General features: G+C 72.8%; 104 protein-coding genes and 1 riboswitch (1 of these 105 cut by a window edge). Of the genes, 35 read left to right on the top strand and 69 right to left on the bottom strand.

What is annotated here, in order from left to right:
• Both ACGF5T_RS20385 and hisI read right to left on the bottom strand, forming a co-directional pair.
• Positions 1 to 773, bottom strand: the 5' portion of a protein-coding gene (locus ACGF5T_RS20385) for an anthranilate synthase component I (RefSeq protein ID WP_356608170.1). Its footprint begins 718 nt before the window's first position; the window shows 773 of its 1,491 coding nt (coding positions 1-773); its start codon is at positions 771 to 773; the stop codon falls past the left edge of the window.
• A 20-nt stretch (positions 774 to 793) separates the two neighbouring features.
• Positions 794 to 1,228: a phosphoribosyl-AMP cyclohydrolase gene (gene hisI, locus ACGF5T_RS20380; RefSeq protein WP_356608058.1), complete on the bottom strand. Its 435-nt coding sequence runs from the start codon at positions 1,226 to 1,228 to the stop codon at positions 794 to 796.
• Positions 1,229 to 1,309: 81 nt separating this feature from the next.
• Here hisI and ACGF5T_RS20375 point away from each other — a divergent pair, with 81 nt between their 5' ends.
• A complete protein-coding gene (locus ACGF5T_RS20375) occupies positions 1,310 to 1,945 on the top strand; it encodes a TIGR03085 family metal-binding protein (RefSeq protein WP_356608060.1) in 636 nt (211 codons plus the stop codon).
• A gap of 45 nt (positions 1,946 to 1,990) precedes the next feature.
• Here the strand turns inward: ACGF5T_RS20375 and ACGF5T_RS20370 are convergent, their stop codons facing one another.
• From ACGF5T_RS20370 to hisD, 9 genes are read right to left on the bottom strand one after another with little or no spacing between them, the layout of a single operon-like run.
• Positions 1,991 to 3,235: an MFS transporter gene (locus tag ACGF5T_RS20370; protein ID WP_366766185.1), complete on the bottom strand. Its 1,245-nt coding sequence runs from the start codon at positions 3,233 to 3,235 to the stop codon at positions 1,991 to 1,993.
• 53 nt (positions 3,236 to 3,288) lie between these two features.
• Positions 3,289 to 4,044, bottom strand: a complete 756-nt coding sequence (hisF, locus tag ACGF5T_RS20365; RefSeq protein WP_356608064.1) for an imidazole glycerol phosphate synthase subunit HisF — start codon at positions 4,042 to 4,044, stop codon at positions 3,289 to 3,291.
• A 25-nt stretch (positions 4,045 to 4,069) separates the two neighbouring features.
• Entirely contained in the window at positions 4,070 to 4,465 is a 396-nt protein-coding gene (locus tag ACGF5T_RS20360; RefSeq protein WP_366766184.1) for a RidA family protein, read from the bottom strand.
• Positions 4,462 to 5,187, bottom strand: a complete 726-nt coding sequence (gene priA / locus ACGF5T_RS20355) for a bifunctional 1-(5-phosphoribosyl)-5-((5-phosphoribosylamino)methylideneamino)imidazole-4-carboxamide isomerase/phosphoribosylanthranilate isomerase PriA (RefSeq protein WP_356608068.1) — start codon at positions 5,185 to 5,187, stop codon at positions 4,462 to 4,464. Before priA ends, ACGF5T_RS20360 begins: the two co-directional genes overlap by 4 nt.
• Before the next feature lie 2 nt (positions 5,188 to 5,189).
• Positions 5,190 to 5,834 (bottom strand): imidazole glycerol phosphate synthase subunit HisH, encoded by a 645-nt coding sequence (hisH, locus tag ACGF5T_RS20350; protein ID WP_356608070.1) that lies wholly within the window; start codon positions 5,832 to 5,834, stop codon positions 5,190 to 5,192.
• On the bottom strand, positions 5,831 to 5,995 hold the full coding sequence (locus ACGF5T_RS20345; protein ID WP_337303671.1) for a hypothetical protein: 165 nt from the start codon (positions 5,993 to 5,995) through the stop codon (positions 5,831 to 5,833). The genes hisH and ACGF5T_RS20345 overlap by 4 nt, the downstream gene beginning before the upstream one ends.
• Before the next feature lie 3 nt (positions 5,996 to 5,998).
• The gene (gene hisB, locus ACGF5T_RS20340; protein WP_366766183.1) at positions 5,999 to 6,592 is read right to left on the bottom strand and encodes an imidazoleglycerol-phosphate dehydratase HisB; all 594 of its coding nucleotides are present in this window, start codon (positions 6,590 to 6,592) and stop codon (positions 5,999 to 6,001) included.
• Positions 6,589 to 7,698: a histidinol-phosphate transaminase gene (locus tag ACGF5T_RS20335; RefSeq protein WP_356608072.1), complete on the bottom strand. Its 1,110-nt coding sequence runs from the start codon at positions 7,696 to 7,698 to the stop codon at positions 6,589 to 6,591. Before ACGF5T_RS20335 ends, hisB begins: the two co-directional genes overlap by 4 nt.
• Positions 7,695 to 9,020 (bottom strand): histidinol dehydrogenase, encoded by a 1,326-nt coding sequence (gene hisD, locus ACGF5T_RS20330; protein ID WP_361016939.1) that lies wholly within the window; start codon positions 9,018 to 9,020, stop codon positions 7,695 to 7,697. The genes ACGF5T_RS20335 and hisD overlap by 4 nt, the downstream gene beginning before the upstream one ends.
• A 200-nt stretch (positions 9,021 to 9,220) precedes the next feature.
• On the opposite strand from hisD, the gene ACGF5T_RS20325 reads away from it, so the two are divergent.
• From ACGF5T_RS20325 to ybaK, 4 genes are all read left to right on the top strand, one after another.
• Positions 9,221 to 10,798, top strand: coding sequence for an oxidoreductase (locus tag ACGF5T_RS20325; RefSeq protein ID WP_356608076.1), 1,578 nt, complete (start codon positions 9,221 to 9,223; stop codon positions 10,796 to 10,798).
• 202 nt (positions 10,799 to 11,000) lie between these two features.
• Positions 11,001 to 12,023, top strand: coding sequence for a hypothetical protein (locus tag ACGF5T_RS20320; RefSeq protein ID WP_366766289.1), 1,023 nt, complete (start codon positions 11,001 to 11,003; stop codon positions 12,021 to 12,023).
• 11 nt (positions 12,024 to 12,034) lie between these two features.
• The gene (locus ACGF5T_RS20315) at positions 12,035 to 12,775 is read left to right on the top strand and encodes an LON peptidase substrate-binding domain-containing protein (RefSeq protein WP_356608078.1); all 741 of its coding nucleotides are present in this window, start codon (positions 12,035 to 12,037) and stop codon (positions 12,773 to 12,775) included.
• A 13-nt stretch (positions 12,776 to 12,788) separates the two neighbouring features.
• Positions 12,789 to 13,295, top strand: coding sequence for a Cys-tRNA(Pro) deacylase (gene ybaK / locus ACGF5T_RS20310; RefSeq protein ID WP_356608080.1), 507 nt, complete (start codon positions 12,789 to 12,791; stop codon positions 13,293 to 13,295).
• Between the two features lie 123 nt (positions 13,296 to 13,418).
• Here the strand turns inward: ybaK and ACGF5T_RS20305 are convergent, their stop codons facing one another.
• From ACGF5T_RS20305 to ACGF5T_RS20290, 4 genes are all read right to left on the bottom strand, one after another.
• Positions 13,419 to 14,126 (bottom strand): AAA family ATPase, encoded by a 708-nt coding sequence (locus tag ACGF5T_RS20305; RefSeq protein WP_361016947.1) that lies wholly within the window; start codon positions 14,124 to 14,126, stop codon positions 13,419 to 13,421.
• Between the two features lie 34 nt (positions 14,127 to 14,160).
• Positions 14,161 to 14,985 carry an ABC transporter permease gene (locus ACGF5T_RS20300; RefSeq protein WP_356608084.1) on the bottom strand — a complete coding sequence of 275 codons (825 nt, stop codon included), beginning with the start codon at positions 14,983 to 14,985 and terminating at the stop codon, positions 14,161 to 14,163.
• A 110-nt stretch (positions 14,986 to 15,095) separates the two neighbouring features.
• Positions 15,096 to 16,070 (bottom strand): ABC transporter ATP-binding protein, encoded by a 975-nt coding sequence (locus ACGF5T_RS20295; RefSeq protein ID WP_356608086.1) that lies wholly within the window; start codon positions 16,068 to 16,070, stop codon positions 15,096 to 15,098.
• A gap of 131 nt (positions 16,071 to 16,201) precedes the next feature.
• Positions 16,202 to 17,419 carry an NYN domain-containing protein gene (locus tag ACGF5T_RS20290; protein ID WP_356608088.1) on the bottom strand — a complete coding sequence of 406 codons (1,218 nt, stop codon included), beginning with the start codon at positions 17,417 to 17,419 and terminating at the stop codon, positions 16,202 to 16,204.
• A 224-nt stretch (positions 17,420 to 17,643) separates the two neighbouring features.
• Here ACGF5T_RS20290 and ACGF5T_RS20285 point away from each other — a divergent pair, with 224 nt between their 5' ends.
• Positions 17,644 to 17,811, top strand: a complete 168-nt coding sequence (locus ACGF5T_RS20285; RefSeq protein ID WP_356608090.1) for a hypothetical protein — start codon at positions 17,644 to 17,646, stop codon at positions 17,809 to 17,811.
• 117 nt (positions 17,812 to 17,928) lie between these two features.
• On the opposite strand, the gene dnaE is transcribed toward ACGF5T_RS20285, so the two are convergent.
• Positions 17,929 to 21,468 carry a DNA polymerase III subunit alpha gene (gene dnaE / locus ACGF5T_RS20280; protein WP_356608092.1) on the bottom strand — a complete coding sequence of 1,180 codons (3,540 nt, stop codon included), beginning with the start codon at positions 21,466 to 21,468 and terminating at the stop codon, positions 17,929 to 17,931.
• Between the two features lie 265 nt (positions 21,469 to 21,733).
• Here dnaE and ACGF5T_RS20275 point away from each other — a divergent pair, with 265 nt between their 5' ends.
• The 4 genes from ACGF5T_RS20275 to ACGF5T_RS20260 all read left to right on the top strand — a co-directional run bounded on the left by ACGF5T_RS20275 (position 21,734) and on the right by ACGF5T_RS20260 (position 26,522).
• Positions 21,734 to 23,071, top strand: coding sequence for a DUF2252 domain-containing protein (locus ACGF5T_RS20275; protein ID WP_356608094.1), 1,338 nt, complete (start codon positions 21,734 to 21,736; stop codon positions 23,069 to 23,071).
• Positions 23,072 to 23,140: 69 nt separating this feature from the next.
• A complete protein-coding gene (locus ACGF5T_RS20270) occupies positions 23,141 to 23,848 on the top strand; it encodes a hypothetical protein (RefSeq protein WP_356608174.1) in 708 nt (235 codons plus the stop codon).
• Between the two features lie 106 nt (positions 23,849 to 23,954).
• A complete protein-coding gene (locus ACGF5T_RS20265; protein ID WP_356608096.1) occupies positions 23,955 to 24,755 on the top strand; it encodes a DsbA family protein in 801 nt (266 codons plus the stop codon).
• A 78-nt stretch (positions 24,756 to 24,833) separates the two neighbouring features.
• The gene (locus ACGF5T_RS20260) at positions 24,834 to 26,522 is read left to right on the top strand and encodes an alkaline phosphatase D family protein (protein ID WP_356608097.1); all 1,689 of its coding nucleotides are present in this window, start codon (positions 24,834 to 24,836) and stop codon (positions 26,520 to 26,522) included.
• On the opposite strand, the gene ACGF5T_RS20255 is transcribed toward ACGF5T_RS20260, so the two are convergent.
• Complete coding sequence (locus tag ACGF5T_RS20255; protein WP_356608175.1) at positions 26,507 to 27,151, bottom strand: dienelactone hydrolase family protein; 645 nt, start codon at positions 27,149 to 27,151, stop codon at positions 26,507 to 26,509. The genes ACGF5T_RS20260 and ACGF5T_RS20255 overlap by 16 nt on opposite strands.
• 61 nt (positions 27,152 to 27,212) lie before the next feature.
• Between ACGF5T_RS20255 and ACGF5T_RS20250 the strand changes: the two genes are divergently transcribed.
• Positions 27,213 to 28,337 carry a mechanosensitive ion channel domain-containing protein gene (locus tag ACGF5T_RS20250; protein WP_356608099.1) on the top strand — a complete coding sequence of 375 codons (1,125 nt, stop codon included), beginning with the start codon at positions 27,213 to 27,215 and terminating at the stop codon, positions 28,335 to 28,337.
• Positions 28,338 to 28,355: 18 nt separating this feature from the next.
• Here the strand turns inward: ACGF5T_RS20250 and ACGF5T_RS20245 are convergent, their stop codons facing one another.
• The 7 genes from ACGF5T_RS20245 to ACGF5T_RS20215 form a co-directional block, all read right to left on the bottom strand.
• Positions 28,356 to 29,942, bottom strand: coding sequence for a Na+/H+ antiporter (locus ACGF5T_RS20245; protein ID WP_356608101.1), 1,587 nt, complete (start codon positions 29,940 to 29,942; stop codon positions 28,356 to 28,358).
• A gap of 89 nt (positions 29,943 to 30,031) precedes the next feature.
• Positions 30,032 to 30,535, bottom strand: a complete 504-nt coding sequence (locus ACGF5T_RS20240) for a GNAT family N-acetyltransferase (RefSeq protein ID WP_356608103.1) — start codon at positions 30,533 to 30,535, stop codon at positions 30,032 to 30,034.
• Positions 30,532 to 31,476 carry an RluA family pseudouridine synthase gene (locus ACGF5T_RS20235; RefSeq protein WP_356608105.1) on the bottom strand — a complete coding sequence of 315 codons (945 nt, stop codon included), beginning with the start codon at positions 31,474 to 31,476 and terminating at the stop codon, positions 30,532 to 30,534. Before ACGF5T_RS20235 ends, ACGF5T_RS20240 begins: the two co-directional genes overlap by 4 nt.
• A gap of 69 nt (positions 31,477 to 31,545) precedes the next feature.
• Complete coding sequence (locus tag ACGF5T_RS20230) at positions 31,546 to 32,094, bottom strand: hypothetical protein (RefSeq protein ID WP_356608107.1); 549 nt, start codon at positions 32,092 to 32,094, stop codon at positions 31,546 to 31,548.
• A complete protein-coding gene (locus ACGF5T_RS20225) occupies positions 32,091 to 33,188 on the bottom strand; it encodes an XRE family transcriptional regulator (protein WP_366766182.1) in 1,098 nt (365 codons plus the stop codon). The genes ACGF5T_RS20230 and ACGF5T_RS20225 overlap by 4 nt, the downstream gene beginning before the upstream one ends.
• Before the next feature lie 64 nt (positions 33,189 to 33,252).
• On the bottom strand, positions 33,253 to 33,846 hold the full coding sequence (gene lspA / locus ACGF5T_RS20220; protein WP_356608111.1) for a signal peptidase II: 594 nt from the start codon (positions 33,844 to 33,846) through the stop codon (positions 33,253 to 33,255).
• Between the two features lie 68 nt (positions 33,847 to 33,914).
• On the bottom strand, positions 33,915 to 34,670 hold the full coding sequence (locus ACGF5T_RS20215; protein WP_366766181.1) for a TraR/DksA C4-type zinc finger protein: 756 nt from the start codon (positions 34,668 to 34,670) through the stop codon (positions 33,915 to 33,917).
• A gap of 588 nt (positions 34,671 to 35,258) precedes the next feature.
• Between ACGF5T_RS20215 and ileS the strand changes: the two genes are divergently transcribed.
• A complete protein-coding gene (gene ileS, locus ACGF5T_RS20210; RefSeq protein ID WP_366766180.1) occupies positions 35,259 to 38,405 on the top strand; it encodes an isoleucine--tRNA ligase in 3,147 nt (1,048 codons plus the stop codon).
• A gap of 189 nt (positions 38,406 to 38,594) precedes the next feature.
• Here the strand turns inward: ileS and divIVA are convergent, their stop codons facing one another.
• The 16 genes from divIVA to rsmH all read right to left on the bottom strand — a co-directional run bounded on the left by divIVA (position 38,595) and on the right by rsmH (position 56,594).
• Positions 38,595 to 39,779 carry an apical growth/hyphal branching protein DivIVA gene (gene divIVA / locus ACGF5T_RS20205; protein ID WP_356608116.1) on the bottom strand — a complete coding sequence of 395 codons (1,185 nt, stop codon included), beginning with the start codon at positions 39,777 to 39,779 and terminating at the stop codon, positions 38,595 to 38,597.
• A 55-nt stretch (positions 39,780 to 39,834) separates the two neighbouring features.
• Positions 39,835 to 40,119: a YggT family protein gene (locus tag ACGF5T_RS20200; RefSeq protein WP_007448661.1), complete on the bottom strand. Its 285-nt coding sequence runs from the start codon at positions 40,117 to 40,119 to the stop codon at positions 39,835 to 39,837.
• 82 nt (positions 40,120 to 40,201) lie between these two features.
• Positions 40,202 to 40,843, bottom strand: coding sequence for a cell division protein SepF (sepF, locus tag ACGF5T_RS20195; RefSeq protein WP_356608118.1), 642 nt, complete (start codon positions 40,841 to 40,843; stop codon positions 40,202 to 40,204).
• Between the two features lie 129 nt (positions 40,844 to 40,972).
• Positions 40,973 to 41,692 carry a YggS family pyridoxal phosphate-dependent enzyme gene (locus tag ACGF5T_RS20190; protein WP_366766179.1) on the bottom strand — a complete coding sequence of 240 codons (720 nt, stop codon included), beginning with the start codon at positions 41,690 to 41,692 and terminating at the stop codon, positions 40,973 to 40,975.
• Between the two features lie 6 nt (positions 41,693 to 41,698).
• Complete coding sequence (pgeF, locus tag ACGF5T_RS20185) at positions 41,699 to 42,427, bottom strand: peptidoglycan editing factor PgeF (protein ID WP_356608121.1); 729 nt, start codon at positions 42,425 to 42,427, stop codon at positions 41,699 to 41,701.
• On the bottom strand, positions 42,424 to 43,629 hold the full coding sequence (gene ftsZ, locus ACGF5T_RS20180; protein ID WP_356608123.1) for a cell division protein FtsZ: 1,206 nt from the start codon (positions 43,627 to 43,629) through the stop codon (positions 42,424 to 42,426). Before ftsZ ends, pgeF begins: the two co-directional genes overlap by 4 nt.
• 286 nt (positions 43,630 to 43,915) lie before the next feature.
• On the bottom strand, positions 43,916 to 44,710 hold the full coding sequence (gene ftsQ / locus ACGF5T_RS20175) for a cell division protein FtsQ (RefSeq protein ID WP_361016970.1): 795 nt from the start codon (positions 44,708 to 44,710) through the stop codon (positions 43,916 to 43,918).
• Positions 44,711 to 44,733: 23 nt separating this feature from the next.
• A complete protein-coding gene (gene murG, locus ACGF5T_RS20170; RefSeq protein ID WP_366766178.1) occupies positions 44,734 to 45,828 on the bottom strand; it encodes an undecaprenyldiphospho-muramoylpentapeptide beta-N-acetylglucosaminyltransferase in 1,095 nt (364 codons plus the stop codon).
• A gap of 6 nt (positions 45,829 to 45,834) precedes the next feature.
• Positions 45,835 to 47,205 carry a putative lipid II flippase FtsW gene (gene ftsW / locus ACGF5T_RS20165; RefSeq protein WP_356608129.1) on the bottom strand — a complete coding sequence of 457 codons (1,371 nt, stop codon included), beginning with the start codon at positions 47,203 to 47,205 and terminating at the stop codon, positions 45,835 to 45,837.
• A gap of 77 nt (positions 47,206 to 47,282) precedes the next feature.
• Complete coding sequence (murD, locus tag ACGF5T_RS20160) at positions 47,283 to 48,704, bottom strand: UDP-N-acetylmuramoyl-L-alanine--D-glutamate ligase (protein WP_356608131.1); 1,422 nt, start codon at positions 48,702 to 48,704, stop codon at positions 47,283 to 47,285.
• 11 nt (positions 48,705 to 48,715) lie between these two features.
• On the bottom strand, positions 48,716 to 49,807 hold the full coding sequence (mraY, locus tag ACGF5T_RS20155) for a phospho-N-acetylmuramoyl-pentapeptide-transferase (RefSeq protein WP_356608177.1): 1,092 nt from the start codon (positions 49,805 to 49,807) through the stop codon (positions 48,716 to 48,718).
• Positions 49,807 to 51,237, bottom strand: coding sequence for a UDP-N-acetylmuramoyl-tripeptide--D-alanyl-D-alanine ligase (gene murF / locus ACGF5T_RS20150; RefSeq protein ID WP_366766177.1), 1,431 nt, complete (start codon positions 51,235 to 51,237; stop codon positions 49,807 to 49,809). The genes mraY and murF overlap by 1 nt, the downstream gene beginning before the upstream one ends.
• Positions 51,238 to 51,274: 37 nt before the next feature.
• On the bottom strand, positions 51,275 to 52,810 hold the full coding sequence (locus ACGF5T_RS20145; protein WP_366766288.1) for a UDP-N-acetylmuramoyl-L-alanyl-D-glutamate--2,6-diaminopimelate ligase: 1,536 nt from the start codon (positions 52,808 to 52,810) through the stop codon (positions 51,275 to 51,277).
• A 248-nt stretch (positions 52,811 to 53,058) separates the two neighbouring features.
• Positions 53,059 to 55,026: a penicillin-binding protein 2 gene (locus ACGF5T_RS20140; protein ID WP_366766176.1), complete on the bottom strand. Its 1,968-nt coding sequence runs from the start codon at positions 55,024 to 55,026 to the stop codon at positions 53,059 to 53,061.
• Positions 55,023 to 55,577 carry a septum formation initiator family protein gene (locus ACGF5T_RS20135; RefSeq protein ID WP_356608137.1) on the bottom strand — a complete coding sequence of 185 codons (555 nt, stop codon included), beginning with the start codon at positions 55,575 to 55,577 and terminating at the stop codon, positions 55,023 to 55,025. Before ACGF5T_RS20135 ends, ACGF5T_RS20140 begins: the two co-directional genes overlap by 4 nt.
• Positions 55,578 to 55,637: 60 nt before the next feature.
• On the bottom strand, positions 55,638 to 56,594 hold the full coding sequence (gene rsmH / locus ACGF5T_RS20130) for a 16S rRNA (cytosine(1402)-N(4))-methyltransferase RsmH (RefSeq protein WP_079030121.1): 957 nt from the start codon (positions 56,592 to 56,594) through the stop codon (positions 55,638 to 55,640).
• A gap of 427 nt (positions 56,595 to 57,021) precedes the next feature.
• Between rsmH and ACGF5T_RS20125 the strand changes: the two genes are divergently transcribed.
• The 4 genes from ACGF5T_RS20125 (at position 57,022) to ACGF5T_RS20110 (ending at position 62,763) form a co-directional block, all read left to right on the top strand.
• A complete protein-coding gene (locus ACGF5T_RS20125) occupies positions 57,022 to 57,570 on the top strand; it encodes a carbonic anhydrase (protein WP_366766175.1) in 549 nt (182 codons plus the stop codon).
• 258 nt (positions 57,571 to 57,828) lie between these two features.
• Positions 57,829 to 58,902: an AAA family ATPase gene (locus ACGF5T_RS20120; protein ID WP_392888646.1), complete on the top strand. Its 1,074-nt coding sequence runs from the start codon at positions 57,829 to 57,831 to the stop codon at positions 58,900 to 58,902.
• Entirely contained in the window at positions 58,902 to 60,266 is a 1,365-nt protein-coding gene (locus ACGF5T_RS20115) for a DUF58 domain-containing protein (RefSeq protein ID WP_361016982.1), read from the top strand. Before ACGF5T_RS20120 ends, ACGF5T_RS20115 begins: the two co-directional genes overlap by 1 nt.
• 106 nt (positions 60,267 to 60,372) lie before the next feature.
• Complete coding sequence (locus ACGF5T_RS20110; RefSeq protein ID WP_366766174.1) at positions 60,373 to 62,763, top strand: DUF3488 and transglutaminase-like domain-containing protein; 2,391 nt, start codon at positions 60,373 to 60,375, stop codon at positions 62,761 to 62,763.
• A 193-nt stretch (positions 62,764 to 62,956) separates the two neighbouring features.
• On the opposite strand, the gene ACGF5T_RS20105 is transcribed toward ACGF5T_RS20110, so the two are convergent.
• The 3 genes from ACGF5T_RS20105 to ACGF5T_RS20095 all read right to left on the bottom strand — a co-directional run bounded on the left by ACGF5T_RS20105 (position 62,957) and on the right by ACGF5T_RS20095 (position 65,224).
• The gene (locus tag ACGF5T_RS20105; RefSeq protein WP_053129412.1) at positions 62,957 to 63,358 is read right to left on the bottom strand and encodes a spore wall synthesis complex protein; all 402 of its coding nucleotides are present in this window, start codon (positions 63,356 to 63,358) and stop codon (positions 62,957 to 62,959) included.
• Positions 63,359 to 63,635: 277 nt separating this feature from the next.
• Positions 63,636 to 64,463 carry a methyltransferase gene (locus tag ACGF5T_RS20100; protein WP_356610566.1) on the bottom strand — a complete coding sequence of 276 codons (828 nt, stop codon included), beginning with the start codon at positions 64,461 to 64,463 and terminating at the stop codon, positions 63,636 to 63,638.
• 245 nt (positions 64,464 to 64,708) lie between these two features.
• A complete protein-coding gene (locus tag ACGF5T_RS20095) occupies positions 64,709 to 65,224 on the bottom strand; it encodes an SAV_6107 family HEPN domain-containing protein (RefSeq protein ID WP_356610567.1) in 516 nt (171 codons plus the stop codon).
• Between the two features lie 200 nt (positions 65,225 to 65,424).
• Here ACGF5T_RS20095 and ACGF5T_RS20090 point away from each other — a divergent pair, with 200 nt between their 5' ends.
• The 4 genes from ACGF5T_RS20090 (at position 65,425) to ACGF5T_RS20075 (ending at position 71,077) form a co-directional block, all read left to right on the top strand.
• Positions 65,425 to 66,339, top strand: a complete 915-nt coding sequence (locus ACGF5T_RS20090) for an ATP-binding cassette domain-containing protein (RefSeq protein ID WP_366767899.1) — start codon at positions 65,425 to 65,427, stop codon at positions 66,337 to 66,339.
• Positions 66,311 to 68,395, top strand: coding sequence for a YhgE/Pip domain-containing protein (locus ACGF5T_RS20085; RefSeq protein WP_361011670.1), 2,085 nt, complete (start codon positions 66,311 to 66,313; stop codon positions 68,393 to 68,395). The genes ACGF5T_RS20090 and ACGF5T_RS20085 overlap by 29 nt, the downstream gene beginning before the upstream one ends.
• Before the next feature lie 55 nt (positions 68,396 to 68,450).
• Entirely contained in the window at positions 68,451 to 69,080 is a 630-nt protein-coding gene (locus ACGF5T_RS20080) for a TetR/AcrR family transcriptional regulator (RefSeq protein WP_356610570.1), read from the top strand.
• A gap of 476 nt (positions 69,081 to 69,556) precedes the next feature.
• Positions 69,557 to 71,077 (top strand): NAD(P)/FAD-dependent oxidoreductase, encoded by a 1,521-nt coding sequence (locus ACGF5T_RS20075; RefSeq protein ID WP_366767898.1) that lies wholly within the window; start codon positions 69,557 to 69,559, stop codon positions 71,075 to 71,077.
• A gap of 37 nt (positions 71,078 to 71,114) precedes the next feature.
• On the opposite strand, the gene ACGF5T_RS20070 is transcribed toward ACGF5T_RS20075, so the two are convergent.
• From ACGF5T_RS20070 to ACGF5T_RS20045, 6 genes are all read right to left on the bottom strand, one after another.
• Positions 71,115 to 72,089, bottom strand: coding sequence for a hypothetical protein (locus tag ACGF5T_RS20070; RefSeq protein WP_356610572.1), 975 nt, complete (start codon positions 72,087 to 72,089; stop codon positions 71,115 to 71,117).
• A gap of 56 nt (positions 72,090 to 72,145) precedes the next feature.
• On the bottom strand, positions 72,146 to 73,069 hold the full coding sequence (gene metF / locus ACGF5T_RS20065) for a methylenetetrahydrofolate reductase [NAD(P)H] (RefSeq protein ID WP_356610573.1): 924 nt from the start codon (positions 73,067 to 73,069) through the stop codon (positions 72,146 to 72,148).
• Between the two features lie 123 nt (positions 73,070 to 73,192).
• Entirely contained in the window at positions 73,193 to 73,852 is a 660-nt protein-coding gene (gene thiE / locus ACGF5T_RS20060; RefSeq protein WP_356610574.1) for a thiamine phosphate synthase, read from the bottom strand.
• 270 nt (positions 73,853 to 74,122) lie between these two features.
• Positions 74,123 to 74,488: an Rv2175c family DNA-binding protein gene (locus ACGF5T_RS20055; RefSeq protein ID WP_356610575.1), complete on the bottom strand. Its 366-nt coding sequence runs from the start codon at positions 74,486 to 74,488 to the stop codon at positions 74,123 to 74,125.
• A 99-nt stretch (positions 74,489 to 74,587) separates the two neighbouring features.
• On the bottom strand, positions 74,588 to 75,859 hold the full coding sequence (locus tag ACGF5T_RS20050) for an NAD(P)/FAD-dependent oxidoreductase (RefSeq protein ID WP_392888637.1): 1,272 nt from the start codon (positions 75,857 to 75,859) through the stop codon (positions 74,588 to 74,590).
• 32 nt (positions 75,860 to 75,891) lie between these two features.
• Entirely contained in the window at positions 75,892 to 76,242 is a 351-nt protein-coding gene (locus ACGF5T_RS20045; protein WP_361011656.1) for a hypothetical protein, read from the bottom strand.
• Between the two features lie 52 nt (positions 76,243 to 76,294).
• Positions 76,295 to 76,406: riboswitch (TPP riboswitch) on the top strand.
• On the opposite strand from ACGF5T_RS20045, the gene thiO reads away from it, so the two are divergent.
• From thiO to ACGF5T_RS20020, 5 genes are all read left to right on the top strand, one after another.
• Entirely contained in the window at positions 76,404 to 77,591 is a 1,188-nt protein-coding gene (thiO, locus tag ACGF5T_RS20040; RefSeq protein WP_361011653.1) for a glycine oxidase ThiO, read from the top strand. Its footprint overlaps the riboswitch before it by 3 nt.
• The gene (gene thiS, locus ACGF5T_RS20035) at positions 77,588 to 77,788 is read left to right on the top strand and encodes a sulfur carrier protein ThiS (protein ID WP_366767897.1); all 201 of its coding nucleotides are present in this window, start codon (positions 77,588 to 77,590) and stop codon (positions 77,786 to 77,788) included. Before thiO ends, thiS begins: the two co-directional genes overlap by 4 nt.
• Before the next feature lie 2 nt (positions 77,789 to 77,790).
• On the top strand, positions 77,791 to 78,585 hold the full coding sequence (locus ACGF5T_RS20030) for a thiazole synthase (protein ID WP_361011650.1): 795 nt from the start codon (positions 77,791 to 77,793) through the stop codon (positions 78,583 to 78,585).
• A 115-nt stretch (positions 78,586 to 78,700) separates the two neighbouring features.
• The gene (gene pknB, locus ACGF5T_RS20025; RefSeq protein ID WP_366767896.1) at positions 78,701 to 80,656 is read left to right on the top strand and encodes a Stk1 family PASTA domain-containing Ser/Thr kinase; all 1,956 of its coding nucleotides are present in this window, start codon (positions 78,701 to 78,703) and stop codon (positions 80,654 to 80,656) included.
• A gap of 47 nt (positions 80,657 to 80,703) precedes the next feature.
• Complete coding sequence (locus tag ACGF5T_RS20020; protein WP_356610581.1) at positions 80,704 to 81,594, top strand: deoxyribonuclease IV; 891 nt, start codon at positions 80,704 to 80,706, stop codon at positions 81,592 to 81,594.
• A 24-nt stretch (positions 81,595 to 81,618) separates the two neighbouring features.
• Here ACGF5T_RS20020 and ACGF5T_RS20015 read toward each other — a convergent pair whose 3' ends face one another.
• Positions 81,619 to 82,266, bottom strand: a complete 648-nt coding sequence (locus tag ACGF5T_RS20015; RefSeq protein WP_356610582.1) for a sulfite oxidase-like oxidoreductase — start codon at positions 82,264 to 82,266, stop codon at positions 81,619 to 81,621.
• 182 nt (positions 82,267 to 82,448) lie between these two features.
• Here ACGF5T_RS20015 and bfr point away from each other — a divergent pair, with 182 nt between their 5' ends.
• Positions 82,449 to 82,952: a bacterioferritin gene (gene bfr, locus ACGF5T_RS20010; protein WP_356610583.1), complete on the top strand. Its 504-nt coding sequence runs from the start codon at positions 82,449 to 82,451 to the stop codon at positions 82,950 to 82,952.
• 25 nt (positions 82,953 to 82,977) lie between these two features.
• Here bfr and ACGF5T_RS20005 read toward each other — a convergent pair whose 3' ends face one another.
• Both ACGF5T_RS20005 and ACGF5T_RS20000 read right to left on the bottom strand, forming a co-directional pair.
• Positions 82,978 to 83,211, bottom strand: a complete 234-nt coding sequence (locus tag ACGF5T_RS20005) for a bacterioferritin-associated ferredoxin (RefSeq protein ID WP_053129480.1) — start codon at positions 83,209 to 83,211, stop codon at positions 82,978 to 82,980.
• Positions 83,212 to 83,377: 166 nt separating this feature from the next.
• Positions 83,378 to 84,730 carry a class II 3-deoxy-7-phosphoheptulonate synthase gene (locus ACGF5T_RS20000; RefSeq protein ID WP_356610584.1) on the bottom strand — a complete coding sequence of 451 codons (1,353 nt, stop codon included), beginning with the start codon at positions 84,728 to 84,730 and terminating at the stop codon, positions 83,378 to 83,380.
• Between the two features lie 163 nt (positions 84,731 to 84,893).
• On the opposite strand from ACGF5T_RS20000, the gene ACGF5T_RS19995 reads away from it, so the two are divergent.
• From ACGF5T_RS19995 to ACGF5T_RS19985, 3 genes are all read left to right on the top strand, one after another.
• Positions 84,894 to 87,713: an N-acetylmuramoyl-L-alanine amidase gene (locus ACGF5T_RS19995; RefSeq protein WP_356610585.1), complete on the top strand. Its 2,820-nt coding sequence runs from the start codon at positions 84,894 to 84,896 to the stop codon at positions 87,711 to 87,713.
• A 36-nt stretch (positions 87,714 to 87,749) separates the two neighbouring features.
• The gene (locus tag ACGF5T_RS19990) at positions 87,750 to 87,848 is read left to right on the top strand and encodes a trp operon leader peptide (protein WP_361011640.1); all 99 of its coding nucleotides are present in this window, start codon (positions 87,750 to 87,752) and stop codon (positions 87,846 to 87,848) included.
• A 105-nt stretch (positions 87,849 to 87,953) separates the two neighbouring features.
• Positions 87,954 to 89,906, top strand: coding sequence for an anthranilate synthase family protein (locus ACGF5T_RS19985; RefSeq protein ID WP_366767895.1), 1,953 nt, complete (start codon positions 87,954 to 87,956; stop codon positions 89,904 to 89,906).
• Here ACGF5T_RS19985 and ACGF5T_RS19980 read toward each other — a convergent pair.
• The 5 genes from ACGF5T_RS19980 to ACGF5T_RS19960 form a co-directional block, all read right to left on the bottom strand.
• Positions 89,858 to 90,853: a 2-hydroxyacid dehydrogenase gene (locus tag ACGF5T_RS19980; protein ID WP_356610587.1), complete on the bottom strand. Its 996-nt coding sequence runs from the start codon at positions 90,851 to 90,853 to the stop codon at positions 89,858 to 89,860. The genes ACGF5T_RS19985 and ACGF5T_RS19980 overlap by 49 nt on opposite strands.
• 122 nt (positions 90,854 to 90,975) lie before the next feature.
• A complete protein-coding gene (locus ACGF5T_RS19975) occupies positions 90,976 to 92,004 on the bottom strand; it encodes a 6-phosphofructokinase (RefSeq protein WP_356610588.1) in 1,029 nt (342 codons plus the stop codon).
• A gap of 58 nt (positions 92,005 to 92,062) precedes the next feature.
• A complete protein-coding gene (locus ACGF5T_RS19970) occupies positions 92,063 to 92,710 on the bottom strand; it encodes a response regulator transcription factor (protein WP_356610678.1) in 648 nt (215 codons plus the stop codon).
• Between the two features lie 22 nt (positions 92,711 to 92,732).
• Positions 92,733 to 93,974 (bottom strand): MacS family sensor histidine kinase, encoded by a 1,242-nt coding sequence (gene macS, locus ACGF5T_RS19965; protein WP_356610589.1) that lies wholly within the window; start codon positions 93,972 to 93,974, stop codon positions 92,733 to 92,735.
• A gap of 37 nt (positions 93,975 to 94,011) precedes the next feature.
• Complete coding sequence (locus tag ACGF5T_RS19960; protein WP_361011698.1) at positions 94,012 to 94,797, bottom strand: lysophospholipid acyltransferase family protein; 786 nt, start codon at positions 94,795 to 94,797, stop codon at positions 94,012 to 94,014.
• A 236-nt stretch (positions 94,798 to 95,033) separates the two neighbouring features.
• Between ACGF5T_RS19960 and ACGF5T_RS19955 the strand changes: the two genes are divergently transcribed.
• Both ACGF5T_RS19955 and ACGF5T_RS19950 read left to right on the top strand, forming a co-directional pair.
• On the top strand, positions 95,034 to 95,837 hold the full coding sequence (locus ACGF5T_RS19955; RefSeq protein WP_356610590.1) for an alpha/beta fold hydrolase: 804 nt from the start codon (positions 95,034 to 95,036) through the stop codon (positions 95,835 to 95,837).
• Positions 95,830 to 96,525 carry a hypothetical protein gene (locus ACGF5T_RS19950; RefSeq protein WP_366767894.1) on the top strand — a complete coding sequence of 232 codons (696 nt, stop codon included), beginning with the start codon at positions 95,830 to 95,832 and terminating at the stop codon, positions 96,523 to 96,525. The genes ACGF5T_RS19955 and ACGF5T_RS19950 overlap by 8 nt, the downstream gene beginning before the upstream one ends.
• 103 nt (positions 96,526 to 96,628) lie before the next feature.
• On the opposite strand, the gene ACGF5T_RS19945 is transcribed toward ACGF5T_RS19950, so the two are convergent.
• The 6 genes from ACGF5T_RS19945 to ACGF5T_RS19920 all read right to left on the bottom strand — a co-directional run bounded on the left by ACGF5T_RS19945 (position 96,629) and on the right by ACGF5T_RS19920 (position 102,102).
• Positions 96,629 to 97,393: an endonuclease/exonuclease/phosphatase family protein gene (locus ACGF5T_RS19945; RefSeq protein WP_366767893.1), complete on the bottom strand. Its 765-nt coding sequence runs from the start codon at positions 97,391 to 97,393 to the stop codon at positions 96,629 to 96,631.
• A 206-nt stretch (positions 97,394 to 97,599) separates the two neighbouring features.
• Complete coding sequence (locus ACGF5T_RS19940; protein ID WP_361011630.1) at positions 97,600 to 98,553, bottom strand: ROK family glucokinase; 954 nt, start codon at positions 98,551 to 98,553, stop codon at positions 97,600 to 97,602.
• Positions 98,554 to 98,607: 54 nt separating this feature from the next.
• A complete protein-coding gene (locus ACGF5T_RS19935) occupies positions 98,608 to 99,153 on the bottom strand; it encodes a DUF5304 family protein (RefSeq protein WP_356610594.1) in 546 nt (181 codons plus the stop codon).
• A gap of 170 nt (positions 99,154 to 99,323) precedes the next feature.
• Positions 99,324 to 100,511 carry an ArsA-related P-loop ATPase gene (locus tag ACGF5T_RS19930; RefSeq protein ID WP_361011627.1) on the bottom strand — a complete coding sequence of 396 codons (1,188 nt, stop codon included), beginning with the start codon at positions 100,509 to 100,511 and terminating at the stop codon, positions 99,324 to 99,326.
• A gap of 168 nt (positions 100,512 to 100,679) precedes the next feature.
• Positions 100,680 to 101,120, bottom strand: a complete 441-nt coding sequence (locus ACGF5T_RS19925) for an SRPBCC family protein (protein WP_053129517.1) — start codon at positions 101,118 to 101,120, stop codon at positions 100,680 to 100,682.
• Positions 101,121 to 101,346: 226 nt separating this feature from the next.
• Positions 101,347 to 102,102, bottom strand: coding sequence for a metallophosphoesterase (locus ACGF5T_RS19920; RefSeq protein WP_356610680.1), 756 nt, complete (start codon positions 102,100 to 102,102; stop codon positions 101,347 to 101,349).
• Positions 102,103 to 102,441: 339 nt separating this feature from the next.
• On the opposite strand from ACGF5T_RS19920, the gene ACGF5T_RS19915 reads away from it, so the two are divergent.
• Positions 102,442 to 104,238, top strand: coding sequence for an AMP-dependent synthetase/ligase (locus ACGF5T_RS19915; RefSeq protein WP_356610596.1), 1,797 nt, complete (start codon positions 102,442 to 102,444; stop codon positions 104,236 to 104,238).
• Positions 104,239 to 104,324: 86 nt separating this feature from the next.
• On the opposite strand, the gene ACGF5T_RS19910 is transcribed toward ACGF5T_RS19915, so the two are convergent.
• Positions 104,325 to 105,467, bottom strand: a complete 1,143-nt coding sequence (locus tag ACGF5T_RS19910) for a glycosyltransferase family 4 protein (protein WP_356610597.1) — start codon at positions 105,465 to 105,467, stop codon at positions 104,325 to 104,327.
• A gap of 150 nt (positions 105,468 to 105,617) precedes the next feature.
• On the opposite strand from ACGF5T_RS19910, the gene ACGF5T_RS19905 reads away from it, so the two are divergent.
• A complete protein-coding gene (locus ACGF5T_RS19905) occupies positions 105,618 to 106,868 on the top strand; it encodes a glycosyltransferase family 87 protein (protein WP_356610598.1) in 1,251 nt (416 codons plus the stop codon).
• Here ACGF5T_RS19905 and ACGF5T_RS19900 read toward each other — a convergent pair.
• The 5 genes from ACGF5T_RS19900 to ACGF5T_RS19880 all read right to left on the bottom strand — a co-directional run bounded on the left by ACGF5T_RS19900 (position 106,825) and on the right by ACGF5T_RS19880 (position 112,267).
• The gene (locus ACGF5T_RS19900) at positions 106,825 to 108,018 is read right to left on the bottom strand and encodes a hypothetical protein (protein WP_366767892.1); all 1,194 of its coding nucleotides are present in this window, start codon (positions 108,016 to 108,018) and stop codon (positions 106,825 to 106,827) included. The genes ACGF5T_RS19905 and ACGF5T_RS19900 overlap by 44 nt on opposite strands.
• A 90-nt stretch (positions 108,019 to 108,108) precedes the next feature.
• Positions 108,109 to 109,122: an NlpC/P60 family protein gene (locus ACGF5T_RS19895; RefSeq protein ID WP_366767891.1), complete on the bottom strand. Its 1,014-nt coding sequence runs from the start codon at positions 109,120 to 109,122 to the stop codon at positions 108,109 to 108,111.
• 214 nt (positions 109,123 to 109,336) lie between these two features.
• On the bottom strand, positions 109,337 to 110,389 hold the full coding sequence (locus ACGF5T_RS19890; protein WP_356610681.1) for an NlpC/P60 family protein: 1,053 nt from the start codon (positions 110,387 to 110,389) through the stop codon (positions 109,337 to 109,339).
• A gap of 232 nt (positions 110,390 to 110,621) precedes the next feature.
• Entirely contained in the window at positions 110,622 to 111,965 is a 1,344-nt protein-coding gene (locus ACGF5T_RS19885) for an NYN domain-containing protein (protein WP_356610601.1), read from the bottom strand.
• Between the two features lie 62 nt (positions 111,966 to 112,027).
• Positions 112,028 to 112,267 carry a hypothetical protein gene (locus tag ACGF5T_RS19880; RefSeq protein WP_271415467.1) on the bottom strand — a complete coding sequence of 80 codons (240 nt, stop codon included), beginning with the start codon at positions 112,265 to 112,267 and terminating at the stop codon, positions 112,028 to 112,030.
• Positions 112,268 to 112,424: 157 nt separating this feature from the next.
• On the opposite strand from ACGF5T_RS19880, the gene ACGF5T_RS19875 reads away from it, so the two are divergent.
• Positions 112,425 to 113,195 (top strand): rhomboid family intramembrane serine protease, encoded by a 771-nt coding sequence (locus ACGF5T_RS19875; protein ID WP_356610602.1) that lies wholly within the window; start codon positions 112,425 to 112,427, stop codon positions 113,193 to 113,195.
• Complete coding sequence (locus ACGF5T_RS19870) at positions 113,192 to 113,473, top strand: Lrp/AsnC family transcriptional regulator (protein WP_053129551.1); 282 nt, start codon at positions 113,192 to 113,194, stop codon at positions 113,471 to 113,473. Before ACGF5T_RS19875 ends, ACGF5T_RS19870 begins: the two co-directional genes overlap by 4 nt.
• Positions 113,474 to 113,549: the final 76 nt, after the last annotated feature.

The following is a 113,549-nucleotide window of genomic DNA, read 5'->3' as shown; positions in this document are numbered from 1 at the left end:
GGCGTCTCGAAGCGCTGGGAGGGGACGACCTGGAAGGCCTCGCCCGCGCGGATGCGCTCCTTGATGTCCTCGACGGCGTCCTGGAAGTCGGGGCCGCCCCACAGCGCGGTGTACTCGGGCAGCTCGGAGGGCGGCAGCGCGGCCGGGGGCTGGGCCACCGCGCGCGTGAGGTCGGCCTCCATGGCGTCCAGGCGGGCGATCGCGTCGGCGTAGGCCTCGTCGACGCCGGTCTCCAGGTCGTTGTGGTTGATCGCGTTGGCGATCAGCAGGACCGAGCCCTCCCAGTGGTCCATGACGGCGAGGTCGCTGGTGAGCAGCATGGTCAGCTCGGGGAGCTTCAGGTCGTCGCGCTCCCCCGGGCCGACCTTCTCCAGGCGGCGCACGATGTCGTAGCCGAGGTAGCCGACCATGCCGCCGGTGAAGGGCGGCAGGCCCAGGTCGTGGGCGAGGTCACGGGGGGTGTGCAGGGCCTCGACGGTGGCGCGCAGGGCGGCCAGCGGGTCGCCGTCGGTGGGGACGCCGACGGGCGGGGTGCCCTGCCAGTGGGCCTGCCCGTCCTTCTCGGTGAGGGTGGCGGCGCTGCGGACGCCCACGAAGGAGTACCGGGACCACGAGCGTCCGTTCTCGGCGGACTCCAGCAGGAAGGTGCCGGGGCGCTCGGCGGCGAGCTTGCGGTAGAGCGCCACCGGGGTGTCGCCGTCGGCGAGGAGCTTGCGGCTGACCGGGACCACCCGGCGGTCGGCGGCCAGTTTGCGGAAGGTCTCGAGGTCCATGTCGTCCATGGCGGCAGACCCTACTGACCCGCGCCGGGCGCGTCGGCACCCGCGCCGCGGTCACCGGCGCCGTCGCCGCCGTCGCTGTCGCCACCCAGGAGCACGTCGGCGTCGAAGCAGGTCCGGGCGCCGGTGTGGCAGGCGGCGCCGACCTGGTCGACCTTGACCAGGACGGTGTCGGCGTCGCAGTCCAGGGCGACGGACTTCACCCACTGGTAGTGCCCTGAGGTGTCGCCCTTGACCCAGTACTCCCGACGGCTGCGGGACCAGTAGGTGCAGCGTCCCGTCGTCAGCGTGCGGTGCAGGGCCTCGTCGTCCATCCAGCCGAGCATCAGCACCTCACCGGTGTCGTACTGCTGGGCGATGGCGGGCACGAGACCGTCGGCGCCGCGCTTGAGGCGCGCCGCGATCTCCGGGGCGAGCGGGCTGGACGGTCGGGGAGAGCTGCTGGTCATGCGCCCATTGTGCCGCGCGGTTCGGACACGCCCCGGCGCTGTCCATTGGGCGGACCCGCCCGACGGCCGTAGGCTGACCGCATGTCGACTTTCGCCAAGCGTGAACGACTTCTGCTCGCCGACCTGTTGGAGACGGCGGGGCCCGAGGCCCCGACCCTCTGCGACGGCTGGCGGACCCGTGACCTCGCCGCGCACCTGGTGGTGCGCGAGCGCCGGCCGGACGCCGCCGGGGGCACCCTGATCAAACAGCTCGCGTCCCGGCTGGACCGGGTGATGGAGGAGTACGGCGCGAAGCCGTACGAGGAGCTGCTGCAGCTGATCCGCACCGGCCCTCCCCGGTTCTCACCCTTCCAGCTCAAACAGGTCGACGAGGCCGCGAACACGGTGGAGTTCTACGTCCACACCGAGGACGTCCGCCGTGCGCAGCCCGACTGGGCGCCGCGGGAGCTGGACCCGGTCTTCCAGGACGCCCTGTGGTCCCGGCTGGAGCGCACCGCCCGTCTGATGGGGCGCGGCATCCCGACCGGCCTGGTGCTGCGCCGTCCGAACGGCCAGACGACGGTCGCGCACCGCGGCACGCCGGTGGTGACGGCGACGGGCGAGCCGTCCGAGCTGCTGCTGTTCGCGTACGGGCGGCAGAGCGCGGCGAAGGTGGAACTGGAGGGCGAACCGGACGCGATCGCCAAGCTGCACGAGACGAAGCAGCTGGGGATCTAGTGCGGCGGGCGCCCTCCCGCCTGGCGGGGCGCCCGGCCACCCGCGCTACGACGGCAGTTCCGCCCGCCGCAGGTCCCGTGCGCACAGGGCGACGAGCCCTCCGAGACCGCACACCACCGCGCTGGCCGCGAAGACCGGGCCGGTGCCCCAGACCCCGATGGCGGCGGCGGACACCGGCATGCTCAGCGGCGCGATCCCCAGGCTGACGATCCCGGCGACCGCGGTGACCCGGCCCAGGTAGGCGGGCTCCGACCGGGTCTGGAGCAGGGCCCCGCAGACCGCGCCGCTGAGGCCCGTGAGCAGCCCGACGAGCACGGCGATGCCGACGGCCCCGGCGAGGGCGGGCACGTGGGCCAGGGCGCCGATCGCGGCGGCGCCGGGGATGAGGGCGCCGGCGACGACGAGACCGGCGTGCGGCACGCGCCCCCGGACGGTGAGCAGCAGGGCGGCGAGCCCGGCGCCCGTCCCGAACCCCGCGAGCGTCCAGCCCATGCCGGAGGCGCCCCAGCCGCGCTCGTCGGCGAGCAGGGTCAGGCCCACGTTGAGCGGGCCGACGAAGCCGAGGTCACCGAGGGCGATGGCCACCATCAGGGGCGCCAGGACCCGGTGCCGGCGGATGTACCCGAGTCCGGCCCGCAGGTCCCGCCACGCGGTGCCGTCCCCGGCGGCCTCGGCCCGGTCGCCCGGCAGCTCACGCATCCGCACGGACACCAGCAGCGGGACCGACACGGCGATGAGAAAACCGGCCAGGGCGAAGGCGGCGGCCGAACCGCCGACGGCCACGCCGAGCCCGCCGAGCGGGGCGCCCACCACGGCGGCGAACCGCACGGCCAGCCCGCGCATGCCCTGGACCCGGGCGAGCTGGTCCGGGGCGGTGACGCGGGCGGGCAGCGCCCCGACGGCGGGCATGAAGACGGCGTCGACGGTGCCGAAGACGACGGCGAGCAGGGCCAGCAGCCACAGTCCGGGATCGGTCGCGAAGAGCACCGCGGCGACCGCCAGCACGGTGACGCACCGTACGGCGTCGCTGCCGATGACGACCTTCCGCGGCCCGAAGCGGTCGGCGACCACCCCGCCACCGAGCATGAGCAGCGCCCGCGGCACCGCGCTCACCGCCGTGACGATCCCGGCCTGGGCAGGACTGCCGTTCTGCACGGCGGCCCAGGACAGCGCGAGGAAGAAGACGGTGTCCCCCACCATGGACGCGGTGTACGCGGCGACCCAGCGCAGGACGTTGCCGTCGCGGTGGGCGGGCACGGCGGAGCCTGCGGGTATGACGGTGTCCGTCACGTGCACGGCCCCCTCAGCCGGCGCCGTGCCGGCGGGACGCGCGGCGGCACGGGTCAGCGGACCGGACGTCCCGCCTCACGCAGCGTCTCCTTCACCTGGCCGATCCGCAGGTCGCCGAAGTGGAACACGGAGGCCGCGAGGACGGCGTCCGCGCCCGCCGCGACGGCCGGGGGGAAGTCGGTGAGGCGGCCGGCGCCGCCGGAGGCGATCACCGGGACGGTCACGTGCTTCCGGACCGCCGCGATCATCTCCAGGTCGTAGCCGTCCTTGGTGCCGTCCGCGTCCATCGAGTTCAGCAGGATCTCCCCCGCGCCCAGCTCGGCGGCGCGGTGCGCCCACTCCACCGCGTCGATGCCGGTGCCGCGGCGCCCGCCGTGGGTGGTCACCTCGAAGGTGCCGGCGTCGGTGCGGCGGGCGTCGACCGACAGGACGAGGACCTGGCGGCCGAAGCGCTCGGCGATCTCGCGGATGAGGTCGGGGCGGGCGATGGCGGCCGTGTTGACGCCCACCTTGTCCGCGCCGGCCCGCAGCAGCTTGTCGACGTCGTCGGCGGTGCGCACGCCGCCGCCGACGGTGAGCGGGATGAACACCTGCTCGGCGGTGCGGCGCACCACGTCGTAGGTCGTCTCGCGGTTGCCCGACGAGGCGGTGATGTCCAGGAACGTCAGCTCGTCGGCGCCCTCGGTGTCGTACACCTTGGCCATCTCGACGGGGTCGCCCGCGTCGCGCAGGTTCTGGAAGTTGACGCCCTTGACGACCCGGCCGTTGTCCACGTCCAGGCAGGGGATGACTCGGACCGCCAGGGTCATGAATCCACGGCTCCTTCGATGCCTCTCACTGTCCTCTGAATGCTTCCAGCTCCACCGACACCAGGACCCGGGAGTCCATGAAGCCCTGCACGACCAGCAGGGTCGTGACCGGGCGTACGGAGTCGAACAGCTCCTTGTGGGCGCGGCCCACTTCTTCGACGTCCCGGGAGTGGGCCAGATACACGCGGGTCCGGGTGACGGACTCGATGCCCAGCCCGAACTCGCCGATCGCCTCGAGCGCGGTGGTGAAGGCGACCTTGGCCTGTTCGTAGGGGTCGCCCTCGCCGTACAGCAGGTCGCCCTTGAAGGCGGTCGTGCCCGCCACGATGACCTGATCACCCGCCGCCACGGCCCGCGCGAAACCGAAGGACTCTTCCCAGGGACTTCCGCTCTGCACGCGCCGTACGGCTTCCGATGTCATGACGACACAGCCTCCAAGGCCTCTTCCAGGGTGAACGCCTTCGCGTAGAGGGCCTTCCCGACGATGGCCCCCTCGACACCGGCCGGGACGAGACCGGCGATCGCGCGGAGGTCGTCCAGGGACGACACGCCGCCGGACGCCACGACCGGGCGGTCGGTCGCCGCGCAGACGTTCTTCAGGAGGTCCAGGTTGGGGCCCTGGAGGGTGCCGTCCTTGGCGATGTCGGTGACGACGTACCGGGCGCAGCCCTCCTGGTCGAGGCGGGTCAGGGTCTCGTAGAGGTCGCCGCCGTCCCGGGTCCAGCCGCGGCCGCGGAGCGTGGTGCCGCGTACGTCCAGGCCCACCGCGATCTTGTCGCCGTACTCGGCGATGACCTTGGCGACCCACTCGGGGGTCTCCAGGGCGGCCGTGCCGAGGTTGACGCGCCGGCAGCCGGTCGCGAGCGCGGCGGCGAGGGTGTCGTCGTCGCGGATGCCGCCGGACAGCTCGACCTTGATGTCCATGGCCCCGGCGACCTCGGCGATCAGCTCACGGTTGTCCCCGGTGCCGAACGCGGCGTCCAGGTCGACCAGGTGCAGCCACTCGGCGCCGGAACGCTGCCAGGCGAGGGCAGCCTCCAGCGGGGAGCCGTAGGAGGTCTCGGAGCCGGACTCGCCGTGCACGAGGCGGACGGCCTGGCCGTCGCGGACGTCGACGGCGGGGAGGAGTTCGAGCTTGCTCATCTCTACAGGGTCTCGATCCAGTTGGTGAGGAGCTGGGCTCCGGCGTCGCCGGACTTCTCGGGGTGGAACTGCGTGGCCCACAGGGCGCCGTTCTCGACGGCGGCCACGAAGGGCCTGCCGTGCGTGGACCAGGTGACCTTGGGGGCGGCGATCAGCGGGTTGTGCTCCTCGAGCGTCCAGTCGTGGACGGCGTAGGAGTGCACGAAGTAGTAGCGCGCGTCGGCGTCCAGGCCGGCGAAGAGCTGGGAGTCGGCCGGTGCCTCGACGGTGTTCCAGCCCATGTGGGGGACGACGTCGGCCTTGAGGGGGCCGACCGTGCCGGGCCACTCGTCCAGGCCCTCGGCCTCGACGCCGTGCTCGATGCCCCGGGCGAACAGGATCTGCATGCCGACGCAGATGCCCATCACGGGGCGTCCGCCCGACAGGCGGCGGTCGACGACCCAGTCGCCGCGAGCGGCCTTCAGGCCGTCCATGCAGGCGGCGAAGGCGCCGACGCCGGGGACCAGCAGCCCGTCGGCGTTCATGGCCTTGTCGTAGTCACCGGTGATCTCGACGTCGGCTCCCGCGCGCGCGAGGGCGCGCTCGGCGGAGCGGACGTTGCCGAAGCCGTAGTCGAAGACGACGACCCGCTTGGTGGCGGCGGTCAATTCCACACCTCCAGCCTCAGGACACCGGCGAACAGGCACATCGCGGCGCCGATGGAGAGCAGCACGATCAGGCCCTTGGGCATCTGCTGCTTGGCGAACGAGTAGATGCCGCCGAGGAGGAAGAGTCCGACGACGATCAGTGCGGTGGACGTACCGTTCATGGGTTAGAGCGCGCCCTTCGTGGAAGGCAGGATGCCGGCCGCGCGCGGGTCGCGCTCGGAGGCGTAGCGCAGGGCCCGGGCCAGCGCCTTGAACTGGCACTCCACGATGTGGTGCGCGTTGCGCCCGTAGGGCACGTGCACGTGCAGGGCGACCTGGGCCTGGGCGACGAAGGACTCCAGGATGTGCCGGGTCATCGTGGTGTCGTACTCGCCGATCATCGGCGCCATCTTCTCGGGCTCGGTGTGCACGAGGTAGGGGCGGCCGGACAGGTCGACGGTGACCTGGGCGAGGGACTCGTCCAGGGGCACCGTGCAGTTGCCGAAGCGGTAGATGCCCACCTTGTCGCCGAGGGCCTGCTTGAAGGCGGCGCCCAGCGCGAGGGCGGTGTCCTCGATGGTGTGGTGGGAGTCGATGTGCAGGTCGCCGTCGGTCTTCACGGTCAGGTCGAACAGACCGTGCCGGCCGAGCTGGTCGAGCATGTGGTCGTAGAAGCCGACGCCGGTGGCGATGTCGGTCCTGCCGGTGCCGTCGAGGTCGATCTCGACGAGGACCGAGGTCTCCTTGGTGGTGCGCTCCACGCGCCCTACGCGGCTCATGCGCTCTGCTCCTTCTTCAGTTCACGGACCGCGTCGAGGAACGCGTCGTTCTCCTGGGGGGTGCCGGCGGTCACCCGCAGCCAGCCCGGTACGCCGTTGTCCCGGACCAGGACGCCCCGGTCGAGGATCCTGCGCCAGACCTCGTGGGAGTCGGCGAAGCGTCCGAACTGGACGAAGTTGGCGTCGGACTCGGTCACCTCGTAGCCGGTCGCGCGCAGTTCGGCGACCAGCCGGTCCCGCTCGGTCTTCAGCTGCTCGACGTACTTGAGCAGCGTGCCCGTGTGCTCCAGGGCGGCCAGCGCGGTCGCCTGGGTGACGGCCGACAGGTGGTACGGCAGCCGGACGAGCTGGACGGCGTCGACGACGGCCGGGTGCGCGGCGAGGTAGCCGAGGCGCAGGCCCGCGGCGCCGAACGCCTTGGACATGGTGCGGGAGATCACCAGGTTCGGCCGTCCGTCCAGCAGCGGCAGCAGCGAGGCGCCGTGGCTGAACTCGATGTAGGCCTCGTCCACGACGACCATCGAGGGCTTCGCGGCCTGGGCCGCGTCGTGGAGCGCGAGGACGGTCTCGGCCGGGACCGCGGTGCCGGTGGGGTTGTTGGGGGTGGTGATGAAGACGACGTCCGGGCGGTGCTCGGCGATCGCCTTCTCGGCGGCGGGGACGTCGATGGTGAAGTCCTCGTGGCGCGGGCCGGAGATCCAGCCGGTGCCGGTGCCGCGGGCGATGAGACCGTGCATCGAGTACGACGGCTCGAAGCCGATGGCGGTACGGCCGGGGCCGCCGAAGGTCTGCAGCAGCTGCTGGATGACCTCGTTGGACCCGTTGGCCGCCCAGATGTTCTGGATGCCCACGGCGTACCCGCAGGTCTCGGTCAGGTACTCGGCGAGCCTGGTGCGCAGCTCGACCGCGTCGCGGTCCGGGTAGCGGTTGAGGTCGCGGGCGGCCTCGCGGACGCGCTCGGCGATCCGCTCGACCAGCGCCTCGGGCAGCGGGTAGGGGTTCTCGTTGGTGTTCAGCCGCACGGGCACGTCGAGCTGGGGCGCGCCGTAGGGGGTCTTGCCGCGCAGCTCGTCCCGTACGGGGAGATCGTCGATTCCGAACGTCACTTGCTCTCCGGGACCTTCCAGTCGAACCGGGCCTTGATCGCCGCGCCGTGCGCGGGCAGGTCCTCCGCCTCCGCCAGCGTCACCACGTGGTGCGCGACCTCGGCCAGCGCGTCGCGCGTGTAGTCGACGATGTGGATGCCGCGCAGGAAGGACTGCACGGACAGCCCCGAGGAGTGGCAGGCGCAGCCGCCGGTGGGCAGGACGTGGTTGGAGCCCGCCGCGTAGTCGCCGAGCGAGACGGGTGCCCAGGGGCCGACGAAGACCGCTCCGGCGTTCTTCACGCGGTCGGCGACCGCCGCCGCGTCGGCCGTCTGGATCTCCAGGTGCTCGGCCCCGTAGGCGTCGACCACGCGCAGGCCCTCGTCGAGGCCGTCGACCAGGACGATGGCGGACTGGCGGCCGGCGAGAGCCGGGCGGATCCGGTCCTCGATGTGCTTGGTGGCCTCGACCTGCGGCTGGAGCTCCTTCTCGACCGCGTCCGCCAGTTCCTCGGAGTCGGTGACCAGGACGGCCGCCGCCAGCGGGTCGTGCTCGGCCTGGCTGATCAGGTCGGAGGCGACGTGCGCCGGGTCGGCGGTGGAGTCGGCGAGGACGGCGATCTCGGTCGGGCCGGCCTCGGCGTCGATCCCGATCTTCCCCGTGAAGTAGCGCTTGGCGGCGGCGACCCAGATGTTGCCGGGGCCGGTGACCATGTTGGCGGGCGGGCAGGACTCGGTGCCGTACGCGAACATGGCGACGGCGGTGGCGCCGCCCGCCGCGTACACCTCGTCGACGCCGAGGAGGGCGCAGGCGGCGAGGATCGTGGGGTGCGGCAGGCCGCCGAACTCCGCCTGCGCCGGGGAGGCGAGGGCGATCGACTCGACGCCGGCCTCCTGCGCGGGCACCACGTTCATGATCACGGACGACGGGTAGACCGAGCGCCCGCCGGGGGCGTACAGACCGACCCGCTCGACCGGCACCCACTTCTCGGTGACCGAGCCGCCGGGGACGACCTGCGTGGTGTGGGTGGTGCGGCGCTGGGCGCGGTGGACGAGCCGGGCGCGGCGGACGGACTCCTCCAGGGCCGCGCGCACGGCCGGGTCGAGCTCCTCCAGCGCGCGCGTGAGCGCGGCGGCCGGGACCCGTACCCGCTCCAGGCGGACCCCGTCGAACTGCTCGGCGAAGTCGATCAGCGCCGCGTCGCCACGATGATGCACGGCCTCGCAGATCGGCCGCACCTTCTCCAGGGCGGCCGAGACGTCGAAGTCGGCTCGGGGCAGCAGGTCGCGCAGGGCGGGACCCTCGGGGAGGGCATCGCCGCGCAGATCGATTCGGGAGATCACGGAACCAATTCTCTCAGACCCGCGTCGGGGACCGTTCGCGCGTATCAATGGCTGATACAGAAAGCAACGGCCTCTCCCGCCCGGGGAGGAACTCGCGTCAAGCAGTGCTCACTTTGAGTGTTCAGGAGGTCACACAATGGGCATGAACAGTTGTACGAAGAGTGAGCGACCGGCGAGTAGGTGGGGAGGGAGTGAGTGCCGTGACCGAGGGGACGGGCCACCGTGACGGAGAGCTGCCGGACGACCTCACTGCCGCCGAGGCCGGCATGTGGCAGGCGTTCCGCAACGGCAGTGTGTACGACCTGCGCAGCGGCGACTCGCTCGTCGACGATCCGCACGGAGGGCACCCGTGGGGGCCCGAGCGGACGGTACGCGCCCGCATCATGTGCTGGCTGCTTCTCGACGGCCCGCCGGCGCTCGCCGGCCGGGTCTCCTCGCTGCAGCTCGTGGGCGTGCGGATCAGCGACACGATGGACCTGGCGGGCGGCACGGTGGTGCCCTACGTCGAGCTGCGCGGCTGCCGCTTCGACCGGGAGCTGCTGCTGCCGGAGACGCGTTTCACGACCGTGCGGCTGGTGGACTGCCACGTGCCCCGACTGGAGGCGGCCCGGCTGCAGACCGAGGGCGACCTCCACTTGCCGAGGTCGCGGTTCCCGGGCGGGATCCGCCTCACGGACGCGCAGATAGGCACCGACCTGCTGCTCAACCAGGCGATCGTGCACCGGGACCGCAGCGGACGGTCCATCGCCGCGGACGGCCTGAGCGTCGGCCAGGACCTCCAGGCCGAGATGCTCGAGTCGTACGGCGAGGTGAGCCTGCGCAGCGCCCAGGTCGGCGTCTCGCTGAGCCTGCGCGGTGCCCGGCTCCTGAACCCGTACACGCGGCACGCGCTGAACGCCCCGCAACTGACGGTGGAGCGCACCCTGTACATGACCCCGGCGGGCCTGGGCAGCCCGCTGCTGCGGGGTACGACCCCGGCGCAGGGGACGCGGATCCAGCGCTTCGAGTGCGAGGGCGGGGTGCGGCTGGACGACGGGCGGTTCGGCGACGCCGTCGACCTGGAGCACGCCCGGTTCACCTTCACCGACGACCAGGAGCTGTCGCTGCGCCGGGTGCAGACGCCCGAGCTGCGGTTCCTCGGCGAGCGGCCGGCGCGTGGCCGGGTGGTGCTGTCGGGGGCGCGGGTCGTCAACCTGATGGACCGCGCGGCCAGCTGGCCGGGGCCGGGCCGGCTGCACATGGGCGGCTTCGCCTACGAGAACCTGGTGCCGCGGGGGCCGTTCCCGCTGGAGAAGCGGCTGCGGTGGGTGGGCGCGGCGACCGCCGAGTACAACCCGGAGCCCTACGAGCGCCTCGCCGCGGTCCTGCGGGCGTGCGGCGAGGACGAGGACGCCCGCGAGGTGCTGCTCGCCAAGCACCGCCGGCGCCGCGAGAGCCTGCCCATCGCCGCCAAGCTCGTGGGCTACGCCCAGGACTGGACGGTCGCCTACGGCTACCGGCCCGGCCGGGCCGCGGTGTGGATGGCGGTGCTGTGGGCGGCGGGCTCGCTCGCCTTCGCGCGCGCGGACCCGCCTCCGCTGAAGAGCGGGGAGCATCCGGACTGGAACCCGGCCCTCTTCGCCCTGGACCTGCTCCTGCCCGTCATCGAGCTGGGCCAGGCCGGCTTCTGGCAGCTCCACGACGGCTGGCAGTGGCTGGCGACGGCCCTGATCCTCCTCGGCTGGATCCTGGCGACGACGGTGGCGGCGGGCGCGACCCGCCTCCTGCGCCGCAGCTGACCCCGGGGGCGCGGAGGGCTCTGGAGGGCTCCGAAGGGGCACCAGGCGGCGCCGCGCCCACCCCCGGGAGGGGCGGCGGGCCCCGCAGGCCGACCGCGGGCCGCGGCGGTATCAGCCGGGGAGGGCGCACGTGGGCCCGGGACCGGCCGAAGACGGGGACGAGCCGCACAACCATCACGAACCGTCGGCCGTCGTACTGGCCATGCTGCGCGCGTTCCTCAGGACGGCGACCCGGGCCCGCTCCCGGGCGTCACGGCTCGTCCCCGACGACGATGTGCTCCTCGACGCGCCCGACGACCGCCTGGCCCCCGCCCTGGTCGCGGCGGCCCGCGGCGAGCACGCTCCCGCGGCCGCTCTCCTGGCCGGCACGCGCGAGCGCGCCGAGTGGGAGCACCGCGACCGCTACGCGACCCGGCTCGCCGCCTTCGCCCGCTCACGCGCCGAGTGGCTGGAGCGCTGGCGCGCCGCCGACCCGGGCGACCCCGACGCCCGGCTGGTCGGTTCCCGGCTGACGGTGGACCGGTACGCGGACTCGCCCGACCGCGCCGCACTGCTGCGCCAGGTCGCGCCCGCGGTCACGGCCGCCGCCGAGGCCGCGGGAGCCGACCCGGTGCCGTGGCGGACCGCGCTGGACGCGGCCCGCGGCGCCGGCGCCCCGCACGCCGAGTTCGAGCGGCTGTGGGCCCAGGCCGTGCGCCGCTCCCCGCACCACTACGGGTGCCACGTCGCCGCCCTGGAGTACCTCGCCGCCGCCTCGCCCGGCGCCCACCGCGAGTGCCTCGACTTCGCCGAGCGGGCCGCGCAGGACGCTCCCGAGGACGCGTTCGTACGGGCACTGCCGCTGCGGGCGGCCTTCACCTGCCTGACGGCGGACGGTGACGGCGCGACCGGCGTGCCCCGGTCCCGCCTGGACGCGGCGGCCGACCGTGCGATCGCCCTCTCGGCCGCTCATCCGGAGGCCGACCCCTGGCCGGCGGAGCTGCGGAACCTGCTGGCGTACGTCCTGGTGCGCCTCGAACGCCACCAGGACGCGGCCGAACAACTGCGTCTGACCGGCCCGTACGTCACGTCCTTCCCGTGGGACCGGGACTCGGACGACCCGCTCGGCCGCTTCCTCCACGTGCGCGCCGACGTCCGCGCGCACGTGGCCCGCGGACCGGGTACGACAGGTGCAGGTCATCCACGAAGTGGGCACGGCCGTCACGTCCGCCCCGGCGACCATTAGGCTTCTGCGTCGTGACCACCGTCCGGCTTCCGCTCTTCCCCCTGAACTCGGTCCTGTTCCCGGGACTGGTGCTCCCGCTCAACATCTTCGAGGAGCGCTATCGCGCCATGATGCGCGAGTTGCTGAAGACCCCCGAGGAGGATTCGCGCCGGTTCGCCGTCGTCGCCATCCGCGACGGCTACGAGGTGGCCCAGAGCGGCCCGGGCCTGCCCGACCCCACGACCGCGCTCGAGCGCGGGCCGGCGGCCGGGTTCGGGCCCGACCCGCTCAAGGCGTTCCACAAGGTGGGCTGCGTCGCGGACGCGGCGACGATCCGCGAGAAGGCCGACGGCACCTTCGAGGTGCTGGCCACCGGCACCACCCGGGTGCGGTTGCTGTCGGTGGACGCTTCGGGCCCCTTCCTGACGGCCGAGCTGGAGCCGGTGCCCGAGGAGCCCGGTGACGAGGCGGGGGCGCTGGCCGAAGGGGTGCTGCGCTCCTTCCGGCAGTACCAGAAACGGCTGGCGGGTGCCCGCGAGCGGTCGCTGGCGACCGGCGCCGACCTGCCGGACGAACCGGGGGTCGTCTCCTACCTGGTCGCCGCCGCGATGATGCACGACACGCCGACGAAGCAGCGCCTGCTCCAGGCCCCGGACACCGCCTCCCGCCTGAGGGACGAGCTGAAACTCCTTCGCGCGGAGACGGCCGTCATCCGTACGCTGCCGTCCCTGCCGGCGTCGGAGCTGACGCGCGGCCCGACGAGTCTCAACTGAGGAACCGGCCCGGATGGCGAAGAAGTCGAAGAAGCAGCAGCAGGCCGGTGGCGGTACGCCCGCGACGGTGGCGCTCGCGGCGGCGGGAGTGGCGTACACGATCCACGCGTACGAGCACGACCCCTCGCACCCGTCCTACGGCGAGGAGGCCGCCGAGGCGATGGGCGTCGCGCCGGAGCGGGTGTTCAAGACGCTGGTGGCGGACGTCGACGGTGCGCTGACGGTCGCGGTGGTGCCGGTGGCGGGCCAGCTCGACCTGAAGGCGCTGGCGGCCGCGGTGGGCGGCAAGCGCGCGGCGATGGCCGACCCGGCGCTGGCCGAACGCACCACGGGCTACGTGCGGGGCGGCATCTCCCCGCTGGGCCAGCGCAAGCGGCTGCCGACGGTGCTCGACGCGTCGGCCTCGGGGCACGAGACGGTCTGCGTGTCGGCGGGCCGCCGCGGCCTGGAGGTCGAGCTCTCCCCCGCCGACCTGGCCGGGCTGACGGACGCGGTGATCGCCCCGGTCGGCCGGGCCTAGCTCCCGGCGGGCGGTCCGCCCCCGTCCGGGGCGGGCAGGAGCCGGAGCGTGAGCGCGAAGACCCACCGGCGCGAGAGCCCTCCGAGGAGGCCGGGGCGACCCGGGCAGCGGGCGGCGCCGGAGCTACGCGGACTTCTCCCCGTACGGCCCCGGCGGGTACTGCTGAGGCGCCGGCCACGGATCGGGCTCCGGATCACGGGGCCCGAACAGGCCCGTCAACCCGAGGTGGACCACCAGGGCCGCCACCGACCACGCCAGCAGCGCCCCCTTGGCGCCCAGCTTCAGCGGCGCGGAGAAGGTCACGCCCTTGCCCACCTCCCTGGCGTGGGCGATCACGTCCTGCGTGGGCCCCAGCCACACCCCGACCCGCCACGCCAGCAGCGATCCGAGCAGCCCGCCGACGCCGAGCGCCACGACCAGGGGCACGCCGCCGCGCCGGCGCAGCAGGAAGACGACCACCGCGCTGAGCGCGCCGAACGCCAGTGCGAGCAGGGTGAACGTGCCGTCCACGCCGACCGCCTGCTCGCTCTCGGACTCCTTGAGGTAGACCACCCAGCCGTCGCCGACCACGTCACCGACGAGGGGGACGGTCGGCGCGAGCTTCCACCACAGCACCCCCAGCAGCGCGCCGGAGAGCACCATCGCCACCACGGCCGCGGCGGCCTGCCGCACTTCGGTCAACATCCCGGGGCCGTCCTGTTCGCCGTGCCGGTCGTCCGGGGCGCCGGACGCGGTGCCCACCGCGTGCGCTCCGACGGGCGGCGGCACCGGCCCGCCCTGGTACGACGAGCGTTCGTTCGGTGGCGGTGGCGGAGTCAGAGGTGCGGTCACCCCGCCATCGTGCCAAACCCGTCTGTGCGGCGCGTCACCGGACGGCGGCCCGGCGGTACGCCCAGGTGGCGACGGCCAGCGAGATCACGCCGACCACGGCGCAGACCGCGAGGTCACCGAGGACGAAGGCCCAGTCGGGCCGGTCCCCGAAGGTGCGCGCGAAGGCCTCCACGCCGTACGTGGAGGGCAGCAGGTCCCGGGCCAGGCGGACCGCCTCGGGCATCCGTTCGGCGGGCAGCACGCCCAGCAGCAGCGCCGCCGACATGCCCAGCTGGCCGAGCAGCGTGGCGAACTCGGGCCGGGGGGCGAGCAGGCCCAGCGCCGCGCCCAGCCCGGCGAGCGCGGCGCCCGCCAGCGGGATCACGGCCACCAGCACCCACAGGTGGGTCATCGGCAGCCCGAACAGCAGGCATCCGAACACCGCCGTCACCACGGTCCCCGGCACCGTGAAGGACGCGTACGCGCCCGCCGCGCCCAGCACCACGGCGGCCGGCGGCACCGGCAGCGTCGCGTAGTGGTCGAGTCCGCCGCTGGCCCGGAGCTGGCCGAAGTACTGCGCGAGGAGGTTCAGCGCGACGAAGGCCACGACCAGCACCGCGGACCCGGCGACCACGGCCTGCGCCTCGCCGCCGCCGTCCACGACCCCACGCATGAGGATCATGATGCCGATCGACTGGAAGGTGGCCACGAACAGCAGGGGGATGCGCGCGACCCGTGCCCGGGACAGCTGGGCCCGGTACACGGCCACCAGCGAGGGCCACAGCCGCGCCTTGGGACCGAGCTCGGCCGCGCCTTCGGCGCCCTGCTCCTCGGCGGCCAGGGCACCGCCCGGCAGGACATCGGCGGGTACGACAGTCACGTCGAGCTGCTCCCCTTCGTCGGGTCCTTGGAGGCTTCGCCGGGGTTCGTTCGAAGCGGTCGCCCTGTCGGGTACGGATACGGCGGCCGGTGTGCTCACCGCGCGCGTGCTCAAGCCCTCACCAGCCCTTGTCGCGCGGCGCCGCCCAGGGCCAGGTAGACGTCCTCCAGGCTGGGCGTGGCGAGGGTGAAGTCGTCCAGGGCGGCGAAGGCGGCACCGCCGGTGACGGTGGCGACCACCGCGCGGGCCTCCTCGGGGGCCAGCCGCAGCGTCCAGCGGCGGCCCGACTCGGTGACCCGGTCGCGCAGGGCGGCGACCTCGGGCACGTGCAGCGGGGCCGTCTCGCGCCACACCAGGTCGACGCGGACCTCGCCGGCCACCTTCTCCTTGAGCCCGGAGGGCGTGTCGCAGGCGATCACGCGTCCCCGGTCGAGGACGGCGACCCGGTCCAGGACGGTCTCGGCCTCGATCACGTTGTGGGTGACCAGCAGCACGGTCGTGCCGTGCTCGGCGCGCCGCCGGTCGACGGCCGCCCACACCGCGCGCCGGGCCACCGGGTCCATGCCGGTGGTCGGCTCGTCCAGGACGAGCAGGGGGCGCTCCCCCACCAGCGCGGCGGCGAAGCAGGCCAGGCGGCGCTGGCCGCCGGAGAGCTTCTTGATCGGCCGTGCGGCGAGCGGGGTGAGGCCCAGTTCGTCGAGGACGGCGTCCCGCTCGGCTCGCGCGTGGCGCGCCTCCAGACCGCGCAGCCGTCCGGTGGTCTCGGCGGCGAGCGACACGGTCAGGTCGTCCAGGGCGCTGGACTCCTGCCCCAGGTAGGCGAGGATGCGCGCGGCCCGCTCCGGGTGGCGCACGATGTCGTGGCCGAGGATCTCCACGCTGCCGCGGTCGGGCCGCATCAGGCCGGTGAGCTGGCGTACGAGGGTGGACTTGCCGGCGCCGTTCGGCCCGAGCAGTCCGAAGATCTCACCGCGGCGGATGCCGAGGGTCACGTCGTCGGTGGCCCGTACCTCGGGAGTGGCGGGTACGCCGCGCCTGCCGCGCACCGCCGGGTAGGTCTTGGTCAGTCCGCGCACGGCGCACACGGCAGCGCCACCGGGTCGAAAGGCCTGTGCCGCGCGCGTACTCACAAGGGACGAGACTACGGGGTCCGCCCCCGCGCCCCGTCCTCGGGTCCGCCCATAAGTGTCGATTCAGCCGGGGAGAGCCGGGGGTCTCACTCCGCCACCGGGGTGCGTTCGGTGGCCGTACGGACGTCGATCTCGCGCCAGAACCCGGCCCGGATGGCGTACCGGTCGTGCTCGTCGATCTGGTCGTCCTTGTGGGCCAGCAGGCCGAAGCGGGCCGCGTAGCGCAGCAGCTCCCCGTCGACGCGGTGCGGGATGCGGGGGTACATCCCGGAGAGTTTCTGCAGGTGGCCGTGGTCGCCGAGGCGCTCCAGCCAGCGACGGGCGAAGACCTGTCCGACCTCGTAGGGGTCGCCGCCGACCGTGGTGATGTCCTCCTCGCGGTCGGCCCAGCGCTGCTCGGCCGTGGTGAGCTGGGCCAGCGTCGGCATCGACGCGGCGTCGGCGGGCTCGGCGGCGGGGCGGTCGACCCAGCCCTTGTCGGAGGACCAGCGCAGGGTGGCGGTCGGGGGGTGCGGGGCCGGGTGGGCGCCGGGAGCGCGCAGGGCGGCCAGGTCCTTCGGGGTCGGGACGCCCTTGGCGGGCGGCACCCGCTCCTCGCTGCCGTTGCGGGCGGTGGGGGCCGCCGTCGTGGGGTGCTCGGGCTCCTCGGCGCGCCGCTCGGCGGCGGCGGTGAGGGCGGACTCGGGCAGCGGCGCGGAGAGGATCGCGGCGATCTCGGGGCGGGGCACGGGCGGCGGGGCGCAGATCCCGCCCAGTTCCTTGGCGCGGACGGCCTTGGTGATCCACACCCGGTCCAGGACGCGCCGCTCGTCGGCCTCGGCGACGAGGTCCTCGGACTGGTTGTAGTCGCCGTCGGCGGCCTGCACGGCCCACAGGTGCACGGCGACGCCGTGCTCCTTGGCGGCCATCATGCCCGGCAGCAGGTCGCCGTCGCCGGTCACCAGGACGACGTCGGAGCAGGCCCGGTTGCGGGCCAGCTCGGTCAGCTCGGCGTGCATCGCGGCGTCGACGCCCTTCTGCGCCCAGCGGCCGTCACTGCGTGTGAGAGCGCCCAGGCGGACGGTGACCCGGGGCATCACGCGCAGTCGGCGGTGCTCGGGCTGCGGGACGCGGTCGGGGGCGCCGTCGAACCAGTAGATGCGCAGCAGCGGCTGCTGCGTGTCGGACTCGGCGCGTTCGCGCAGCCCGTGGATGAGGGCGGCGTGGTCGACGGTGATGCGCGAGCGTGAGGGCTCCCCGGCGAGGAGGCTCGCGGCGGCGCCCAGCAGATACCCGGCGTCCACCAGGACGATGCAGCGGTCCACGCGGTCCACCCTCTTTCCGGGAGGTTTGCTTCGGGCTTCCTTGGAGTCTGCCCGACCACACGGAGGTTAACGGCCGGAACTCGATCTTCGGCGTGGCGTTTCGGCACCCCGCGCGCCGACGAACCGCGTCACACACGGTAATTGCCCGATATGCGTTCTTTGTTGGCGTATGTGAATCTGAAGTCGGCCCTGGCCCCTAGATCCCCCTCAGGAGGTAGATCACCATGGCCAAGAACAAGAACAACCGTGATCGTAAGCAGCCCCAGGCCGACCGTGCCCCCCAGCGCGCCGAGGCGGCGGTGCTGGACCGCGAGGAGCAGCACACCCCGCAGCTGATGACGCCCGGCGACGCGGGCGCCCGCAAGCGGCAGAAGCGCTTCGGCCACAACTGACATCCGCGGGACGGGCCGTTGCGGCCCCCGCGGAGACGAGGGGCGCACCCGGTCTCGGGTGCGCCCCTCGCTCGTCGCGCGCTCTCGGCCCGCCGGCCCGCCGGCCCGCCGGCCCGCTCAGCCCGCCAGGCAGGACGGCCCGAGCAGCACCTTCAAGTCGCCGAAGAGCGCCGGGTCGGGCTTCACCCGGTGCCGGTCCAGGCGCAGCACCGTCGTCTTCGTCGGCCCCTGGAGCTTGATGCGGACCTCGCTGTCGCCCCGGTGGTGGGTGAGGATCTCGCCGAGGCGGCTGACCATCGGCGGGGTGACGCGGGTGGCCGGGATGGTGAGGACCACGGGCGCGTTGGTGCCCGCGTTGGACAGGTCGGGGATCATCAGCTCCATCGCGACCAGCCGCGGCACGTCCTCCCGCTTGTCCAGCCGCCCCTTGACGAACACCACGGCGTCCTCCACGAGTTGGGTGGAGACCAGCTGGTACGTCGCGGGGAAGAACATGCACTCGATGGAGCCCGCCAGGTCCTCGACGGTCGCGATGGCCCAGGCGTTGCCCTGCTTGGTCATCTTGCGCTGGAGGCCCGAGATGATGCCGCCGATGGTGACGACCGCGCCGTCGCCGAAGTCACCGCCGGTGAGCTGGGAGATACCGGCGTCCGCCTTGTCGGAGAGCACGTGCTCCAGGCCGAAGAGCGGGTGGTCGGAGACGTAGAGGCCGAGCATCTCCCGCTCCTGGGCGAGCAGGTAGGTCTTGTCCCACTCGTCCTCGCCGAAGACGACGTCGAGTCCGAAGCCGGGTTCGTCGGTCTGCTCGTCGCCCATGCCGCCGAAGAGGTCGAACTGCCCCTCGGCCTCCTTGCGCTTGACCGCGACCACGTTGTCGATCATCGGCTCGTACTGCGCGGTGAGGCCCTTGCGGGTGTGCCCCATCTCGTCGAAGGCGCCGGCCTTGATCAGGGACTCCGTCGTCCGCTTGTTGCAGACGACGGCCTCGACCTTGTCCAGGTAGTCGGGGAAGGAGGCGTACTTCCCCTTGGCCTTGCGGCACCTGATGATCGACTCGACGACGTTGGTGCCGACGTTGCGGACGGCGGAGAGGCCGAAGAGGATCACGTCGTCGCCCTGCGCGGCGAAGTTGGACATGGACTCGTTGACGTTGGGCGGCAGGACCTTGATGCCCATGCGCCGGCACTCGTTGAGGTAGACGGCCGACTTGTCCTTGTCGTCCTTGACCGAGGTGAGCAGGGCCGCCATGTACTCGGCCGGGTAGTTGGCCTTCAGGTACCCGGTCCAGTACGAGACCAGCCCGTACGCGGCCGAGTGCGCCTTGTTGAAGGCGTAGCCGGCGAACGGGACCAGCACGTCCCACAGGGCCTGGATCGCCTCGTCGCTGTAGCCGTTCTTCCGGGCGCCGGCCTGGAAGAGGACGAAGTTCTTCGCCAGCTCGTCGGGCTTCTTCTTGCCCATCACCCGGCGCAGGATGTCGGCCTCGCCGAGCGAGTAGCCCGCGATGATCTGGGCGGCCTTCTGGACCTGCTCCTGGTAGACGATCAGGCCGTAGGTGACCGCCAGGACCTCCTGGAGGGGCTCCTCCAGCTCCTTGTGGATCGGCGTGATCTCCTGGAGGCCGTTCTTGCGCAGCGCGTAGTTGGTGTGCGAGTCCATGCCCATGGGGCCGGGACGGTAGAGCGCGGAGACGGCGGAGATGTCCTCGAAGTTGTCGGGCTTCATCAGCCGCAGCAGCGAGCGCATCGGACCGCCGTCGAACTGGAAGACGCCGAGGGTGTCGCCGCGCTGGAGCAGTTCGAAGGTCGTGGGGTCGTCCAGGGGCAGGGAGAGCAGGTCGAGGTCGATGCCCTTGTTGGACTTCACCATCTTGACGGCGTCGTCCATGATCGTGAGGTTGCGCAGGCCGAGGAAGTCCATCTTCAGCAGGCCGAGCGACTCGCACTGCGGGTAGTCCCACTGTGTGATGGTCACGCCGTCCGTGTGCCGCACCCAGATCGGGGCGTGGTCGACGATCGGCTCGCTGGACATGATCACGCCGGCCGCGTGCACGCCCATCTGCCGGACCAGGCCCTCGACGCCCTTGGCGGTGTCGATGACCTTCTTGACGTCCGGCTCGTTCTCGTACATCGCGCGGATCTCGCCGGCCTCGCTGTAGCGCGGGTGCGTCGGGTCCGTGATGCCGTTGAGGTCGATGCCCTTGCCGAGGACGTCGGCGGGCATGGCCTTGGTGAGCCGGTCGCCCATCGCGTACGGGTAGCCCAGGACGCGCGCGGAGTCCTTGATCGCGTTCTTCGCCTTGATCTTGCCGTACGTGCCGATCATGGCGACCTTGTCGGCGCCGTACTTCTCCGTCACGTACCTGATCACCTCGACGCGCCGGCGCTCGTCGAAGTCGATGTCGACGTCGGGCATGGAGACGCGCTCGGGGTTGAGGAACCGCTCGAAGATCAGGCCGTGCGGGATCGGGTCGAGGTCGGTGATGCCCATCGCGTAGGCCACGATCGAACCGGCCGCCGAGCCTCGGCCCGGGCCCACCGCGATGCCCTGGTTCTTGGCCCACATGATGAAGTCGGCGACCACGAGGAAGTAGCCCGGGAACCCCATCTGGATGATGACGTCCATCTCGTACTCGGCCTGCTTCTGGCGGTCCTCGGGGACCTGGCCCGAGAAGCGGCGCTCCATGCCGCGGCGGACCTCCTCCTGGAACCAGGTGACCTCGGTGTAGCCGTCGGGAATGTCGAACTTCGGCATGAGGTCGCGCTTCTCGAACATGCCGGTGGTGTCGATCATCTCGGCGATCAGGCGCGTGTTGGCGCAGCCCTCCTGCCAGGCGTCCGAGGAGTCGATGGCGTACATCTCGTCCGTCGACTTCAGGTAGTAGCCGGTGCCGTCGAACCGGAAGCGGTCCGGGTCGGAGAGGTTCTTGCCGGTCTGGATGCACAGGAGCGCGTCGTGGGCGGTCGCCTCGTGCGCGTACGTGTAGTGCGAGTCGTTGGTGACCAGGGGCGGGATGCCGAGCTTGCGGCCGATCTCCAGCAGGCCGTCGCGGACCCGGTGCTCGATCTCGATGCCGTGGTCCATCAGCTCCAGGAAGTAGCGGTCCTTGCCGAAGATGTCCTGGTAGTCGGCGGCCGCCTTGAGGGCCTCGTCGAAGTGGCCGAGGCGCAGCCGGGTCTGCACCTCGCCCGAGGGGCAGCCGGTGGAGGCGACGATGCCCTCGGACCACTGGGAGATGGTCTCCTTGTCCATCCGGGGCCACTTCTGGAGCCAGCCCTCGGCGTACGCGTCGGAGGAGAGCCTGAAGAGGTTGTGCAGGCCCGTCCGGTTCGTGGCCCACATCGTCTTGTGGGTGTAGCCGCCGGAACCGGAGACGTCGTCCCGCTTCTGGTGGGGCTGGCCCCACTGGATCTTGCGCTTGTTGCGGCGCGACTCGGGGGCGACGTACGCCTCGATGCCGATGATCGGGGTGACCCCGGCCTTCTTCGCGGAGTGGAAGAAGTCGTACGCCCCGTGCAGGTTGCCGTGGTCGGACATGGCGATGTGCGACATGCCCATCTCGTTGCAGGCGTCGAACATGTCCTTCAGCCGCGCGGCACCGTCCAGCAACGAGTACTGGGTGTGGACGTGCAGGTGCGTGAACGGCGGCTTGGACACGTTCGGCCTCCTGTGGGAAACGAGGGGTGACGGGCCGGCGGCGGGCTGCGGTCGGTCCGGGGGTCAGCGTCGAAGTCTATGCCTCGCCACCGACACTCCGAGGCGTTCCCCGCGTACCTTCGGGGGGCGGGCCCGCGTGTCGGGGCGGGCCCCCGGCGCGGGCACTCCCGCACCCCTCGGAACGTTGGTCCGGGGTGGAGGATCCGCTCCGCCCGTCACGCACCATCCGCACAGTCCGCACCATCCGCACCAGGAGGCACCAGGCATGTCGGTTCCGCAGCTCAACGAGGAGCGCGGCGAGGAGATCCTCGCCGTCTTCGACACCGCCTTCGGTCAACTGCTGGCCGCGGACCCAGCGGCGTTCCGCGTGAAGTTCCGGAAGATGGCGGCCTCGGCCTTCGCGTTCTACCGCGGCACCGCGAGTCTCTTTTACCACGATTTGACCGTCGACCAGGAGTTCGGGTCGGCGGGCGGCGGCCCGTACCTGGACGAGCGGACCTCCCGGGTGTGGATCCACGGCGATCTGCACGCGGAGAACTTCGGCACGTACATGGACTCCACCGGCCGGCTGATCTTCAACGTCAACGACTTCGACGAGGCCTACGTCGGCCCCTTCACCTGGGACCTCAAGCGCTTCGCCGCCTCCGTCGCGCTGATCGGGTACGCGAAGGCGCTCAGCGACGAGCAGATCACCGAGCTGGTGCGGGTCTACGCGGGCGCGTACCGCGAGCGGATCCACGCCCTGGCCACCGGCGCCAAGAGCGACGAGGTGCCCCCGTTCACGCTGGACACCGCCGACGGGCCGCTGCTGGGCGCGCTGCGCGTCGCGCGCTCCCTGACCCGGTTCGGGCTGCTGGAGTCGATGACCGAGATCCGCGACTTCGAGCGCCGCTTCGCACCGGGCGGCGGCGCCGTCGAGCTGGACGCGGCCACGCGCTACAAGGTGCTCGCGGCCTTCGACGGCTACCTGGAGACGCTGCCCGAGTCGTCCCTGACCCGTCCCGACTCCTACCGGGTGAAGGACGTCGTGGGCCGCCGGGGCATCGGCATCGGATCGGCCGGTCTGCCCTCGTACAACATCCTCCTGGAGGGCAACAGCGACGCCCTGGAGAACGACGTCGTGATCTACATCAAGCAGGCCCAGACCCCGGCGGCCGCCCGGCACATCACCGACCAGGCGATCCGGGACTACTTCCGGCACGAGGGCCACCGCACGGTGATCTCCCAGCGCGCCCTCCAGGCGCACGCCGACCCGTGGCTGGGCTGGACCGAGCTGGACGGGGCGGGCCAGCTGGTCGCCGAGGTCTCGCCGTACGCCGTGGACCTGGACTGGGGCGACATCGACGACCCGGAGGAGATCGGCGAGGTCGTCGCCGACCTGGGCCGGGCCACGGCCGCCATGCACGCGGCGGCGGACGACCAGTCCGGCGAGTCCCTGGTGCCGTTCTCCACCGAGCGGGCCATCGACGCGGCGATCGCGGCCGACGAGGAGGGCTTCGCCCCGCTGCTGGTCGACTTCGCCCACCGGTACGGCGCACGCGCGCGTGCCGACCACCAGACCTTCGTGGACCTGTTCCGCAACGGCCGGATTCCGGGTCTGTAACCGTCCGCTCTCGCACAGGAACCCTTTAGGAGCCCCTTACCGGGGCCCGTGACAGACTCTTCTCTCGCCATGGACATCTCCGGAACCCCCCTCAGAGCCGTGCGCGCGGCGCTCTTCACGGCACTCGCCGTGACGCTCAGCACCGCGTCGCACGTCCTGCTGTCCGGGGTTCCGCTGCCGCTGCCCGCGGTGGCCGCGGTCGCCGCCGTCGTGTTCCTGATCGCGTACGCCCTGGCCGGGCGGCGCGAGCGGGGCTTCGGGCGGATCGCCGCCCTGCTGATCCCGCTGGAGCTGGCCGCCGACACGCTCTTCACCACCGGCCAGCACGTCTGCTACGGCCGGGCGGGCGGCCCGGTCGCGGGCCCGCTGCGCTCCGTCGGCTTCGACGTGCTGTGCGGCGACGGGACCGGCGTGCACGCGGGCGTGACCGCTCCGCTGAGCCGGGTGACCGGTGCCGAGTCCGACCGGCTGGCGACCGTACTGGCCGACGCCGGGCCCGCGAGCGCCTGGCTGCTGCTCGGCGCGCACGTCGGCGTCGGCCTGCTGGCGGCCGCCTGGCTGCGGCGCGGCGAGCGGGCGCTGGCCCAGCTGCTGAGCGCGGTGGCGGCGACCACCTTCCGGCCGCTGCTGCTGGCCGTGGCGGCCGTGAGCGTACGCCGGACCCCCGCGGCACGCCGCGCGACACCCCTGGTCCGCCGCACCGTCGACGCCCGCGAGCGGATCCTCACGCACTCCCTGGGACGGCGCGGACCGCCCTGCCCGGTCGCCCTCGTGTGACACGACCCGAGCGCGCGGCGGGCGCACCACGCGCCGCCGGGCACCGCCAGTCCCCCATCAGCACTCCGCACACCCCGGTGTGCGCGTCCCCGGAGAGATCATCACCATGAGCAAGCGGAACAGTCAGTCGGCGAAGTCGGCGGCCCGCGAGCGTCTGCGCCAGGAGCGCGAGCGCCAGGCCAAGCGCGACAAGGTCAAGCGGCAGGTCATCGTGGCCTGCTCCATCGTCGGCGTGCTGGCGATAGCCGGCGGCATCGGCTACGCCGTCGTGCAGAGCAACGAGCCCTCGGGCTGGGACAAGGCCGCCGAGGCCAAGGTGGTGGCCCCGGCCAACACCTCCGGCAAGAACGGCACCACGGTCACCCTCGGCGAGGCCAAGGGCGACAACGTCGTCCACCTCTACGAGGACCCGCGCTGCCCGGGCTGCGCCTCCTTCGAGCAGTCCATCGGCGAGACCGTCAACAAGGGCATGGAGGACGGCACCTACAAGCTCTCCTTCACGATCGGCACCTTCCTCGACGGGAACCTCGGCGGCGAGGGCTCGAAGAACGCGCTGAGCGCGCTCGGCGCCGCGCTGAACGTCAGCCCGGACGCGTTCATCGACTACAAGACCGCGCTGTACTCGTCCGAGTACCACCCGGAGGAGTCCACCGACGAGTTCGCCAAGGACGACTACCTGATCAAGGTGGCGGACTCGGTCGACGCCCTGAAGGGCAACAAGAAGTTCCAGGACGCCGTGGAGAAGGGCACCTACGACGCCTGGGCGATGAAGATGAGCGACTCCTTCCAGAAGGCGGAGGGCGTCGAGTCCACCCCGACGGTCAAGATCAACGACAAGGTGATCGAGACGCCGAGCACCGACGCCGAGTGGCAGAAGGCGCTCAAGGACGCGGGCGTCACCAAGTAGCGAAGAACGGCGAACGGGCGGGCGAACTTTGCCGAGTTCGCCCGCCCGTCGGCTTACCGATCAGTAATCTGATCGTCCGTGACCAGTCGACACAGATCATCCGAGAGCAGCACCTTCCCGTCGTCCGCCGAACGCACGGACCCCCGCACCCCGAGCCGCCGCACGGTCGTCAAGGCCGCGGCGGCCGGCGCCGTCCTGGCCGCCCCGCTCGCCGCCGCGCTGCCCGCCGGGGCCGCCGGGGCCGCCCCCGCCTTCCTGCACGGCGTCGCCTCCGGTGACCCGCTGCCCGACGGTGTGCTGCTGTGGACCCGGGTCACCCCGACCCCCGAGTCCATACCGGGGTCGGGCCTCGGCCCGGACACGGAGGTGAGCTGGTCCGTAGCCCTCGACAAGGCGTTCACGAACATCGTCGCCAAGGGGTCCGTCACCGCGACGGCCGCCTCCGACCACACCGTCAAGGCCGACGTCCGGGGCCTCGCCCCCGCCACGGACTACTGGTTCCGCTTCTCCGCCGGGCCCACCGACTCCCCCGCCGCCCGTACCCGCACCGCCCCCGCGGCCGACGCCGCCGTCCCGGGCCTGCGCTTCGGCGTGGTCTCCTGCGCCAACTGGGAGGCCGGCCTCTTCTCGTCGTACCGCCACCTCGCGGCCCGCGGCGACCTGGACGCCTGGCTGCACCTGGGCGACTACCTCTACGAGTACGGCACCGGCGAGTACGGCACCCGCGACACCGTCGTACGGCCGCACGCGCCCGCCCACGAGATCCTGACGCTCGCCGACTACCGCGTCCGGCACGGCCTGTACAAGACCGACCCCGACCTCCAGGCGCTGCACGCCGTCGCGCCGGTCGTGGCGATCTGGGACGACCACGAGATCGCCAACGACACCTGGTCGGGCGGCGCCGGGAACCACACCGAGGGCGCCGAGGGGGCCTGGGCGGCGCGTCAGGCCGCCGCCAAGCGGGCCTACTTCGAGTGGATGCCGGTGCGCCCCGCGATCGCCGGGACCACCTACCGCAGGCTGCGGTTCGGCAAGCTCGCCGACCTCTCCCTGCTGGACCTGCGCTCCTTCCGCTCGCAGCAGGTGGGGCTCGGCGACGGGGAGGTCGACGACCCGGACCGCACCCTCACCGGGCGCGCCCAGCTGGACTGGCTCAAGGCCGGGCTCAGCTCCTCCGACACCACCTGGCGGCTGGTCGGCAACTCGGTGATGATCTCGCCGTTCGCCGTCGGCTCGATCCCCGCCGAGCTGCTGAAGCCGCTCGCTGAGCTGCTCGGCCTGCCGAAGGAGGGGCTCGCCCTCAACACGGACCAGTGGGACGGGTACACGGACGACCGCCGCGAAGTGCTGGCGCACCTGCGCGCGAACGCCGTCCGCAACACCGTGTTCCTCACCGGCGACATCCACATGGCGTGGGCCAACGACGTGCCGCACAACGCCGCCACGTACCCGCTCTCCGCCTCGGCCGCCACGGAGTTCGTCGTCACGTCGGTGACCTCCGACAACCTCGACGACATCGTGAAGGTGCCCGAGGGCACGGTCTCGGCGATCGCGGCGCCGGTCATCCGGGCCGCGAACCGGCACGTCCACTGGGTCGACACCGACCGGCACGGCTACGGCGTGCTGGACGTCACCGCGGAGCGGGCGCAGATGGACTACTACGTCGTCTCCGACCGCACCGACCCGGACGCCACGTCGGCCTGGGCCCGTTCGTACCGCACGCGCAGCGGCACGCAGCGGGTCGAGCGCGTCTACGCGCCCGTCTGAGACGCGTCCGCCTCCTGGAGGGAGTCGAGGAAGCCGAGCGCCACCCGCCAGGTGGCCTCGGCTGCCTCCTCGTCGTAGTCCGGCAGCTCCGGGTCGGTGTAGAGGTGGCCGGCCCCCGTGTATCTGTGCACCTCCACGTCGGCGCCGATCCGGCCCATCTGCAGGTACCAGGCGCTGAGCCAGTCGTCCGTCTCGAAGGCGTCCGGCTCGGCGACGTGCAGCTGGACCGGCAGGTCGTCGACCGCCGCGTTGGGCGCGATGTCCGACGTGCCGTGCAGGAGGAGCAGCCCGCGCGCCCGGTGGTCGCCGAGGGCGAGGGTCTGGGCGATGGAGGCGCCGAGCGAGAAGCCCGCGTAGACCAGCCCCCGCTCGGAGTAGGGCGCGGCGGCGAGCACGGCCCGCTTCAGCAGCTCCTCCCTGCCGATCCCCTCCTGGTGGGCCATGCCCTCCTCGACCGTGTCGAAGGTCCGGCCCTCGAAGAGGTCCGGGGTCCACACCTGGTGCCCGGCGTCGCGCAGCCGGTCGGCGGCCTGCCCGACCGCGGGCCGCGGACCGAGGGTCGAGTGAAAGAGCACGATGTTCATGAGGCCATGGTGCCAGCCGGGTGTGACAACGCGGTGACCGGCGATTCCCCGGCCGGGACGCAAGTCACAGGTTCACGGCGCACCGGGTGCGGTTAGGTTCGAGGGCATGGAGACCATACTCCGCCCGCTGATCGTGGTCGGCGGTTCCGTCCTGTTGACGCTGGTCATCGGATGGGCCACCGACCTGTTGCTGCGCAAGGCCGACGGACGGCACCCCGAGACCCCGCTGTGGGGTCTGCTGCGCCGCGCCCGCATCCCCTACCAGGTCATGCTCTGTGCGGCCCTGCTCAGAGGGTCCTACGTCGAGGCGCAGGTGTTCCCCGACCACCGGTCGGCCGTGGGCCGGCTGCTGACCCTGCTGCTGATCGGCTCCGTGGCCTGGCTGGTGATCCGGATCGCCGCGGCCGTCGTCGAGGCGTCCTACTCCCGCTACGCCCACACCCACGCCGAACGGGCACCGGCCCGGGTGCGCCGGGTGCGCACCCAGGTGTCGCTGATCATGCGGGTGGTCTCGGCGGTCGTCGGCGTGGTCGCCGTGTCGTCGATGCTGCTGACGTTCCCGGCGATGCGGGCGGCGGGCGCCTCGCTGCTGGCCTCCGCCGGTGTCCTCGGCATCGTGGCCGGCATCGCCGCGCAGTCCACCCTGAGCAACATGTTCGCCGGGTTCCAGATCGCCTTCGGCGACATGGTGCGCATGGGCGACACGGTCGTGGTGGACGGCGAGTGGGGCACCGTCGAGGAGATCACCCTCACGTTCCTGACCGTACGCACCTGGGACGAGCGCAGGATCACCATGCCGGTGTCGTACTTCACGTCCAAGCCGTTCGAGAACTGGTCGCGCGGCACCCCGCAGATGACCGGGACCGTGTTCTGGCACCTCGACCACACGGCGCCGCTGGAGGCGATGCGCGAACGGCTGCGCGACCTCCTGCGCGAGTGCCCGGCCTGGGACGGCCGCGACTACAACCTCACCGTCACGGACACCACCGCGAACACCATGCAGGTGCGGGCCCTGGTGACGGCGAAGGACGCGGACGACATCTGGACGGTGCGGGTCACGGTCCGCGAGGGGATGATCCGCTGGCTCGCCGACGAGCATCCCTACGCCCTGCCCCGGGTCAACACCGCGGACGCGTCCCTGCGCCCGTCCCTCGACGGTCTGCGCCGCCCGCGGCGTTCCAAGGACGGAGTGGGGCGGCGCTTCCCGGACCAGCCCACGAAGAGCCTGTGACAGCGGGGACCGGCGGCCTCACCTGAGACTGCGCACGTCCAGGTGGCGCAGGACCCGGTCGACGATCTCCGGGTCCGCGCCGGCCTCGCTGCGCGCCGCCAGCACCTCGTGGCGGGCGGCGCTCAGCATCTCCCCCTGGATGCGGCGCACGCGCTTGATCCGCCTGGCCCGCTGCTCCTGCGCCTCCCGCCGCTCCTCGTCGCCGAGGTCCGGGCTGATGCGCACCCCGATGTCGTAGGCGCGCCGCAGCATCTGCTCGGACAGCTCGTCCGGCAGTTCCTCGACCGACTCGATCTCCTTGAGCCGCTGCTTCGCCGCCCTGGCCGCCCGCACGGCCAGCTCCTTCTCGTACGCCTGCTCGCGTTCGGTGTCCGCCCGTACGCCGAGCCTGCCCACCAGCCAGGGCAGCGTCAGGCCCTGGAGCAGCAGCGTGACCATGATCACGCCGAAGGCGACGAACACGATCTCGTCCCGTTTCGGGAAGGCCGCCCCGTCGTCCGTCGTCAGCGGGATCGCCAGCGCCAGCGCGACGGAGGCGACACCCCGCATCCCCGCCCACCACATGACGACGGTCTCGCGCCAGCTCGTCGGGATGTCCTCGTCGTGATCCCGCCGGGCGTGCAGCCGCTGGGTCAGCCAGGTGGCCGGCAGCAGCCACAGCAGCCGGACCACGATGACCACGGCGCTGATCGCCCCCGCCCAGCCGAGCAGCTCCGTCCACCGGCCGGAGGCGGTGCGGATCGCGTTGTGCAGCTCCAGGCCGATCAGCCCGAAGGCCACACCGGTGACGAGCGTGTCGACGACATCCCAGACGGTGTGCCCGGCGAGCCGGCTCATCACGTCGTCGGCGTCGGAGGCGTACTCGGCGAGGAACATCGCGGTGGTGAGCACCGCGAGCACCCCGGAGCCGTGCAGTTCGTCGGCCAGGACGTAGCTCACGAACGGCACCAGCAGGGTCAGCCCGATCTGCAGCGTCGGGTCGCCGAGCACCGTCAGGAGCCTGTTGGAGCCCCAGCCCAGCGCCAGCCCCACGGCGACCGCGACGACCGCGGAGAGCACCAGGTCGAACCCCGCCTCCCAGGGCGAGAACGTGCCGCTGACCGCTGCGGCGATGGCCACGTGGTACAGCACGATGGCGGTGACGTCGTTGAAGAGTCCCTCGCCCTCCAGGATGGACACCAGACGGCGTGGCAACCCGAGCTGCCCGGCGACGGCGGTGGCCGCGACCGGGTCGGGCGGTGCCACCAGCGCGCCCAGCGCGAAGGCGGCGGCGATCGGCAGCCCCGGCACGATCGCGTGGGCCACCGCGGCCACGCAGGCCGTGGTGACGAAGACCAGCGCGACCGCCAGCAGGAAGATCGGACGCCTGTTGGCCGCGAACTGGCGCCAGGAGGTGCGCCGTACCGCCGCGTACAGCAGCGGGGGCAGCAGCGCGGGCAGGATCAGTTCGGGCGGGATGTCGACGTTGGGCACGAAGTCCAGCAGGGCCAGCACGATCCCGAGGAGGGTCATCAGCACCGGCGCCGGAAGCCGCAGGCGGTCCCCGAGCGGAACGCTCAGCAGGGCCCCGAGCAGCAGGACGAACAACAGGGCCAACTGGTCCACGCTCAGCGCTCCGGTGGGGTCTCGGCGTCACACGGCGGACCGCAAGCCTGTCACGCCGCCGGGCCCACCGGCCCGTTCGCCGCCCGCGCCTACAGGGCGCGCCGCATCGCGCGGTGGGGTATCCCGGCGTCGGGGAACTCCGGTCCGTAGGCCTTGTACCCCAGCCGCTCGTAGAAACCCAGGGCGTGGGTCTGCGCGTGCAGGTCGACCGCGTGGAGCCCCCGCGCGCGGGCCGCCTCCTCGACGGCCCGTACGAGCGCGGCCCCGACGCCCAGCCCGCGGGCCTCGCGGGTCACGGCGAGGCGCCCGAGGGAGCCGACGGCCGGGTCGCCGTCACCGTTCTTCGCCGCGGCGGCCGCTCCGTGCAGCAGCCGGCCGGTGCCCAGCGGCACGCCGTCCTCACGGACCGCGAGGACGTGCACGGCGTCGGCGTCGTAGGCGTCGTACTCGATGTCCTCGGGGACCTTCTGCTCGGCGACGAAGACGTCCTTGCGCACCGCGAAGCACGCCTCCCGGTCACCGTGGTCGTCGGCGACCCGCACCTCGTACGCGGGCACCACGGACGACGGCGCTCCGGACGGCTCGGCGCTCATCCGTACGTCTCCTCGCGGACCAGGTCCAGGGCCTGCTGGAGGTCCTCGGGGTAGTCACTGGCGAACTCGGCCCACTGGCCGTCGCCGGGGTGCTCGAAGCCGAGCCGCACGGCGTGCAGCCACTGCCGGGTGAGGCGCAGCCGCTTGGCGAGCGTCGGGTCGGCGCCATAGGTGAGGTCGCCGACGCAAGGGTGCCGGTGGGCGGCCATGTGGACCCGGATCTGGTGGGTGCGGCCGGTCTCCAGCTTCACGTCGAGGAGGGAGGCGGCGCGGAAGGCCTCGATGAGGTCGTAGTGCGTGACGGAGGGCTTGCCCTCGGCGGTGACGGCCCACTTGTAGTCGTGCTGGGGGTGACGGCCGATGGGGGCGTCGATGGTGCCGCTGGTCGGGTCGGGGTGGCCCTGCACGAGCGTGTGGTAGCGCTTGTCGACCGTGCGCTCCTTGAACTGGCGCTTGAGCGAGGTGTAGGCGCGCTCCGACTTGGCCACCACCATCAGGCCGGACGTGCCCACGTCGAGGCGGTGCACGATCCCCTGCCGCTCGGCGGCACCGGACGTGGAGATGCGGTACCCGGCGGCGGCCAGCCCGCCGATGACCGTGGGCCCGGTCCAGCCGGGCGAGGGGTGGGCCGCGACGCCGACCGGCTTGACGATCACCACGACGTCCTCGTCGTCGTGCACGATCTCCATGCCCTCGACGGGCTCGGCGACCACCTGCACCGGCGCGGGCGCCTGCGGCATCTCGACCTCGAGCCAGGCGCCGCCGTGGACGCGCTCGGACTTGCCGACCACCGATCCGTCGACCTGCACCTTGCCCGCCGCGGCGAGCTCCGCGGCCTTGGTACGGGAGAAGCCGAACATGCGGGAGATGGCGGCGTCGACGCGCTCGCCCTCCAGACCGTCGGGCACGGGCAGGGTACGGATCTCGGGAATCGTGCTCACCCGTCGAGTATGCCGGACGGGTGACGTGGCCGGTCACGCACACCGGTGCGCGGTCACCGGAACGGTCTCCTAGAGGAGCCCCTGGGCCTCCGCCCAGGCGGCGAACTCCCCGGTCCTGAAGGGGATGCGGTAGCGGCTTTCCAGCAGGTCGTCCGCGAGCGCCGATACGAGGGGGACGGTCAGCAGCCCGGCGCGGATGGCTTCGCACAGCAGGCCCAGGGTCCGGCGCACCACGACGGGGCGGCCGCGTATCGCTTCCGTGGCGACGCGGTCGTCGATCACCGCGATCGCCCCGGGGGTGCTCTCGGCGAGCGCGAGCACCCCGCATTCACCGGCGTTGCGGCCGTCCGGACCGACCAGCCGCTTGGCGTAGTGGGAGAACGCCGATAACTGGGCCTCGGTGTTCAGCGGCACCACCTCGATCCACGGCGTCTCCTCGAGCACCGACCGCAGGTGCGGGTAGTGCGGAACGCCCTGCCGCACCTCCTCGCGCACGATGTCCGGTATGCACACGCGGTGCTCCTTGAGCACCGTCTTCAGCACGCCGAGCCACTGGGCCTTCGCGAAGTGGCTGAGCGGACCGGTGTCCAGCACGTAGGCCGGTGGCTCGTCGGTCACGACGTGACGGTCCAGATCTCGGAGGCCGGAACGGGCGGCAGCTCGGGCAGCGAGGCACTGTCGAAGGTGCCGAGCAGGAGCCCCAGCGCCCTTCCCTCGGTCACGGCCTCTCTGCGGTACAGCGCCAGTACGGCCTGCTCGTACGTCCTGGGCAGGGCGACCGGGGCCAGCTCGTCGCTGACCACGAGGTCCTTCTCCACGATGTCGGCCCGCCGGGTCTGCACCTGCCGAATGTCCTCGGCCCTGGAGTGTTCGACCAGGCGGAGCTCCTTGAGGCGACGTGCCAGGGTGGCCATGTCCACCCGGTAGCAACTGGCTGCGCGGACCGCGGCGTCCCGCCAGCTCTCGTCGGGTGTGTTCGTCCACCGCGCCCAGCGGGCGCGCAGATCGCTCTCCGGCAGCAGCAGGGCCCGGGCGAACCGGTCGAGCCGGGCCTCGAGGCCGTCGGCCTCCGACGAGGCGACCCGCCAGTCCAGGGCGTACTCGTCGGCGATGAGGAAGTGGCCCAGTTCATGCGCGGCGGCGAGACGGCGGCGGCCCACCATCCGGCTGCCGTTGACGAGCGTCACGCCGCCCTTCTCCAGGAGCACGGTGCCGGCGTCCGCACCGTCCCCGAGGTCGAGGGAGAAGACCAGGAGACCGAGGGCGGCGGCCAGCCCCGCGATGTTGTGGGCCGGACCAGCGGGCCCCAGCCCGAGCATGTGGCGCGCGGTGGCCGCCATCTCCTCGGCCTCGGCGGCGGTGGCCGGAGGCGGCAGCGGCTCGGGCTGGCCGGAGACCAGCCCGGGGATGCAGGACACGACGAACTCGGTCTCACGGACCAGTTCGTCGAGCCGTAGGTCGATGGCCTGCGTGGCGACGTCGGGGTGCGCCCGGCGGTAGGAGACGAGAGCCGGCGGAGCGTCGTCGACGAACCACTCCACCCGCCGCTGGAGCTCCCGCGCGATGGCCACCAGCTCCAGCGCGGACAGCCGGCGTTTCTCGGTCTCGATCTTGGCGAGCGCGCTGCGTTCCAGCCCGACGGCCACCGCGAGCTGTTCCTGGGTGACCCCCTGCTCAGCCCGCGCCTCTGCGACCCGCCGCCCGATACCCATGTGTGCGAATTTAGCACAAAGGAGATCGGCACAGCGGGAACTTCGGGGCCTCGGGGCGGAGGACTCAGTCCTTGTGGACGGTCCCGTCCGGGTCCAGTCCCCGGAAGGAGAGGATGACGATCAGGATGCCGCCGCAGACGATCGCCGAGTCGGCGAGGTTGAACACGGCGAAGTGCTTCGGCGCGATGAAGTCCACGACCGCGCCCTCGAAGACGCCCGGCGCCCGGAAGATCCGGTCGGTGAGGTTGCCGAGGGCGCCGCCGAGCAGCATGCCGAGCGCGACGGCCCACGGCAGGCTGTAGAGCTTGCGCGCCAGGCGGGCGATCACGACGATCACGGCCGCCGCGATCACCGTGAAGATCACGGTGAAGGCCTCGCCGAAGCCGAAGGCCGCGCCCGCGTTGCGGATCGCCACGAAGCGCAGCCAGTCCCCGACGATCTCGATGGGCTCCTGGTGCTCCAGCTTGGCGACGACGATCATCTTGCTGGTCAGGTCGAGTGCGTACGCCAACGCGGCGACCGCGAAGAGCACGGCGATCCGCCGCCTGCCCCGGGGACGCTCCGGGGACCGTTCCTGCTCGGCGTCGGCCCGCTCCCGGCCGTCCCCCGCCGCGTCCGGGATGTCCGGCGTACCGATGATGCGCTCCGCCTCTGCCACGTGAGTCCCTCAGCCTAGGTACCTGACTTTGGACGAGGGTACGGCACGCCTTCCGTCCCGGCGGCCGATCAGTACCGGCGCTCCTGCTTCTGCTTGCACTCGACGCACAGGGTGGCCCTCGGGAAGGCCTGCATGCGCGCCTTGCCGATGGGGTTGCCGCAGTTCTCGCACAGGCCGTAGGTGCCCGCGTCCAGGCGCTCCAGGGCGCGCTCGGTCTGGGTGAGCACCTCGCGCGCGGTGGCGGCCAGCGCCAGCTCGTGCTCGCGCGTGATGTTCTTGCTGCCGGTGTCCGCCTCGTCGTCGCCCGCGCCGTCCCCGGAGTCGCGCATCATGCCCTGCAGCGACCGCTCCGAGGAGTCGATCTCGGTGCGCAGCCGGTCGGCCTCGGACTCCAGCCCCCCGCGCGCCTCCTCCACCTCCTCCGGGGTCCAGGGGTCCTCGCCGGGCCGTACCGCGAGGTCGCCGGGGTCCGCGGCGGCGCCGCGCGCCTTGGGGACGGCGGTCTTGGCCGCCGTGGCCGTGCCAGGGGTCTTCTTCGCAACCACCGTCGTGGCTCCCGTCTGCTCCGCGGTCTGCGCCGCGCCCACCTTCTTGGCCGTGCTCTTCTTCGCCGTGCTCTTCTTCGCCGTGCTCTTCTTCCCCGGAGCACGCTTGGCCGACGCCCGCTTCGCGGTGCCGCTCCCCGCCGCGGTGCCGCCCTCCGCGCCGCCCCCGGCCGCGGCGTCCTGCTCCTCCGCGGCCCCCTTCCCGGCCGTCGTCCTCCTGGCTGCGGACTTCTTCGCAGCCGCCTCGGACTGCTGTACGGCGGTCTTCTTCGCCACCATGGCCGCGGCCCCTTCACATATTGTGATCTTGCTCGCGAATCGTGCTGGGACGATAAATCGACTCGAGTCCCGCGGCAACGGGGCACGCCGCCCGGTTCGCCCGCCCAGCGCCGCGCCGCGCACCGAGCATGCCTGCGTTGTGCCCAGCTCCCCGCCCGGTAATCCGCCGGACCCGGGCCCGGTCGGGCCGCTCCACGACCGGGGACCGGGCGGCGGCATTCGGGTCACGGCGAGCCGCACGGAGCGCGGGCGGGGGCCCTGCCGCCCGGCGCAGAAACCGGTCGGCCGCTGTCGGCCCGGCGCCGTACACTGGGCGGAGCGAAAAGCGTGGATGGGGACGAGTAGCGGCGTATGCAGCCCAGAGCGACCCGGGGACGGTGTGAGCCCGGGGGCGAGCGCGACGTGAAGATCACCCCGGAGCCGCCGGAAGAAAGCCCAGCACCGCCAGGGCGAGTAGACCCGGCCTCGCGCCCCAACGAGGGGGCTCACCGGCGCACAGGACGCACCGGGGGCCAAGGAGGGTGGTACCGCGGGAGCGAAGCTCTCGTCCCTCCGACGGAAGGCAGCACGTCCGCCGGAGGAAGCTCGTTGAATACGCAGCCGCAGTACCGCCAGGTGCCCGCCCAGGTCGACCTGCCCGCGCTCGAACACGCGGTGCTCGACTTCTGGCGCGAGCAGAAGATCTTCGCCAAGAGCCTGGAGCAGTCCGAGGGCCGCCCCGAGTGGGTCTTCTACGAGGGCCCGCCCACCGCCAACGGCATGCCGGGCGCCCACCACATCGAGGCCCGCGTCTTCAAGGACGTCTTCCCCCGCTTCCGCACCATGCGCGGCTACCACGTGGGCCGCAAGGCCGGCTGGGACTGCCACGGCCTGCCGGTGGAGCTGGCGGTGGAGAAGGAGCTGGGCTTCTCCGGCAAGCAGGACATCGAGGCGTACGGCATCGCCGAGTTCAACGCCAAGTGCCGCGAGTCGGTGACCCGCCACACCGACGCCTTCGAGGCGCTCACGACGCGCATGGGCTACTGGGCCGACCTCCAGGACCCGTACCGCACGATGGACCCGGAGTACATCGAGTCCGTCTGGTGGTCGCTGAAGGAGATCTTCGACAAGGGCCTGCTGGTCCAGGACCACCGCGTCGCCCCCTGGTGCCCCCGCTGCGGCACCGGCCTGTCCGACCACGAGCTGGCACAGGGCTACGAGACGGTCGTCGACCCGTCCGTCTACGTCCGCTTCCCCCTCACCTCCGGCCCGCTGGCCGGCGAGGCCGCGCTGCTGATCTGGACGACCACGCCCTGGACCCTGGTGTCCAACACGGCGGTCGCCGCACACCCCGAGGTCACCTACGTCGTCGCGACGAACGGCGAGGAGAAGCTCGTCGTCGCCGAGCCGCTGGTGGCGAAGGCCCTCGGCGAGGGCTGGGAGACCACCGGCGCGTCCTTCACGGGCGCGGAGATGGAGCGCTGGACCTACCAGCGGCCCTTCGAGCTGGTCGAGTTCCCCGAGCCCGCGCACTACGTGGTCAACGCCGACTACGTCACCACCGAGGACGGCACGGGCCTCGTCCACCAGTCCCCCGCCTTCGGTGAGGACGACCTGAAGGTCTGCCGCTCCTACGGCCTGCCCGTCGTGAACCCGGTCCGCCCGGACGGCACCTTCGAGGAGGACGTCCCGCTGGTCGGCGGCGTCTTCTTCAAGAAGGCCGACGAGAAGCTCACCGAGGACCTGGACACCCGGGGCCTGCTCTTCCGGCACATCCCCTACGAGCACAGCTACCCGCACTGCTGGCGCTGCCACACCGCGCTGCTGTACTACGCGCAGCCGTCCTGGTACATCCGCACCACCGCGATCAAGGACCGCCTCCTCCAGGAGAACGAGGGGACCAACTGGTTCCCGGACTCGGTCAAGCACGGCCGGTACGGCGACTGGCTGAACAACAACATCGACTGGGCGCTCTCCCGCAACCGCTACTGGGGCACCCCGCTGCCCATCTGGCGCTGCGAGGACGACCACCTCACGGTCGCCGGCTCCCGCGCGGAACTCACCGAGCTGTCCGGCACCGACCAGTCGGCCCTGGACCCGCACCGCCCGTACATCGACGACGTCACCTTCGCCTGCCCGCAGGACGGGTGCGGCAGGACCGCCACGCGCGTACCGGAGGTCATCGACGCCTGGTACGACTCGGGCTCGATGCCGTTCGCGCAGTGGGGCTACCCGCACAAGAACAAGGAGCTGTTCGAGAGCCGGTACCCGGCGCAGTTCATCTGCGAGGCCATCGACCAGACCCGCGGCTGGTTCTACACGCTGATGGCGGTCGGCACCCTGGTCTTCGACAAGTCCTCGTACGAGAACGTGGTCTGCCTCGGCCACATCCTCGCCGAGGACGGCCGCAAGATGTCCAAGCACCTCGGCAACACCCTGGACCCCATCCCGCTGATGGACCGGCACGGCGCGGACGCGGTCCGCTGGTTCATGGCGGCCGGCGGCTCCCCGTGGGCGGCCCGCCGGGTCGGTCACGGCACCATCCAGGAGGTCGTCCGCAAGACGCTCCTCACCTACTGGAACACGGTCGCCTTCCAGGCCCTGTACGCCCGCACCGCGGGCTGGGCGCCGAGCGCGGCCGACCCGGCCCCCGCCGACCGCCCGGTCCTGGACCGCTGGCTCCTCTCCGAGCTGCACGCGCTCACCGACCAGGTCACCCAGGCGCTGGACGCGTACGACACCCAGCGCGCCGGCAAGCTGCTGTCCGCCTTCGTCGACGACCTGTCCAACTGGTACGTCCGACGCTCCCGCCGCCGCTTCTGGCAGGGAGACAAGGCGGCACTGCGCACCCTGCACGAGGTCGTCGAGACGGTCACCAAGCTCATGGCCCCGCTGACCCCGTTCATCACCGAGCGGGTCTGGCAGGACCTGGTCGTGCCGGTCACCCCGGGCGCCCCGGAGTCGGTGCACCTGTCCTCGTGGCCCGAGGCGGACCTGTCGGCGATCGACCCGGAGCTGTCCCGGCAGATGGTCCTGGTCCGCCGGCTGGTGGAGCTGGGCCGCGCCACGCGCGCGGAGTCGGGCGTCAAGACGCGCCAGCCGCTCAGCCGTGCGCTGATCGCCGTGGCGGGCTTCGACGCGCTCACCCCCGAACTGCACGCGCAGATCACGGAGGAGCTGAACGTCGAGTCCCTGGCGTCGCTGAGCGAGGTCGGCGGTTCGCTGGTCGACACGACCGCGAAGGCCAACTTCCGTGCGCTGGGCAAGCGGTTCGGCAAGCGCGTCCAGGACGTGGCGAAGGCCGTCGCGAACGCGGACGCCGCGGCGCTCTCCCTCGCCCTGCGCGAAGGCACGGCCTCGGTGGAGGTCGACGGCGAGACGATCGCCCTCGCCCCCGACGAGGTGATCATCACGGAGACGCCCCGCGAGGGCTGGTCGGTCGCCTCGGACTCCGGCGCGACCGTGGCGCTGGACCTGGAGATCACGGAGGAGCTGCGCCGCGCGGGCCTCGCCCGTGACGCGATCCGCCTGATCCAGGAGGCCCGCAAGAACAGCGGCCTCGACGTCGCCGACCGCATCTCCCTGCGCTGGACCGCCTCGGACCCGGCGACGGTGGCGGCCCTGACCGGCCACACGTCCCTGATCGCGGACGAGGTCCTGGCGACGGACTTCGCCCAGGGCGAGGCGGACGACACGTACGGGGAGCCGTTCACGGACGAGGGCCTGTCCCTGACGTTCCGCCTGCGCAAGCAGTAACCGAGCAGCACCCGGGCCCGGCCCCCCTCTCCTGGGGAGCCGGGCCTTCTCGGCTGCCCGGCACGGGTGGGCACGACCCGCGCCCGCACCCAGCACAAGGGCGGGCCGCGGGTCGAAAACCCGGGGCCCGCCCTTGAACGCTGCCGAAGGCAACGCCGTACTACTTGCCGGACGTCAGTCCGGGACAGCTCAGTTGTCGTCCTCGTCGATCAGGAACCCGCGCATCGGCGAGGGCGCCTGCCCCATCGGCGACGGGCCCTGCGGACGCACCGGCGCCATCGGCTGGGTCATCGCCGGCGACATCTGCTGCTGTCCGCCGTAGGACGGCCCGGACTGGCCCGGACCGCCGCCCATCGACTGGTTGCCACCGTAGGACGGGGCACTCGCGCCGGCCGGAGCCATCGAGGGCGCCGGGGACGGCGGCAGGGAGGCCGTGGCGGGCGTGCGCGGCGGGGCGAGCGAGTCGTCCGCCTGGGTCTCCAGCTGACGCAGCTGCGACTCCAGGTACGACTTCAGTCGCGTCCGGTACTCGCGCTCGAAGCCGCGCAGGTCCTCGACCTTGCGCTCCAGCGTGGCGCGGGCGGACTCCAGGGAGCCCATCGCGACGCGGTGCTTCTCCTGCGCGTCCCGCTCCAGGGCGTCGGCCTTGGCACGCGCGTCGCGCTCCAGACCCTCGGCACGCGAACGCGCCTCGCCGACGATCTTGTTGGCCTCGGAACGGGCCTCGGCGATCGCCTGGTCGGCGGTCTGCTGGGCCAGCGAGAGGACACGGGCGGCGCTGTCGCCACCGGGGCCGCCCTGACCGGGCATGCCCGGGCCACCGGGACCCTGCGGGCCACCCATGGGGCCGCCCATCGGGCCGGGGCCCATCTGGCCCTGCATCGGACCGGGGCCGCCCTGGCCCATCGGTCCCGGACCCTGACCCATCGGGCCGGGCCCCTGCGGACCACCCTGACCGCCGGGGCCGGCGGGCAGCTGCGGGGCACCGCTCGGCAGCTGGGGCGGGCCACCCATGGGGCCACCCATCTGCTGCTGCGGCGGGCCCGATATGCCGGCGGGCACCGGAGCGCCGGGACCTCGCATGCCCTGCTGCGGCATCCCCTGCTGCGGCATCCCCTGCTGGGGGTGCTGCTGCGGGTGCTGCTGCTGATCCTGCGGGGGCTCCGGGGGCTTGCGCATGTTCTGCTGGTTCTGCGCGGCCGCGCGCGTCGCCGCGGCCAGCTTGGCGCGCAGGTCCTCGTTCTCGCGGAGCAGCCGGGTCAGTTCGGCTTCGACCTCATCGAGGAAGGCATCGACCTCGTCCTCGTCATAGCCTTCTCGGAGGCGGACGGTCGTGAACTGCTTGTTCCGCACGTCCTCGGGGGTCAACGGCATCTCTTCACCTCAACGTTGTCGTCGGCATTCGGCAAGCCCGTATCTCTCTCATCGATCACAGCCGGCTCACGATCGAGATCAGGATGTAGACGATGATCATCAGTACGAAGAAGGACAGGTCGAGCGCCACGCCCCCGAGACGCAGCGGCGGAATGAACCGCCGCAGAAGCTTCAACGGTGGATCGGTGACAGTGTAGGTGGCCTCCAGAACGACCACCATCGCCTTGCCGGGTTGCCACGAGCGGGCGAACTGGAAGACGTAGTCCATGACCAACCGGAAGATGAGCACGATGAGGAAGCACATCAGCGCGATGTAGACGACATCCAGGACCACGCTCATGACCTGTGCTTCCCTCTCCCCTGAACCATCTCTCGGACCCGGTTCTCGGATCCGTGTTCTTGCTCTGTACCGGTGGTGCGTCTCAGCTCTGGTTGAAGAACCCGCCCTCTGCGATGCGGGCCTTGTCCTCCGCCGTGACATCGACGTTAGCAGGAGACAGCAGGAACACCTTCTGCGTCACCCGCTCGATACTGCCGTGAAGACCAAACACCAAACCGGCCGCAAAGTCGACAAGTCGCTTCGCATCTGTGTCATCCATCTCAGTGAGATTCATGATCACCGGCGTGCCCTCACGGAAGTGTTCCCCGATGGTACGGGCCTCGTTGTAGGTCCGGGGGTGAAGTGTGGTGATCCGGTAGGGCTCTCGTTCGGACACGACCTTGGGCATGATGACCGGTGCGCTCTTTTCCAGGCTTGCGCGTTCTTGTGTGATGGATGCCACGGGCGCGATCCGCGCCGGGCGGCTGGATTCCGCCGCGAGCGAAGGGGAGCGGGGCACCGGCTCGCGCTGCGGGGGCGGTTGTACGACTCGTACCTCTTCGTCCCTTTGGGGCTGATGTGAACCATGGGGCTGGTGGACGGGCTCGTGCCGCCGGTGGTCCCGCTCGGGCTCCGGGTCCAGCTCGGGTTCGAAGTCGTCGTCGGGGTCGAACCCCCGGCCGTCGTACCCATCGTCCTCCACGAGGCCGAGGTAGACCGCCATCTTGCGCATCGCGCCGGCCATTCTCTGAGTCCTCCGCTCTGTGGTGGATCGGCTGACGACTGCCAAGTGCCCGCGATCCACGAGGTCGTTGCATCCGCCTTTCGGCGGTAATGACCATATTTTCTGCTGTGGTCCGACTTCTTGGCGACGTTACCCGAGCCTGGGGCGGACTCCGAGTACCGCGGTGCCGACGCGTACATGTGTCGCCCCGGCGGCCACGGCCTGCTCGAGGTCCGCGCTCATTCCTGCGGAGACCATGTTCGCAGCCGGATGGGTCCGGCGCACGCGGGTCGACAAATCCATGAGGCGTTCGAACGCCGCCTGTTGGCGCCCCGCGTACTCGCCGGTGAGGGGAGCGACGGTCATCAGCCCGTCGAGCCGCAGCCCTTCCGCCCCGGCGACCAGGTCGGCCAACTCCTCGACCCCCGCGGGACCGACGCCGCCGCGTTCCCCGCGACCGCTCTCCCCCGCGTCGAGCGCGACCTGGAGCAGGCAGCCCACCTCGCGCCCGGTGCGTACGGCCTCCCTGGACAGGGCGGTGACCAGCTTGGGGCGGTCGACGGACTGCACGACATCCGCGTAGCCGACCACGGAGCGCACCTTGTTGGTCTGCAACTGACCGACGAAATGCCACGAAAGCGGCAGATCCGAGCAGGCCGCGGCCTTGGGGGCCGCGTCCTGGTCGCGGTTCTCGGCGACATGGCGCACGCCGAGGTCGGAGAGAATCCGCACATCGTCCGCCGGGTAGGTCTTGGTGACCACGATCAGGGCCACCTCGTCGCGCCGGCGGCCGACGGCCGCACAGGCGGCGGCGATGCGCTCCTCGACCGTGGCCAGGTTCGCGGCGAGTTCGTGCTTACGGTCCGTCATGCCCCATCAGTCCAGCCAGACATAGCTCGCGAGCCGCCCGGTGGTGCGGTCGCGTCGGTACGAGAAGTGGTCCTCCGACTCCCGGGTGCACACCGGCGACTGCGCCCGGTCGCGCACCCCGAGTCGCTCGAGCTGCGCGTGCACCCCGGCGCCCACGTCGACCGCCGGCGTACCCCAGCCCGTCACGGCGTGCGCCGCCGGTTCGACGGCACTCACCTCGGCGCGCATCTCCTCGGGCACCTCGTAGCACCGGCCGCACACGGCGGGTCCGGTGCGGGCGACGACGCGGGCGGGATCGGCGCCGAGTTCCGCCATGGCCCGTACGGCGGCGGGGACGACCCCGGCGACCAGGCCCGGCCGGCCCGCGTGGGCCGCGGCGGCGACACCGGCGACGGGGTCGGCCAGCAGGACGGGGACGCAGTCGGCGGTGAGGACGGCGAGGGCGAGACCGCGTTCGGCGGTGACGATCGCGTCGACCCGCGGGACCGGGCGGTCCCCCCAGGGTCCGTCGACCACGGCGACGTCGGCGCCGTGCACCTGGTTCATCCAGACCACCCGGGCCGGGTCGACGCCCAGCGACTTGGCGGCCAGCTCCCGGTTGGCCGTGACGGCGCCGGGGTCGTCGCCGACCGCGCCGCCGAGGTTCAGCTCCTCGTACGGAACGGCGCTCACTCCGCCCCACCGGTCGGTGAAGCCGAAGTGCGCGCCGTTCACGGTGTCGCGCTGTCCTATCACTTCAGGAAGTCCGGCACGTCCAGTTCCTCGGCCGCGCTGTCCGAGTAGGTCCGGGACGGCGGGACCGGCGGCGGGGCGACCGGCGGCAGGTCGCTCACCGGCTCCGGTGCGGGGGCCGGCTCCGGCTCCTCCTTCGGCTTCACGCTGCCGAGCGAACCGAAGGACGGACGGCTCTCGGTCTGCCGCGCCGGGGTGGGCTCCTCGCGCTTGGGCGAGGAGGAGCCGAGGACGTTGTCCCGCTGCTTGGACGGCGGCTGGCCCCCGTCGAAGCCGGCCGCGATCACGGTGACCCGGACCTCGTCGCCGAGGGCGTCGTCGATGACCGCGCCGAAGATGATGTTGGCCTCGGGGTGGGCGGCCTCGCTGACCAGCTGGGCGGCCTCGTTGATCTCGAACAGGCCGAGGTCGGAGCCGCCGGAGATGGAGAGCAGCACGCCCCGGGCGCCGTCGATGGACGCCTCCAGGAGCGGCGAGGAGATCGCCATCTCGGCCGCGGCCACCGCGCGGTCGTCGCCGCGGGCCGAGCCGATGCCCATGAGGGCGGACCCCGCCTCGGACATGACCGACTTCACGTCGGCGAAGTCCAGGTTGATCAGGCCCGGGGTGGTGATGAGGTCGGTGATGCCCTGCACACCGGACAGCAGCACCTGGTCGGCGGACTTGAACGCGTCCAGCACGCTGACCTGGCGGTCCGAGATGGACAGCAGCCGGTCGTTGGGGATGACGATGAGGGTGTCGACCTCTTCGCGGAGCTCCGCGATGCCGTCCTCGGCCTGGTTGGCCCGGCGCCGTCCCTCGAAGGTGAACGGGCGGGTGACCACGCCGATGGTGAGGGCGCCCAGCGAGCGGGCGATGTTGGCCACGACGGGCGCGCCGCCGGTGCCGGTGCCGCCGCCTTCGCCGGCTGTCACGAAGACCATGTCGGCCCCCTTGAGGACCTCCTCGATCTCCTCGCGGTGGTCCTCGGCGGCCTTGCGGCCGACGGCCGGGTTGGCTCCGGCGCCGAGTCCGCGGGTGAGTTCACGGCCGACGTCGAGCTTGACGTCGGCGTCGCTCATCAACAGAGCTTGCGCGTCGGTGTTGATGGCGATGAACTCGACGCCCTTGAGACCGACCTCGATCATCCGGTTGATGGCATTGACACCACCGCCGCCGACACCGATGACTTTGATGACTGCGAGGTAGTTCTGCGGTGCTGCCACGTCGAAGGCCTCTCGCCTCGAGTTACGTGTCGTCGGATCGCCGGAGCACTGCTGCCCCGCGACCGACGACTGATGCCGATTGGGACGGTCCGTAGCGCCGACCCGAACCCTAACGCTGAAGTTTAGGGTTACCAGTGTGTCTGTTCCTTGGAGTCTTCTGAACAGGACACTAAGTCGACAAGTGGCGCACGTTCAACGAACACGCCGAACCTCCCGTTTTTCTTTTCACCCTATGTGATCAGCCGTAGCGCTGCCCAACCAGGGTGCTGGCCTGCGTGTATACCCGTCAACTCCCTGATGACGCGGGGGCCGTGGGAACACTCACGTCGAAGTGCCGCGCCTTGGGCGCCGCTTTCATCAGCGCGGTGAGCGCGCCCGCCTTGCGCGCCCCCTGCTCCCCGCTCCCCCAGGCGACGGTCCGGCCCCCGCTCAGTTCGACCGAGATGTCGTCGTAGGAACGCACCTTGACGACCCGTGCGTCCCGGGCGACCGGGCCCGGAAGGCGACCCGCCGCCCGCACCGCCTCCACCACCAGGCGGTCCTCGTCGAAGCGGCGCAGGCTGGCCGCGGCCGAACCGGACCGGGCGGGCTTCAATTCCAGCTCGGGCACGCCTTTCGGGGCCCGGGAGACCGTGGCGTAACGGACACCTTCCGCGTCCACTTCCACGAACTTCCGGCCTTTTTCGACCACCAGAACCGGAGTCCGCTCCTTCACTTTCAGCTCGATTCCGTGCGGCCAGGAACGCTCGGCCTCGATCTCGTCGATGCGGGGCAGTTCCTTGCGCAGCCGGGCCTCGATCGCCCCGGTGTCGACGGAGACCAGCGGTTCCCCGACGGGCACGTCGGCGGCCTCGCGCACCTGCGCGGGCGTCAGCACACGGGTTCCGGCGACGGAGACGCGTTCGACACGCGTCCAGCTCGAGCTGTAGAGCAGCCAGAAGGCCCCGCCGGCGACGAGCACAAGGGCGACGGCCAGGATGATGATCGTACGAAGTCGGGGCGGGCCGAACCGACGCGCACGGGGCGGGCCGGACGACTCCTGTTGACGTTCCCCGCGCTCGGCGGTGGTCGGTCCGGCCACGCTCCCCTGCCTTCCGTCAGTGCCTAGCGGTGCGCGCGGGCGGCGATCGCCTCGTACACCATGCCGACGAGGAGGTCGTCGGCGTCCCGGCGGCCGAACTCGGCGGCGGCGCGGGACATCTCGTACAGCCGGTGCGGGTCGGCCAGCACGGGCAGGACGTTGCGCTGCAGCCACTCCGGCGTCAGCTCCGCGTCGTCGACCAGCAGTCCGCCGCCGGCCTTGACCACCGGCTGGGCGTTGAGCCGCTGTTCGCCGTTGCCGATGGGCAGCGGGACGTAGGCGGCCGGGAGTCCGACGGCGGAGAGTTCGGCGACGGTCATCGCGCCCGCACGGCAGAGCATCATGTCGGCCGCGGCGTACGCGAGGTCCATCCGGTCCAGGTAACTTACCGGGATGTACGGGGGCATTCCCGGCATCTGGTGGACCTGCGGCAGTTCGTTCTTGGGGCCGACCGCGTGCAGGATCTGGATTCCGGCCTGCTGGAGCCAGGGCGCGACCTGCTGGACGACCTCGTTGAGGCGGCGGGCGCCCTGCGAGCCGCCGGTGACCAGCAGCGTGGGCAGGTTGGGGTCGAGGCCGAACGCCGCGCGGGCCTCGGGGCGGGCGGCGGCCCGGTCCAGGGTGGCGATGGAGCGGCGCAGCGGGATGCCGATGTAGCGGGAGTTGCGCAGCTTGCTGTCCGGGGTCGAGACGGCGACCTGTGCGGCGTAGCGCGAGCCGATCTTGTTGGCCAGGCCCGGGCGGGCGTTGGCCTCGTGGACGACGATCGGCACGCCGAGCCGCTTGGCCGCGAGGTAGCCGGGCAGGGCGACGTAGCCGCCGAAGCCGACCACGGCGTCCGCCTTGGTGCGTTCCAGGATCTGCTCGGTCGCCTTGATGGTGCCGCGCAGCCGGCCCGGGACGGTGATCAGCTCGGGGGTGGGCTTGCGCGGCAGCGGTACGGCCGGGATCAGCGCCAGTTCGTACCCGCGCTCGGGTACGAGGCGGGTCTCGAGGCCGCGTTCCGTGCCCAGGGCCGTGATCCCCACGGTCGGATCCTGCCTGCGCAGGGCGTCCGCGAGGGCGAGCGCGGGCTCGATGTGGCCCGCGGTTCCTCCGCCGGCGAGTACGACATGCACCGAAATTCACCGCTCTCCGGACGAGCGCGCCGCCGAGGCACGCCGTCGCATCGTGTTCCAACTCCGTGGGCTCCGCTTGGACCCGGTGCCCCCGGCTCCCCGCTTTCTACCAAAGCGAGGTTGCCGCAGCGCGAGCGCCGCCCGCGCACCGGGCTCGTCACGCGCGAAGGCGATCAGCAGACCGATGGCGAACATGGTCGGCAGCAGGGCGGAACCCCCGTAGGAGAACAGCGGGAGCGGGACACCGGCGATCGGCAGCAGCCCGAGGACCGCACCGATGTTGATCACGGCCTGGGCCGTGATCCAGGTGGTCACGCCTCCCGCGGCATACCTCACGAAGGGGTCCTCCGTGCGTCCGGCCACGCGGATACCCGCATAGCCTAGAGCCGCGAAGAGGGCGAGCACCGACAGCGTCCCCGCCAGACCCAGTTCCTCACCGGTGACGGCGAAGATGAAGTCCGTGTGGGCTTCCGGGAGTTGCCCCCATTTCTCCACACTGGCGCCCAGTCCGGAACCGAACAGTCCGCCCGAGGCGAGGGCGTAGATGCCGTGCACGGCCTGCCAGCAGGCGTCGCCCGGCCCGGGGTCGGTGGCGCCCAGGCAGTTCAGCCGGGCCATGCGGTTGGGGCTGGTCTTGATGAGGATGAACCCCAGCAGCACGGCGATCGACAGCACCCCGGCGAACAGCCGGGTGGGGGCGCCGGCCAGCCACAACAGGCCGAACAGGATGGCGGTCAGGATGATCGCCGTGCCCATGTCGCCGCCGATCATGATCAGTCCGAGCAGCATGAAGGCGGCCGGCACCAGCGGCACCAGCATGTGCTTCCACTGCGTCAGCAGCCTGCGGTCCTGCTTGCGGGCCAGCAGGTCCGCGCCCCACAGGACCAGGGCCAGCTTCCCGAACTCACTGGGCTGGATCTGGAAGGAGCCGCCCAGGGCGATCCAGTTCTGGTTGCCGTTGACCGCTACTCCTATCCCCGGCACCTGCACCAGGATCATGAGGAAGACGGCACCGGCGAGGATCGGGTAGGCCAGCGCGCGGTGCAGCTTCACCGGCATCCGCATGGCGGCCACCAGCAGTCCGGCGCCGATCAGGGCGGCCAGGAACTGCTTGCGGAAGAAGTACGAGCCCGGCAGCGACAGCTGGAGCGCGGTGATCTGGGAGGCCGAGTAGACCATCACCAGGCCGAGCACGGTGATCAGCGCGCTGCCGCCGGAGATCAGGTAGTACGCGGTCAGCGGCCGGTCCCAGGCGCGGCGCAGACGGTGGTAGAGGCGGAGCACGGGGTTCTCGTGCACCGGCCCCGGCGTGGCGGGTCGCTTGACGGCCCGCTGCACGGGCGGGCGCCCGGTACGGCTCTGAGGGCTACCGGGCATCGTGGCCTCCGCTGTACGTCGGCATGGACCGTCCCACGCGTCCCTCCCGAGGTCGCCCGGCGCAGGAGGCTGCCGGGTCAGGCGCCGAGTTCGCGAACGGCCTCCGCGAACGCGTCACCACGCTGGTTGTAGTTGGTGAACATGTCCATGGAGGCACAGGCCGGGGCCAGCAGCACCGTGTCACCGGGCCGGGCGAGTCGCTGGGCCTCCTGGACGGCCTGGAGCATCGCCCCAGTGTCGGTCCGGTCGAGGTCGACCACGGGTACCTCGGGCGCGTGTCGCGCCAGGGCTTCCCGGATCAGGCCGCGGTCGGCGCCGATGAGCACGGCTCCGCGCAGCCGCTTCGCCGCGCCGGTGACCAGCTCGTCGAAAGTCGCTCCCTTGGCCAGCCCGCCGGCGATCCAGACGATCGACCCGTACGCCGCCAAGGAGGCCTCGGTGGCGTGGGTGTTGGTCGCCTTGGAGTCGTCCACGTACGCCACCCCGTCGACGTCGGCGACGTGCGCGATGCGGTGGGCGTCGGGCGTGAAGGCCCGCAGTCCGTCGCGTACGGCGGCGGCGGAGACGCCGTAGGCACGGGCGAGGGCCGCCGCGGCGAGGGCGTTGGCGATGTTGTGCGGGGCCGGCGGGTTCACGTCGGAGATCTCGGCGAGCTCCTGGGCGTTCTTCTGCCGGTCCTCGACGAAGGCCCGGTCGACCAGGAGGCCCTCCACGACGCCGAGTTGGCCCGGGGCCGGGGTGCCGAGGGTGAAGCCGACGGCGCGGCAGCCCTCCTCGACGTCGGCCTCGCGGACCAGGTCCTCGGTCGCCTTGTCGGCCACGTTGTAGACGCAGGCGACGCGATTGCCCTCGTAGACGCGGCCCTTGTCGGCGGCGTAGGCCTCCATGGAGCCGTGCCAGTCGAGGTGGTCGGGGGCGAGGTTGAGCACGGCGGCCGAGTGGGCGCGCGGCGAGGACGCCCAGTGGAGCTGGTAGCTGGACAGCTCCACCGCGAGGACGTCGTACTCCTCGTCGCCGGTGACCGCGTCCAGCAGCGAGACGCCGATGTTGCCGACGGCGGCGGTGCGCAGGCCGGCCGCCTTCAGGATCGACGCGAGCATCTGGACGGTGGTGGTCTTGCCGTTGGTGCCGGTGACCGCCAGCCAGGGCGCCGGCTCCCTGCCGTCCAGGCCGCGCAGGCGCCAGGCCAGTTCGACGTCGCCCCAGACGGGGACGCCGGCCTCGCGGGCCGCCGTGAACAGCGGCTTGTCCGGCTTCCAGCCCGGCGCGGTGACGATCAGCTCGGTGCCCTCGGGCAGGACCGCGGCGGAGCCGTCGCCGAGGCGCACGGTGACACCGAGCGCCTCCAGGTCCGCCGCCTGCCCCCGCGCGCGTTCGTCGTCGCCGTCGTTGACGACCGTGACGCGCGCACCGAGGCCGTGCAGCACCCTGGCCGCCGGGACGCCGGAGACGCCGAGGCCGGCGACGGTGACGTGCTTGCCCTGGAATTCGGAAGGCACCGAGGAGGAGGTCACTTGTCCGCTGCCCATCCCGCGTAGAAGAGGCCCAGTCCGACGATCACGCAGATGCCCTGGATGATCCAGAAGCGGACCACCACAAGGACCTCGGACCAGCCCTTGAGTTCGAAGTGGTGCTGGAGTGGCGCCATCCGGAAGACGCGTTTGCCGGTGAGGCGGAAGGAGCCGACCTGGATGACCACCGACATGGTGATCAGGACGAACAGACCGCCGAGGATGGCCATCAGCAGCTCGGTGCGCGAGCAGATCGCCAGACCCGCCAGCACGCCGCCGAGCGCGAGCGAACCGGTGTCGCCCATGAAGATCTTGGCCGGCGAGGTGTTCCACCACAGGAAGCCGAGGCAGGCGCCCATCAGCGCGGAGGAGACCACCGCGAGGTCGAGCGGGTCGCGCACCTCGTAGCAGGCGCCCGGGTTGGTGAGGGTCAGCGCGTTGGCGCAGGACTCCTGGAACTGCCAGACGCCGATGAAGGTGTAGGCGCCGAAGACCAGGACGGAGGCGCCGGTGGCCAGGCCGTCCAGACCGTCGGTCAGGTTCACGCCGTTCGACATCGCGAGGATCATGAACAGCGCCCAGATGACGAACAGCACCGGGCCGATGGACCAGCCGAAGTCGGTGATGAACGACAGCTTGGTGGAGGCCGGGGTGTTGCCGCGGTTGTCCGCGAACTGGAGCGAGAGCACCGCGAACGCGATGCCGACGATCAGCTGGCCGGCCATCTTCGCCTTGGCCCGCAGGCCCAGCGAACGCCTCTTGACGATCTTGATGTAGTCGTCGAGGAAGCCGACCAGGCCCATGCCCACCATCAGGCCGAGCACCAGCAGGCCCGAGAAGGTCGGCGCCGCGTCCGCCTCGGGGTCCAGGTAGCTGGTGATCACCTTGGCCAGGAAGTAGGCGGCGACCGTGGCGAAGATGAAGGCGATACCGCCCATCGTCGGCGTACCGCGCTTGCTGGCGTGCTCGCGCGGTCCGTCGTCGCGGATGTACTGGCCGTAGCCCTTGCGGGCCAGCAGCTTGATCAGCAGCGGGGTGCCGACCAGCGTCAGGAAGAGGCCGATGACGCCCGCGAACAGGATCTGCTTCATCATCGGGCGGCGACCTCACCCTCGGCGCCGGTCTCCAGCAGCGCCGCGGCGACGCTCTCCAGACCCACCGAACGGGACGCCTTCACGAGTACGACGTCTCCCGGGCGCAACTCGCTGCGCAACAGGTCGACCGCCGCCTGTGCGTCGGACACGTGCACCGACTCCTCACCCCACGAACCCTCGTTATATGCGCCCAGTTGCAGCCATTGGGCTTCCCTGCCCCCGACCGCGACGAGCTTGCTGACGTTGAGCCGGACGGCAAGCCGTCCGACCGCGTCGTGCTCGGCGAGCGCCTCGTCCCCGAGCTCGGCCATCTTGCCGAGCACCGCCCACGTACGGCCCCCCTTCGCCTGTGCGGCTTTGCCCATGGCGACCAGCGCACGCAGCGCGGCCTTCATCGACTCGGGGTTCGCGTTGTAGGCGTCGTTGACGACCGTCACGCCGTCCGGGCGCTCGGTGACCTCCATCCGCCAGCGGGAGAGGGAGCCCGCCTCGGAGAGCGCGGTGGCGATCTCGTCTGCGGACATGCCCAACTCGTGGGCGACGGCGGCCGCGGCGAGCGCGTTCGACACGTGGTGCTCACCGTACAGGCGCATGGTCACATCGCTTGCACCGGAGGGTGTGTGAAGCCTGAACGAGGGCTGTCCACTGTCCGTGAGTCGCACGTTCTCGCCGCGAACGTCCGCTTCGTCGGACTCTCCGAAAAGGATCACCTTCGCCTTCGTTCGGGAGGCCATGGCCCGTACGAGCGGGTCGTCCGCGTTGAGGATCGCGGTGCCCCCCTCCTCGGCCGGCGGCAGCGCCTCGACGAGTTCGCCCTTGGCCTGGGCGATCTGCTCCCGGCCGCCGAACTCGCCGATGTGCGCGGAACCGACGTTGAGGACGAGGCCGACCTTCGGCGGGGTCAGCTCGCAGAGGTAGCGGATGTGGCCGATGCCGCGGGCGCCCATCTCCAGGACGAGGAACCTGGTCTCGTCGGTGGCGGTGAGCGCGGTGAGCGGCAGCCCGACCTCGTTGTTCATGGAGCCCGGCGTGAACACCGTGGGCGCCTTGCGGCGCAGGACCTGGGCGATGAGGTCCTTGGTGCTGGTCTTGCCGGCCGACCCGGTGAGGGCCACGAGGGTGGTGCCGAGGCGGCGCACGACGTGCCGGGCGAGGGCTCCGAGGGCGGTCTGCACGTCGTCCACGACGATCGCGGGCACGCCGACGGGCCGGGAGCCGAGCACGGCCACCGCGCCCGCCTCGACGACCGGCGCCGCCCAGTCGTGGCCGTCCACCCGCTCGCCGACGAAGGCGACGAACAGGCAGCCGGGCCCCGCTTCCCGCGAGTCCCGGACGACCGGCCCGGTGACCTGCACGGACGCGTCCGGTATGTCATGCATCCGCCCGCCGACGACTTCTGCGATCTCGGCGAGAGAGAGGGCGATCACAAGTTCATCCCCTGGATCATCTGGATCATTCGGGACTTCATCCCTGGGTCTTGTGGACGGGGGTCTTCCTGATGGCTTCGCGCAGCACCTGGCGGTCGTCGAAGGGGCGGACCACCCCGGCGATGTCCTGGCCCTGCTCGTGGCCCTTGCCCGCCACCAGCACGGTGTCGCCGGGCTCGGCCCGGGCGACGGCGGCGGCGATCGCGGCGGCCCGGTCCTCGAAGACCTGGACCTCGCCGCGCTCGTGCGCGGGCACGGAGGCCGCGCCCTGGAGCATGGTGGCGAGGATCGCGAGGGGGTCCTCGGAGCGGGGGTTGTCGGAGGTCAGCACGGCGGTGTCGGCGAACCGTGCCACGGCGGCGCCCATCGGCTCCCGCTTGGTGGTGTCCCGGTCGCCGCCGCAGCCGAGCACGGCGTGCAGCCTGCCCTCGGTGACCTTGCGCAGGGCGCGCAGGACGGACTCGACGGCGTCGGTCTTGTGGGCGTAGTCGACCACCGCGAGGTACGGCTGGCCCTCGTCCACGCGCTCCAGGCGGCCGGGCACGCCGGGCACCGCGGCGACGCCGTCGGCGGCGGACTGCGGGTCGAGTCCGGCGGCGGCGAGGGCGACGATCGCGGCGAGGGTGTTCGCCACGTTGAACGGGCCGGCCAGCGGCGACCTGGCGGTCACGCGCTCGCCCTTGGGGCCGAGCACGGTGAACGTCGAGTCGAGCGGGCCGACCTCGACCTCGTCGGCGCGCCAGTCGGCGTCGGGGTGGCCCTCCGCGGAGTAGGTGACGACCGGCACGGTGGCCTCGTTCGCGAGGCGGCGCCCGTACTCGTCGTCGACGTTGACCACGCCGAGCCTGCTGCGCTCCGGTGTGAAGAGCTGCGCCTTCGCCTGGAAGTAGTCCTCCATGCCGGAGTGGAACTCCATGTGCTCCGGGCTGAGGTTGGTGAAGACCGCGATGTCGAAGACGCAGGCGTCGACCCGGCCGAGTACCAGCGCGTGACTGGAGACCTCCATCGCGACCGCCTCGGTGCCGCGCTCGCGCATCACCGCGAACAGGGCCTGGAGGTCGGTGGCCTCGGGCGTGGTGCGCTCGGACTTGATGCGCTCGTCGCCGATGCGCATCTCGACCGTGCCGATCAGCCCGGTGGACCTCTCCGTGCGCAGACCGCCCTCGACGAGGTAGGCGGTGGTGGTCTTGCCGGAGGTGCCGGTGATGCCGATCTGGAGGAGGTCGCGGCCGGGGTGGCCGTAGATCGTGGCCGCCAGCTCGCCCATCCGCGCGCGCGGGTCGTCGACGACCAGGGCCGGCAGGCCGGCGGCCGCGACGCGCTCCGCGCCGGCCGGGTCGGTCAGCACGGCCGCGGCGCCGAGGCCGGCGGCCTGGGTGGCGAAGTCCGCCCCGTGCAGCCGGGCGCCGGGCAGGGCGGCGTAGAGGTCGCCGGGCCGGACGGCGCGCGAGTCATGGGTGATGCCCGTGACGGCGGCGGTGCCGTCGGGCACGGTGACACCCAGTTGACCGGCGAGTTCCGCGAGGGGTGTGGCGGAGTTCCGCACCGGACGGGGCGGTCCCGGGTAGGTCACGGGGTGGCCCTTCTGGGTGGTTTGGGACTGATCAGCGTGTGGCACGGCGGTGAGCGTACCGGGCGTACCCGCTTCCCGGCGAAGTGAGGGGCTGGGGCTGCTCTGGTTCCCGGGCTCGGGGGTGATCGTTGTCACGGGTGGTTCCTGGTGGCTCGGTACTGAAACGGCGCTGGCTCGGTACTGGCTCGGTGTGCGGCTGCGTTCTGAGTGGGTCCGGCTCGGTTCCGGCTGGGTTCTGGCTCGGTTCGTCAGGGCTTGAAGGCGACCGGCAGCCTCGCGGGGGCGGCCCCGGTCGGCGGGATCTGGAGGGTCTTCAGGGCGAACTCCATGACCTGCTTGTAGATGGGGCCGCAGATCTGGCCGCCGAAGTAGCTGCCCTGGGTGGCGTTCTGGATGGCGCAGTAGACGGTGACGCGGGGCTTGTCGGCGGGGGCGAACCCGGCGAACGACGAGGTGTACCCCTTGTACTGGCCGGTGGCCGGATCCACCCGGTTGGCCGTCCCCGTCTTGCCCGCGACCCGGTAGCCGGGGATACGGGCCTTGGTGCCGGTGCCTTCCTCGTCGTCGACGACGGACTCCAGCATCCGCGCGAGGGTCTTGGCGGTCTTCTCGCTGATCACCCGGGTCTTCTTGGGCTCGGGGGCCGGCGTGAAGCGGTCGTCGTCGCCCTGGGTGCCGCGTACGAGCGTGGGTTCGACGCGGACGCCACCGTTGGCGATGGTCGAGTAGACGGAGGCCGCCTGCAGCGCGTTCACGGACACGCCCTGGCCGAAAGGAATCGTGTACTGCTGCGAGGTCGACCACTGGTCGGGCGGCGCCAGGATGCCCTTGGTCTCCCCGGGGAAGCCGAGCCCGCTGTACTCGCCGAGGCCGAACCTGCGCAGGTAGGAGTGGAGCACCTTGTTGGCCTCCTGCTGGGTCCTGCCCAGTTCGCCGGTGGCCATGATGGTGCCGATGTTGCTGGACTTGGCGAGCACGCCGTTGAGCGTGAGGTACCAGGTCGGGTGGTCGACGTCGTCCTTGAAGAGCCGGTCGCCGCGCTTGAGCCGGTTGGGGACGGTGATGTGGGTGCCGGGCGTGGCGGCGTTCTCCTCCAGTACGGCCGCCATCGACATCACCTTGGCGGTGGAGCCGGGCTCGAAGGCGTCCTGGAGGGCGGCGTTGCCGAGCGCGTCGGGGTCGGCGTGGGCGAGGTCGGCCGGGTCGAAGCCGGGCGAGTTGGCCATGGCCAGGATCTCGCCGGTGGCCGTGTCCTGGACGATGACGTAGCCCCCGTCCGCCTTGGACTTCTCCACCTGCGCGCTGATCGCCTCCTGGGCGGCCCACTGGATGTCGCGGTCGATGGTCAGCTCGACGTCGCTGCCGGGCACGGCGGGCGTCTCCGTGGAGCCGGCGGTGGGCACCTGGCGGCCGCCGGACTGCACGTAGCGGATCTCGCCGTCCTTGCCGGCCAGCGTCCCGTTCAGCTTCCGTTCGAGGCCGCCGCCGCCCTCGCCGTCGGCGTTGACCCAGCCCAGGATGGAGGCGGCGAGGTCGCCGCCCGGGTAGACGCGCTTGCTGCTGGGGTCGGCGAGGACGCCCGCGAGGACGTTGACCACGGACTCGTCCGTCTCCGCCTTCTTGGTGAGCGCGCTCTTCAGGTCCTTGATCTGGTTCCAGACCTGCGGGGTCTGCCGGCGGGCGAGGACGACGTAGCGCAGCTTCCCGTTCTCGGGGCGGAGCCGGTCGACCAGGTCCTCCTGGTCCTCTCCGAGGATCGGCGCGAGGAGCGCCGCCGCCTGCTCGGGGCCGTCGCCGACCTTCAACTGCTCGCGGGTGAACAGCGTCGGGTCGGCGGTGATGTCGTAGGCGTCCACGGTGGACGCGAGGGCGACGCCGTTGCGGTCGGTGATCCCACCGCGCTCGGAGGGGAGTTTGTGGACGACGTAGTGGTTCTGCTCGGCCTTGGCGGTGTACGTGCCGGCGTCGACGGCCTGCACCTGGAGCAGCCGTACGACGAACGCGGACAGCACCAGGGTCAGCGCGAGGCCGATCAGGCGCAGCCGCGGGCGGGGGCTGCCCAGCCGGATGACACGGGGCGCGGCCGGCCGGGGCGGGCCCGGTCGGCGGGCGGGCCGGGCGCCGGGGCCCGGCTGCCGCCGTCCGCCGGGGCGGACGGGCCTGGCGGGTCCGGGCACACGGCGGCGCGGCGGTTCCCTGTCGGACACTTCCGTCACCTGCCGGGGGTCGGAGTCGGGTCGGTCGCTGCCGTGGAGCCGGCCCCCGTGCCGGACGGCCCGGCGGTGGAGGGCGCGGCGGTGGGGGACGTGCCGGTGCCGGACGCGTCCGTCGAGAGCGGGTCGGTGCCGGGCGGCGCGGTCAGTGCCTCGGGGGCCACGACCAGCGGGGTGACCGCGGTGGGCGCGGGGCTCGGCGAGCCCTTGACGGAGCCGTCGGGGGCGAGGAAGGCGGGGTCGCCGCCGGGCACCATGCCCAGCTCGCGGGCGCGGCGCTGGAGGGCGCGGGGGGCGGAGTAGGCGTCGATGTCCCGCTGGAGCGCCTGCTCCTCGTCGGTGAGCTCCTTCGTCTCCTGCTTCAGGTCGTCCAGCTGGAACGAGCCTTCGCTCAGGGCGGAGTTCAGCAGCAGGAGCCCGATGAGGCCGCCGCCGAGGAGGACGACCACGAGGAGGACGAAGGGGGCGCGGGCCGCCTGGCCCCGTGCGCCGCCGGGTGGGAAGAGCTGGGCCAGCCGGGCCGCCCGCCCCTTCAGCTCGGGGTTCCTACCCACTCGCCCTCCCCTCGGACCGGGCGGACCGTCCGCACCCGCACCTGGCCTGCCTCACTCGCTTCACCCGATGGACTCCCTGATCCGCTGGGCTCCGCGCAGCCGGGCCGGCGCCGCCCGCCGGTTCTCGGCGATCTCCTGCTCGGTGGGAAGTTCGGCACCGCGCGTGAGCAGCTTGAGCCGGGGCGCGTAGCGTTCGGGTACGACCGGCAGTCCGGGAGGTGCGGTGTTCGCCGCGCCGGCCGCGAACACCTGCTTGACGAGCCGGTCCTCCAGGGAGTGGTACGAGAGGACGGCGATCCGTCCGCCCACGTCGAGGGCCTCGACGGCGGCCGGGACCGCCCGCTCCAGGACGGACAGCTCACCGTTGACCTCGATGCGCAGGGCCTGGAAGGTGCGCTTGGCCGGGTTGCCGCCGGTGCGCTTGGCGGCCTGCGGCAGGGCGGCCCGGATCAGCTCCACGAGCCGCGCGCTGTTGCTGAACGGCTCCTTGTCGCGCTCCCGCACGATCGCGGACACGATCCGCTTGGCCTGCTTCTCCTCGCCGTACGCCCGCAGGATGCGGACGAGTTCGCCCGGCGGGTAGGTGTTGAGGACCTCGGCGGCGCTCATGCCGGTCGTCTGGTCCATGCGCATGTCGAGCGGGGCGTCCTGGGCGTAGGCGAAGCCGCGGTCCGCCTCGTCGAGCTGCATGGAGGAGACGCCGAGGTCGAACAGCACGCCCTGGACGCGCGGGACGCCGAGCCGGTCCAGCACGTCGGGCAGTTCGTCGTACACGGCGTGGACCAGGGTGGCGCGTTCCCCGTACGGGGCGAGCCGCTCGCCGGACAGGCGCAGCGCCTCCTTGTCCCGGTCGAGGGCGACGAGGCGGGCGTCGGGGAAGCGGGTGAGGAGCGCTTCGCTGTGCCCGCCGAGTCCCAGCGTGCAGTCGACGACCACGGCGCCCGGCTCCTGGAGGGCGGGCGCCAGCAGGTCCAGGCACCGCTGGAGCATCACCGGGACGTGTCGACTCTGACTCAAGTGGGGCGGCCTCTCAGGTCCGGCACGGCGTCACGCACCGCCGGGTCCCCTCCCGCTCGCTCGTGAAGGGGAGGCCTGCCGGCGCCGGAGGCGTCGGCCGGCCGGGAGCGGGAGGAGGCCGAGCCGTACGTACGCGCCGCGCACGTGGGGAGATCTGGCGGAACGTCGTCCAGGTCTCCGGGGTTTCAGTCCAGCAGGGAGAGCCTCGCCTCCCGCTTCGCGTCACTTTAGTCCACCGTGTCGCCCGGTCAATCAACCGGCCTGCGCGTCGCGGACGCGGGCGCGCACGAATCGGCGCGAGGTGGCACTTCACCCGCTCGGACGCGCCCGTCCGGGTCTGTGGGGTGGCTCACAACACGCCGCGATGACGCTCTTTGTCCCTCTTCTCAGCGAGTCCGGAGCGGGGGTGACCAGTAACGTCATGGTTATGACGACTTCTGCATCGATCCCCGAGGGCTCCGCATCAGCCGCCACCGGCGCCGGTTCCGCCATCGACCGGTTCGTCGAGGCGAACGCGCGGTACGCCACCGAGTTCGCCGACGCCGAGCTGGCGGGCCGCCCCGCCCTGCAGACCGCCGTCGTGGCCTGCATGGACGCGCGCCTGGACGTGACCGCCGCGCTCGGTCTGCGCAACGGCGACTGCCACGTCATCCGCAACGCCGGCGGTGCCGTCACCGACGACGTGATCCGCTCCCTCACCATCAGCCAGCGGGCGCTCGGCACCCGCAGCGTCATCCTCGTCCACCACACGGCGTGCGGCATGGAGACCCTCACCGAGGAGTTCCGGCACGAGCTGGAGCTGGAGGTCGGCCAGCGCCCCGGTTGGGCGGTGGAGTCCTTCCGCGACGTCGACCAGGACGTACGGCAGTCCATCCGGCGGGTCCGGACCTCGCCGTTCCTGCCGCACACGGACGACGTACGCGGCTTCGTCTACGACGTGAAGACGGGCCTGCTCCGCGAGGTCGACGCCACCTGATCCGGCCGCCCACCCCGACGACCCTCGCCGTACAAGCACCGCAAACACCGTAAGGCCTGACAAATCGCGGGCAGTTGTCCACAGGCGAGTGACACGAATCGGTAACGGCAGCAAGAATGCGGGAAGTGATGTCGCGCGGAACTTTTTCCGCGCGATGTCCGTGGTTCGGGGTGGGGCCGGTCCGCACGTCAGGGACGGCCCGGCAAGTTGGGGTACCCCCGCTTCCCAGGAAGCGCGGGCAAGGCCGAGGAGGGCCGGGTGACGACCTATGACGATCAGGCGAGCCATGGGGGTGCCCCCTCGCGAGCGTATTCGAGCGTGGGGGACGATCTGACCGCTGTGGTCGAGCGCGTACGCGCTTCGGTGGAGGACGTGATCGAGGGCAAGCCCGAGGTCGTACGGCTCTCCCTGACCGTGCTGCTCGCCGAGGGACACCTGTTGATCGAGGATGTCCCCGGCGTCGGCAAGACCATGCTGGCCAAGGCCCTGGCACGGTCGATCGACTGCTCCGTGCGCCGGATCCAGTTCACGCCGGACCTGCTGCCCTCGGACATCACCGGGGTCTCCATCTGGGACCAGCAGCGCCGGGACTTCGAGTTCAAGCCGGGAGCCATCTTCGCGCAGGTGGTGATCGGCGACGAGATCAACCGCGCCTCGCCCAAGACCCAGTCCGCGCTGCTGGAGTCGATGGAGGAGCGCCAGGTCACCATCGACGGGCAGACCTACGAGCTGCCCAGCCCGTTCATGGTGGTGGCGACGCAGAACCCGGTCGAGATGGAGGGCACCTATCCGCTGCCGGAGGCCCAGCGCGACCGCTTCATGGCGCGGGTCTCCATCGGCTACCCCAGCCCGGAGGCCGAGCTGCAGATGCTCGACGTCCACGGCGGGGTGAACCCGCTGGACGACCTCCAGCCGGTGGCGCACGCGCACGAGATCCTCAAGCTGATCGAGACCGTCCGGGGCGTCCATGTCGCGGACCCCGTCCGGCGGTACGCCGTGGACCTGGTCGCCGCCACGCGCACCCACCCGGACCTCAGACTCGGCGCCTCGCCGCGCGCCACGCTGCATCTGCTGCGTGCGGCGAAGGCGTCCGCCGCCCTGAGCGGCCGGGAGTACGCGCTGCCGGACGACGTGCAGGCCCTCGCGGTCGCCGTCCTGGCCCACCGTCTGCTGCCCACCGCCCAGGCCCAGCTGGGCCGCCGCACCGCCGAGCAGGTGGTCCAGGAGATCCTGCAACGCACTCCGGTGCCGGCGGCACCCCAGCAGCAGACGGGCTTGGGCATGGGCCGCGGCGCGCCGGCGTACGGCCAGCAACCGCCGCGGAGGCTGTGATGGACACCGGGGGGACGGACCGGTCGGAGGGCGACCGGGGCGAGGGCGGCGGCATCCGCACCGCCCTGACCGGTCTGACCACCCGTGGGCGTTCCTTCCTGGCCGCCGGCATCGCCGCCGCGGTCTGCGCCTACGTCCTCGGACAGAGCGACCTGCTGCGGGTCGGGCTGCTGCTGAGCGTGCTGCCGCTGCTCTGCGCGACCGTGCTCCACCGCACCCGCTACCGGGTGGCGGGCAGCCGCCGGCTCTCCCCGGGGCGGGTCTCCGCCGGCGCCGAGGCCCGGGTCCACCTGCGCGTCGACAACGTCTCGCGGCTGCCCACCGGTCTGCTGATGCTCCAGGACCGCGTCCCCTACGTACTGGGGCCGCGCCCCCGCTTCGTCCTCGACCGGGTGGAGCCGGGCGGCCGCCGCGAGGTGTCCTACCGGGTCCGCTCGGACCTGCGCGGCCGCTACCCGCTGGGTCCGCTGCAACTGCGCCTGACCGATCCGTTCGGCCTGTGCGAGCTGACCCGCTCCTTCTCCACGTACGACACCCTGACCGTCGTCCCGCGGGTGGAGGCGTTGCCGCCGGTGCGGCTGAGCGGGGAGGCGAGGGGGTACGGCGAGGGCCGGCAGCGCTCGCTCGCGCTGGCGGGCGACGACGACGTGATCCCGCGCGGGTACCGCCACGGCGACGACCTGCGCCGCGTGCACTGGCGCTCCACCGCGCGCTACGGCGAGCTGATGGTGCGCCGCGAGGAGCAGCCCCAGCGGGCCCGCTGCACGGTGCTCCTGGACACCCGGGGCCTGGCCTACGACGGCGCGGGCCCCGACTCCGCCTTCGAATGGGCGGTGTCGGGCGCGGCCTCCGTCCTGGTGCACATGCTGGAGCGGGGCTTCTCCGTCCGGTTGCTCACGGACACCGGTGACTCGGTGCCCGGCGAGGGCGCGGACGGCTTCGCGGGCGCGAGCCAGGGCACGGCGGACGCGGCCGGGCTGATGATGGACACCCTCGCCGTGATCGACCACTCCGACGGCACGGGCCTGTCCCGCGCCTACGACGTGCTGCGGGGCGGGAACGAGGGGCTCCTGGTGGCGTTCTTCGGTGATCTGGACGAGGAGCAGGCCGCGGTGGCCGCCAGGATGCGGCACCGCAGCGGTGGTGCCGTCGCCTTCGTGCTGGACGGCGGGGTCTGGGCGGGGGAACCGGCCCCGGTCCCCGGCCCGCCGGACGGGGGCGGGGAGCGGCTGCGGATGTTGCGCGAGGCGGGCTGGACCGCCGTGGGCGTCCCCCGGGGCGCCCCCCTGGAGGAAGTGTGGCGCCTGGCGGACCGCGAGCGCAGCGGCCTCATGGCGGCGAGCGGCGGGGAGGGCACGGGATGAACGGGCCGGCGCGGTACACGGGGCCCGGCGGGCCCGACCGGCAGCGGGGACGGGGACGTCCGGGGCGCAGCGGTCCCGGGACGCCCGGCGGCGGGGAGGGTGCGCGATGAGCGGGCGGGCCCGGTTGGCCCTGTGCGCGTGGGCGGCCACCCTGATGACGGCGTGCGCGATGCTGCCGCTGGTCGATCCGGCCACCTGGATCCTTCAGGCCGCGTTCCTCCTGGCCGTCCAGTCCGGGGTGGGTGCGGCGGCGCGCCGGGTGCCGCTGGCCCGGCCGCTGACCGTCGCCGCGCAGGCCCTGGTCACTTTGCTGCTCCTGACGCTGGTCTTCGCCCGGCAGCAGGCGCTCGCCGGGCTGCTGCCCGGCCCGCAGGCCTTCCAGCGCTTCGCCGACCTGCTGCGCCAGGGCGGCGACGACATCGCCCGGTACGCGATCCCGGCGCCGCTGGAGTCGGACGGCATCCGGCTGATGCTGGTCGGCGGTGTCCTGGTGATCGGGCTGCTGGTGGACACCCTCGCGGTGACCTTCCGCAGCGCCGCCCCGGCGGGCCTGCCGCTGCTCGCGCTGTACTCGGTGGCCGCGGGGCTGTCCGAGGGCGGCACGGACTGGTTGTGGTTCCTGGTCGCGGCGGCCGGCTATCTGATGCTGCTGCTGGCCGAGGGGCGCGACCGGCTCGCGCAGTGGGGCCGGGTCTTCGGCGGCGCGCCGCGTACACCGGGCGGGGAGCCGAGAGGCGCGGTGGCGCCGGTCCGCACGGGGCGGCGCATCGGCGCCTTCGCGCTGGGCATCGCGCTGGTGGTGCCGCTCGCGCTGCCCGCGATGGACGGCGGTCTGCTGGACAGCGCCGGGACGGGGGCCGGTGACGGCACCGGCGGCGGGGGCACGATCTCCGCGGTGAACCCTCTGGTCTCCCTGCGCGACAGTCTCAACGTGGACGAGAACCGGCAGGTCCTCCGTGTCGACACCGACTCGAACGACATAGCCAACCTGTACCTGCGCATCGTGTCCCTGGACGACTTCGATGGGACCACGTGGAAGCCGTCCAAGCGGCACATCACCGGCGTACCGGAGGGTTCCTTCCCGACGCCGGTCGGCCTCGGCCCCGGCATCGAGCGGACGGAGACCCGGGCCACCATCTCGGCCGCGGACTGGTACGCGCAGGACTGGCTGCCGATGCCGTACCCGCCGAGCGGCGTCCGGGTCGCCGGCAACTGGCGCTACGAGCCCGTCGGTATGACGCTGGTCGGCGACCACGGCCAGAACACACGCGGGTTGACGTACGAGGTGCGGGGCCTGAACGTGCAGCCGACGGCGGAGCAGCTCGCCGCGGCGCCGCGACCGCCGGGAGCGCTGACGCGGGAGTACACCGAGCTGCCGGACTCCTTGCCCGAGGTGGTCTCCCGGACCGCCCGGGAGGTGACGGCCGACGCGGTGAACCCCTACGAGCAGGCGGTCAAGCTCCAGGAGTACTTCGCGGTCAACGGCGGTTTCGAGTACGACACCCAGGTCAAGGTCGGCAGCGGTTCGGAGGCGATAGCCCGCTTCCTGAGGGACAAGCAGGGCTTCTGCGTCCACTTCTCCTTCGCCATGGCCGCGATGGCCCGGTCCCTGGGCATTCCGGCCAGGGTCGCGGTCGGCTTCGCCCCGGGCTCCCCGCAGGCGGACGGCTCGGTCTCGGTGGGACTGCGGGACGCGCACGCCTGGCCCGAGGTGTACTTCGAGGGCGTGGGCTGGACCCGCTTCGAGCCCACGCCGACCCGGGGCTCGACTCCCTCGTACACCCTGACGGACACGCCGGACAGCTCGGTGCCGGACCCCGCCCTGCCGTCCCGGAACGCGGAGACGGAGCCGTCGGCGGCGCCGTCGGTGAGCGAGTCCTGCTCGGCCCAGGACAAGAAGCTGGAGGCCTGCGCGAGCGAGTCCGCGGCGGCGGCGCCGGTCTCGGGCGGGAACGGACCGAAGTGGTACGCGGTGCTGGCCTGGGTGCTGGCCGGGCTCGCGGTGCTGCTGGCCCCGCTCGCACCGATGCTGTGGCGGTTGCGCACCCGCTCGGCGCGGCTGGGGGCGCACGGCCGCGGTGAGGCGGACGCGGGGCCGCACACCCTGGCGGTCTGGCAGGAGCTGACCGACACCGCGTGGGACGTCGGGATCCTGCCGCAGGAGTCGCAGACCCCGCGCAGGGCGGCGGCCCGCATCGTCCGGCTCGGACAGCTCGATCCGGCGGCCGCGGCGTCGGTGCACCGGGTGGCGGACGCCGTGGAGCAGGCTCTCTACGCGCCGCGCCCGCGCCCGACGGCGGGCCTCGCGGAGGATGTGCGCCGGGCGGAGGCCGGCCTGCGGGCCGGGGTCGGCCGGGGCACTCGGCTGCGCGCACGGTTCGCCCCGCGTTCGACCGTGCGGGTGGTCTGGGCGGCGTCGGCGTGGTGGGCGGCCTCGAAACGGCGGGTCGCGGCGGCCCGGCCGACGCTGCGCAGGGCGCGGGGGCAGCAGGGCTGAGGCGGCGGCCCGTGCGGCGCGGTGGAGCGCCGGGCGGGCCCCGACGGAGCGGGGGCGCGCTGCGGCGCGGCCCTCGCCTCGTCGAGCCGGTGCGGAGGCGCCCCGGGCACTTCACGGACACGTGTGAGGGGGTGGGCCACCGATCGGTGGCCCACCCCCTCACACGGATGTCCTGGTGAACGGACGGCTGGAGCTACTGGCCGCCCTGCTGCTCGTCCCGGCGGCGCTGCCAGCGCTCGTCGATGCGGTCCATCATGGAGCGTTTTTGGCGCCCCTGACGGCGTGTCTGTGGTCCGGCACCGGCGGCGGGCTGCTCGCCCGGCTTCGGTGCCTTGCGCCAGCCGGTCACGGCGAGGACCGCGCAGCCCAGCATGACGAGGAAACCCACCACGCTGAGCCAGACCTGCTGGGCGACCATACCGGCCATGAGGAGCGCAATACCTACGAGGAAGCCCGCGACCGCCTGGTAGACCCGTCGCCGGGTGTACGTACGCAGCCCGCTTCCCTCGAGCGCTGTCGCGAACTTGGGATCTTCGGCGTACAGCGCTCGCTCCATCTGCTCGAGCATGCGCTGCTCGTGCTCCGAGAGCGGCACGGAGTCCTCCTCATCGTGCAGTCGCCGGGGCGACCCGGGGGGTCCCTTCAGGATAGGCAGGGATTCGCCCCCGTGAAACCCGCCCCATTACGCCAATTGGCCAACCGGTCTCCGTCATGGCCGTGCCGGCTCGCTGAAGTCTGCATTCCCCAGCGGCCGACCCGTCATGCCGGGTGGTCTCCCTCGATCATACGGCGACTGGCCCCCGTTCGGGGGGCCTGTGGCGTACTCCATCTGCAGTCGCGGCCCTGATCAGCGGCTTACCCCACGGGGTTGCTCAGGTCTCCTGAGTCCCTCGGGTCTCACCGAGCACATGCAGCTGTGTGGCCACAGAATGGAAGGCGGCGAGTTCGGCCGCCGCGGCCTCCAGCTTCAGCAGGGCGTCCATGGCACCGGGCTCGGTGTCCACCAGCACCCCGGGGACGAGGTCGGCGAAGACCCGCACGCCGTGCACGGCGCCGATCCGCAGCCCCGCGGCCTCGACCAGTCCGGTGAGCTGTTCGGCGGTGAACCGGCGGGGCACGGGGTCACCCGAGCCCCAGCGGCCGTTCGGGTCGCCGAGGGCCTGCCGGGCCTCCGCGAAGTGCCCGGCGAGGGCGCGCGCGAGCACGGCACCGCCCAGCCCCGCGGCGAGCAGGCTGAGGACGCCCTCGGGGCGCAGGGCGGCGACGGCGTTGCGGACGCCCTCGGCGGGGTCGTCCACGTACTCCAGGACGCCGTGGCACAGCACCACGTCGTAGCCGCCGCGCTCGGCCACGTCGAAGAGGCCGTGGGCGTCCCCCTGGACGCCCCGCACCCGGTCGGCGACGTCGGCCTCGGCGGCCCGGCGCTCCAGCGCGAACAGGGCGTTGGGGCTCGGGTCGACGACGGTGACGCGGTGGCCGAGGCGGGCCACCGGCACCGCGAAGTTGCCGCTGCCGCCACCGGTGTCCAGGACGTCCAGCGCCTGGCGTCCCGTGGCCTTGACCCGGCGGTCGAGGGCGTCCTGGAGGACGTCCCAGACCACGGCGGTGCGCAGGGCGGCGCGGGAACGTGCGGGCTCGGAGCGCGGCGACGCCGTGGGCGGGCGGTGGGGGGAGACGGGCGGGCGCATCGGGTCCGACACGGCAGTTGACTCCTCGGCGCGGCACCGCCTCGGGCACGGGCGGAGCGAACGGGCTGCCGCCCCGGCCCGGTGCGGGAAGGGGCAGGCTTCAGGCTCCTCCCACCCTATTGCCTCCGGTGCGCCGACCGATCACCCCGTGCCACCGCCCCACGCCCGCCCGTCCCGCGCCCCGCATCCGGTCGCCCGGCGCTCCCTCGGCCGCTCACCCGGCACCCCAAGGACGCCCACCGCACGCCTCCCCGGCGCTACCCCGCGTCGGGCCGGGGCTGCGGGAGGACCGGCTGGAGGACCAGCATCCGCTCCACCAGGCGCAGGAACATCGCCACGTCGCGTATCAGGTCGTCGGCGTCCCGGCTGCCCGCCGCGCCCTGGATGCCCGCCTCCGCCCGGGCCCGGCGCCCGGCTCCCGAGGCGAACAGCGCGCTCCAGTCGGAGAGCTCGGGCGCGATCTCGGGGAGCACCTCCCAGGCGCTGCGGATGCGGGCCCGGGCCCGCGGGGTGGTCTCCGGGCGGCCCCGTGCGGCGAGCACCGCGGCGGCGGTGCGCAGGGCGGCGAGATGGGCCGTCGCGTAGCGCTCGTTCGGTGTTTCGAGGACGGTGGCCTCCTCCAGACCGGCCCGTGCCTGCGCGAGCAGGTCGAGGGCGGCGGGCGGGGCGGTCGTCCGGCGCAGCACGGGGTGCACGTCGCTCGCCGGACCGGTCAGTGAGGGTGCAGGGCCGGCTGCGCGGCGCCGGGCGGCGGCTGCGGACGAGTGGGCCATGACGATCCTCCTGTCGTCTTCGTGACGGCACGCCCTGTGAGAGGTGCCGTATGTGCCCATCGTGAGGTATGCCACTGACAATCCGTTCTGACCAGGGCTTTTGCCTCGATCGTAGGTTCGGGTTAGCTTTTGCACTGACCAGTCAGTTCAAAAACACTCTCCCGGACGCCGGTCCGGAAGGGGTCGAGGGGTGAGGCGGCGTGGACGGTCCGCTCGGGCTCGCGGTGACGGCCCGCGGCTTCGGACTCAGGGGGCCGCGCGGTTGGGCGTTCCGGGGGGTCCGCGTCGACGCGGAGCCCGGCGCGCTCATCGCGGTGGCGGGACCGTCGGGCTCGGGCCGCACCTGCCTGCTGCTCGCGCTGACGGGCCGGATGCGGCCGACGGAGGGGACGGCGACCGTGGGCGGCCTGCGACTGCCCCGGCGGATGTCCGCCCTGCGCCGGGTCAGCGCCCTGGCCCACGTGCCGGGCGTCACGGACCTCGACCCGGCCCTGACCGTCGCCGAGCACCTGCGGGAGCGTGCGCTGCTTCAGCGCCGTTTCGGCGACTCGGTGCGCGGCCTGCTGCGCCCGCGCGGGGAGCGGACGGCGCGGGAGCGGCTGCGGGTCGACGAGGCGTTGACCGCGGCCGGACTGGACCCGGGGACGCTGCCCAAGGGACCGCGGACCGCCGTACGGGATCTGGAGCGCACGGAGGCGCTGCGGCTGTCGGTCGCGCTGGCGATGATCGGCCGCCCCCGGTTGCTCGGGGTCGACGACGCCGATCTCAAGCTGTCGGCCGCCGAGCGGGCCGAGACCTGGTCCCTGCTCGCCTCGGTCGCCGCGTCCGGCACGACCGTCCTGGCGGTGTGCGGCGAGCCGCCCGAGGGAGCGGTGACCGTCTCCACCCGGCCCGAGGACCCGGAGCACGAGGACCCGGAGCACGAGGACCCCGGGCCCGCGAACCCGGAGCCCACGATCCCGGAGCCCGAGGCGGCCCCCGGGGAGGGCCCTGCGGACGACGGGACGGACGACGGTTCGGACACCCGGGCGGCCACCGGCGCACGGCGCGGCAAGGACGCCGAGGACGGGACGGAGGAGGCCGCCGATGCGCTCGCCGAGACTGGCCGCCCTTGAGCTCAGGCGCTTCGGGCGCGGGCGCCTGCCGCGGGCCGCCCTGGTCGCGCTGCTGTTGCTGCCGCTGCTCTACGGCGCCCTGTACCTGTGGTCGTTCTGGGACCCGTACGGGCGTCTGGACCGCATTCCCGTGGCGTTGGTGAACGACGACCGGGGGGCGACCTCGCACGGCGAGAGGCTCACGGCGGGCGACGACATCACCGAAGGGCTGCGCGAGAGCGAGGTCTTCGACTGGCACGAGGTGAGCGCCGCCGAGGCCCGACGCGGCGTCGAGAACGGCACGTACTACCTGTCGCTGACCATGCCCGCGGACCTCAGCCGCCGCATCGCCTCCAGCGGGGGCGACTCGCCGGAGACCGGCGCGCTGCGGGTGCGCACGAACGACGCGAACAACTACATCGTCGGGCAGATCTCGCGGACCGTGTTCGGCGAGGTGCGCGAGGCGGCGTCCGGCAAGGCGTCGCGGTCGTTCCTGGACCGGATCTTCATCTCCTTCTCCGACATCCACGGCGAGACCGTGGAGGCGGCCAAGGGCGCCGACGAGCTGGAGGGCGGCATCGGGAAGGCGGAGAAGGGCTCCAAGGACCTGGCCGACGGCCTCAAGGACGCCGAGGACGGCAGCGGCAGGCTGTCCAAGGGCCTGCGGAAGCTCGACACCGGGGCCGGTGACCTGGAGAAGGGTTCGCGGCAGGTCGCGGACGGCACCCAGAAGCTCGCCGACCGGGTCAACGACGCCGCCGGACGGGTGGGGCCCTTCCTGGAGGACAACGAGCGGACCATCGGCGAGACGGCCCAGTTCGTCGCCGACTCCTCCGGCACGATCCGCGAGGACCTGGACGCCCTGGTGGACGAGGCCCCCGCGGCGGCGAAGGACGCCCGCGCGGAGTCCGACGCGCTGGCCGCGGTGTACCGGACGCGGTGTGCGGACCCCGCGCTGCCCGACGCGGCCTGCCCGGACCTGGAGAAGGCCCGGGACGCCGCGGCGACCGTGGCGACCGTCGCCGACGACGTCAGCGGCCTGGTCACCGACCACGAGGAACAGCTGAAGACGCTCGACGGGCACCTGGCCGACCTCCAGAAGCAGGCGCAGGCTCTCGCCGAACGGGCACCGAACCTCTCCGAGGACCTCGACGACGCCGTCAAGAAGGTCAACGACCTCAACACGGGCGCCGGAAAGGTCGCCGCCGGTGCCAAGAAGATCCACAAGGGTCTCGGCACGGCCAGGACCGGCGCGAAGAACCTGGACGAGGGGGTGGGCGCGCTCCGGATCGGCGCCGACGACCTGAACGGCGGCATGTACAAGCTCGTCGACGGTTCCGGGAAGCTCGCCGGCGGGCTGCACGACGGCGCCGAGAAGATCCCCGACTACGACGAGGGCGAGCGCGACCGGCGCACCGCCGTGATGGCGGACCCGGTCCGGCTCGCCTCCGAGTCCCTGCACCAGGCACCGAACTACGGCACCGGTTTCGCCCCGTACTTCATTCCGCTGTCCCTGTGGGTGGGCGCCATGGTGGCGTACATGCTGGTCCCGCCGATGAACCGGCGGGCGCTCGCCGCGGGGGCGTCGGCCCGGCGGATCGCGCTGGCGGGCTGGCTGCCGGTGGTGGCGCTCGGGGTCCTGCAGACGACGGCCCTGATGGCGGTGCTGCACTGGGCGGTCGGCCTGCAGATGGTGCGGGCCGCCGGGACGGTGGGCTTCCTGTTCCTGGTGACGGCGTGCTTCGCGGCGATCGTGCAGTGGCTGAACGCCCGCTTCGGGGCGGCGGGCCGCATCCTGGTGCTCGCGCTGCTGATGCTCCAGCTGACGTCCGCGGGCGGCACGTACCCCGTCCAGACCAGTCCGGGCTTCTTCAACGCGATCCACCCCTTCCTGCCGATGAGCCACGTCGTCGAGGCCCTCAGGAGGCTCATCACGGGCGGCGGGCTGGAACCGGTGTGGCACGCGTGCGTGGTGCTCGCCGCGTTCACCGCGGCGGCGCTCGCGCTGACCGCGCTGTCGGCCCGCCGCCGGCAGGTGTGGACGCTCGACCGGCTGCACCCGGAGCTGACCCTGTGAACGCCCCGGGCCCTGCGGTGACGCCCCCGAGGGCGGTGCTGTGACAATCGGGACCATGGAAAGCAGCAGCGCCACCTCGCCGGGCAGCAGCCGGCGCGAGGCCACCCGGCAGAAGCTCTACGAGGCGGCCGTGACCCTCATCGCCGAGCAGGGCTTCTCCGCCACCACGGTGGACGAGATCGCCGAACGCGCGGGGGTCGCGAAGGGCACGGTCTACTACAACTTCGCCAGCAAGTCCGTCCTCTTCGAGGAGCTGCTGCGCCATGGTGTCGGGCTCCTCACCGCGTCGCTGCGCGAGGCCGCGGAGCAGGCGGCGCGCGAGGGTCGCGGCCGGGTGGACGCCCTGGACGCGATGATCCGCGCGGGGCTCGCCTTCATCGACCGCTACCCGGCCTTCACCCAGCTCTACGTGGCCGAGCTGTGGCGTACCAACCGGGCCTGGCAGTCGACGCTGCTGGTGGTGCGGCAGGAGGCCGTCGCGGTGGTGGAGGGGGTGCTGCGCGAGGGCGTGGCGAGCGGTGAGTTCAGCGAGGAGATCGACGTGCCGCTGACCGCCGCCGCGCTGGTCGGCATGGTGCTGGTGGCCGCGCTGGACTGGAAGTCGTTCCAGCCCGAGCGCTCCCTCGACGACGTGCACGCGGCCCTGTCCCGGCTGCTCCAGGGGCGCGTGAGCGGCCGCCCCTGAGGCACCGGGCCGCGCCCGCGCACGAAGAACGCCGGTCCGTGGTGGCCGCGTCCCCCGCGGGCCACCGTCGGACCGGCGCCTTCTCCCCCGTACGTCCCCCGGCGGTACGACCGTCCCAGGTCGTGCCCGCGGGCTCCCCCGTGCCTCGCTCCCGCCGGCCACGGCCGACGGAAGGAGCGGATCGTGGGCCCGGCTCCGTTCCGGCGCCCCGTGTCGCCGGTCCTCGGCCGTGCCCCTCTCCGTGCCTCCACTCTCTCGTTCTCGCAGGTCGGGGCCCATCCGCGCGCGTACTCATCTGACGGACTAGGTAGCCGTACTCAGGGGTGCGCACCCCGGCCCACGGCGGCATGCCGTCGACCGGTCACGCGCGCGCCCGTCCCGGTACTCAGGCTCCGGTCCGCCGCCGGCCGTTCCCGCAGGTGGACGGGGTGCCCTCCCCTGGAGCGGGACGGTCGGCGGCGGATAAAGTCCCTGGCATGGCACGGATTGCGGTGATCGGCGCCGGGATGGGCGCGATGGCGGCCGCCGCCCGGCTGGCCGTCGCGGGCCACCGGGTGGTGGTGTACGAGCGGACGACGACGTACGGCGGGGCCCTGCGCCGTTTCGAGCGGGACGGGTTCTCCTTCGACACCGGTCCCGGTCTGCTGCCGTTGCCGGCGGTCTGGCGCGATCTGTTCGTCAAGACCGGCAAGGAGCCGCTGGAGTCCTGTGTCGAGCTGGTCCAGGTCGACCCCTCGTCACGACACGTGTTCGCGGACGGCACGGAGCTCTCGCTGCCGAACGCCTCGCGGGCCGGCGTGGTCGCCGCCCTGGACGCGGCGCTCGGTGAGGACACCGGGCAGCGCTGGGGCGACTTCCTGGTGCGGGCGCGGGAGACCTGGGACCGCACCCGCCGCCCCCTCCTGGAGGAGCCCCTGTGGCCGAACTGGGAGGTGCTGGCCGCGCGTGAGCCCTATCCGGCGGTCCCGCACAGGCGCCTGCTGCGCACCCGCCGGGCCGGCACCCTCGCCGAGGTCGGCGCCTGGGAGCTGCGCGACCCGCGGCTCGCCGCCCTCCTGGAGAGCCACGCGCTGGCGTACGGCCTCGACCCCCGTACCGCCCCGGCGAACGCCGCGGTACTGCCGTACATGGAGTACGCCTTCGGGACGTGGTACGTGCGCGGCGGCGGTCTGCGGGAGCTGGCGCGGGCGGTGTACGAGCGGTGCCTGGCCCGCCGGGTCGAGTTCCGCTTCGAGGCCGAGGTCGCGGGGGTCGTCGTGAAGGACGGCCGGGCGGCCGGCGTGGAGCTGGCCGACGGTGCCGTGCACGAGGCCGAGTTCGTGGTCGCCGGGGTGGCGCCGGACGTGCTCGACCGCCTCTGCGGGGACGCGGAGGTGCGGGGTGACGGCGAGGTGGCGCCGCAGCGCGGTGCGGCGAGCCGGCTGACGGTGCTGCTGGCGCTGCGGGGCGGCCGTCCGGAGGGGGCGGCGCACCGGACGGTGGTGCATTCCCCGGACCGCGCGGCCGAGTTGGACTGCCTGTTCGGGGCGACGCCCGGCATGGCCGCGCGGCCGACGGTGACGGTGCTCCGGCCCGACGACGCGGCCCTGGTCCCGGACGCGGAGCACGAGGCTCTCACGCTCACCGCGGTGGTGCCCGCCCTGGGCAGCGACTCCGACTGGGCGGCGACAGAGGTCTTCGGCCTTCAGGCCGAGCGGCTGATCGATGTCGCCGAGCGGGCGGTGCCCGGCCTGCGCGACCGTCTGCTGTGGCACGAGGTGCGCACCCCGGCCGGGGTCGCGGCGGCCACCGGCGTGGCCGACGGCGCGGTCCCGGTGCCGGCGCTGGCGGGGTCGGAGGGACGTCTGCTGCACCCGGCGAACGGCACGCGCACGCGGGGACTGTTCACGGTCGGGGGCTGGTCGCATCCCGGTGGGGGTCTCCCGCACGCGGGCATGTCGGGCGCGCTGGTCGCCGGACTCGTCGTGGAGGGACCGGCGTTCCAGGGCTCCCGGTGAGCGGCCCAGGGCCGGTCACCGGGCGGACCGGAGGCGGTCAGTAGCGGTACTGCTCGTCGTAGCCCTGGCCCTGCGTCTGACCGTTGCCCTGGTGCGGGTAGGTCTGCTCGGGCGGGAGTTCACCGCCGTAGGGGTCGTCGGTGCTGCGCTGCTGCGGCACCCAGACGCCGCCGGCGGGGGTCTCCCCGCCGTAACCGCCGGGCGTTCCGGTGGCGTACGGGTCCTGCCCGTAGCCCTGCTGGCCGTACTGCTGGCCGCCCGCCGTGTCGTAACCGCCCGTGTCGTAGGAGGCCCCGCCGTAGGTGTGGGTGCCGATGTACGGGTCGGAGTAGGCGGCGTACTGCTGCTGACCGCCGGTGTCGTACCCGTAGCCCTGCTGGCCGTAGCCGGAGTAGTCGTAGGCGTAGGCCTGGTCGGCGCCCTGGGCGGCCGGTGCCTGCTGGTCGTGGCCGTAGCCGGTGTCGGCGTACACGCCGTAGGACCCCGTGTCGTCCGGCATGGGCTGCGGCTCGTAGACGGCGGTGGTCTCGGCGGCCGTGGGGTCGACGGGGCGGGCCGGGGTGAAGACGTCGTCGCGGTCGTAGTCGTCGTGGCCGTAGGGGAGGCCGCCCTGGCCCGGCCCCTGGGCCTGCGCGAGTCCGTCGTCGTAGGCGTCCCGGCCGTCCGGGCCGCTCCCGGCCGCTTCGAGGCCGGAGACCTCCAACGTCGGCTCCTGGCGGCCCCGTTCGGGACGGCCGCGCCGGGCGGCGAGGCCCGCCGGGGCGTTGACCGCCCACCCGGCCTCGAAACCGCGGCGGAACGACAGCGTGACGTAGGTCTGGCCGACCGCGAAGGCGGCCGCGCCCAGCCCGATGACGATGACGTTCGACATCAGCACACCGGCCACGACACCGAGGAAGCCGCCGAAGGCGAGCAGCCGCCAGCGCAGCCGCGCCTTGTACTGCAGCAGCACCTCGCCGAGCAGCCACAGTGCGACGATGCCGAACGCGATGTAGAGGACCGCCCAGCCCATGTACGCCCCTCTCCCAGTGGCCGCTACGCAGTGTGTCGCAAGTATGTGCGGCCGGTCTAGGCCCGCGGTGAGTGGTGCAGGCCCAGGTTCTCGTAGATTTCCAGGGTCGCCGTGGAGTTGTTCAGCGTGATGAAGTGCAGTCCGGGCACACCCTCGGCCAGCAGCCGCGCGCAGAACTCCGTGGCGAACTCGATACCGATGGAGCGTACAGCGGCCGGATCGTCCTTGGCTGTGAGGATCCGCTCTTCCAGCTCGGCCGGGAACGAGGCGTTGCTGAGCTTCGGCAACCTCTCCAGCATCTTCACACTGGTCACCGGCATCACCTCGGGGATGACCGGGGTCTCGCAGCCGGCCGCGGTGACCCGGTCGCGCAGGCGCAGGTAGGACTCCGGCTGGAAGAACATCTGCGTGATCGCGTAGTCGGCGCCGGCCCGGCACTTGTCGACGAAGCGCGCGACGTCCGTGTCCCAGTCGGCGGAGCGCGGGTGCATCTCCGGGAAGGCGGCGACGCCGACGCAGAAGTCGCCCGACTCCTTGATGAGTTCGACGAGTTCGGCGGCGTAGGTCAGGCCCTCGGGGTGCGCGATCCAGTCGCCCATGGGGTCCCCGGGCGGATCGCCGCGCACGGCCAGCATGTTGCGGATCCCGGCGTCGGCGTACTGGCCGATGATGTTGCGCAGCTCGGCGATGGAGTGGTCGACCGCGGTGAGGTGGGCGACCGGGGTCAGCGTCGTGTCGGCGACGATCTGCTGGGTCTCCCTGACCGTGCCGGCGCGCGTGGAACCGCCGGCGCCGTAGGTCACGGAGACGAAGTCCGGGGCGACCGCCTCCACCCGCCGCAGCGCGCTCCACAGGTTCTTCTCGCCCTTGGGCGTCTTCGGTGCCGAGAACTCGAACGAGCAGGTCGTCTTGCCGGTGGCCAGGATGTCGCGCACGGTGCGTGCGCGATCCGTCCTGGTGGATGCGGTTCCGAGGGCCATACGGGCAGGTTAGTCAGGGGGCGGCGGTCACCCAACCGGATGCGGGAGATTTGTCCGCATTGTCGATTTGTTGTCCATCCTTTGGACACATGCCTCCGGCTACGACCTGGCGCATCCGTCTCGCTACGCCTGGCGCAGCCGCTTCGCGAAGTCGGCCGCCGCCGCGCCCGGGTCGTCGGCGCCGGTGATCGCGCGGACCACGACGACGCGCCGGGCACCGGCCTCCAGGACCTCGTCGAGATTGCCCAGGTCGATGCCGCCGATGGCGAACCAGGGGCGGTCGGTGCCCAGGGACGCCGTGTACCGCACCAGGTCGAGGCCGGGCGCGTGCCGGCCGGGCTTGGTGGGGGTCGGCCAGCACGGGCCGGTGCAGAAGTAGTCCACGCCGTCCTGGACGGCGGCAGCGGCGGCCTCGGAGTCGGCGTGGGTGGAACGGCCGACGAGGACGTCGTCACCGAGGATCGCGCGGGCGGCGGGCACCGGGAGGTCGCCCTGGCCGAGGTGCAGCACGTCGGCGCGGGCGGCGTGGGCGACGTCCGCCCGGTCGTTGACCGCGAGGAGCTTGCCGTGGCGGGCGCAGGCGTCGGCGAAGACCTCGAGGTGCTCCAGTTCCTCGGCCGCCTCCATGCCCTTGTCGCGCAACTGCACGATGTCGACGCCGCCGGCCAGCACCGCGTCCAGGAACTCGGGCAGGTCGCCCTGTCCGCGGCGGGCGTCCGTGCAGAGGTAGAGCCGGGCGTCGGCGAGCCGGGCGCGGGCGGTGCTGGCGTCTGGTGCGGGCATGCGGGTTCCCCCAGGTCGGTGGCGTGGGCCCGCGAGCGGGCGCACGGCCTCGGTTGACGGGCCTCGGCGGCCCCACGGTGCGGGTGTCTCGTCACCCCGTCCGGCCCCTCGGGCGGACACGGCCGGCGGCCCGGGGCCGGTACAGCCCGGCACCGAGGGTCGGGCACCGGCGAGGGCCGCAGGCACGCGGAAGGCGGCGCCGCCGCCCCCGGTCGGGGCAGCGGGCCGGACCGTACCGCACCCGGGTGCCGGGCGCGAGGACGGGTCAGGTCAGACGGCGAGCGCCTGGGCGCGGCGCTTCACCTCCGTGCCGCGGTTCTCGCTCAGCGCCTGGGCGGGGGTGCCGGGCAGGGACGGGTCCGGCGTGAAGAGCCACTCCAGCATCTCCTCGGCCGTGAAGCCGTCGTCCCGCAGCAGCGTCAGGGTCCCGACCAGGCCCTTGACCACCTTGTCCTCGTCGATGAAGGCCGCCGGGACGTGCAGCGCGCGGTTCTCGCCGCGGCGGACGGCGATGAGCTGGCCTTCCCTGATCAGCTGGCGTACGCGGGTCACCTCGACGCCGAGCATCTCGGCGATGTCGGGGACGGTGAGCCAGGCAGGCACGAGCGCGTCGGTCTTTGCGTCAATCTCGGTCACGCCCACAAGCCTGCCATCCGGCACTGACAGTGGGAAACCGGACCCGTCCGTCACGGCATCCGGGCCGGGGGCGGAAGGCCTCGGAAAGATACGGAAGGGCTAGGCCGTCGCCGCCTTGAGCGGTCTCGCCGGGTCGGTCAGCAGCCGCGGGTCCATCCTCGTGCCCGCCTGGATCAGGCGTCTGCCCTGCGCCAGGTCCCGGGGACGGCCGACCGCCAGCAGGGCGACCAGGCGGTCCTCGCGCAGCCAGCAGACCGACCAGGCGGGCCCCGCGGGGTCACCGCGCCAGAGGGTGGCGTCGGCGGCCGTGTGGTGGCCGGCGTACTGGACGAAGCGGCCGAACTGCTCGGACCAGAAGTACGGCACGGGGTCGTAGGCCTCGGGGGCCTCGTCGGCGGGGGCGCCGACGATGGCGGCGGCGACCGTGCGCGGGCCCTGGAGGGCGTTGTCCCAGTGGTGCACCAGCAGCCGCTCCCCGTAGCGGGCGGAGGGGAAGGACGCGCAGTCGCCGACCGCGTAGACGTCCGGTGCGGAGGTGCGCAGGCGGTCGTCGGCCGGCACGTCGCCGTGTTCGCCGAGGTCGATCCCCGAGCCGGCGAGCCACGCGGTGGCGGGCCGGGCGCCGATGCCGACGACGACCGCGCCGGCGGGCAGCCGGGAGCCGTCGTCGAGGACCACGTGCCCCGTCCCCCCGTCCGCGGCGGGCTCGACGCGCTCCACGCGCGCGTGCGTGCGCAGCACGGCGCCGGCTTCGGCGTACCAGGCGGCCATCGGCGCGGCGACCTCGGCGGGCAGCGCGCCGGCGAGGGGCCGGTCGGCGGCCTCCACGACGGTCACCGCGCAGCCCGCCTCCCGCGCGGCGGTGGCGAACTCGGCGCCGATCCAGCCGGCGCCGACGACCACGATGTCGTGCTGCCGGGCCAGCACCGGGCGCAGCCGTTCGGCGTCGTCCAGGGTGCGCAGCAGGTGCACGCCGGGCACGCCCTCGGCGCCGGGGAGCCGGACCGGTTCGGCTCCGGTCGCGAGGACCAGGGCGTCGTAGGGCACGGGTCCGGCGGAGGTGTCCAGGAGGTGGGCGCCGGGACGGACGCCCAGGGCCTCGCAGCCGAGCCGCAGGGTGATGTCGAGTGCCTCGAAGTCGACGTCGAAGGCGGAGCCCTCGGCGGTGCCGAGCAGGACGGCCTTGGACAGCGGGGGCCGGTCGTACGGCTGGTGCGGCTCGGCTCCGATCAGGGTCACGGTGCCGGTGAAACCCTGCTCCCGCAGGGCGACGGCGGTCTGCACGCCCGCCATGCCCGCGCCCACGACGACCACACGGCGCTCCGTGTCCGCCGCCCGTTCCCGGGTCTGCTCCTGCGTCTGCTCGCTCACCTGATCACCTTAGACACCTGACGTTCTGTCAGTCAGTGCTCGTGCGGAGTGACCTGCTCCACAACGCTCGTCCCGCTGCCCGGCCGCGACTCCCACTCCCAGGTCTCCTCCAGGCGCACCCGGCCGTCGGGCAGCTCGACGACGGTCGAGACGCAGTGGCCCGAGGACGTGCCGCCGTCGGTCCCGAGCTGCACGTACCGGAAGTCGAGCCGGTCGCCCTCCCGGGTGCCCACCAGGCGACCGAGGACCACGTCGCCGCCCGCGTACTCGGCCCACACGGCGCCGTCCCGCTCGTGGTAGCCGAACCGGGTGCGGGTGCCCACCTGGCCGGGCGCCTGGTCGGCGACCGGGGCGAGGACGAGACCGTCGAGTGAACGCGCCATGGGCACGGGCTCCCTTACACGTGTGCTGGGCCGCGGGCTAGGGTGGCCAACGTAAGGCACTCGCGGGAGCCCGGACGCACCGGGCTGAGAGGGAGGCTGGCGGCCTCCGACCGTACGAACCTGATCCGGGTCATGCCGGCGAAGGGAGGGGCTGGACGCCCATGTCGTCTCCGTCACACACGTCGTCCCGTGCATCCGACGTCCTGGTCGTCGGCGGCGGGATCATCGGCCTGGTCACGGCCTGGCGGGCCGCGCAGCGCGGGCTGGCCACGGCCCTCGTCGACCCGGAGCCGGGCGGCGGGGCCGCCCAGGTGGCGGCCGGGATGCTGGCCGCCGTCACGGAACTTCACTACGGCGAGCAGACCCTGCTCGCCCTGAACCTCGCCTCGGCCCGCCGCTACCCCGAGTTCGCCGCCGAGCTCGCCGACCGCACGGGCCACGACCTCGGCTACCGCCGCTGCGGCACCCTCGCCGTCGCGCTGGACGCCGACGACCGCGCCCACCTGCGGGAACTGCACGCGCTCCAGCAGCGCTCGGGGCTGGAGGCCGAGTGGCTGTCGGGGCGCGAGTGCCGCCGCCTGGAACCGATGCTCGCGCCGGGCGTGCGCGGCGGGCTCCGGGTGGACGGCGACCACCAGATCGACCCCCGGCGGCTGGCCGCCGCGCTCCTGGCCGCCTGCGAGGGCGCGGGCGTGGTGTTCCACCGGGTGTGGGCCGAGCGGCTCGCCATCGGGCGCGGGGAGCGGGCCACGGGGGTGGTCACGGCCGACGGGACGGTGCTGGAGGCCGGGCAGGTGGTGCTGGCCGGGGGCAGCCTGAGCGGGCGGCTCGCCGGGGTCCCGGACGACGTGCTGCCGCCGGTGCGGCCCGTGAAGGGGCAGGTGCTGCGGCTGGCGATGCCGGCGGCGCACGGGCCCCTGCTGAACCGGACGGTCCGCGCCGTGGTGCGCGGCAACCCGCTCTACCTGGTGCCCCGGGAGAGCGGCGAGCTGGTCGTCGGCGCCACCAGCGAGGAGCTGGGCTGGGACACGACGGTGACCGCGGGCGGCGTCTACGAGCTGCTGCGCGACGCCCACGAGCTGGTCCCCGGCATCACCGAGCTGCCCCTGACGGAGACCCGCGCAGGCCTGCGCCCGGGGTCCCCGGACAACGCCCCGCTGCTGGGCCCGACCGGCCTGGAGGGGCTGCTGCTGGCCACCGGGCACTACCGCAACGGCGTCCTGCTCACCCCCGTGACCGGTGACGCCATGGCGCACGTCCTGACCACCGGGGAGCTGCCGCCCGAGGCCCGGCCCTTCACCCCGCGGCGTTTCAGCGCCGCTCCCGCACTCTCGGAGCAGCCCGCATGAACATCTCCGTCAACGGCGAGCCGCGCGAGGTGGCTCCCGGCACGGCCCTGGACGCCCTGGTGGGCACGCTCACCGCGGCGCCGTCCGGAATCGCCGCCGCCCTGAACGAGACCGTCGTCCCGCGCGCGCGGTGGTCCGCCACCGCCCTGGCCGACGGCGACCGCGTCGAGGTCCTCACCGCTGTCCAAGGAGGCTGACCATGGCCGACGATCCCTTCGTCCTCGGCGGTACGGCGTACGCGTCCCGCCTGATCATGGGCACGGGCGGGGCGCCCAGCCTCGATGTGCTGGAGCGGGCTCTCCTGGCCTCCGGCACGGAGCTGACGACCGTCGCGATGCGGCGGGTGGACGCCTCGGTGCACGGATCCGTGCTGTCCGTGCTGGAGCGGCTCGGCATCCGGGTGCTGCCGAACACGGCCGGCTGCTTCACCGCCGGGGAGGCCGTCCTCACCGCCCGGCTGGCGCGCGAGGCGCTCGGCACGGACCTGGTCAAACTGGAGGTCATCGCCGACGAGCGCACCCTGCTGCCGGACCCGATCGAGCTGCTGGACGCGGCGGAGACGCTGGTCGACGACGGGTTCACGGTGCTGCCGTACACGAACGACGACCCGGTCCTGGCGCGGAAGCTGGAGGACGTCGGCTGTGCGGCGATCATGCCGTTGGGCTCGCCGATCGGGTCCGGGCTCGGTATCCGCAACCCGCACAACTTCGAGCTGATCGTGGAGCACGCGCGCGTGCCGGTGATCCTGGACGCGGGGGCCGGTACGGCGTCCGACGTGGCGCTCGCGATGGAACTGGGGTGCGCGGGGGTGATGCTCGCGTCGGCGGTCACGCGGGCGCAGGAGCCGGTGCTGATGGCCGGCGCCATGCGGGCCGCGGTCGAGGCGGGGCGGTTGGCCCGGCGGGCGGGACGGATCCCCCGGCGGCGTTTCGCCGAGGCGTCCTCCCCCACGGAGGGCATGGCGGCGCTGGACCCGGAGCGGCCCGCTTTCTGAGCACCGGCACGCGGGTCCGCCGCTCCGGTGGGGTACGTCACAGGTGCGCTGCAGTACCGCTCCCGATCGCCGACGGCGACACGGGGTGTCCGTGGTGGCTCGTACACTCACCTGCGTGGACACGACCCTTCAGGACCCCCTCGTCGGGCAGCTGCTCGACGGCCGGTACCGCGTCGAGGCGCGGATCGCGGTCGGCGGGATGGCCACGGTCTACCGGGCCGTGGACACCCGCCTGGACCGCGTGCTCGCGCTGAAGGTGATGCACCCGACGCTCGCGACCGACGCCACCTTCGTGGAGCGCTTCATCCGGGAGGCGAAGTCCGTCGCCCGGCTCGACCACCCCAACGTGGTGCAGGTCTTCGACCAGGGTGCCGAGGGGGCGTACGTCTACCTGGCGATGGAGTACATCGCCGGCTGCACCCTGCGCGACGTGCTGCGCGAGCGCGGGGCGCTCCGGCCGCGGGCCGCGCTGGACATCCTGGAGCCGGTGCTGGCCGCGCTCGGCGCCGCGCACCGGGCCGGGTTCGTGCACCGCGACATGAAGCCGGAGAACGTGCTGATAGGGGACGACGGCCGGGTCAAGGTCGCCGACTTCGGGCTGGTCCGGGCCGTGGACACGGTGACGCACACCACCGGGTCCGTCCTCGGCACCGTGTCCTACCTCGCGCCGGAGCAGATCGAGCACGGCACCGCCGACCCGAGGGTCGACGTGTACGCCTGCGGTGTCGTCCTGTACGAGATGCTGACCGGCGGCAAGCCCCACGAGGGCGACTCCCCGGCCCAGATCCTCTACAAGCACCTCCACGAGGACGTCCCGCCGCCGTCGGCCGCCGTCCCGGAGATGGCGTACGAGCTGGACGAGCTGGTCGCGACGGCCACCGCCCGCAACCCCGAGATCCGTCCGCACGACGCCGTGACCCTGCTCGCGCAGGCGCGCGTCGCACGCGCGGCGCTGAGCGCTGAGCAGCTGGACGCGGTGCCGCCGCAGGCGATCGGCGGCGAGCACGACAACGCCGAGGACCGCACGAGCGTGATCCCGCGCGCCCTGACCTCCCCGGTGCGCCCGCTGCCCGTCGACGAGGACGGGGGCGGCGACCGGGCCCACGCGTTCCCCGCGGACGGCATCGACCGCACCAGCCGGCTGACCGCTCCCCCATCGCCGCCGCCCCGGCGCCGGCGCCCGGAGCTGCGGCGCGGCCCGCTCGCGATCGTCGTCGCCGTCCTGCTGGTCCTCGGGGTCGGCACGGGCGTCTGGTACATCAACTCCGGCCAGTTCACCAAGGTGCCGGCGCTGCTGTCCAAGAGCGAGGCCGAGGCCCGGGACCGGCTGGAGGACTCCGGCCTGGACGTCGGCAAGGTCCGGCACGCCTACAGCGACACGGTGGAGCGCGGGAAGGTCATCAGCACGGACCCCGGCGCGGGCGCCCGCATCCGCAAGAACGACTCGGTGTCGTTCACGATCTCCGACGGCCCCGACACCGTGAAGCTGCCGGACATCGCGGGCTACCGGCTGGACCGCGCGCGGACCCTGCTGAAGGACGAGGGACTGGAGCCGGGCATGGTGACCCGGGAGTTCAGCGAGGACACCCCCAAGGGCTTCGTGGTCTCCACCGAGCCGGCCACCGGCACCACCGTGCGGGCCGGCTCGGCGGTCGCCCTGGTCGTCAGCAAGGGCAGCCCCATCGACCTCCCGGACGTCACCGGTGACGACCTGGCCGACGCGAAGGCGGAGCTGACCGAGGCCGGTCTGAAGGTGAAGGTCGCCTCCGCGCAGGTGCACTCCGAGTACGACCGGGGCCAGGTCGCCCGGCAGACGCCGGACCCGGGCAGCCGGGCGGCCGAGGGCGACACGGTGACGCTCACGGTGTCCAAGGGACCCGAGATGATCGAGGTGCCGGACGTGGTCGGGGACAGCGTCGACGACGCCAAGCGGAAGCTCGGGGAGGCCGGCTTCGAGGTGGACGAGGACCGGGGTCTGCTCGGGCTGTTCGGCGACACCGTGAAGGACCAGTCCGTGGACGGCGGGGACACGGCCCCCAAGGGCTCCACCATCAGGATCACCATCAGGTGACGGCTCTCGCGGTCCGGAGCGGCGGCCAGGCGTGACACCCTGAACGGGTGAACAGTCAACAGTCCGCCCTCTCCCCCGCGCCCGTCCGCAACCCCGTCGGCGGTCACGTCCCCGTGGCCGGGGGCCTGCACTCCGTGGGCCTGTCCTACGCCCGTGAGCTGAAGGCCGAGGCCGTGCAGGTCTTCGTCGCCAATCCGCGCGGCTGGGCCACGCCGGCGGGCAACCCGAAGCAGGACGAGGCGTTCCGGGAGACCTGTGCGGCGGAGTCGATCCCCGCGTACGTGCACGCGCCGTACCTGATCAACTTCGGTTCGCACACCGAGGCGACGGTGGAGCGGTCCGTGGACTCGCTGCGCCACTCGCTGCGGCGCGGGCGGGCGATCGGCGCGCTCGGCGTGGTCGTGCACACCGGCAGCGCGACGGGCGGCCGGGACCGGTCGGTGGCGCTGAAGCAGGTGCGGGAGTACCTGCTGCCGCTGCTCGACGAGCTGACCCACGACGACGACCCGTACCTGCTGCTGGAGTCGACCGCCGGCCAGGGCGCCTCCCTGTGCTCACGGACCTGGGACTTCGGGCCCTACTTCGAGGCGCTGGACGCCCACCCGAGGCTCGGCGTGTGCCTGGACACCTGTCACGTCTTCGCGGCCGGGCACGACCTGACCGGCCCGGCGGGCATGCACCAGACCCTGGACCTGCTGGTGGACACGGTCGGCGAGGGCCGGCTGAGGCTGATCCACGCCAACGACTCCAAGGACGTGGCCGGCGCCCACAAGGACCGGCACGAGAACATCGGCGCCGGCCACATAGGCGAGGACCCGTTCCGGGCGCTGATGACCCACCCCGCGACCGAGGGGGTGCCGCTGGTCATCGAGACGCCGGGCGGCAAGGAGGGCCACGCGGCGGACGTGGAGCGGCTGAAGAAGCTGCGCGACGGCTGACCGCCGCGGGAGGCCGCCCAGCGGTCAGAGGTCGGGGCCGTCCCCGGGTTCCTCCTGGTAGGAGTAGCGCTGCTCCCGCCACGGGTCGCCGATGTTGTGGTAGCCCCGCTCCTCCCAGAAACCGCGGCGGTCGGCGGTCATGTACTCGATGCCCCGGACCCACTTCGGGCCCTTCCAGGCGTACAGATGCGGGACGACCAGCCGCAGCGGGAAGCCGTGCTCGGCGGTGAGCAGCTCGCCGTCCTTGTGGGTGGCGAAGAGGGTGCCCTCGGCGGCGAAGTCGGACAGCCGGAGGTTGGAGCTGAACCCGTACTCCGCCCACACCATGACGTGGGTGACGGCGGGCGCGGGCGGGGCGAGGTCCAGGATGGTGGCGGCCGGGACACCGCCCCACTCGGCGCCGAGCATGCTGAACTTCGTGACGCAGTGCAGGTCGGCGACGACCGTGGTGTACGGCAGGGCGGTGAACTCCTCGTGGGTCCAGCCGCGCTTGTCGCCGTCGGCGGTGGCGCCGAAGACCCGGAACTCCCAGCGTTCGGGGCGGAACTTGGGCACCGGACCGTAGTGGGTGACCGGCCAGCCACGCTGGAGCCGCTGTCCCGGCGGGAGCTCGAACCGCTGCGCTCCTTGCGAACCGCCTTCTCCCGATTCGTTTCCCACCGGCTGACCCATGCCTCCATCCTGACAGACCCGGACCGATGCCCCTGACCCACCCCTCTTACATTCGGGCAAAGTAACGCGATATGGACTAAGCCTGTACTTACTTACTAAGTCGAGACTTACTGGACGATCTTCCCGGGCGGTGCAATCATGCGGCGCAACAGGCCGGTTCCCGTTCGAAGGAGCGTCAAGCGATGCAGGGCGACCCCGAGGTCATCGAGTTCCTCAATGAGCAGCTGACCGCCGAGCTCACGGCGATCAACCAGTACTTCCTGCACGCGAAGCTGCAGGACCACAAGGGCTGGACCAAGCTCGCGAAGTACACGCGCGCGGAGTCCTTCGACGAGATGCGTCACGCCGAGGTGCTCACCGACCGCATCCTGCTCCTGGACGGCCTGCCGAACTACCAGCGGCTGTTCCACGTGCGGGTCGGCCAGACGGTCACCGAGATGTTCCAGGCCGACCGGGAGATCGAGATCGAGGCCATCGACCGGCTGCGCCGGGGCGTCGAGGTGATGCGGGCCAAGAACGACATCACGTCGGCCAACGTCTTCGAGGCCATCCTCGCCGACGAGGAGCACCACATCGACTACCTGGAGACCCAGCTGGACCTGATCGAGAAGCTGGGCGAGTCGCTCTACCTGTCGACGGTCATCGAGCAGACGCAGCCGGACCCGTCGGGGCCGGGCTCGCTCTGAGGGCCGAGGGCTCCCGGGGCACGTCCTAGGCGGCTTCGGGAAGCTCCGCGAGGACCGGTCCGCCCTGGTCGGCCAGCTCCCGGCGGGGGCAGGCGCCACGGCCGAGGAGTGCCTGGATGCGGCGCACGCAGCCGCCGCAGTCGGTGCCCGCCTTGCAGGCGGAGGCGATCTGCCGGGGCGTGCAGGCGCCGGCTTCCGCGTGGCCCTTCACCTGTTCCTCGGTGACTCCGAAGCAGCTGCAGACGAACACGCGGTTCACCTCCCGAGCGGGTACAAGGTCGTGCCGTACCGCCGAAGACCGGAAGGCCCGCTGATCGGTGAGGCAAACCTAACCTTACCCATCACGCAAGATCGACAAAAGTGGAGGGGGCGCGGATCGTGTGTGACCCGCGCCCCATTCACCCGCCCCTGCGAGGGGCGCACCGTCACTGGTCCCGGTACATCTCCGCCACCAGGAACGCCAGGTCGAGCGACTGGCTGCGGTTCAGGCGCGGGTCGCAGGCGGTCTCGTAGCGCTGGTGCAGGTCGTCGACGAAGATTTCGTCGCCGCCGCCCACGCACTCGGTGACGTCGTCGCCGGTCAGCTCCACGTGGATGCCGCCCGGGTGGGTGCCCAGGCTCTTGTGCACCTCGAAGAAGCCCTTGACCTCGTCGAGCACGTCGTCGAAGCGGCGGGTCTTGTGACCCGAGGCCGCCTCGTAGGTGTTGCCGTGCATCGGGTCGGTGATCCAGGCGACGGTCGCGCCGGAGGCGGTGACCTTCTCGACCAGCTCGGGGAGCTTGTCGCGGATCTTGTCCGCGCCCATGCGGACGATGAAGGTCAGCCGGCCCGGCTCGCGCTCGGGGTCGAGGCGCTCGATGTACTGCAGCGCCTCCTCGGCCGTGGTGGAGGGGCCGAGCTTGATGCCGATCGGGTTGCGGATGCGCGAGGCGAACTCGATGTGCGCGTGGTCCAGCTGCCGGGTGCGCTCGCCGATCCACACCATGTGCGCGGAGACGTCGTACAGCTGCCCGGTGCGCGAGTCGATCCGCGTCAGCGCCGACTCGTAGTCGAGCAGCAGCGCCTCGTGCGAGGAGAAGAACTCGACGGTCTTGAACTCCTCCGGGTCGGTGCCGCAGGCCCGCATGAAGTTCAGCGCGTTGTCGATCTCCCGGGCGAGCTGCTCGTAGCGCTGGCCGGAGGGGGAGGACTTCACGAAGTCCTGGTTCCAGGCGTGCACCTGGCGCAGGTCGGCGTACCCACCGGTGGTGAAGGCGCGCACCAGGTTCAGCGTGGACGCCGACGCGTGGTACATGCGCTTGAGCCGCTCGGGGTCCGGGATCCGGGCCGCCTCGGTGAAGTCGAAGCCGTTGACGGAGTCGCCCCGGTAGGTCGGCAGCGTCACGCCGTCGCGGGTCTCGGTCGGCTTGGAGCGCGGCTTCGAGTACTGGCCGGCGATCCGGCCGACCTTCACCACGGGCACGGACGCGGCGTACGTCAGGACGGCGCCCATCTGGAGCAGCGTCTTCAGCTTGTTGCGGATGTGGTCCGCGGACACCGCGTCGAAGGCCTCGGCGCAGTCGCCGCCCTGGAGGAGGAACGCCTCTCCCTTGGCGACGGCCGCCAACCGGGCGCGCAGCTGGTCGCACTCGCCCGCGAAGACGAGCGGCGGATACGACTCGAGGTCCGCGATCACTGCGCGCAGAGCCTCGGTGTCGGGGTACTCGGGCTGCTGCGCCGCGGGCAGGTCTCGCCAGGTGTTGCCAGCGCTCGGGCTGGTCTTAGCGTTCACGGTCACCCCTCAACCCTACGGGGTCCCGTCCAGCGGTTTTCGCACGGCTCGACAGGTGAGACGCCACCCCCGCGCGGACCGCGGGACAGCGGTTGGTAACCTCACGCGCCTTTGAAATTTGAATCACGGACATCTCGCATACAGACCGAGCGCATACCAGGGGTGGGACTTGAGCGCGGATCATCGCAGAGACCGCAAGAAGAAGAGACTGCTCGTCTACGGTGTCGCCTCGCTCGTGGCCGCCGCCACCACGGCCGGCACCCTGGCCCTGGCCGCGCCGGGCCTCCTCGGCTCGGACGGCACCGGCGCCACCGCGGACCTCCCGCTCCAGGCCCGGTTCGCCCAGGCCGCCGAGGAGTTCGACGTGCCGCAGAGCGTGCTGATGGCCGTCTCGTACCGGCAGACGCGCTGGGAGGACCACGACGGGCTGCCGAGCACCACCGGCGCCTACAACGTCATGGGGCTCACCGACGTCGACCCGGAGAGCCTCGAGGCGGGCGCCGCCGACGAGCGCGAGCACCGGCTCGAGCACATGAACCGCAGCGGCGACCCGGCCGTCGAGAAGAACTTCGACGCCGAGGAGGCGCTGGCGAGCCTCGACGAGAAGGCCGTCGACACCGACGACCCGCGGCTGCACACCCTGGACGAGGCGGCCGGGCTCATCGACGCCTCGCCCGAGCAGGTGCGCAGCGACCCCGGGGAGAGCATCCGGGCGGGCGCCGCACTGCTCGCCGAGTACCAGCGGGACGCCACCGGCACGCTGCCCGAGGACCCCGGCGCCTGGTATCCGGCGGTCGCCCGGGCCGGCCAGTCGACGGACGCCAAGGGCGCGCGGCAGTTCGCGCAACGCGTGTACGAGTCGATCAGGACCGGTGAGCGGCGCGTCACCGCCGACGGCCAGTCCCTCACCCTGCCGGCCGACCCGGCCGTGCGGCCGGACCGCACCGCGGACCTGGACCTGGCCGCCGCCACCGCCGCTCCGGCCCCCGACTGCCCCTCGGGCCTCAGCTGCGACTTCCGTCCCGCCGCCTACAAGCAGAACGGCGGCATCGACGACTGGGGCAACTACAACGTGGCGAACCGCCCGGTGGCGGGCAACGAGATCACCTCGATCGTGATCCACGACACCGAGGGCAGTTACAGCAGCGCCCTGGGCGTTTTCCAGAACTCCCTGTCGTACGCCAGCGCCCACTACCTGATCCGGGCGTCCGACGGTCTGGTCACCCAGCTCGTCGAGAACAAGAACGAGGCCTGGCACGCGGCCAACAAGACCCTCAACATGCACTCGATCGGCATCGAGCACGAGGGGTACGCCATCAAGGACGGCAGCTGGTACACCGAGCCGCAGTACGAGTCCTCGGCGGCGCTGGTGAAGTACCTGGCCGGAAAGTACGGCATCCCGCTGGACCGCGAGCACATCATCGGCCACGACGAGGTGCCGGGCGTCCTGGACGCGAACGTGAAGACCCAGCACTGGGACCCGGGCCCGTTCTGGGACTGGAACCACTACATGGGCCTGCTGGGCGCCCCCACCGGCGCCGAGGGGCCGGGCGGCCCGTACAAGGCCGGTCAGGTGGTCCGCGTGGTGCCGCCGTTCACCACGGCGAACCAGCCGAAGATCACCAACAACGGAGCCTCCGTCCCCGGGCAGCCGGCGAACTTCACCTACCTGTACTCCTCGCCGTCCACCTCCTCGGCCACGCTCACCGACCCGTACCTGGGCAGCCAGACCTGGAGCGAGGGCTGGAACTGGGGCAACAAGGTCCTGGCCGGTGGTGAGTTCGTGGTCGCCGAGGCGCGGCAGGACTGGACGGCTATCTGGTACGGCGGCAAGAAGGCCTGGTTCTACAACCGGGGCGGCCAGTTCGCCACCGCCGCCGGCACCCCGGACGTGGTCACGGCCAAGGCCGGGTCGAGCTCCGTCCCGGTGTACGGCCGCGCCTACCCCGAGGACAGCGCGTACGCGGGCACGGGCGTGCCGGTGCAGACCAAGAACAACGAGTCCCTGAGCAAGTACGGCGTCCTGAGCGGGCAGAAGTACGCCCTGGCCGGCGGCGCCGTGAAGGGCTCGTACTACAACAGCGGCACCATCGACGGCTCGGGCACCGGCTCGCGTGTCGTGGTCGTGGGCGACACGACGTACTACCCGATCCGTTTCAACCACCGCATCGGCTACGTGCGCACGGCCGACGTCCAGCTGGTCAAGGGCACCGCGCCCGACGCGGGCACCGACCGCTACAACATCCTCGGGCGGGACGCCTCGGGCGTGCTGTGGCAGTACCAGGGCACCGGAGACGCCGCCACCCCGTTCTTCGGCCGCTTCCGCGTCGGCGGCGGCTGGAACGACTACAACGCGGTGACGACCCTGACGGCGCTGCGCGCGGACGGCACCGGCGACATGGTGGCCCGCGACAAGAGCGGGGTGCTCTGGTACTACAAGGGCACCGGCAGCCCGGCGAAGCCCTTCGGGTCCCGCGCCCGGGTCGGCGGCGGCTGGTCGGTCTACGACACCCTCACCGGCGCCCGGGACCTCGACGGGGACGGCAGGGCCGACCTGATCGCCCGCGACAAGAGCGGGGTCCTCTGGCTCTACCAGGGCACGGGCGACACCGCCAAGCCCTTCGGGAGCCGGTCCCGGATCGGCGGCGGCTGGTCCGCCTTCAACGCGCTGGCCGACACCGGCGACCTCACCGGTGACGGCAGGGCCGACCTGATCGCCCGGGACAAGAGCGGGGTGCTCTGGCTCTACCAGGGCACCGGCGCCGCCGCGAAGCCCTTCGAGGCCATGAGCAGGGTCGGCGGCGGCTGGTCCGCCTACGACGTGCTGAGCGGCCCCAGCGACCTTGACCGCGACGGGACGCCCGACCTGATCGCTCGGGGCAAGGACGGCGTGCTCTGGTTCTACCAGGGCACCGGCAGCGCCTCCGCGCCGTTCAAGGCCCGCGCCCGGGTCGGCGGCGGCTGGAACACGTACAACATGATCGTCTGACGTCGGCACCGGCGCCGCGGCGCCCCGGATACGGGGATGTGCCGCGGCGCCGCGCGGGGATGGAGTAGGGTCTGCGGCATGTTCGCGCACTCGATCCAGAACTGGTGGTGGACCGCTCATCCGGCGGCCCGCTGACTGCGCGTGACGTAAGACTTCGCGAAGGCCGCCCGAGGGGCGGCCTTCGGCGTTTCCGCGACCGGGGACCGTTCCTCTCTCCCAGACCGAGAAGGAAACGGACCCATGACACCGCTCGACGCCCTGCTGACCGACTCCCGCCCCTTCGCCCTGCTCCGCCGGCGCACCCCGGGCCTCGACCAGGACACCGTGGAGGTGCTGCTCGGCCCGGTGACGGAGCACGACAGACTCGCCGATCTGCCCGACGAGGGGCTGGCGCTCGTTCCCTTCCGGCAGATCCGCGAGCGCGGCTTCGACGTCCGCGACGACGGCACACCGCTGCTGGTGCTGACTCCCGAGGAGCGGTACGGCATTCCCCTCGCCGAGGCCCTGGACCGGCTTCCGGCGCACGAGGTCCGCGTCGAGAACGGCGGCTTCGACGTCGGCGACGAGGAGTACGCGCGGATCGTGGGGAGGGTGCTGGACGAGGAGATCGGGGCGGGCCAGGGCGCCAACTTCGTGATCCGCCGGACGTACGAGGGCCGCGTCCCGGGGTTCGGGCGGGCGGACGCGCTGGCGCTGTTCCGGCGGCTGCTGGAGGGCGAGCGGGGCGCGTACTGGACGTTCGTGGTGCACACCGGGGACCGGACGCTGGTCGGGGCCAGCCCCGAGGTGCACGTGCGGATGTCCGGTGGAAGGGGCGGGCGCGCAGCGCCCACGGTCGAGGGTGGCGGGGGGAGACGGGCGGGCACGGTCGTCATGAACCCGATCAGCGGGACCTACCGCTACCCCTCCGGCGGGCCCACCCCCGAGCACCTGCTGGACTTCCTCGCCGACGGCAAGGAGATCGAGGAGCTGTCGATGGTGGTCGACGAGGAGCTCAAGATGATGTGCACCGTCGGCGACATGGGCGGCGTCGTCGTCGGCCCGCGGCTCAAGGAGATGGCGCACCTCGCGCACACCGAGTACGAGCTGCGCGGCCGTTCCTCGCTGGACGTGCGGGAGGTGCTGAAGGAGACCATGTTCGCGGCGACGGTCACCGGCTCGCCGGTGCAGAACGCCTGCCGGGTCATCGAGCGGTACGAGCCCCTCGGGCGGGACGGTGTGGCGCGCGGCTACTACGCGGGGGCGCTGGCCCTGCTGGGCCGGGACTCCGGCGGCGCCCAGACGCTCGACTCCCCCATCCTCATCCGCACCGCCGACATCGACGCCGCCGGACGGCTGCGGGTGCCGGTCGGCGCGACGCTGGTGCGGGGCTCGGACCCGGCGGGCGAGGTCGCGGAGACCCACGCCAAGGCGGCCGGGGTGCTGGCCGCGCTGGGCGTGGGCCCTGCCCGGCCGCGTGCGGAGGCCGAGCGGCCGAAGCTGGCCGACGACCCGCGCGTCCGGGCGGCGCTGGACGGGCGACGCGCCTCCCTCGCCCCGTTCTGGCTGCGGATGCAGGAGCCGTCGGGCGCGCTGGAGGGGCACGCCCTGGTCGTCGACGCGGAGGACACCTTCACGGCGATGCTGGCGCACGTGCTGCGCTCGTCGGGGCTCGCGGTGAGCGTGCGGCGGTACGACGAGGAGGGCCTGCGCGAGGCGGTGCTCGGGCACGAGGGCCCGGTGGTGCTGGGGCCCGGCCCCGGTGATCCGTCCGACCCCGCCGAACCGAGGATGCGCTTCCTGCGCGCACTGACCGCCGACGCGCTCCGGGAGAACCGGCACGGCGTCCTCGGCGTCTGCCTCGGGCACGAGCTGATCGCCGCGGAGCTGGGACTGGACATCGTCCGCAAGGAGGTGCCGTACCAGGGGGCGCAGACGGAGATCGACCTGTTCGGACGGCCCGAGACCGTCGGCTTCTACAACAGCTTCACCGCGCGCTGCGACGACGGGAGTGCCGCGGAGCTGGCCGCGCACGGCGTGGAGGTGAGCCGTGGGGCGGGCGGCGAGGTGCACGCCCTGCGCGGGCCGGGCTTCGCCGGGGTCCAGTTCCACCCGGAGTCGGTGCTGACACTGGACGGCGCGGCGATCGTGCGGGAGCTGGTCGGTCAGCTGCGCGGCACCAGCACGTTCTCGCTGCGGCGGCCGGCCCGGTAGTCGAGCACGTTCCTCACCGTGGCGTCGACGATCTGGCCGACGGCGTCCTCGGTGTAGTACGCCTGGTGCGAGGTGACCAGCACGTTCGGGAAGGTGACGAGGCGGGCCAGGGTGTCGTCGGCGATGGCCTCCAGGGACTTGTCGAGGAAGAACAGGCCCGCCTCCGCCTCGTACACGTCCAGGCCGACGCCGGTGAAGCGGCCCGCGCGCAGCTCGGTCACCAGGGCGGCGGTGTCGACGAGGCCGCCGCGGCTGGAGTTGAGCAGGATCGCGTCGTCGCGCATCGTCTTCAGGGCGGCCGCGTCGATCAGGTGCCGGGTCTGGGGCATCAGCGGGACGTGCAGGGTGACCAGGTCGGACTCGGCGAGCAGCTCGTCCTTGGCGACGTAGCGCATGCCGAGCGCCGTGCAGGCGGGGTTCTCGGCCACGTCCCAGCCGAGCAGCCGCATGCCGAAGCCGTGGGCGATACGGGCGAAGGCCTCGCCGATCTTGCCGGTGCCGAGGACTCCGGCGGTGCGGCCGTGCATGTCCCGGCCCATCAGGCCGTTCAGCCGGAAGTCGAAGTCGCGGGTGCGGGTGGAGGCCCGCACGATCCTGCGGTTGACGGCCATGGCGAGGGTCCAGGCGAACTCGGCCACCGAGTACGGGGAGTAGTACGAGACCCGGGCGATGGTCATGCCGAGGCGCCCGGCGGTGTCGAGGTCGATGTTGTTGAAGCCGGTGGAGCGCTGGGCCACCATCCGGGTGCCGCCGGCCGCGAGGATCTCCAGGACGTCCGCGCCGAGGTCGGCGTTGACGGACGTGGAGACGATCTCGTGGCCGGCCGCGATGGGGGCGGTGTCCTCGTTGAGGAAGACGTCGAGGCAGCGGACGTCCTCGCGGCCGCGGAAGGCCTGCTCGATCAGGGGCTGCTCGTCGGCCTGGACACCGAAGGCGAGGATTTCCACGACCGCTCCCGTTCTGCTGGGCTCCCGGCCGAATATACGGTCCGGGCCCGCCGCCCGCCCTCCGGTCACGCCGGTCAGCCGGTCAGCCGGTCAGCCGGTCAGCCGGTCAGCCGGTCAGCCGGTCAGCCGAAGAAGACCCCGACCTCCGCGTACAGCTTCGGGTCCACGGTCTTCAGCCGGGCCGTGGCCTCGGCGATCGGGACGCGGACGATGTCCGTGCCGCGCAGGGCGACCATCTTGCCGAAGTCCCCGTCCCGGACGCAGTCGACGGCGTGCAGGCCGAAGCGGGTGGCGAGCCAGCGGTCGAACGCGCTGGGGGTGCCTCCGCGCTGGACGTGGCCGAGGACGGTGGTGCGGGCCTCCTTGCCGGTGCGTTTCTCGATCTCCTTCGCCAGCCACTCGCCCACGCCGGACAGCCGGACGTGGCCGTAGGAGTCCAGCGACTGGTCCTTGAGCACCATGTCGCCGTCGCGCGGCATCGCCCCCTCGGCGACGACCACGATCGGGGCGTAGGAGGCGCGGAAGCGGGAGGTCACCCAGTCGCAGACCTGCTCGGTGTCGAAGCGCTGCTCGGGGATGAGGATGACGTTGGCGCCGCCGGCCAGGCCGGAGTGCAGCGCGATCCAGCCGGCGTGCCGGCCCATGACCTCGACCACCAGGACGCGCATGTGCGACTCGGCGGTGGTGTGCAGCCGGTCGATGGCCTCGGTGGCGATGCCGACCGCCGTGTCGAAGCCGAAGGTGTAGTCGGTGGCGGACAGGTCGTTGTCGATCGTCTTCGGGACGCCGACGCAGGGCACGCCGTACTCTTCCGCCAGGCGGGTGGCGACGCCGAGGGTGTCCTCGCCGCCGATGGTGATCAGCGCCTCGACACCGAGCTTCGCGAGGTTCTCCTTGATGCGCCGGATGCCGTGCTCGTGCTGGAGCGGATTGGTGCGCGAGGAGCCGAGGATGGTGCCGCCGCGGGGCAGGATGCCGCGGACGGCCGGGATGTCGAGGCGGACGGTGTCGCCCTCCAGGGGGCCGCGCCAGCCGTCCCGGAAGCCGGTGAAGTCGTAGCCGTACTCCTGGACGCCCTTGCGGACGATGGCCCGGACGACGGCGTTGAGCCCGGGGCAGTCGCCGCCTCCGGTCAGTACTCCGACCTTCATCGCGTAACTCCCTTGCCACGGCGGGAGGTTCAGGACCCTGCCACTGTCCCGCGCGGGGTCACGCGTCGTCCAGACCCCGTTCGATCGCGTAGCGCACGAGTTCCACCCGGTTGTGCAGCTGGAGCTTGCCGAGGGTGTTCTGCACGTGGTTCTGCACGGTGCGGTGGGAGATGACGAGGCGTTCGGCGATCTGCTTGTAGCTCAGGCCCTTGGCGACCAGGCGCAGCACCTCGGTCTCGCGGTCGGTGAGCCGGGGCGCTCCGGGTTCACCGGTCTCGGCGGCGGGGGCCGGTTCGGAGGCGAGGCGGCGGTACTCACCGAGGACCAGTCCGGCCAGTCCCGGGGTGAAGACGGGATCGCCGAGGGCGGTGCGGCGCACCGCGTCCTGCAGTTCCTCGGTCGAGGCCGACTTCAGCAGGTACCCGGTCGCGCCGGACTTCACCGCCTCCAGCACGTCGGCGTGCTCCCCGCTCGCGGAGAGCACCAGGACGCGCAGCGTCGGGTCGGCGCCGACGACCTCCTTGCAGACCTGGACACCGGGCTTCCCGGGCAGGTTGAGGTCGAGCACGAGGACGTCGGGGGCGACGGCCCGGGCCCGGCGCACCGCCTGGTCCCCGTCGCCGGCGGTGGCGACCACGTCGAAGCCGGACTCGGCCAGGTCCCGGGCGACGGCGTCCCGCCACATCGGGTGGTCGTCGACCACCATGACCCTGATCGGGCCCTGTCGTTCACTCACGGTCCGCTGCCTTCCCCCGGGCGACGGCGTCGCCGGCTTCCTTCGGTGTCCTCAGTTCGACCTCGGTGCCCTGCCCGGGCACCGAGATCAGCTCGGCCGTGCCGCCGAGATCGCGCAGCCGGCCCCGGATCGACAGGGCCACGCCGAGCCGCCCCTCTCCCTCGGCCTCGGCGAGCCGTCCTTCGGGGATGCCGGGGCCTTCGTCGCGGACGGTGACGATCACCTCGTCGGGCTCGTCCTCGACCAGGATCCAGGCGCGCGCGTCCTCGCCCACGTGCTTGCGTACGTTGTCCAGGGCGGCCCCGACGGCGGCCGCAAGCTCCCGGGCCGCGGGGGGCGCGAGCAGGACCGGCGCGCCCGGCTCGGCGAGGTGCACGCGGGAGCCGGCGTACGGGGCGAGCAGGGCGCGCAGGTCGACGGGGCCGCCCGGCCCCTCCCCCTCCGGTTCCTCCACGGCCCGTACGACCGCGCCCTCGGCGGCGTCCTCCGACAGCCGGGAGACGGGGACCAGGCCGCCGGAGACCAGCGTGCGCAGCGCCACCTCCTGCTCACCGGCCATCCGGCCCAGCTCGGCCGCCTCGCCGCCGATGACGGCGCCGCGCCGCTGCACCATCGCGAGGACCTGGAGCACGCTGTCGTGGATGTCCCGGGCGAGCCGCTCCCGCTCCCGGGTCGCCGCCTCGATCTCCAGGGCGCGGGCGAGGGTCCGCTCGGAGGCGCGGGCGACCTCGACGACGTAGCCGATGGCGATGGAGGCGACCCAGACGAGGATGACGTTGTGGACGGTGTCGCGGGCCGGGCTGCCCCGCTCGACCAGGTTGGCGACGGCCACGAGGGTGGAGGCGAGGGCGGCCCAGCGCCAGCCGCCCTTGATGGCGAACGCGAGGACGGAACCGGCGGTCCATATGGAGGGCAGCGTCGGGCCGCCGTCCATGACCCGCTCGGGCGCGTCGGCGAGCGGGGTGAGGAGGATGCCGGTGAGGGCGACGGTGAGGTCGGCGGCGAGGAACCGCCTGGTGCAGCTCGCCTCGCCCGAGACCTTGGGGAGGGTGGCCAGGGTCCAGACGAAGAGGACGGCGTAGTAGGCGACCGCGAGCCAGGGTCGGACGAAGCCCGAGTAGGCGGTGGCGAAGAAGCCGATCGCGTACAGCATGGTGAGCACGCGGTAGCCGGCCAGCGCACGCCACAGCGGCTGCTCGACCGACATCCTCATGACTCTCTCGCGCCTGGCCATGTCCCCCCGTCCCCGGCCCTACGTCCTGGTGTCCGGCCTACCGGTCGTCGGACCGGTCCTGCTCGGCCGCGGCCTTCTCCTTGGCCGTCTGTTCCTTCTCGGCCTGGGCGAGCGCGGCCTTCGCCGCCCTGCCGGCCTCCTTCTCGGCCTTCGCCGCGTCCGCGAGCTGCCGCTTCATGGCGGTCGCGTACATGTCGACGTACTCCTGGCCGGAGAGCTTCATGATCTCGTACATGACCTCGTCGGTCACCGCGCGCAGGACGAAGCGGTCGTGCTCCATGCCCTGGTAGCGCGTGAAGTCCAGGGGCGCGCCGATGCGGATGCCGGGCCGCATCAGCTTCGGCATCACCTTGCCGGGCGGCTGGATCTTCTCGGTGTCGATCATGGCGACCGGGATCACGGGCGCGCCGGTGGCGAGGGCCACGCGCGCGAGGCCGCCCGGCTTGCCCCGGTAGAGCCGGCCGTCCGGGGAGCGCGTGCCCTCGGGGTAGATGCCGAACAGCTCGCCGCGTTCCAGCACCTCTATGCCGCTCTTGATCGCGGCCTCGCCCGCGCCGCGCGCGCCGGAGCGGTCGACGGGCAGCTGGCCCACCCCCTTGAAGAAGGCGGCGGTCAGCCGGCCCTTCACCCCGGGTGTGTTGAAGTACTCGGCCTTGGCGATGAAGGTGACCTTGCGGTCGAGCACGGCGGGCAGGAAGAACGAGTCGGAGAACGACAGGTGGTTGCTCGCCAGAATGGCGGGGCCGTCGGCCGGGATGTGCTCCAGGCCTTCCACCCAGGGCCGGAAGGCGAGCTTCAGCGAACCCCCGACGGTGACCTTCATCGCGCCGTACAACAACCGAGTGCCTCCTGTGTCTGTGGGTCAGACCTTAACCCGGGGCACCGTCAATGGCCCCGACGGCCCTGGTCGGTGTCAGTGCGGTCGCGTACGGTGAAGTACCCACGAGTACCGCACCCGCAAGGACCGCCTCGGCGTGCATCGCACCCGTGTGCGTCCCACCCGTGTGTCCCGCCCGACGTGCCGGCTGTGCCGGCCCCCTGACGACAGGAGACCGAGTCGTGCCGGTCCTGCCCGGAGCCGAGCCGTTCCGCCACGAGGGCGGGGAGGTCGGCGTCCTCCTCTGCCACGGCTTCACCGGTTCCCCGCAGTCGCTGCGCCCCTGGGCCAGGTACCTCGCGGCGCGGGACCTGACCGTCGCTCTGCCCCTGCTGCCCGGGCACGGCACCCGCTGGCAGGACCTCCAGGTCACGGGCTGGCAGGACTGGTACGCGGAGGTGGACCGCGAGCTGCGCGCCCTGCGGGAGCGCTGCGCACGGGTCTTCGTGGCGGGCCTGTCCATGGGCGGCGCGCTGGCGCTGCGGCTCGCCGCCAAGCACGGGGACGCGCTGTCGGGTGTCGTCGTCGTCAACCCGGCGAACCGGATGCACGGCGTGGCCCAGCACGCCCTTCCGGTCCTGCGCCATCTGCTGCCCGCGACGAAGGGCATCGCCAGCGACATCGCCAAGCCGCTCGGCACGGAGCTGGGGTACGACCGGGTGCCGCTGCACGCGGCGCACTCGCTGCGGACCTTCTTCCGTCTCGCCGACGGCGATCTGCCGCAGGTGACCCAGCCGCTGCTGCTGCTGCGCAGCCCGCGGGACCATGTGGTGCCGCCGGCCGACTCGGCCCGCATCCTCGGCCGGGTGTCGTCGACGGACGTGACGGAGGTCCTGCTGGAACAGAGCTACCACGTGGCGACGTTGGACCACGACGCGGACCGGATCTTCGCGGAGAGCGTCGCTTTCATCGGCCGGCTCGCGCCCGGTTCCGTCAGGGAGCCGGAGCCCGGTCTCGGCAAGGAAGGGACGGCCGCAGGTGGCTGAGCACGACTCCGACCGCGAGGACCGCGAGGAGCGGGACGTGGAGCGGGAGCACCGCGAGGACCCGGAGCGCGCGCAGGAGCGCGTCCCCGGGGGGCAGGGCGTGCCCGTCGACGAGGCCGCCGCCTGGGCCGCGATCGTCGCCGGGTACGGGGACGAGCCGCCGGACCCGCCGGGCGCGAAGCCCTTCAAGTCGGTGGAGGACCTGGCGCTGCTGGAGCCGGAGACCAACGACGACGAGCCGGAGCGGGAGGTTCCCGCGTCGGACCGGCCCGCGTCCGACCGGCCGGCCTCGGACCGGCCGGCCTCGGACCGGCCGGCCGCGGACCCCCCGGCCGCGGAGCGGCCGCTCGGGGGCTCCGTGGCGTTCGCGCCCGGGGTCGGCGGCCCGCGCGACCACAGCCTGGCCGAGCCCTCGGACGGCGATCTCGGCGAGGACGACGAGGGTCACTTCGTGCCGCCCGAGCCGCCGCCGTTGCCGGAGGGCGACACCACCGCGAAGTTCGCGTGGCTGGGCGTGCTCGGGGGGCCGGTGCTGCTTCTGCTCGCGGTGGTCCTCGGCTGGGACATGACGTGGTGGCTGGCGACCCTGAGCATCGGCGGCTTCCTCGGCGGCTTCGCCACCCTCGTCATGCGGATGCGCACGGGCGACGAGGACGACGACGACCCGGGGCGGGGCGCGGTGGTCTAGGACACGCGGGCGCGTGGCCCGGGGCCGGGGCGCGGCGACGGGCGGTGGTCCGGTGTGCGGGCCCTGCCGTGCGGGCCCTGCCGTGCGGGCCCTGCCGTGCGGGTCAGGTCGCGGCGGCGGGTACGTGGAGGGCGGTCAGGACCGGCAGGTGGTCCGTGGCCGCCCTCAGGTCGTCCTCGGCCACCCCGGGCAGCCCGAGCGGTACGCCGCAGCCCAGGACCTCGATGCCCTCCGTGACGAAGACCGCGTCGATGCGCCGGTCCGGACCGGTGGCGGGGAAGGTGTACTCGCGGCCCCAGGGTTCGGCGGTCCAGCAGTCCCGCAGTCCGTCGCCGAGCCGCCGGAAGGTGCGGCCGCCGGGGCGCTCGTTCAGGTCGCCGCCCGCGATCGCGTGTGTCACGCCGAGGGCGCCCAGTCGGTCGAGGAGCAGGCCCGCCTGCTCGTGGCGCTCGTCCGGGTGCAGCGAGAGGTGACAGCTCAGCACGCCGACGCGGGCCGCGCCGAACCGGACGACGGCGGTGGCCAGGCCGCGGCGGTGCCGGCCGGGGGTGAGCGGGAGCAGCACGTCCTCGGTGCGCTCGACGGTGGCGCGCAGCGAGCACAGCAGCGCGGGACCGGCGGCCGTGCCGCCTCCGGACAGGAGGACCAGTCCGGACGCGGCGGCGAGCCGGGTGAGCTTCTTGCGCCAGCGGAAGAGGCGGGGGGCCTCCTGGAGGAGGACGAGGTCCGGGGCGCAGGCGGCGATCACGCGGGCGAGGGCGTCGGTGTCGTCGCGCATCGAGCGGATGTTGTAGCTGAGGACCCGGACGACGGCGGAACCGTCGGCTTCGGTGCGGGAGTTGGGGAGCGGTTGGAGCGACGTTGCCATGCCGTCAATTTACGGGACCGCACGGCCGGCGCGACGCGTCCGGCGACGCGTCGACGGGCCTCGGACGACGTCCGCCGACGCCACGACGTCCGCCGACGCCACGATGTCCGCCGACGCCGCGGGGCCCGCGCGCCCGCGGGGCGCAGCCGCAGATCGGCTCCGCCCCGCGCCCGTCGCTCGGCACCCCCGCGCCGGAGGTGCGCCCGTCACATGATCGGGTCGGGTTCCCTGGCCAGGTCGGCCGCGCCCACCAGGCCGGCCTTGTTGCCCAGCTGGGCGGCGATCACGTCGGCGACCGGACGCCAGTTGCCGCCGACCAGCCACCGCTTGTAGGACTTGCGGATCGGGTCGAGGACCAGGTCGCCCTCGTCGGAGAGCCCGCCGCCGACGATGAAGGCGGACGGGTCGAAGAGCGAGGCGAGGTCGGCGAGCCCGGCACCGGCCCAGCGGGCCAGCTCCCGGTAGGAGTCGACAGCGACGGGGCAGCCCTGCCGGGCGGCGACCGAGATGTGCTTGCCCTCGATGCCGTCGGGGGTGCCGTCGCCGAGCGCGAGCAGCACCTCGGCGCGCTCGGGGGTGGCGTTGGCGCGCTGCTTGGCGTACCGCACGAGGGCGCGGCCGGAGGCGTACTGCTCCCAGCAGCCCTGCGAGCCGCAGCCGCACAGCAGGCCGTCCGGCACCATGCGGATGTGGCCGAACTCGGCGGCTACGCCGAAGTGGCCGCGGCGCAGCTTGTTGCCGATGATGATGCCGCCGCCGAGGCCGGTGCCGAGCGTGATGCAGATGACGTTGCGGTGGCCCTTGCCCGCGCCGAACTTGTACTCGCCCCAGGCGGCGGCGTTGGCGTCGTTCTCCACGACGACCGGGAGGCCGACGCGGGCCTCGACCTTCTCCTTGAGCGGTTCGTTGCGCCAGTCGATGTTGGGTGCGAAGTAGACCTCGGAGCGCTGGCGGTTGACGTACCCGGCGGCACCGATGCCCACGCCGACGATCTCGTGCCCGGCGCGCGCGCCTTCCACCGCGGAGGCGATGGCGTCCACGATGGCCTCGGGTGTGCCCGGGGTCGGCACCTTGTGGGTCGAGAGGATGTTGCCTTCCTCGTCGACCACGCCGGCCGCGATCTTCGTGCCGCCGATGTCGACGCCGATGGTGAGTCCCATGAATCCCTCAGTTCGGTCGAGCCCCGCTAAGGGCAACCGTACCCGAGGGGAGTGTCAGTCCAAGTCGATGCGCTGGCCCGGGCCGGTGTCCCCGTCGCCGTCGTCCCGGCCGTCGGCGCGGCGTTCGTCCAGGTCGCGGGGGTCGCGGGGGTCCGTGTCCGCGGCGGCTCCGGCGTCCTTGGCGGTCCAGCGGCTCTCCTGGTTCTGTACGGCGGAGCGGTAGGCGGCGAGGAGTTCACCGCCGGCGGCCGCGAGGTGGTCGAAGACGCCCGGGTTGCGCTCGATGACCGGTTCGACGGCGGCCCTGGCCTGCTGGACGACCTGCCGGACCACCTGCTGGGCGGCGGGTCCGGCGACCTGGCCGAGCAGCGGGGACTGGAGGCCGGACAGCTTGTCCGCGACGGTGTCGACGAGCCGGCGCAGCTCCTCGGCGGCCGACCCGGGCTGCGGCCCGTACTCGGCTCGGCGGCGGGCCTTCTCCGCCTCCAGGTCCTCGGCGGTCGCCGTCGCCCAGGCGTCGGCGTCGGTCGCCCGCACCTCGTCGACCGCGTCGGCCTCGTGGGGACGAGCGGCCTCGGGCTCGGGGAGCTCTTCGCTCATGACGGACTCCTGACTACGGTTCGTCCCTACGACGTTACCCGAACGGACCCGGGGACCGTCCGAAGGATCGGGCCACGGATGCGGACGCGCGGCTTCCCACGCACCGGGACCGTCCGACACCCGGGCCCCGACACCCGGGCACCCGGCACCCGGCACCCGGCACCCGCGGTTCAGCGTCCCCGCGGCCACAGCCGCGGGTCCGGTGCGAACCGGACGGCGAGGACGCCCTCCCGCAGCGCTGCCCCGTCGACGGCGCAGCGGCGCAGTACGGAGGGCAGCGGGACGATCCGGCGGAACGGTCCGGCGGTGACGACCAGTTCGTCCCCGCGGCGGACCAGGTCCACTTCGTCGCGCACGGCGCCGGGCAGCGGGATGTGCCAGACCAGCACACCGTCCCCGGCCAGCCGGTCGGTGACGGACCACTCGACCGGGGCGGCGCCCGGGTCGACGCCCGGGACGAGGCCCGGTGCGGCGAGCGCGGCGAGGTCCTCGGCGCCGCGCGGGTCGTGCCCGAGGTGGGCGAGGGCGTGGACGGCGTAGGTGCTCCGCCACTCCTCCAGTGTCTTGCGCTGCTGGGCCACGGGGCCGGCCAGCCAGCCGTCGGCGGGGGCGGCGTCCTCGGGCAGGACGCGGTTGGCGACCAGCAGGTCGGTGCGCAGGCCGCGCAGAGCGAGGCCGAGGGTGGCGGCGCGGACGGCGTCGTCACCGGCCGGACCGGGCTCGGCGACCAGGCGTACGACGGTGTTCCGGTCGGCGACGACGGCCTCGGCGGCGGCGAGTTCCAGGTCCCAGCGGGCCGCGGCCTCGTACAGCGCCTCGGTGGGCATGGGGACGCCGGCCAGCCGGCCGAGGACCGGGCGCAGGGCGCGGGCCGCCTGCCGCTCGGGCGGGAGCAGGCGGCGCAGGTAGCGGCGCAGTTCCTCGGGCAGGGCGAGCAGGGCGAGGGCGCGGGGCGAGGGCGGCAGGTCGACGACGAGGAGGTCGTGGGCCTCGGCGAGGGCGGCGTCGCGCAGGGCGCGCAGCAGGACGAGTTCGCCGGCGCCGGGGAGCGGGGTGAGTTCCTCGTGGTCGAGGCGGGTGGCGCCGAGCAGGTCGAGGGCGGAGGCGGCCCGGTCCTGGAGGGCGGCGAGGCCGTCCCGGAACCCCTGGTCGGCGTCGGGCCGCCAGGCGGTGAGGCGGGGCTCGACACCGACCGGGGCCGGGCCCGTGGGCATGCCGAGCACGGCACCGAGGGTGTCGTCACGGTCGGCGCCGAGGAGCAGGGTGCGGGTGCCCGCACGGGCGGCGGCGAGCGCGGTGGCGGCCGCGACGGTGGTACGGCCGCTGCCGCCGGGCCCCGTGATCAGGATGGTGCGCATGGTGCTGAACGGTACCTTCGCGCCCGTCCCGTGCACCGCCTCCGCGCTGGTCGTCGCCGGGGCGGGGCGGGTGGCGGCACGCCGCGGGCCACGGACAAAACCGGCGTCCCGCCCGCCGGGCGCCTGCGGTTCGGCACCGCCCGAGGTGGGGTCCGCCCGCCGGGCGGACTACTTCGCGCCCGACTCCACCCGCTTCTTCAGCCCCGCCAGCGCCCGGTCGGTGATGACCTTCTCGGCCTTGCGCTTGATCATGCCGAGCATCGGGATCTTGACGTCGACCGTGAGCCGGTAGGTGACCTCCGTGCCCGCGCCCGCCGAACGCAGCAGGTAGGAGCCGTCGAGGGAGCGCAGCATCTGGGACTTGACCAGGGTCCAGGAGACCTCGTGCTCACCGGCCCAGGTGTAGGCCAGCGTCTGGTCGTCCTTGATGGCCCCGGCGTCCATGACGAGGCGCACCTGCTCGGCGCGCCCCTGGGCGTCGGTGGCGAGGACCTCGGCCTCCTTCACCTCTCCGGTCCAGTCCGGATAGCGGGCGAAGTCGGCGATCACCGCCATGACGTCGGCCGGTGCCGCCTCGATGGTGATGCTCGAGCTGGTGTGTTCCGCCATCGCCGTGGCTCCTCCGGATGCGGTGCCGCTGTTGAGGTCGTCGTGCGCCGTGGCGCGCACGTGTGTGCCGCGTGAAGGCTATCGCGCACGGACAGGGCGAACGCCACCACCTGCCCGCGCGGCCCGGCCCACCACCTGCCCTCCCGGCCCGGCCGCCGAATCCCCACCCGGGAGGGCCGCCGAGTCCCCCCTCACGGCTCCGACCCCGACCCCGGCCCCGACCCGCTCACCACTCGAGCGCCCACGGCTTCCCGGTGGACGCGAAGTGCCCCACGTTCACGCACTCGGTCGCCCCGATCCGCATCCGCCGGACCAGCGGCTGGTGCACGTGCCCGAAGAGCGCGTACCGGGGACGGGTGCGGCGGATCGCCTCCAGCAGCGCCCTGCTCCCCCGCTCGAAGCGCCGCGCCACCGTGTCGTAGACGAGCTCCGGCACCTCCGGGGGGATGTGCGTGCACAGCACGTCCACCTCGCCGACGGCCTCCACCTTCGCGGCGTACTCCTCGTCGTCGATCTCGTACGGCGTGCGCATCGGCGTGCGCAGGCCGCCACCGACGAAGCCGAAGACCCGGCCGCCGATCTCCACCCGCTCCCCGTCGAGCACGGTGGTGCCGGGGCGGGCGTACTCGGGCCACAGGGGCGGCATGTCGACGTTGCCGTAGGTGGCGTACGTCGGGGTGGGGAAGGCCGCGAACATCTCGGCGTACTGCTTGCGCACGGCTCCCTCGATCAGGGCCCGCCGGTCCCCGCCGACGCCCGCCCACAGCCGGGCCCCCAGCTCCCGCGCCTCGGCGAAGCGGCGGGCGGTGCGCAGTTCGACGATGCGGTCGGCGTTCTCGACGCCGAACAGGTCGGGGAAGATGCCGCGCGAGTGGTCGGCGTAGTCGAGGAAGAGGACCAGGTCCCCGAGGCAGATCAGGGCGTCCGCGCCCTCGCCGGCCCGGGCCAGGTCGCGGGCGTTGCCGTGGATGTCGCTGACCACGTGGACGCGGGTGGTGGTGTTGCCGGGCGGTGTGGGTGCCATGGCGATCAAGCGTAGGCAGCGCGTGCCCCTTGTGAACAGTGGCGGTCGGACCTGCGGTTACTGGCTGGTCGCTTGATCCGTCGACTACTCTGCGCGAAGGAAACCCCATCCGTGTGACGCAGCGAACATCTCGCGGGGACCCCCTGTCGGAGAAGCCATACCGGCGGGTAACGTCCGGGCAGTCCAGTCGTGCTCTGGATTTCAACAGGTGAATCCACGAGTACTTGCCCGAGCCTTGGACCGCACCGTCGCATCACACAGTGTCGTGGCGCCGGCGCCCTATGAGGAGCAGCAGTCTTGCGCGAGTTCAGCCTTCCGGCTTTGTACGAGGTCCCTGCGGACGGAAACCTGACCGACATCGTCCGCAGAAACGCCGCGCAGCATCCGGACGTCGCCGTCATCTCCCGCAAGGCGGGAGGCGCCTGGCAGGACGTGACCGCCCGCGCCTTCCTCGGCGAGGTGCAGACCGCGGCCAAGGGCCTCATCGCCTCCGGTGTCCAGCCGGGCGACCGCGTCGGCCTGATGTCCCGTACGCGCTACGAGTGGACGCTGCTCGACTTCGCGATCTGGAGCGCGGGCGCGATCACCGTCCCGGTGTACGAGACCAGCTCCCCCGAGCAGGTGCAGTGGATCCTCAGCGACTCCGGCGCCACGGCGTGCGTGGTGGAGTCGGCCGGGCACGCGGCCGCCGTCGAGTCGGTGCGCGAAGGGCTGCCCGCCCTCAAGCACGTGTGGCAGATCGACGCCGGTGCCGTGGAGGAGCTGGGACGCCTCGGCCAGGACGTCACCGACCAGGCCGTCGAGGAGCGCGGCTCGCTCGCGAAGGCCGACGATCCCGCGACCATCGTCTACACCTCCGGTACGACCGGCCGCCCCAAGGGCTGTGTGCTCACCCACCGCAGCTTCTTCGCCGAGTGCGGCAACGTCGTCGAGCGGCTGCGCCCGCTGTTCCGCACGGGCGAGTGCTCCGTCCTCCTCTTCCTCCCGCTCGCCCACGTCTTCGGCCGCCTGGTCCAGGTCGCGCCGATGATCGCGCCGATCAAGCTGGGCTGCGTCCCCGACATCAAGAACCTCACCGACGAGCTGGCCGCGTTCCGGCCGACGCTGATCCTCGGCGTGCCGCGCGTCTTCGAGAAGGTTTACAACTCGGCGCGGGCCAAGGCGCAGGCCGACGGCAAGGGCAGGATCTTCGACAAGGCCGCCGACACGGCGATCGCGTACAGCAAGGCGCTGGACACGCCGTCCGGTCCGTCCGTCGGTCTGAAGATCAAGCACAAGGTCTTCGACAAGCTCGTCTTCAGCAAGCTCCGTACGGTCCTCGGCGGACGCGGCGAGTACGCCATCTCCGGCGGCGCCCCGCTCGGCGAGCGCCTCGGCCACTTCTTCCGCGGCATCGGCTTCACCGTGCTGGAGGGCTACGGCCTGACCGAGTCCTGTGCCGCCACCGCCTTCAACCCCTGGGACCGGCAGAAGATCGGCACGGTCGGCCAGCCGCTGCCCGGCTCCGTGGTGCGCATCGCGGACGACGGGGAGGTGCTGCTGCACGGCGAGCACCTCTTCAAGGAGTACTGGAACAACCCGGGCGCGACCGCCGAGGCGCTGGCCGACGGCTGGTTCCACACCGGCGACATCGGCACCCTCGACGAGGACGGGTACCTGCGGATCACCGGCCGCAAGAAGGAGATCATCGTCACCGCCGGCGGCAAGAACGTCGCCCCGGCCGTCATAGAGGACCGCATCCGCGCGCACGCGCTGGTCGCGGAGTGCATGGTGGTCGGCGACGGGCGGCCCTTCGTGGGCGCGCTGATCACCATCGACGAGGAGTTCCTCGACCGCTGGTGCGCGGACCACGGCAAGCCGGCCGGCTCGACGGCCGCGTCGCTGCGGGAGGACGCGGATCTGCTCGCCGCGGTCCAGTCGGCCATCGACGACGGCAACTCCGCGGTGTCCAAGGCGGAGTCGGTGCGCAGGTTCCGGGTGCTGTCGGCCCAGTTCACGGAGGACTCCGGGCATCTGACGCCGTCGCTGAAGCTGAAGCGGAACGTGGTGGCGAAGGACTACGCGGAGGAGATCGAGGCGATCTACGCGAAGTAGGTGGGCTGGGGCCTCTCGGCGCCCCCGTGCCACGGCCCCGCGCCCCGCGGTGGCGCTCAGCGCCCCGGCGACGCGGGGCGCTCGTGTCAGAGCAGGGCCTTCAGGTGCTCGGCGAGCAGGTCCCAGCGCCACTTCTCCTCGACCCAGGCCCGGCCCCGCTCCCCCATCCGGCGGCGCAGCTCCGGGTCGCCGAGGAGGGTGACGACGCGGTCGGCCGTCTGGTCGGCGGAGTCGCCCCGCACGACCCACCCCGTCTCGCCGTCGAGCACGGCGTCCGGGGCGCCGCCCGAGTCACCGGCGACCACGGGCAGGCCGGTCGCGGAGGCCTCCAGGTAGACGATCCCGAGCCCCTCCACGTCCAGTCCGCCCCGCCGGGTCCGGCACGGCATGGCGAAGACGTCCCCGGCGCCGTAGTGCGCGGGCAGCTCGGACCAGGGCACGGCCCCGGTGAAGCGGACGGAGGCGGCCACGCCGGTCTCCCGGGCGAGCCGGCGCAGCTCCTTCTCGTAGGGTCCGCCGCCGACGATCAGCAGGACGGCGTCCGGCTCGGCGGCCAGGACGCGCGGCATGGCCCGGATCAGGGTGTCCTGGCCCTTGCGCGGCACCAGCCGGGAGACGCACACCACCACGGGCCGCTCGGCCAGTCCGAGCCGGGCCCGCACCTCGTCGCCGCCGCTGCCCGGGTGGAAGGTCTTCTCGTCGACGCCGGGCGGCAGCTGCGTCATCCGTGCGGCGGCCTCGGGGGTGAGCGCGCCCGCGATCCGCGAGCGCGTGTACTCCCCGAGGTAGGTGATGGTGTCGGTCGACTCCCCGATCCGGCGCAGCAGCTGCCGGGCGGCGGGCAACTGGGCCCATCCCGCCTCGTGGCCGTGGGTGGTGGCGACGAGCCGCTCGGCCCCCGCCCTGCGCAGCGCCGGCGCCATCAGCCCGAGGGGCGCCGCCGCCCCGAACCACACCGACGTGCACCCGTGCTCGCGCAGCAGCCCCACGGCCCGCCGGGTCGCGGCCGGCGTCGGCAGCAGCATCGTCGTGCGGTCCCGTACGACGGTGAAGGGCTGCTCGGCGTCGAAGGCGGCGGTGGCCTCGACGCCCTCGCGGCCCCGCTTCCATGTGGAGGCGTAGACGACCAGCCGCTCGGGGTCCAGGCGCAGCGCCATGTTGTGCAGGAAGGCCTGGATGCCGCCGGGACGGGGCGGGAAGTCGTTGGTCACGATCAAGGTCTTGCGCACGCCGCCGACCCTACCGAACCCGCCGCGCGGTGCGGGGCCCGGCCGCTCCTGTGGCAGACGCACAGGTGGCCGGGTCATCATGGCCGCAGAGCAGGCGGAACAGGCAGGGCAGGCAGGGCAGGGCACGGCACGCGGACGGGCAGGGAGCACGTGGAGACGACGGACGCGAGGCGGCCCGCGGCGCGCCTGCTCACGGCCTGGGGAGCCACGCGACTGGTCCTGCTGCTGTTCGTCCTGAAGATCCTGGTCTTCCCCGGCCCGGACGTCACCAGCGACGTGTCCGTCATCTACCGGGACTGGGCCGACGTCCTGCGTGCCGGAACGTTTCCGCTGGACGACGTCACCTGGCAGTACCCGCCCGCGGCGGCCCTCGCGATGCTCTCCCCGGGGCTGCTGCCCTTCCTGGAGTACGCGACGGCGTTCTTCGTCCTGGCCTGCGGCACCGACCTGCTCGTCCTCGCCCTGCTGCGGCACGCGGGCCGGGGCCCCGGGCGTTCACCGCGCGGCGCGTGGGTGTGGGTGGCGGGCGTGCCGCTGCTCGGTCCGACGGTGTACGCCCGCTACGACGTGATGGTCACCGCCGTCGCGGTGGCCGCGCTGCTCGCCGCGGGCAGGCATCCGCGCCTGGCGGGCGCCCTGGCCGGGTTCGGCGCGCTGCTGAAGGTGTGGCCGGCCCTGGTGCTGGTCGGGATGCGCGGGCGGCGCCCGTGGGCCGCTGCCGCCGTGGCCGGTGCGCTGTCGGCCGCGCTGTTCGCCGTGACCATGCCCGGGGCCTTCGCCTTCCTGACCTTCCAGCGCGAGCGGGGCACCGAGGTGGAGTCGCTGGGCGCGCTGGTCTTCCACGTCGCCCGGCACTTCGGCTGGGACGGCGAGGTGCTGCTCCACTACGGCTCGGTCGAGTTCCTCGGCCCGTACGTGGGCGCGGTGAGCGCGGCCGCCCTCGCGCTGACCGCCCTCTCGTTCGGCTGGCTGCTGCTGTGGCGGCTGACGGCCTCGCGTTTCGCGGCGCACACGGCGGCGGACGCGGCCTTCGTGGCGGTGCTGGTGTTCACGGTGACCAGCCGGGTGATCAGCCCGCAGTACATGGTGTGGCTGATCGGCCTGGCGGCGGTCTGCGGGTGCTTCCGGGCCAGCCGGATGCGGGTGCCGGCCGTCCTGGTGCTGGCGGCGAGCCCGGTGACGGTGCTGGAGTTCCCGGTCCTGTTCGGGCACGTCGTCGCCAGCGACCCGCTCGGCATCGCGCTGCTGGTCGTGCGCAACGGCCTGCTGGTCGCCGCGGCGGTCCTCGCGGCCCGCGCCCTGTGGCGCGACACGGCCGCGCGCCCCGCCCGGGAGCGGACCGCGCCCGCCGGCCGGCTCAGCCGAACTCCGACCGCAGATACTCCCGCCACCGCGCCGTGAACTCCTCCGGCGTGACGCCGAGCACCTCGTCCGTCGCGTCCTCGACCGCGCCCGCCCGCTCGTCGTGCCCGCCCACGGCCCGGTAGAAGGCGTCCAGCCGCTCCTCGCCCCACTGGTCGGCGATCATCCGGCAGGCCAACCAGCCGCCCTCGTAGGCCCGGGCCAGTTCCTCCGCGTCGGCGGTGAAGCCGAAGTCCTCGTCCGTCGGCAGCCGGGCCGGCACCCGGTCCTCGGACACCGCGCGGGCCAGCTCGGGGGCGGCCTGGTCGGGCGTGCGGCCGCTGCCTCGGTAGCCGACCCAGTCGGCGTAGCCCTCGGAGAGCCACAGCGGGGTGGCGGAGGTGGTGTCGGCGCGGGTCGCGACGTGGGTGGTCTCGTGGGTGAGCACGACCTGCCTTCCGAGGGTGCCGAGCAGCCCGTACGCGTCGGGGTTGACGATGATCCGGTCCGCGGGCGCCCGCTCCCGGCCGCCCGTCTCCCCGGTGGTGACCGCGGCGATGCCCCGGTAGGAGGAGGCGGGCGAGCCGAGCAGGCCCGCCATGCCCTCCACCGACTCCGGGACGACCACGACGACCCGCCGGGCCCAGTCGCCGTCCCAGGCCGCGGAGACGGCGGGCACCGCCCGGTCGGCCAGGTCCGCGAAGCGGCGCAGCGTCCCCGTGGACTGCCCGACGCCGAGCACGAGGCTGTGCGTCCCCCGGACGGCCCGGACCGCTCCCTGGTCCCACGGCTGCTGGCCGGACTCCCCGGCGGGCCGCTCGGACTCGACGGTCCACCGGCCGCCGACGCCGTCCCGGCTCAGCCGCACGGTGCGGCCGGCGGTGACCGCGCCCCGGTCGTGGCCCGCCACGCGGTAGCTCAGCTCCACGTCCGCGGTGGCCGTGTCACCGGTGCGGTCCACGTCCCGCACGCGGTACGCGAACGCGGCCAGCGGCACCTCGCCCAGGTGGTCGAAGGCGCCCGCGGCGCCCGTGCCCGCGTAGGCGGCCCGGTCGCGGTCCAGGACGGCGGCCGCGCGGCGGTCCAGCACCCCCTGCACCTCGGCCCGGGCCGGGTCGGCGGCGGTCCGGCCGCCGCAGGCCACCAGGGAGACCAGCAGCAGGCACAGCGCCACCACCGAGGAACCCGACACCCGCCTTCGACCGGCCATCCTCCCGATCGTACGGGCGTCGCGCCGCGGGCGGCGGCCGTCGGGGGCACTTCGGCCACCGAGCGGGTCACACCGCTGCGGCCCGGCGGGTCACACCCGGGTGACGGAGGAGACCGGCATCATGCCGACCGGGTCGTAGCGGACGGGGGCGCCGGGGTAGGGCGCGTGGATCACCTGGCCGTTGCCGACGTACATGCCGATGTGGCTGGCGTCGTCCCGGTAGGCGACCAGGTCGCCCGGGCGCGCGTCGGCCAGGGAGACCTGCCGGCCCGCTCCGGACTGCGCCTGCGAGGTGCGCGGCAGCCCCACCCCGGCCTGCGCGTACGACCACTGGGTCAGGCCCGAGCAGTCGAACCCGCCGGGGCCGTTGGAGCCCCAGACGTAGGGCTTGCCGAGGGCGGAGCGGGCGGCGGCGACGGCGGCCGCGGCGCGCCCGGAGGCGGCCGCGGACCCCCCGGAGCCGGTCAGGTCGGTCCGGCCGGAGCGGGAGCCGCGGTCGTAGGCGGCGCGTTCCTCGTCCGGCAGCGAGGCGAGCAGCTCGCGGGCCTCGGCGAGCTTGCGCTCCACGGTCCGCTTGTGGGCGGCGACGGCCTTCTGGCCCTTCTCCAGCTCGGTGAGCTTCCGGCCGGCCTCCGCCCGGTCCTGCGCGAGGTCGCGCAGGGCGTCCTGGAGCTCCCTCAGCTCACCCGCCTGGTGGGTGGTGATCCGGTCCAGCACGGAGGCCTTGTCCAGGTAGTCGTCCGGGTCGGCGGAGAGCAGCAGCGCCAGCGACGGGTCGATGCCCCCGGAGCGGTACTGGGCGCCGGCCAGCGAACCGAGCGCCTCCCGCATGGTGTTGATCCGCTCCTGCTGCCGGGCGATCGCGTCCTGCGCGGTGCCGATCTCCTCGCGCAGGGCGTCGGTGCGCGCGTCGGCCTTGTTGTAGGCCTCGGTCGCCCGCTCCGCCTCCGTGTGGAGCCGGTCCACCTCCGCCCGCCGGTCGTCGTGCGGGGCGGCCGTGGCCGGTACGGCGCCGAGGACCGCGGCGGCGACGGAGAGGAGGCCGACGGCGGCGGTGACGCCGCGGTCGGACCCGGATGGTGCAAGGCGGCGATGGGACCCCACGGGAAGCCGCACTCCTTCCGCTGACGGACAGGGAAACGCGGCAGACAGTAACCCCGCTGCGGGGCGGCGGCCAACGACCCGCGGCGGCCGCCGACACGAAGCCCCGCCGCTGACGCAGGTCACCGGCGGGGCGAGGGGGTCGGAGCGCCTCACCGTGATTCGCCCGAACGGGCGGTACGGCGGAGCTGACTTCGGGGTCGGGGGTGACGTCGGGTCAGACCCGCACGCCGAACATGAACGGACCGCCGATGGTGCCCATTGACTCGTAGCGGACGACCGTGCCGGTGCGCGGCGCGTGCAGCACCTGGCCGTTGCCGGCGTAGAGGCCGACGTGGTGCAGGTCGTTGAAGAAGAAGACCAGGTCGCCGACCTGGAGCTGGCTCTGCGAGTAGATCCGCGTGCCCGCGCCGGTCTGCGCCTCGGAGGTGCGCGGGATGCCGACGCCGGCCTGCGAGTACGCCCAGGAGGTCAGGCCCGAGCAGTCGAAGGAGGACGGGCCGGTGGCGCCGTAGACGTAGGGCGTGCCGATCTTGCTCTGGGCTGCGGCGAAGGCGGCGGCGGCCCGGCCGGAGGCGGGCTTGCCGGAGGGGCCGTCGGCGCTGGAGAGGACCTCGCGCTCGCTGCTGCGGGTGGAGCGCTGCTCCTCGGCCTGGAGGGCGGCCTTCTCCGCCGCGGTGAGGCTGTTGAGCAGCTTCTGCGCGGAGGAGAGCTTGCCCTGGACCTCCTTCTTCTTCTTGCCCAGCTCGGTGCGGGTGGAGGCGAGGTCCTTGAGCTTCTCGGTCGCCTCGGAGCGCTGCTGGGAGAGGTCGCGCTGCTTGGTCTGGATCTTCTTCAGCGCCTCGACCTGCTGACCGCTCAACTGGTCGAGCGTGGAGGCCTTGTCCAGGTAGTCGTCCGGGTCCGCGGAGAGGAAGAGCTGGAGGGAGGGATCGATCCCGCCCGAGCGGTACTGGGCGCTGGCCATCGAACCGAGGCCGTCGCGCAGCTCGTTGAGCTCCTCCTGGCCGCGGGCGACGTTGTCCTGGATGGTGGAGATCTCCTTCTGGAGCTTCTCCTGCTTCTCCTTGGCGCCGTTGTACTTCTCGGTGGCCTGCTCGGCCTCCTGGTAGAGCTTGTCGACCTTGGCCTTGACCTCGTCCTTGCTCGGCTTCTCGCTCGGGGCGGCGTTGGCGGCCTGGGAGCTGAGAGCGACGGCTGCGGCGGCAGCGGTGGTGAGCACGGTCACGCGCGTGCGGCTCGGCTGCTTGGGACGACGGTGGGACGCCACGGAGACGAGCTCCTTCTTGAGAGGGATCACCCGTTCGAGGGTTCGATGGCTGACCCTAGTGACCCACTCGTGATGAGTTCAAATCCTCCGCCGAAAAATCCTGGTTACGCACCGCATTCTTTGCCGTAACTCACATGCAGTAATCCCCACTTGACACTACGTTGTGTGACGGTTCCGTCAATTCAGGCATAGAACACCTACGTTGCGGTTGCCACGAAAGTGAACCAGGAGGTCAGGAAAGCCGCTTGAGGAGCACCGCGGATGCCACCGGGCGTGCGCCCGCGCGCGCCACCCCGTCGGCGACCTCGCGGTCGGTGGAGACGACGATGACCGGCCGGCCCGGAGGCTCGGCCCGCACCAGCTGGCGGATCAGCTCGTCGGCGGTGACGCCGGGCTTGGAGAACAGCACCCGCACCCCGCGCGGCGGCGCGAGCAGCACCGGCGCGACCAGCTCGGCACCGTCGAAGACGCAGGTCATCTCGGCGCCGGTCTGCGCGGCGAGCTGCGAGAGCTGGCCGAGCAGGCGCAACCGCTGCTTCTCCAGCGGCATCTGCGGATAACCGGTCTTGGTGACGTTGTAGCCGTCGACGACCAGGTGGGCCTGGGGCAGCGCGAGCAACTGGTCGAGGATGGCGGGGTCGTTCTCGGACAGGGCGCGCGCGGCGATGTCCTTCGGTGTCATGCGGCCGGGTTCCACGGCGTCGACGGTCTCGGCGGGCCGCACCGACACCGGGGGCAGGGCGAGTTCCCGGCGCAGCCCCTGGGTGGCGTCCAGCAGGGTGTCCAGCAGCAGCCGTACCCGCATGTCCTCGACGCTGCGCCCCTCCCGGGCCGCCTTCCGGGTGGCCTCCAGGGCCGCCTCCGCCTCCCCGAGCCGGGTCTTGAGCCGCCGGGACTCGCTCTCGGCCGCGGACACCTGGGCGTGCGTCTCGGCGCGGACGGCGTCGATCTCGTCGCGCACCTTGCGCAGGGCCGCCTCCCCCCGCTTGACGTCGCTGAGGGCGGAGCGCAGCTTGCGGTGCAGCGACTCGCCCTCCTTCTTCGCCGCGTCCAGCTCGCCGCGCAGCCGCTCGGTCTCGGTCCGGGTGTGCTCCCGGGCCCGGGCCAGCTCCGCGTGCAGCCGCTCCAGCTCCGCGCGGCTCTCCTCGTCGGCGCGCTCGGCGTCCGCGCGCTGCGCCTCCTCGCCGGCGGCGGCCACCAGCTTCACCCAGCCGTGCGGCCGCAGTACGTAGGCCGCGGCCGCCACGTCGAGCGGGTCCGCGGCCGGTGGCGGGGAGCCGGAGTCCAGGGCACCGGCCAGTTCCGGCTGGGCCTCTCTGAACTTCTCCCCGATGCGCTGGCGGAACAGGGTGTCGGTCTCGACGGCGGCGGCCATCGCGTTGCCGGCGAACTTGGCCCTGCGGTTGGGGGCGAACCGCGCGTACTGTCTCAGCTGCGCCGGCAGCTCGCCGAGCGTGAGTCCGCCGAAGCCGTCGGACACGATCTGCACGACCCTGCGGCGCACGCCGTCGGGCAGCGGACGGTCGAGCACCTCGGCGGCGCCGTCGCCCGGCCCCCCGCCTTGTGTCTCCACCATCCGTCACCCCAATGTCTCAGGGCGACCCCGGTCCGGGATCGCCTGGTGCGGGGCCGCTCCCGTCAGGAGGCGGCACCCGGCCTGTCCACGAGTTCCACCTGGTCCACGGCGTTGCACCAGCGGCACCGCACCGACTCGATGGTCTCACTGAGCACCTCGCGCTCCTCGACCTCGGGCTCACCGGCCAGGTCGAGGTGCACGTACTCGACGACCTTCGAGGCCCGGGTCACGTCGAAGCGGGTGAGGTTGCCGCAGAGGGTGCAGCGCCACCGCGTCGTGTCGGTCGGCAGGGGAACCGTCATCGTGGCTGTTCGCTCTCTTCCAGTGTCGGTGACGCGCCGGGCCGCCCCGGCGCGTTTGGCTCGTAACCCTACGGCCTGGCGGGTACCCGACGCCCGCGTGTCCACGGCGGCGAGGCGCTATGGGCGGTCGCGTCCCGTTACGTCATGCTCTGTGTCCATGATCCGCAACTGGAGCACTGCGGCCCGCAGGACGGTCAGGTCACCCGGCACGGCCCGCGCGCCCCGCACCGCCCGTGGCCGGACGGCGCCGGTGACGTACGGGCTGATCACGTTGTGCTGCGTGCTGTTCCTGCTCAGCCCGGCGGCGGGCCTGAATCCGGCGTACGGCACCGGTGACGAGCTGCTGGCCGCACAGCGCGCCTATTTCCGGCGCTGGGGCGTGATCCCCGCAGAACTGTTCGAGGACTCCCCCGGATCGGCGCTCACCCCCGCCACGGCGCTCTTCGTCCATGGCAGCTGGGTGCACCTGCTGGGCAACATGCTCTTCCTCTACGTCTTCGGCGCGATGACCGAGGAACGGATGGGCCGGCTCCAGTTCACCCTCTTCTACCTGGGCTGCGGCTACCTGGCGCTGCTCGGCTACGCGGGCGCCAACGCCCACTCCCAGCAGTCCCTGGTCGGCGCCTCGGGGGCGATCTCCGCGATCCTCGGCGCGTTCCTCTTCCTCTTCCCTCGGGCCCGGGTGACCAGTCTGCTGCCGTTCCTCTTCTTCCTGCCGCTGCGCTTCCCCGCCTGGATCGTCCTGCCGTTCTGGGCGGGCCTGCAGTGGATGGCGGCGGGACGGGCCGGCGACGGTCCCGGGGTGGCGTACCTCGCGCACCTGGTGGGCTTCGGGCTGGGGTTCGCCTTCGCCTGGGTGCGGTTCGGGCCTGCGGCTAGAGTGAAGAGCGTTCCAGTGGCGGCGCCCGAGGGAGAGAACCAGCCGTGATCAGCGCGATCGTCCTCATCAAGACCAGCGTGGACCGCATCCCCGAGATCGCGGAGCGGATCGCCGCGCTGGAGAACGTCACCGAGGTCTTCTCCGTCACCGGCACCTACGACCTGATCGCCATGGTGCGGGTCGCCCAGCACGAGGACCTGGCGGAGGTCATCCCCGGCCGGATCAGCAAGATCCCGGGCGTGGAGGGCACCGACACCCACGTGGCCTTCCGCACGTACTCCCAGCACGACCTGGAGGCGGCGTTCGCCATCGGGCTGGACAACTGACGCCGGCGGGACGCGGATGAGGAGTTCTTCATCCCGGACTCATCCGGATCGCCGGGTACCGGGCGCAGGATCGGGG

The organism is Streptomyces sp. NPDC047853, from assembly GCF_043204535.1.
Classification (GTDB): Bacteria; Actinomycetota; Actinomycetes; order Streptomycetales; family Streptomycetaceae; genus Streptomyces.
The sequence above is the reverse complement of the archived record's forward strand: the minus strand, read 5'-3'. Positions and strand labels throughout refer to the sequence as shown.

Bases quoted from the DNA above. Each gene is read 5' to 3' on its own strand.
- ACGF5T_RS19935 (WP_356610594.1), bottom strand. From the start codon at position 99,153: ATGAGCGAAGAGCTCCCCGAGCCCGAGGCCGCTCGTCCCCACGAGGCC.
- ACGF5T_RS20085 (WP_361011670.1), top strand. From the start codon at position 66,311: ATGCGCTCGCCGAGACTGGCCGCCCTTGAGCTCAGGCGCTTCGGGCGC.
- ACGF5T_RS19875 (WP_356610602.1), top strand. From the start codon at position 112,425: ATGATCCGCAACTGGAGCACTGCGGCCCGCAGGACGGTCAGGTCACCC.
- ACGF5T_RS19930 (WP_361011627.1), bottom strand. From the start codon at position 100,511: ATGCGCACCATCCTGATCACGGGGCCCGGCGGCAGCGGCCGTACCACC.
- thiO (WP_361011653.1), top strand. From the start codon at position 76,404: ATGTCGTCTCCGTCACACACGTCGTCCCGTGCATCCGACGTCCTGGTC.
- ACGF5T_RS19970 (WP_356610678.1), bottom strand. From the start codon at position 92,710: ATGGTGGTCGACGACCACCCGATGTGGCGGGACGCCGTCGCCCGGGAC.
- hisI (WP_356608058.1), bottom strand. From the start codon at position 1,228: ATGACCAGCAGCTCTCCCCGACCGTCCAGCCCGCTCGCCCCGGAGATC.
- ybaK (WP_356608080.1), top strand. From the start codon at position 12,789: ATGGCGAAGAAGTCGAAGAAGCAGCAGCAGGCCGGTGGCGGTACGCCC.
- ACGF5T_RS19940 (WP_361011630.1), bottom strand. From the start codon at position 98,553: ATGGGACTCACCATCGGCGTCGACATCGGCGGCACGAAGATCGCGGCC.
- ACGF5T_RS19985 (WP_366767895.1), top strand. From the start codon at position 87,954: ATGACACCGCTCGACGCCCTGCTGACCGACTCCCGCCCCTTCGCCCTG.
- bfr (WP_356610583.1), top strand. From the start codon at position 82,449: ATGCAGGGCGACCCCGAGGTCATCGAGTTCCTCAATGAGCAGCTGACC.
- ftsW (WP_356608129.1), bottom strand. From the start codon at position 47,205: ATGCCCGGTAGCCCTCAGAGCCGTACCGGGCGCCCGCCCGTGCAGCGG.
- ACGF5T_RS20240 (WP_356608103.1), bottom strand. From the start codon at position 30,535: ATGAGCGCCGAGCCGTCCGGAGCGCCGTCGTCCGTGGTGCCCGCGTAC.
- ACGF5T_RS19990 (WP_361011640.1), top strand. From the start codon at position 87,750: ATGTGCCGCGGCGCCGCGCGGGGATGGAGTAGGGTCTGCGGCATGTTC.
- hisB (WP_366766183.1), bottom strand. From the start codon at position 6,592: ATGAGCCGCGTAGGGCGCGTGGAGCGCACCACCAAGGAGACCTCGGTC.
- macS (WP_356610589.1), bottom strand. From the start codon at position 93,974: ATGGCCAGGCGCGAGAGAGTCATGAGGATGTCGGTCGAGCAGCCGCTG.
- ACGF5T_RS19900 (WP_366767892.1), bottom strand. From the start codon at position 108,018: ATGGCCGGTCGAAGGCGGGTGTCGGGTTCCTCGGTGGTGGCGCTGTGC.
- sepF (WP_356608118.1), bottom strand. From the start codon at position 40,843: ATGGCCGGCGCGATGCGCAAGATGGCGGTCTACCTCGGCCTCGTGGAG.
- ACGF5T_RS20275 (WP_356608094.1), top strand. From the start codon at position 21,734: ATGTCGGTTCCGCAGCTCAACGAGGAGCGCGGCGAGGAGATCCTCGCC.
- ACGF5T_RS19925 (WP_053129517.1), bottom strand. From the start codon at position 101,120: ATGGCGGAACACACCAGCTCGAGCATCACCATCGAGGCGGCACCGGCC.
- thiS (WP_366767897.1), top strand. From the start codon at position 77,588: ATGAACATCTCCGTCAACGGCGAGCCGCGCGAGGTGGCTCCCGGCACG.
- divIVA (WP_356608116.1), bottom strand. From the start codon at position 39,779: ATGCCGTTGACCCCCGAGGACGTGCGGAACAAGCAGTTCACGACCGTC.
- ACGF5T_RS20250 (WP_356608099.1), top strand. From the start codon at position 27,213: ATGGAGACCATACTCCGCCCGCTGATCGTGGTCGGCGGTTCCGTCCTG.
- ACGF5T_RS20115 (WP_361016982.1), top strand. From the start codon at position 58,902: ATGGACACCGGGGGGACGGACCGGTCGGAGGGCGACCGGGGCGAGGGC.
- ACGF5T_RS20080 (WP_356610570.1), top strand. From the start codon at position 68,451: ATGGAAAGCAGCAGCGCCACCTCGCCGGGCAGCAGCCGGCGCGAGGCC.
- mraY (WP_356608177.1), bottom strand. From the start codon at position 49,807: ATGAAGCAGATCCTGTTCGCGGGCGTCATCGGCCTCTTCCTGACGCTG.
- ACGF5T_RS20045 (WP_361011656.1), bottom strand. From the start codon at position 76,242: ATGGCGCGTTCACTCGACGGTCTCGTCCTCGCCCCGGTCGCCGACCAG.
- ACGF5T_RS20285 (WP_356608090.1), top strand. From the start codon at position 17,644: ATGGCCAAGAACAAGAACAACCGTGATCGTAAGCAGCCCCAGGCCGAC.
- metF (WP_356610573.1), bottom strand. From the start codon at position 73,069: ATGGCCCTCGGAACCGCATCCACCAGGACGGATCGCGCACGCACCGTG.
- ACGF5T_RS20015 (WP_356610582.1), bottom strand. From the start codon at position 82,266: ATGGGTCAGCCGGTGGGAAACGAATCGGGAGAAGGCGGTTCGCAAGGA.
- ACGF5T_RS20360 (WP_366766184.1), bottom strand. From the start codon at position 4,465: ATGACATCGGAAGCCGTACGGCGCGTGCAGAGCGGAAGTCCCTGGGAA.
- ACGF5T_RS20345 (WP_337303671.1), bottom strand. From the start codon at position 5,995: ATGAACGGTACGTCCACCGCACTGATCGTCGTCGGACTCTTCCTCCTC.
- ACGF5T_RS20095 (WP_356610567.1), bottom strand. From the start codon at position 65,224: ATGGCCCACTCGTCCGCAGCCGCCGCCCGGCGCCGCGCAGCCGGCCCT.
- ACGF5T_RS20215 (WP_366766181.1), bottom strand. From the start codon at position 34,670: ATGGTGGCGAAGAAGACCGCCGTACAGCAGTCCGAGGCGGCTGCGAAG.
- ACGF5T_RS20030 (WP_361011650.1), top strand. From the start codon at position 77,791: ATGGCCGACGATCCCTTCGTCCTCGGCGGTACGGCGTACGCGTCCCGC.
- ACGF5T_RS20125 (WP_366766175.1), top strand. From the start codon at position 57,022: ATGACGACTTCTGCATCGATCCCCGAGGGCTCCGCATCAGCCGCCACC.
- ACGF5T_RS19880 (WP_271415467.1), bottom strand. From the start codon at position 112,267: ATGACGGTTCCCCTGCCGACCGACACGACGCGGTGGCGCTGCACCCTC.
- ACGF5T_RS20320 (WP_366766289.1), top strand. From the start codon at position 11,001: ATGCTGCGCGCGTTCCTCAGGACGGCGACCCGGGCCCGCTCCCGGGCG.
- ACGF5T_RS19960 (WP_361011698.1), bottom strand. From the start codon at position 94,797: ATGAAGGTCACCGTCGGGGGTTCGCTGAAGCTCGCCTTCCGGCCCTGG.
- ACGF5T_RS20110 (WP_366766174.1), top strand. From the start codon at position 60,373: ATGAGCGGGCGGGCCCGGTTGGCCCTGTGCGCGTGGGCGGCCACCCTG.
- ACGF5T_RS20265 (WP_356608096.1), top strand. From the start codon at position 23,955: ATGAGCAAGCGGAACAGTCAGTCGGCGAAGTCGGCGGCCCGCGAGCGT.
- ACGF5T_RS20225 (WP_366766182.1), bottom strand. From the start codon at position 33,188: ATGGGTATCGGGCGGCGGGTCGCAGAGGCGCGGGCTGAGCAGGGGGTC.
- thiE (WP_356610574.1), bottom strand. From the start codon at position 73,852: ATGCCCGCACCAGACGCCAGCACCGCCCGCGCCCGGCTCGCCGACGCC.
- ACGF5T_RS19975 (WP_356610588.1), bottom strand. From the start codon at position 92,004: ATGAAGGTCGGAGTACTGACCGGAGGCGGCGACTGCCCCGGGCTCAAC.
- ACGF5T_RS20070 (WP_356610572.1), bottom strand. From the start codon at position 72,089: ATGGGCTGGGCGGTCCTCTACATCGCGTTCGGCATCGTCGCACTGTGG.
- ACGF5T_RS20270 (WP_356608174.1), top strand. From the start codon at position 23,141: ATGGACATCTCCGGAACCCCCCTCAGAGCCGTGCGCGCGGCGCTCTTC.
- ACGF5T_RS20200 (WP_007448661.1), bottom strand. From the start codon at position 40,119: ATGAGCGTGGTCCTGGATGTCGTCTACATCGCGCTGATGTGCTTCCTC.
- hisF (WP_356608064.1), bottom strand. From the start codon at position 4,044: ATGACCCTGGCGGTCCGAGTCATCCCCTGCCTGGACGTGGACAACGGC.
- priA (WP_356608068.1), bottom strand. From the start codon at position 5,187: ATGAGCAAGCTCGAACTCCTCCCCGCCGTCGACGTCCGCGACGGCCAG.
- ACGF5T_RS20190 (WP_366766179.1), bottom strand. From the start codon at position 41,692: ATGACGGACCGTAAGCACGAACTCGCCGCGAACCTGGCCACGGTCGAG.
- ACGF5T_RS20075 (WP_366767898.1), top strand. From the start codon at position 69,557: ATGGCACGGATTGCGGTGATCGGCGCCGGGATGGGCGCGATGGCGGCC.
- ACGF5T_RS19945 (WP_366767893.1), bottom strand. From the start codon at position 97,393: ATGGCAACGTCGCTCCAACCGCTCCCCAACTCCCGCACCGAAGCCGAC.
- ACGF5T_RS19885 (WP_356610601.1), bottom strand. From the start codon at position 111,965: ATGGTGGAGACACAAGGCGGGGGGCCGGGCGACGGCGCCGCCGAGGTG.
- ACGF5T_RS20375 (WP_356608060.1), top strand. From the start codon at position 1,310: ATGTCGACTTTCGCCAAGCGTGAACGACTTCTGCTCGCCGACCTGTTG.